At 47.7% G+C, this 115343-nt stretch carries 108 protein-coding genes and 1 pseudogene (2 of these 109 only partly in view); 68 read left to right on the forward strand and 41 right to left on the reverse strand.

All coding sequences use genetic code 11. The features are described 5' to 3' along the window. On the forward strand, positions 1 to 1369 hold the 3' portion of the coding sequence (locus tag CWC33_RS08220; RefSeq protein ID WP_100691546.1) for an LTA synthase family protein. 623 nt of this gene lie to the left of the window's left edge; 1369 of the gene's 1992 nt are visible here — the last part of the coding sequence; its start codon lies beyond the left edge, outside the window; it ends in the stop codon at positions 1367 to 1369. A gap of 157 nt (positions 1370 to 1526) precedes the next feature. Here the strand turns inward: CWC33_RS08220 and CWC33_RS08225 are convergent, their stop codons facing one another. From CWC33_RS08225 to CWC33_RS08240, 4 genes are all read right to left on the reverse strand, one after another. Beyond that, a complete protein-coding gene (locus CWC33_RS08225; RefSeq protein WP_100691547.1) occupies positions 1527 to 2375 on the reverse strand; it encodes an acyl-CoA thioester hydrolase/BAAT C-terminal domain-containing protein in 849 nt (282 codons plus the stop codon). A gap of 29 nt (positions 2376 to 2404) precedes the next feature. After that, positions 2405 to 3118 (reverse strand): LytR/AlgR family response regulator transcription factor, encoded by a 714-nt coding sequence (locus tag CWC33_RS08230; RefSeq protein ID WP_164976534.1) that lies wholly within the window; start codon positions 3116 to 3118, stop codon positions 2405 to 2407. Then, on the reverse strand, positions 3111 to 4118 hold the full coding sequence (locus CWC33_RS08235; RefSeq protein WP_092842133.1) for a sensor histidine kinase: 1008 nt from the start codon (positions 4116 to 4118) through the stop codon (positions 3111 to 3113). The genes CWC33_RS08230 and CWC33_RS08235 overlap by 8 nt, the downstream gene beginning before the upstream one ends. Before the next feature lie 226 nt (positions 4119 to 4344). Next, positions 4345 to 6042, reverse strand: coding sequence for a DUF262 domain-containing protein (locus tag CWC33_RS08240; protein ID WP_100691549.1), 1698 nt, complete (start codon positions 6040 to 6042; stop codon positions 4345 to 4347). Positions 6043 to 6374: 332 nt separating this feature from the next. On the opposite strand from CWC33_RS08240, the gene CWC33_RS08245 reads away from it, so the two are divergent. Further along, positions 6375 to 6695, forward strand: a complete 321-nt coding sequence (locus CWC33_RS08245; RefSeq protein WP_100691550.1) for a helix-turn-helix domain-containing protein — start codon at positions 6375 to 6377, stop codon at positions 6693 to 6695. Beyond that, positions 6692 to 8017 carry a type II toxin-antitoxin system HipA family toxin gene (locus CWC33_RS08250; RefSeq protein ID WP_100691551.1) on the forward strand — a complete coding sequence of 442 codons (1326 nt, stop codon included), beginning with the start codon at positions 6692 to 6694 and terminating at the stop codon, positions 8015 to 8017. The genes CWC33_RS08245 and CWC33_RS08250 overlap by 4 nt, the downstream gene beginning before the upstream one ends. Before the next feature lie 46 nt (positions 8018 to 8063). Here the strand turns inward: CWC33_RS08250 and CWC33_RS08255 are convergent, their stop codons facing one another. The 4 genes from CWC33_RS08255 to CWC33_RS08270 form a co-directional block, all read right to left on the reverse strand. Further along, positions 8064 to 8414: a VOC family protein gene (locus tag CWC33_RS08255; protein ID WP_198511816.1), complete on the reverse strand. Its 351-nt coding sequence runs from the start codon at positions 8412 to 8414 to the stop codon at positions 8064 to 8066. Positions 8415 to 8432: 18 nt separating this feature from the next. Next, entirely contained in the window at positions 8433 to 8720 is a 288-nt protein-coding gene (locus CWC33_RS08260; RefSeq protein WP_100691552.1) for a HigA family addiction module antitoxin, read from the reverse strand. A 9-nt stretch (positions 8721 to 8729) separates the two neighbouring features. After that, positions 8730 to 9008 carry a type II toxin-antitoxin system RelE/ParE family toxin gene (locus tag CWC33_RS08265; protein ID WP_100691553.1) on the reverse strand — a complete coding sequence of 93 codons (279 nt, stop codon included), beginning with the start codon at positions 9006 to 9008 and terminating at the stop codon, positions 8730 to 8732. 81 nt (positions 9009 to 9089) lie between these two features. Further along, positions 9090 to 9965: a DNA ligase gene (locus tag CWC33_RS08270; RefSeq protein ID WP_100691554.1), complete on the reverse strand. Its 876-nt coding sequence runs from the start codon at positions 9963 to 9965 to the stop codon at positions 9090 to 9092. Positions 9966 to 10158: 193 nt separating this feature from the next. On the opposite strand from CWC33_RS08270, the gene CWC33_RS08275 reads away from it, so the two are divergent. From CWC33_RS08275 to CWC33_RS08320, 10 genes and pseudogenes are all read left to right on the forward strand, one after another. Further along, positions 10159 to 10557 carry a thiol-disulfide oxidoreductase DCC family protein gene (locus tag CWC33_RS08275; protein ID WP_100691555.1) on the forward strand — a complete coding sequence of 133 codons (399 nt, stop codon included), beginning with the start codon at positions 10159 to 10161 and terminating at the stop codon, positions 10555 to 10557. A 39-nt stretch (positions 10558 to 10596) separates the two neighbouring features. Continuing rightward, a pseudogene (locus CWC33_RS08280) lies at positions 10597 to 10965 on the forward strand (catalase); the annotation flags it as partial. A 139-nt stretch (positions 10966 to 11104) separates the two neighbouring features. After that, on the forward strand, positions 11105 to 11215 hold the full coding sequence (locus tag CWC33_RS12735; protein WP_232709776.1) for a cytochrome b/b6 domain-containing protein: 111 nt from the start codon (positions 11105 to 11107) through the stop codon (positions 11213 to 11215). A 125-nt stretch (positions 11216 to 11340) separates the two neighbouring features. Further along, entirely contained in the window at positions 11341 to 11538 is a 198-nt protein-coding gene (locus tag CWC33_RS08290; RefSeq protein WP_088767576.1) for a hypothetical protein, read from the forward strand. Between the two features lie 14 nt (positions 11539 to 11552). Then, positions 11553 to 11852 (forward strand): Rho termination factor N-terminal domain-containing protein, encoded by a 300-nt coding sequence (locus CWC33_RS08295; RefSeq protein ID WP_088767577.1) that lies wholly within the window; start codon positions 11553 to 11555, stop codon positions 11850 to 11852. Positions 11853 to 11918: 66 nt separating this feature from the next. Next, a complete protein-coding gene (locus tag CWC33_RS08300; protein WP_100691556.1) occupies positions 11919 to 12626 on the forward strand; it encodes a nuclease-related domain-containing protein in 708 nt (235 codons plus the stop codon). A 78-nt stretch (positions 12627 to 12704) separates the two neighbouring features. Beyond that, positions 12705 to 13508 (forward strand): SDR family oxidoreductase, encoded by an 804-nt coding sequence (locus tag CWC33_RS08305; protein ID WP_100691557.1) that lies wholly within the window; start codon positions 12705 to 12707, stop codon positions 13506 to 13508. A gap of 11 nt (positions 13509 to 13519) precedes the next feature. Then, on the forward strand, positions 13520 to 14863 hold the full coding sequence (locus CWC33_RS08310; protein ID WP_100691558.1) for a diguanylate cyclase: 1344 nt from the start codon (positions 13520 to 13522) through the stop codon (positions 14861 to 14863). Beyond that, a complete protein-coding gene (locus CWC33_RS08315; protein ID WP_100691559.1) occupies positions 14860 to 15315 on the forward strand; it encodes a hypothetical protein in 456 nt (151 codons plus the stop codon). Before CWC33_RS08310 ends, CWC33_RS08315 begins: the two co-directional genes overlap by 4 nt. Positions 15316 to 15480: 165 nt before the next feature. Then, the gene (locus CWC33_RS08320; protein WP_088767582.1) at positions 15481 to 15651 is read left to right on the forward strand and encodes a DUF3545 family protein; all 171 of its coding nucleotides are present in this window, start codon (positions 15481 to 15483) and stop codon (positions 15649 to 15651) included. Positions 15652 to 15692: 41 nt separating this feature from the next. Here CWC33_RS08320 and suhB read toward each other — a convergent pair whose 3' ends face one another. Beyond that, complete coding sequence (suhB, locus tag CWC33_RS08325) at positions 15693 to 16469, reverse strand: inositol-1-monophosphatase (RefSeq protein ID WP_100691560.1); 777 nt, start codon at positions 16467 to 16469, stop codon at positions 15693 to 15695. Between the two features lie 131 nt (positions 16470 to 16600). Between suhB and trmJ the strand changes: the two genes are divergently transcribed. The 3 genes from trmJ to CWC33_RS08340 are packed head-to-tail and all read left to right on the forward strand — an operon-like array spanning position 16601 to position 19038. Continuing rightward, on the forward strand, positions 16601 to 17323 hold the full coding sequence (trmJ, locus tag CWC33_RS08330; protein ID WP_100691561.1) for a tRNA (cytosine(32)/uridine(32)-2'-O)-methyltransferase TrmJ: 723 nt from the start codon (positions 16601 to 16603) through the stop codon (positions 17321 to 17323). Positions 17324 to 17383: 60 nt separating this feature from the next. Then, complete coding sequence (iscR, locus tag CWC33_RS08335) at positions 17384 to 17860, forward strand: Fe-S cluster assembly transcriptional regulator IscR (RefSeq protein WP_088767585.1); 477 nt, start codon at positions 17384 to 17386, stop codon at positions 17858 to 17860. Positions 17861 to 17904: 44 nt separating this feature from the next. After that, positions 17905 to 19038 (forward strand): IscS subfamily cysteine desulfurase, encoded by a 1134-nt coding sequence (locus tag CWC33_RS08340; protein ID WP_164976536.1) that lies wholly within the window; start codon positions 17905 to 17907, stop codon positions 19036 to 19038. Between the two features lie 21 nt (positions 19039 to 19059). On the opposite strand, the gene msrA is transcribed toward CWC33_RS08340, so the two are convergent. Further along, positions 19060 to 19605 carry a peptide-methionine (S)-S-oxide reductase MsrA gene (gene msrA, locus CWC33_RS08345; protein ID WP_100691563.1) on the reverse strand — a complete coding sequence of 182 codons (546 nt, stop codon included), beginning with the start codon at positions 19603 to 19605 and terminating at the stop codon, positions 19060 to 19062. Between the two features lie 174 nt (positions 19606 to 19779). On the opposite strand from msrA, the gene ndk reads away from it, so the two are divergent. From ndk to der, 9 genes are all read left to right on the forward strand, one after another. Continuing rightward, complete coding sequence (gene ndk / locus CWC33_RS08350) at positions 19780 to 20211, forward strand: nucleoside-diphosphate kinase (protein ID WP_053953948.1); 432 nt, start codon at positions 19780 to 19782, stop codon at positions 20209 to 20211. A 12-nt stretch (positions 20212 to 20223) separates the two neighbouring features. Beyond that, positions 20224 to 21360 (forward strand): bifunctional tRNA (adenosine(37)-C2)-methyltransferase TrmG/ribosomal RNA large subunit methyltransferase RlmN, encoded by a 1137-nt coding sequence (locus CWC33_RS08355; protein WP_100691564.1) that lies wholly within the window; start codon positions 20224 to 20226, stop codon positions 21358 to 21360. A 33-nt stretch (positions 21361 to 21393) separates the two neighbouring features. Next, complete coding sequence (locus CWC33_RS08360) at positions 21394 to 21849, forward strand: tetratricopeptide repeat protein (RefSeq protein ID WP_100691565.1); 456 nt, start codon at positions 21394 to 21396, stop codon at positions 21847 to 21849. 20 nt (positions 21850 to 21869) lie between these two features. Continuing rightward, positions 21870 to 22955: a RodZ domain-containing protein gene (locus tag CWC33_RS08365; protein WP_100691566.1), complete on the forward strand. Its 1086-nt coding sequence runs from the start codon at positions 21870 to 21872 to the stop codon at positions 22953 to 22955. Positions 22956 to 23003: 48 nt separating this feature from the next. Then, complete coding sequence (ispG, locus tag CWC33_RS08370; RefSeq protein WP_088767591.1) at positions 23004 to 24122, forward strand: flavodoxin-dependent (E)-4-hydroxy-3-methylbut-2-enyl-diphosphate synthase; 1119 nt, start codon at positions 23004 to 23006, stop codon at positions 24120 to 24122. Positions 24123 to 24193: 71 nt separating this feature from the next. Beyond that, positions 24194 to 25471: a histidine--tRNA ligase gene (gene hisS, locus CWC33_RS08375; protein WP_100691567.1), complete on the forward strand. Its 1278-nt coding sequence runs from the start codon at positions 24194 to 24196 to the stop codon at positions 25469 to 25471. A 4-nt stretch (positions 25472 to 25475) separates the two neighbouring features. Continuing rightward, positions 25476 to 26090, forward strand: coding sequence for a YfgM family protein (locus CWC33_RS08380; protein ID WP_100691568.1), 615 nt, complete (start codon positions 25476 to 25478; stop codon positions 26088 to 26090). Continuing rightward, positions 26090 to 27322: an outer membrane protein assembly factor BamB gene (bamB, locus tag CWC33_RS08385; protein ID WP_100691569.1), complete on the forward strand. Its 1233-nt coding sequence runs from the start codon at positions 26090 to 26092 to the stop codon at positions 27320 to 27322. The genes CWC33_RS08380 and bamB overlap by 1 nt, the downstream gene beginning before the upstream one ends. A gap of 6 nt (positions 27323 to 27328) precedes the next feature. After that, positions 27329 to 28768: a ribosome biogenesis GTPase Der gene (gene der / locus CWC33_RS08390; RefSeq protein WP_100691570.1), complete on the forward strand. Its 1440-nt coding sequence runs from the start codon at positions 27329 to 27331 to the stop codon at positions 28766 to 28768. Positions 28769 to 28821: 53 nt separating this feature from the next. On the opposite strand, the gene hslO is transcribed toward der, so the two are convergent. Together hslO and hslR are read right to left on the reverse strand one after the other, a co-directional pair. Then, positions 28822 to 29646, reverse strand: a complete 825-nt coding sequence (gene hslO / locus CWC33_RS08395) for an Hsp33 family molecular chaperone HslO (protein ID WP_100691571.1) — start codon at positions 29644 to 29646, stop codon at positions 28822 to 28824. A 2-nt stretch (positions 29647 to 29648) separates the two neighbouring features. Then, positions 29649 to 30056, reverse strand: coding sequence for a ribosome-associated heat shock protein Hsp15 (gene hslR / locus CWC33_RS08400; RefSeq protein ID WP_100691572.1), 408 nt, complete (start codon positions 30054 to 30056; stop codon positions 29649 to 29651). 203 nt (positions 30057 to 30259) lie between these two features. Between hslR and gspC the strand changes: the two genes are divergently transcribed. The 13 genes from gspC to CWC33_RS08465 all read left to right on the forward strand — a co-directional run bounded on the left by gspC (position 30260) and on the right by CWC33_RS08465 (position 42248). Beyond that, entirely contained in the window at positions 30260 to 31069 is an 810-nt protein-coding gene (gspC, locus tag CWC33_RS08405) for a type II secretion system protein GspC (RefSeq protein WP_232709777.1), read from the forward strand. A gap of 1 nt (position 31070) precedes the next feature. After that, positions 31071 to 33134 carry a type II secretion system secretin GspD gene (gspD, locus tag CWC33_RS08410; RefSeq protein WP_100691573.1) on the forward strand — a complete coding sequence of 688 codons (2064 nt, stop codon included), beginning with the start codon at positions 31071 to 31073 and terminating at the stop codon, positions 33132 to 33134. Beyond that, entirely contained in the window at positions 33127 to 34611 is a 1485-nt protein-coding gene (gene gspE, locus CWC33_RS08415; RefSeq protein WP_100691574.1) for a type II secretion system ATPase GspE, read from the forward strand. The genes gspD and gspE overlap by 8 nt, the downstream gene beginning before the upstream one ends. A 3-nt stretch (positions 34612 to 34614) precedes the next feature. Then, the gene (gspF, locus tag CWC33_RS08420; RefSeq protein WP_100691575.1) at positions 34615 to 35841 is read left to right on the forward strand and encodes a type II secretion system inner membrane protein GspF; all 1227 of its coding nucleotides are present in this window, start codon (positions 34615 to 34617) and stop codon (positions 35839 to 35841) included. 2 nt (positions 35842 to 35843) lie between these two features. Then, positions 35844 to 36281 carry a type II secretion system major pseudopilin GspG gene (gspG, locus tag CWC33_RS08425; RefSeq protein ID WP_088767601.1) on the forward strand — a complete coding sequence of 146 codons (438 nt, stop codon included), beginning with the start codon at positions 35844 to 35846 and terminating at the stop codon, positions 36279 to 36281. Continuing rightward, a complete protein-coding gene (gspH, locus tag CWC33_RS08430) occupies positions 36256 to 36843 on the forward strand; it encodes a type II secretion system minor pseudopilin GspH (protein WP_232709778.1) in 588 nt (195 codons plus the stop codon). Before gspG ends, gspH begins: the two co-directional genes overlap by 26 nt. Then, positions 36840 to 37232: a type II secretion system minor pseudopilin GspI gene (gene gspI / locus CWC33_RS08435; protein ID WP_100691577.1), complete on the forward strand. Its 393-nt coding sequence runs from the start codon at positions 36840 to 36842 to the stop codon at positions 37230 to 37232. Before gspH ends, gspI begins: the two co-directional genes overlap by 4 nt. Beyond that, positions 37222 to 37905, forward strand: a complete 684-nt coding sequence (gene gspJ / locus CWC33_RS08440) for a type II secretion system minor pseudopilin GspJ (protein ID WP_100691578.1) — start codon at positions 37222 to 37224, stop codon at positions 37903 to 37905. Before gspI ends, gspJ begins: the two co-directional genes overlap by 11 nt. Continuing rightward, on the forward strand, positions 37895 to 38875 hold the full coding sequence (gspK, locus tag CWC33_RS08445; RefSeq protein WP_100691579.1) for a type II secretion system minor pseudopilin GspK: 981 nt from the start codon (positions 37895 to 37897) through the stop codon (positions 38873 to 38875). Before gspJ ends, gspK begins: the two co-directional genes overlap by 11 nt. A 3-nt stretch (positions 38876 to 38878) precedes the next feature. Continuing rightward, positions 38879 to 40084, forward strand: a complete 1206-nt coding sequence (gspL, locus tag CWC33_RS08450; RefSeq protein ID WP_100691580.1) for a type II secretion system protein GspL — start codon at positions 38879 to 38881, stop codon at positions 40082 to 40084. A gap of 4 nt (positions 40085 to 40088) precedes the next feature. Next, entirely contained in the window at positions 40089 to 40607 is a 519-nt protein-coding gene (gene gspM, locus CWC33_RS08455; protein ID WP_100691581.1) for a type II secretion system protein GspM, read from the forward strand. After that, a complete protein-coding gene (locus CWC33_RS08460; RefSeq protein ID WP_100691582.1) occupies positions 40604 to 41350 on the forward strand; it encodes a type II secretion system protein N in 747 nt (248 codons plus the stop codon). The genes gspM and CWC33_RS08460 overlap by 4 nt, the downstream gene beginning before the upstream one ends. Before the next feature lie 76 nt (positions 41351 to 41426). After that, on the forward strand, positions 41427 to 42248 hold the full coding sequence (locus tag CWC33_RS08465; protein WP_100691583.1) for a mechanosensitive ion channel domain-containing protein: 822 nt from the start codon (positions 41427 to 41429) through the stop codon (positions 42246 to 42248). Between the two features lie 64 nt (positions 42249 to 42312). Here CWC33_RS08465 and CWC33_RS08470 read toward each other — a convergent pair whose 3' ends face one another. Continuing rightward, positions 42313 to 43584, reverse strand: coding sequence for an O-acetylhomoserine aminocarboxypropyltransferase/cysteine synthase family protein (locus CWC33_RS08470; RefSeq protein ID WP_100691584.1), 1272 nt, complete (start codon positions 43582 to 43584; stop codon positions 42313 to 42315). Then, positions 43581 to 44495: an alpha/beta fold hydrolase gene (locus tag CWC33_RS08475; RefSeq protein WP_100691585.1), complete on the reverse strand. Its 915-nt coding sequence runs from the start codon at positions 44493 to 44495 to the stop codon at positions 43581 to 43583. The genes CWC33_RS08470 and CWC33_RS08475 overlap by 4 nt, the downstream gene beginning before the upstream one ends. Before the next feature lie 147 nt (positions 44496 to 44642). Here CWC33_RS08475 and xseA point away from each other — a divergent pair, with 147 nt between their 5' ends. Both xseA and CWC33_RS08485 read left to right on the forward strand, forming a co-directional pair. Continuing rightward, entirely contained in the window at positions 44643 to 45953 is a 1311-nt protein-coding gene (gene xseA, locus CWC33_RS08480; protein WP_100692311.1) for an exodeoxyribonuclease VII large subunit, read from the forward strand. A gap of 89 nt (positions 45954 to 46042) precedes the next feature. Then, entirely contained in the window at positions 46043 to 47350 is a 1308-nt protein-coding gene (locus CWC33_RS08485) for an alkaline phosphatase (RefSeq protein ID WP_100691586.1), read from the forward strand. Between the two features lie 84 nt (positions 47351 to 47434). Here the strand turns inward: CWC33_RS08485 and CWC33_RS08490 are convergent, their stop codons facing one another. Next, positions 47435 to 48604 carry a DcaP family trimeric outer membrane transporter gene (locus tag CWC33_RS08490; protein ID WP_100691587.1) on the reverse strand — a complete coding sequence of 390 codons (1170 nt, stop codon included), beginning with the start codon at positions 48602 to 48604 and terminating at the stop codon, positions 47435 to 47437. A 178-nt stretch (positions 48605 to 48782) separates the two neighbouring features. On the opposite strand from CWC33_RS08490, the gene acs reads away from it, so the two are divergent. Genes acs through CWC33_RS08525 form a run of 7 tightly spaced genes read left to right on the forward strand, consistent with a single transcriptional unit; the run spans position 48783 to position 58310 of the window. Continuing rightward, positions 48783 to 50723 (forward strand): acetate--CoA ligase, encoded by a 1941-nt coding sequence (acs, locus tag CWC33_RS08495; protein ID WP_100692312.1) that lies wholly within the window; start codon positions 48783 to 48785, stop codon positions 50721 to 50723. Positions 50724 to 50744: 21 nt separating this feature from the next. Next, entirely contained in the window at positions 50745 to 51377 is a 633-nt protein-coding gene (locus CWC33_RS08500) for a response regulator transcription factor (RefSeq protein WP_100691588.1), read from the forward strand. Then, positions 51374 to 54829, forward strand: coding sequence for a hybrid sensor histidine kinase/response regulator (locus CWC33_RS08505; RefSeq protein ID WP_100691589.1), 3456 nt, complete (start codon positions 51374 to 51376; stop codon positions 54827 to 54829). Before CWC33_RS08500 ends, CWC33_RS08505 begins: the two co-directional genes overlap by 4 nt. Before the next feature lie 23 nt (positions 54830 to 54852). Beyond that, positions 54853 to 55842: a UDP-N-acetylmuramate dehydrogenase gene (gene murB / locus CWC33_RS08510; protein WP_100691590.1), complete on the forward strand. Its 990-nt coding sequence runs from the start codon at positions 54853 to 54855 to the stop codon at positions 55840 to 55842. Between the two features lie 28 nt (positions 55843 to 55870). Then, positions 55871 to 56854, forward strand: a complete 984-nt coding sequence (gene birA / locus CWC33_RS08515; protein WP_100691591.1) for a bifunctional biotin--[acetyl-CoA-carboxylase] ligase/biotin operon repressor BirA — start codon at positions 55871 to 55873, stop codon at positions 56852 to 56854. 9 nt (positions 56855 to 56863) lie between these two features. Beyond that, on the forward strand, positions 56864 to 57649 hold the full coding sequence (locus CWC33_RS08520; protein ID WP_100691592.1) for a type III pantothenate kinase: 786 nt from the start codon (positions 56864 to 56866) through the stop codon (positions 57647 to 57649). Between the two features lie 28 nt (positions 57650 to 57677). Then, positions 57678 to 58310 (forward strand): tetratricopeptide repeat protein, encoded by a 633-nt coding sequence (locus CWC33_RS08525; RefSeq protein ID WP_100691593.1) that lies wholly within the window; start codon positions 57678 to 57680, stop codon positions 58308 to 58310. A 30-nt stretch (positions 58311 to 58340) separates the two neighbouring features. On the opposite strand, the gene nspC is transcribed toward CWC33_RS08525, so the two are convergent. From nspC to CWC33_RS08570, 9 genes are all read right to left on the reverse strand, one after another. Next, positions 58341 to 59474 carry a carboxynorspermidine decarboxylase gene (gene nspC / locus CWC33_RS08530; protein ID WP_100691594.1) on the reverse strand — a complete coding sequence of 378 codons (1134 nt, stop codon included), beginning with the start codon at positions 59472 to 59474 and terminating at the stop codon, positions 58341 to 58343. An 11-nt stretch (positions 59475 to 59485) separates the two neighbouring features. After that, complete coding sequence (locus CWC33_RS08535) at positions 59486 to 60685, reverse strand: saccharopine dehydrogenase family protein (RefSeq protein ID WP_100691595.1); 1200 nt, start codon at positions 60683 to 60685, stop codon at positions 59486 to 59488. 84 nt (positions 60686 to 60769) lie between these two features. Then, the gene (locus CWC33_RS08540) at positions 60770 to 62938 is read right to left on the reverse strand and encodes a prolyl oligopeptidase family serine peptidase (RefSeq protein WP_100691596.1); all 2169 of its coding nucleotides are present in this window, start codon (positions 62936 to 62938) and stop codon (positions 60770 to 60772) included. Positions 62939 to 63001: 63 nt separating this feature from the next. Continuing rightward, the gene (locus CWC33_RS08545) at positions 63002 to 64825 is read right to left on the reverse strand and encodes a GNAT family N-acetyltransferase (protein WP_100691597.1); all 1824 of its coding nucleotides are present in this window, start codon (positions 64823 to 64825) and stop codon (positions 63002 to 63004) included. 16 nt (positions 64826 to 64841) lie between these two features. Continuing rightward, on the reverse strand, positions 64842 to 66260 hold the full coding sequence (locus CWC33_RS08550) for a sodium-dependent transporter (RefSeq protein ID WP_100691598.1): 1419 nt from the start codon (positions 66258 to 66260) through the stop codon (positions 64842 to 64844). Positions 66261 to 66557: 297 nt separating this feature from the next. Then, on the reverse strand, positions 66558 to 67643 hold the full coding sequence (zapE, locus tag CWC33_RS08555; RefSeq protein WP_232709780.1) for a cell division protein ZapE: 1086 nt from the start codon (positions 67641 to 67643) through the stop codon (positions 66558 to 66560). A 71-nt stretch (positions 67644 to 67714) separates the two neighbouring features. Beyond that, on the reverse strand, positions 67715 to 68569 hold the full coding sequence (gene trxA / locus CWC33_RS08560; protein WP_100691599.1) for a thioredoxin: 855 nt from the start codon (positions 68567 to 68569) through the stop codon (positions 67715 to 67717). Positions 68570 to 68644: 75 nt separating this feature from the next. Continuing rightward, on the reverse strand, positions 68645 to 70018 hold the full coding sequence (locus tag CWC33_RS08565; protein WP_100691600.1) for an aldehyde dehydrogenase family protein: 1374 nt from the start codon (positions 70016 to 70018) through the stop codon (positions 68645 to 68647). After that, positions 70015 to 71457: an NAD-dependent succinate-semialdehyde dehydrogenase gene (locus CWC33_RS08570; RefSeq protein WP_100692313.1), complete on the reverse strand. Its 1443-nt coding sequence runs from the start codon at positions 71455 to 71457 to the stop codon at positions 70015 to 70017. Before CWC33_RS08570 ends, CWC33_RS08565 begins: the two co-directional genes overlap by 4 nt. A 349-nt stretch (positions 71458 to 71806) precedes the next feature. Here CWC33_RS08570 and CWC33_RS08575 point away from each other — a divergent pair, with 349 nt between their 5' ends. After that, complete coding sequence (locus CWC33_RS08575; RefSeq protein WP_100691601.1) at positions 71807 to 73570, forward strand: DEAD/DEAH box helicase; 1764 nt, start codon at positions 71807 to 71809, stop codon at positions 73568 to 73570. Here the strand turns inward: CWC33_RS08575 and CWC33_RS08580 are convergent. Together CWC33_RS08580 and CWC33_RS08585 are read right to left on the reverse strand one after the other, a co-directional pair. Beyond that, positions 73567 to 74103: a lipocalin family protein gene (locus CWC33_RS08580; RefSeq protein WP_100691602.1), complete on the reverse strand. Its 537-nt coding sequence runs from the start codon at positions 74101 to 74103 to the stop codon at positions 73567 to 73569. The two genes, CWC33_RS08575 and CWC33_RS08580, sit on opposite strands and share 4 nt — an antisense overlap. 12 nt (positions 74104 to 74115) lie before the next feature. After that, positions 74116 to 75672, reverse strand: coding sequence for a cryptochrome/photolyase family protein (locus tag CWC33_RS08585; protein ID WP_100691603.1), 1557 nt, complete (start codon positions 75670 to 75672; stop codon positions 74116 to 74118). Positions 75673 to 75793: 121 nt separating this feature from the next. Between CWC33_RS08585 and CWC33_RS08590 the strand changes: the two genes are divergently transcribed. Both CWC33_RS08590 and CWC33_RS08595 read left to right on the forward strand, forming a co-directional pair. Continuing rightward, complete coding sequence (locus CWC33_RS08590) at positions 75794 to 76570, forward strand: hypothetical protein (RefSeq protein WP_058576092.1); 777 nt, start codon at positions 75794 to 75796, stop codon at positions 76568 to 76570. 5 nt (positions 76571 to 76575) lie between these two features. Continuing rightward, entirely contained in the window at positions 76576 to 78561 is a 1986-nt protein-coding gene (locus CWC33_RS08595) for a 3-deoxy-D-manno-octulosonic acid kinase (RefSeq protein ID WP_100691604.1), read from the forward strand. 74 nt (positions 78562 to 78635) lie between these two features. On the opposite strand, the gene CWC33_RS08600 is transcribed toward CWC33_RS08595, so the two are convergent. The 4 genes from CWC33_RS08600 to mutY form a co-directional block, all read right to left on the reverse strand. Beyond that, positions 78636 to 79889, reverse strand: a complete 1254-nt coding sequence (locus CWC33_RS08600; RefSeq protein ID WP_100691605.1) for a glutamate-5-semialdehyde dehydrogenase — start codon at positions 79887 to 79889, stop codon at positions 78636 to 78638. Continuing rightward, positions 79886 to 81001, reverse strand: coding sequence for a glutamate 5-kinase (gene proB / locus CWC33_RS08605; RefSeq protein WP_088767633.1), 1116 nt, complete (start codon positions 80999 to 81001; stop codon positions 79886 to 79888). Before proB ends, CWC33_RS08600 begins: the two co-directional genes overlap by 4 nt. Before the next feature lie 176 nt (positions 81002 to 81177). After that, complete coding sequence (locus CWC33_RS08610; protein ID WP_100691606.1) at positions 81178 to 81450, reverse strand: oxidative damage protection protein; 273 nt, start codon at positions 81448 to 81450, stop codon at positions 81178 to 81180. 11 nt (positions 81451 to 81461) lie between these two features. Beyond that, positions 81462 to 82502 carry an A/G-specific adenine glycosylase gene (mutY, locus tag CWC33_RS08615; protein ID WP_100691607.1) on the reverse strand — a complete coding sequence of 347 codons (1041 nt, stop codon included), beginning with the start codon at positions 82500 to 82502 and terminating at the stop codon, positions 81462 to 81464. A gap of 114 nt (positions 82503 to 82616) precedes the next feature. Here mutY and CWC33_RS08620 point away from each other — a divergent pair, with 114 nt between their 5' ends. Together CWC33_RS08620 and trmB are read left to right on the forward strand one after the other, a co-directional pair. Beyond that, the gene (locus CWC33_RS08620; RefSeq protein WP_100691608.1) at positions 82617 to 83705 is read left to right on the forward strand and encodes an OmpA family protein; all 1089 of its coding nucleotides are present in this window, start codon (positions 82617 to 82619) and stop codon (positions 83703 to 83705) included. Between the two features lie 111 nt (positions 83706 to 83816). Then, the gene (gene trmB, locus CWC33_RS08625) at positions 83817 to 84536 is read left to right on the forward strand and encodes a tRNA (guanosine(46)-N7)-methyltransferase TrmB (protein ID WP_100691609.1); all 720 of its coding nucleotides are present in this window, start codon (positions 83817 to 83819) and stop codon (positions 84534 to 84536) included. A gap of 21 nt (positions 84537 to 84557) precedes the next feature. Here the strand turns inward: trmB and hemW are convergent, their stop codons facing one another. After that, positions 84558 to 85712: a radical SAM family heme chaperone HemW gene (gene hemW / locus CWC33_RS08630; protein ID WP_100691610.1), complete on the reverse strand. Its 1155-nt coding sequence runs from the start codon at positions 85710 to 85712 to the stop codon at positions 84558 to 84560. After that, positions 85712 to 86320, reverse strand: coding sequence for an RdgB/HAM1 family non-canonical purine NTP pyrophosphatase (rdgB, locus tag CWC33_RS08635; protein WP_100691611.1), 609 nt, complete (start codon positions 86318 to 86320; stop codon positions 85712 to 85714). The genes hemW and rdgB overlap by 1 nt, the downstream gene beginning before the upstream one ends. Positions 86321 to 86446: 126 nt before the next feature. Here rdgB and CWC33_RS08640 point away from each other — a divergent pair, with 126 nt between their 5' ends. Continuing rightward, complete coding sequence (locus CWC33_RS08640; RefSeq protein ID WP_100691612.1) at positions 86447 to 88177, forward strand: potassium/proton antiporter; 1731 nt, start codon at positions 86447 to 86449, stop codon at positions 88175 to 88177. Between the two features lie 9 nt (positions 88178 to 88186). Here CWC33_RS08640 and CWC33_RS08645 read toward each other — a convergent pair whose 3' ends face one another. Genes CWC33_RS08645 through CWC33_RS08660 form a run of 4 tightly spaced genes read right to left on the reverse strand, consistent with a single transcriptional unit; the run spans position 88187 to position 90719 of the window. Further along, positions 88187 to 88612 (reverse strand): DUF4426 domain-containing protein, encoded by a 426-nt coding sequence (locus tag CWC33_RS08645; protein ID WP_100691613.1) that lies wholly within the window; start codon positions 88610 to 88612, stop codon positions 88187 to 88189. A 36-nt stretch (positions 88613 to 88648) separates the two neighbouring features. Next, complete coding sequence (locus CWC33_RS08650; protein ID WP_100691614.1) at positions 88649 to 89176, reverse strand: YggT family protein; 528 nt, start codon at positions 89174 to 89176, stop codon at positions 88649 to 88651. An 8-nt stretch (positions 89177 to 89184) separates the two neighbouring features. Further along, on the reverse strand, positions 89185 to 90009 hold the full coding sequence (proC, locus tag CWC33_RS08655) for a pyrroline-5-carboxylate reductase (protein ID WP_100691615.1): 825 nt from the start codon (positions 90007 to 90009) through the stop codon (positions 89185 to 89187). After that, positions 90009 to 90719, reverse strand: a complete 711-nt coding sequence (locus CWC33_RS08660) for a YggS family pyridoxal phosphate-dependent enzyme (RefSeq protein WP_100691616.1) — start codon at positions 90717 to 90719, stop codon at positions 90009 to 90011. Before CWC33_RS08660 ends, proC begins: the two co-directional genes overlap by 1 nt. A gap of 34 nt (positions 90720 to 90753) precedes the next feature. On the opposite strand from CWC33_RS08660, the gene CWC33_RS08665 reads away from it, so the two are divergent. The 3 genes from CWC33_RS08665 (at position 90754) to tsaD (ending at position 94011) form a co-directional block, all read left to right on the forward strand. Continuing rightward, the gene (locus CWC33_RS08665; RefSeq protein WP_100691617.1) at positions 90754 to 91788 is read left to right on the forward strand and encodes a type IV pilus twitching motility protein PilT; all 1035 of its coding nucleotides are present in this window, start codon (positions 90754 to 90756) and stop codon (positions 91786 to 91788) included. A 32-nt stretch (positions 91789 to 91820) separates the two neighbouring features. Then, on the forward strand, positions 91821 to 92861 hold the full coding sequence (locus tag CWC33_RS08670) for a phosphodiesterase (protein WP_100692314.1): 1041 nt from the start codon (positions 91821 to 91823) through the stop codon (positions 92859 to 92861). A gap of 100 nt (positions 92862 to 92961) precedes the next feature. Continuing rightward, positions 92962 to 94011 (forward strand): tRNA (adenosine(37)-N6)-threonylcarbamoyltransferase complex transferase subunit TsaD, encoded by a 1050-nt coding sequence (tsaD, locus tag CWC33_RS08675; protein ID WP_100691618.1) that lies wholly within the window; start codon positions 92962 to 92964, stop codon positions 94009 to 94011. On the opposite strand, the gene plsY is transcribed toward tsaD, so the two are convergent. Continuing rightward, positions 93995 to 94585, reverse strand: coding sequence for a glycerol-3-phosphate 1-O-acyltransferase PlsY (gene plsY / locus CWC33_RS08680; protein ID WP_088767647.1), 591 nt, complete (start codon positions 94583 to 94585; stop codon positions 93995 to 93997). The genes tsaD and plsY overlap by 17 nt on opposite strands. 98 nt (positions 94586 to 94683) lie before the next feature. Here plsY and folB point away from each other — a divergent pair, with 98 nt between their 5' ends. Next, entirely contained in the window at positions 94684 to 95067 is a 384-nt protein-coding gene (gene folB / locus CWC33_RS08685) for a dihydroneopterin aldolase (RefSeq protein WP_058576106.1), read from the forward strand. 9 nt (positions 95068 to 95076) lie between these two features. Further along, positions 95077 to 95586: a 2-amino-4-hydroxy-6-hydroxymethyldihydropteridine diphosphokinase gene (gene folK / locus CWC33_RS08690; protein ID WP_100691619.1), complete on the forward strand. Its 510-nt coding sequence runs from the start codon at positions 95077 to 95079 to the stop codon at positions 95584 to 95586. Here folK and CWC33_RS08695 read toward each other — a convergent pair. Further along, positions 95570 to 96706 (reverse strand): multifunctional CCA tRNA nucleotidyl transferase/2'3'-cyclic phosphodiesterase/2'nucleotidase/phosphatase, encoded by a 1137-nt coding sequence (locus CWC33_RS08695; protein ID WP_100691620.1) that lies wholly within the window; start codon positions 96704 to 96706, stop codon positions 95570 to 95572. The genes folK and CWC33_RS08695 overlap by 17 nt on opposite strands. 117 nt (positions 96707 to 96823) lie before the next feature. On the opposite strand from CWC33_RS08695, the gene CWC33_RS08700 reads away from it, so the two are divergent. The 4 genes from CWC33_RS08700 to CWC33_RS08715 all read left to right on the forward strand — a co-directional run bounded on the left by CWC33_RS08700 (position 96824) and on the right by CWC33_RS08715 (position 101223). Beyond that, positions 96824 to 98230, forward strand: coding sequence for an ExeA family protein (locus CWC33_RS08700; protein ID WP_100691621.1), 1407 nt, complete (start codon positions 96824 to 96826; stop codon positions 98228 to 98230). Between the two features lie 2 nt (positions 98231 to 98232). After that, positions 98233 to 98925 (forward strand): general secretion pathway protein GspB, encoded by a 693-nt coding sequence (locus CWC33_RS08705; RefSeq protein ID WP_100691622.1) that lies wholly within the window; start codon positions 98233 to 98235, stop codon positions 98923 to 98925. A gap of 110 nt (positions 98926 to 99035) precedes the next feature. Next, positions 99036 to 100820 carry an acyl-CoA dehydrogenase C-terminal domain-containing protein gene (locus CWC33_RS08710; protein ID WP_100691623.1) on the forward strand — a complete coding sequence of 595 codons (1785 nt, stop codon included), beginning with the start codon at positions 99036 to 99038 and terminating at the stop codon, positions 100818 to 100820. Continuing rightward, positions 100801 to 101223, forward strand: a complete 423-nt coding sequence (locus CWC33_RS08715) for a hypothetical protein (RefSeq protein ID WP_100691624.1) — start codon at positions 100801 to 100803, stop codon at positions 101221 to 101223. The genes CWC33_RS08710 and CWC33_RS08715 overlap by 20 nt, the downstream gene beginning before the upstream one ends. 67 nt (positions 101224 to 101290) lie before the next feature. On the opposite strand, the gene putA is transcribed toward CWC33_RS08715, so the two are convergent. Next, positions 101291 to 104458, reverse strand: coding sequence for a bifunctional proline dehydrogenase/L-glutamate gamma-semialdehyde dehydrogenase PutA (gene putA / locus CWC33_RS08720; RefSeq protein ID WP_088767652.1), 3168 nt, complete (start codon positions 104456 to 104458; stop codon positions 101291 to 101293). 226 nt (positions 104459 to 104684) lie between these two features. Between putA and CWC33_RS08725 the strand changes: the two genes are divergently transcribed. After that, on the forward strand, positions 104685 to 106184 hold the full coding sequence (locus tag CWC33_RS08725) for a CYTH domain-containing protein (RefSeq protein WP_100692315.1): 1500 nt from the start codon (positions 104685 to 104687) through the stop codon (positions 106182 to 106184). Further along, a complete protein-coding gene (glnE, locus tag CWC33_RS08730) occupies positions 106184 to 109048 on the forward strand; it encodes a bifunctional [glutamate--ammonia ligase]-adenylyl-L-tyrosine phosphorylase/[glutamate--ammonia-ligase] adenylyltransferase (protein ID WP_100691625.1) in 2865 nt (954 codons plus the stop codon). Before CWC33_RS08725 ends, glnE begins: the two co-directional genes overlap by 1 nt. On the opposite strand, the gene lpxL is transcribed toward glnE, so the two are convergent. Continuing rightward, a complete protein-coding gene (gene lpxL, locus CWC33_RS08735; protein WP_100691626.1) occupies positions 109032 to 109958 on the reverse strand; it encodes an LpxL/LpxP family Kdo(2)-lipid IV(A) lauroyl/palmitoleoyl acyltransferase in 927 nt (308 codons plus the stop codon). The two genes, glnE and lpxL, sit on opposite strands and share 17 nt — an antisense overlap. 100 nt (positions 109959 to 110058) lie before the next feature. After that, positions 110059 to 111432, reverse strand: a complete 1374-nt coding sequence (gene tolC, locus CWC33_RS08740) for an outer membrane channel protein TolC (protein WP_058576159.1) — start codon at positions 111430 to 111432, stop codon at positions 110059 to 110061. 221 nt (positions 111433 to 111653) lie between these two features. On the opposite strand from tolC, the gene CWC33_RS08745 reads away from it, so the two are divergent. From CWC33_RS08745 to parC, 4 genes are all read left to right on the forward strand, one after another. Beyond that, positions 111654 to 112271 (forward strand): NUDIX domain-containing protein, encoded by a 618-nt coding sequence (locus tag CWC33_RS08745; protein WP_100691627.1) that lies wholly within the window; start codon positions 111654 to 111656, stop codon positions 112269 to 112271. An 8-nt stretch (positions 112272 to 112279) separates the two neighbouring features. Further along, complete coding sequence (locus CWC33_RS08750; protein ID WP_100691628.1) at positions 112280 to 112747, forward strand: DUF1249 domain-containing protein; 468 nt, start codon at positions 112280 to 112282, stop codon at positions 112745 to 112747. 65 nt (positions 112748 to 112812) lie between these two features. After that, positions 112813 to 114705: a DNA topoisomerase IV subunit B gene (parE, locus tag CWC33_RS08755; RefSeq protein ID WP_088767658.1), complete on the forward strand. Its 1893-nt coding sequence runs from the start codon at positions 112813 to 112815 to the stop codon at positions 114703 to 114705. 24 nt (positions 114706 to 114729) lie between these two features. Further along, a protein-coding gene (gene parC / locus CWC33_RS08760; protein ID WP_100691629.1) for a DNA topoisomerase IV subunit A crosses the window boundary here: on the forward strand, positions 114730 to 115343 show its start. It continues 1624 nt past the right edge of the window; 614 of the gene's 2238 nt are visible here — the first part of the coding sequence; its start codon is at positions 114730 to 114732; its stop codon lies off the right edge, out of view.

Below are 115343 nucleotides of genomic sequence, written 5' to 3' on the forward strand. Positions count from 1 at the left end.
GAACCCAGCATTTTTTGCGGTGACATCGGATGCTTTGGTGAATAGTTTAGTTATCAGTTCGGCCTATTCGCTTGAATACGCAATTTACAGCATGAGGCACGAGGAAAATGCCTCTCGTATATACGGTGATGCCAGTTTAGAGAAAATTCTTAACATAGTTAAAAGCCAGCCACACTTAGCAGGCAAGGCATTTCCATCTGACGAATACCCCACAGTGCACTTTAATAAAGCTTCCCGGAGCTTCGACAAACCCAAAAATATTGTCGTTATCTTGGAGGAAAGTTTAGGTGCGACTTTTGTTGAAGATCTCGGTGGGATTAATGTCACACCAAACCTAAAGCGACTTAGTAAGGAAGGGTGGTGGTTTCAGCAGCTTTACGCAACTGGCACTCGGTCAGTTCGTGGTATTGAGGCGGTTATTTCAAGCTTCTTACCCACACCGGGAAGAAGTACCGTGAAACTTTCACTGTCTCAGCAAAATTTTTATACCGCTGCTGACCTGTTGTCGCGTGAGGGATACTTCACTGAGTTTATTTATGGTGGTGAAACCCACTTTGACAACATGGGAAGTTTTTTCGCAAGTAATGGTTTTCAGTCTATTCTTGGTCAGAGTGACATTGATAACCCCAAGTTTGTCGGTAGCTGGGGAGCGAGCGATGAGGACCTGTTTAATACCGCTCATAAAAGGTTTGAGATGCTAACTAAAAAGGGAGCTCCCTTCTTTAGCTTGGTGTTTACCTCATCAAACCACGAACCATTTGAGTTTCCAGACGATGAAGTCGAGCTCTATTCTGCGCCCAAGAACTCGGTAGAAAACGCTGTCAAATATGCTGACTTTGCGCTGGGTAAGTTTATCAACAAAGCAAAGGCGAGTGATTACTGGGAAAATACGATTTTTTTGATTGTCGCTGATCACGATACGCGCGTCTATGGAAACGAGTTAGTTCCGATCCAAAAGTTTCGTATTCCAGGACTCATTCTGGGTGGCTCTATTCAACCCAAAGAGATTGATGAAATTACCAGTCAGATTGACTTAATGCCTACGGTTATCTCGCTTGCAGGCGTTTCAGCTTGGACCCCGGCGATAGGCCAGGACATTTCGAATGATAACGTGCCACCGGCTAATCGTGCCATGATGCAATTTGGTAATAACTACGCGTGGATGACACCCAAAGGAGTAGCGATTTTAACTCCTGGAGAGGATAAAACCGGTCACTATGACTTCGATGAGAGCGCCTTTGTGGCTGACCAAAACATCAGTCAGCAGTTGCGTAATGAGGCACTAGCTCATGCATTATTGCCTTCTTGGCTATATCAACACCGAGCATATTTTGTCCCAGAAAGTTTAACTAAGCTTTCTAACGAATAGATCCTAGCTAGAAATTAGTAATTGAGCGAATGCGCGGCTACTACTGGGGCTGTAGTTGGTCCGCTTCTCGCTCAGAGCGGACACTCCTAATATTATCTGGCAATTTATTCTTAGTCAGTGCAGTTAAAGTAAAGCCAGCAAACACGCTGGCTTATACTTAGTTACATTCTGAACCCATGACATGTTTTAGATGAGTCAAGACAGTATCCATTGTTTCTTTGTTATAACTGTAATGGTCTCCATCCAAATCGATATGCAGCACGGGGTTCTCATAGCTATTATCTGACAACCTTTGTTCAATTTTATTAGCCATTTCGAATGAAGGCCAAATTTGGTCTTGCCTTGCTGAGACCAGCGTAACCGAGCCTTTGATCTTCTCGACAGGAATTGCAGCATCGTTGAACTCTTTTGGGGAAGCTTCAGATAAAGCGTCAGTAAAGGCATTTCGGTACTCACCGGTAAAAATTCCGGATAGCATGTCAAAAGATAATAAAGGGGCCTCAATGTAAGGTAGTGGCTGTCCGTCGATGCTCCAGCTTGAATAGCTCATTGGTGTTTTCACTGCATTCCAGACAACATGACTCGGGTATGCAGCAACAATGTGATTAACCGTATTAAAATGGCTGCCAAGCAACAAAGATAATTCCGCACCTTTTGAGAAACCGAGAAGTGCAACACACTGACCTTTAATGCTCGAGTCTTCAGTTATTGCCTTAATACGCGCGTCAATTTCGTTTAAAGACAGCTCAATAGGGCTATCGGGCGTTCCCAACGTATCAAAGTAACCCATTGATGCAACAGAGAATCCATAATCGTGATATCTATCCATCAACGGCTTCATATTTGGATTGGCAAAGTAATTACCACCGTCACTTCCTCCTACCAAAATGACTAACGGGTGTGCTTCTCCGTCGCTAATGTAATTGGTGTATAAATCAGGTGCTGGTGCGTTTTCGCAGGACGCAAGAGCCCCCACCAGTAAAAATGGTGTTATTAATTTTTTCATTGTTTTTCCTTATTTTTTAGGGTTAAGCACTACATCGTTAAGTGCCTTTTTAGTTGGCGTGCGCCATTTCGGCTGGTTAATACTTCCAGCTCGGAGTGAATAAATCTTAAGAGCAAGCGCCCATTAAGCCAGCGCTCGGCTTCGCTCAATCGAAGCCGATTAATGATTGCGCCACGATGGACACGGAGAAAGTGTGCTGGCAGTTGTTGCTCCAGCTCAGTTAATGTCTTGTCTAAAGGGTAAGTCTGCGAACCGCAATGGGCCACTTGCGTCCCGTTGTCGATAATAATGGCATCGATATCCTCAATTCCTACGTTTCTCATACGTTGCCCCACCTGACTAATCAATGTTTGTGGCAGCGTTTGGGCTCGTTTTAGTCGCAGCCGCTCAGCGACTCGTTCAAGTGCGAGCTGAAGTCGTTGTAGGCTAATCGGTTTGAGAACGTAATCAGCGGCGGCACCGTTGAAGGCTTCAACGGCATAACGGCTGTGTGCCGTTGTGAAGATAACTTCGCTATTGCAGTGTTGCCGGTTTAATTGCGACAGCACATCGATTCCATTCAGTCCTGGCATATTAATGTCGAGTAAAATGACATCGGGTTGTGACTCTGAAAGATGCTGAAAAAGCTCCTCTCCGGACCTTAGCTCGGCTTCAATACGCCACTCGGGTAATGCACTTATAAGCTGATTCAGCTTCAGTCTACTTGCGTATTCATCGTCAACGATAAAAAGAGTATTAATCATGATTGGACTCCAAGCTGATGTTGACAACCGCTCCCTTAGACTCTGGGTCATTCGACAGCTGGATATTGGCATGGCGCATAAGGCCAATCCGTCGGATTGTCGTGCTCAAACCGAGTCCCGAATGCTTTAAGTTTTCAGGTTGAGTAGCCAGGACTATGTCAGGAAAACCGGGACCATTGTCGCGGATAATAACCTGCAAAGCACTGCCACGAGCTCTACACGCTAACGTTAATTCAATTGGAAGCCGCGTGGCATGTTTAATTGAGTTTTCCAGTATTGGTTGCAACAAAAATGGGGGAATCTGCACATCTAGAGTTGCTTCATCAATGTCTATATCGATTTTCAAATCATCACCGAGCCTAGCACGCTCTATATTCAGCCACTTTTGTAGGATCATTAATTCATGTTTGAGGCTGATGGTATCGACATTATTCGTATCTAGGATATGTCGCAACACGGATGCTAAATCGTGAGTCAGCAGCTCTGCCTTTTTTGGATTCGACGTAATGAAAGCCGTTAACGTATTAAGGCTGTTAAACAAGAAATGAGGATGCAAGGAGTGCTTGAGTTGATTCAACTCAGCATGCTGGCGCAGCAAACGTTCGGTTTGTAATGCTTTGTAGGCTCTGTAGGCACGATAAAGAATATACGTTCCAATAGCCCAGGGAATTGACATGAAAAAGACGTCAAGCCAACCAAATTCAACACCTGGATAAATGCCTGCTAGAGCAAAGCCCCAGATTCGATAGCCGATATAAAAGCAGCCAAACCATAGAAGCAGCTCATAGAAAATATTGTTGATGCCGAGCCTTTTGATAGCGAATACAGCCGAAGAAATAGGTACCCAAAATAGGAAGATAATCGCAACAGCTCCAGCTAACAGAGCGTCATTGGTTCCAACCTGTCCTCGCTGCCACCAGTCGAGAAAGGTAATCGTGGCACTGATAAAACTTAACCCGAGTAATGCAATAAACAGTTCTTTTTTAGTGATTTCTGGCATCGGTATGTCCGCTGCTTTTGGTTATGCAGACATTATTAAAGCCCTGAAGCTGAGTGTCACTGTGTTTCTGACTGAATGGTTAAATTAACGTGTTGAACTGTCGCTAGGGTTCGTCCGCTTTGAGCGATTAGTGGACTTTTCAGTAGCCTTTTATAAGGCAAATTTGTACGTGAAAATTACAAAGCAAAAAGGATCTTCCGATCCTTTCTGTTCAGCCAGTGCTACTTTAGTTCAAATAGTCACTTTTCCATACTTCAGCTGCCAAAGTAGCCATATATTGCTGACGACTTTCAATTTGACTACCGTCCCAGGAAGATGCTGAAATACCAGATAGAATTTGATAGGAAGACTCTCGATATATATCGATCTTATTTTGGAAGTTTTCATTCCCGACTCTTCTGTTTTCAGCTGGCGTCAATAGGCCGTAATTTCCTAGTCGATATATATACTCATCTTGTTGCTCAAGAGGGACAGCTTCACCCCATTGCTCTGAAGGATTTTCAGGCAATATATGTTCTATAGTTCCAGGATCGTTTTCCCAGTCAACTAGCGATTGCCGTAAATGACTTTCTAATTTGAAGAGAATGTATCGTGCTATCTTTTTTCGGTTCTTCGTTACTATTTTAGCTTTTTCAAAAGACTGCAAAAAATCAGTATCATTGACATAAACTTCTCTAACATCATTGAATACGGCTCTTGGCGTAGTAAGTCTTCCATCATGCACGCCAACAGCAGCTCTGCATAAGGCAGTTTCTAGATTGTTCGGGTTTAATTTCCCTATAACGCTATATCGAAATAATATAGCTTCTAGTAATTTTAATACTCTACAAAAATCACTTGAGTTAAACTTCCTCTCGCAAGAAAGAAGAAGTGGATTAATTTGTTTCGAGCCAAATATTTTTATTGCCTTTAGATGTCGGACTGCATCTGTTCTACCATCCCAATAATCATTGCTTGGGTCTTTAATTGCCATGTAAACTTCGGATTCAGACTCAATTTCATCTAGGAAATTTTGAGCATCAGTTGCACTACGAACTAGGTTCTTTATTCTTTTGAATAGTTGATGAGATCTTACAAACCTGCCGGTAGAATTAATGTAGTAACGAAGGAAATCTGGGAGCTCCTCGCTTTTTACATTAAAACATATCCTATCCCATTGACGCTGAATGATTTCCTGATCGGTTTGGGAAATTAATAGTGAAAATAAATAGTTTTTTAGTAGATCTGAGGAGCTTAGTTCTACCCCTCTAGCATTGAGAGTTTCAAAAACTGTATATGCTGATAGCTCATCTTCAACCTCGATCTGAATAAATATAAGTTTTCTAGCAACCTGATTGGTTAGGAAGTCTACGACATTTTCGCCTGTTAAATCAGATGAAAAGTGGTTAACAACTTTATCCTTAAAGTAGTCTTTACACTTAAGTATTAGTTGCGATGAGCTATTATAGCCACGAATTCTTCTCGGTGACTCTAATTGAATAAGAAACCTTTCGTAAATATCATTATTATTGTTGTTAAGTCTGAGCTTGCTTGAATAACGTAAGCTGGAAGCGTCCTCGTCTCCAATGAAACGCCCTCGAATTATTTGGGCTCGTCGACTGTTATTATCTGGTTCGTTGTCATTTTCAATCAGGTTTTCAAGTATTGAAAGTATTGAAACAACAAAGATACTTAGAGTTGTAATACGTTGTTGACCATCAATAATTTTAAACCTGTGTTCATGGTGCTCTTGCAAAACGAGAGAGCCCATATAGTGCTTTGTATCTGTTTCTCCCGAAATTTCTAAAATATCATTCCAGAGGTCTTCCCACTGCTCTTCCCCCCAAGAATAGTCTCGTTGATACAATGGTACTTCGAACCTCTTCTCGCCACTGAGTAATTCCGACAAACTTAATGTATTTGTGGCAAGCAGACTTCCCGACATTACTTATTCCCTATGATTTTTTATGCTTAATAATAAGGGATAACATAAATATAACAAGAGCGCCATACAACTTATCCGTAGTGATCAACAGTGTGACTTTGTGATTTTAATTCCCAACGTCCGCTTCTGGCACGAAGCGGACTATCAATTCATACTCAGATCAAGTGTTATTAACAACCCTATTTGAAATTTTTATAGCCCTTATAAAGTATTTTATTTTAAATTAAACACTTTATAGTCCATGTAAGGGCTTTTATATAAATATAATTGCGTGCCTTAAACAGTCTGCTACACTCTATTTATCAGTTTAAAGCCTATTTAAGGTTCGTTATATGAATTCAGAACGCGTTTCAACCATCATTGGTCAGCGAGTCAGGCAGTATCGGCTGAACCAGGATTTAACTCAGGAGGACGTAGCGACCTTAGCGAATGTCTCCCTTAATGCGGTTAAATCCGCCGAGGGTGGTAAAAGCACCTTACCCACCTATGTCGCAATTCTTCAGGCGTTAGGGCATATCGACAATTTATTGGCTGCATTCCCGGACGAGGGCGTTTCTCCTGTGCAACTACTCAAAAGTAGCACCAAACAGAAGAAACGAGCGAGCGGTAAAACGCGTGTGAAACCTGCTGACAATGAGGAGCTGGACTGGTGATTAATACCATTGAAGTTCGCTACAAAGGTGAGCCTGTCGGTGCCTTAAATTATAACAAAGGCGACACGGCGGCGCGGTTCGAGTACTTATCTGAATTTGTCGAAAAAAACATTCCGCTAGCGCCTTTAACCATGCCCGCCGAGAAGGGACGAATTTACTCCTTCCCTGGATTAAATTGGGATACCTTTAGAGGCCTGCCTGGCATGCTCGCGGACTCTTTGCCCGATGACTTTGGTAATGCGGTACTGAACCAGTGGGTTGCGCAACAGCCCGATCGCACAGAGCCTCTGAGTCCGCTTGAAAGGCTTCAGTATACCGGCGAGCGGGGCATGGGGGCGCTTGAATATCACCCTGCGCGTAAGAATCAAACCAACGCCAAAAACAAAGACATTGAGCTTGAGAGCTTAATGAAATTAGCGCAGGACGTGCTCGATGCTCGGACTGGTTTTCGCCAACGCACGCACTTTGACGACGCGGCAGACAAAGAAATGATGCAGGCCTTATTAGCGGTTGGCACCAGCGCCGGTGGCGCAAGACCAAAAGCGGTACTGGCGTTTAATAAAGACTTCAGTCAGGTTCGTTCAGGGCAGGGGCTTATGCCCGAAGGGTTTGAGCATTACCTGCTGAAGTTTGACGGCGTAAAAGAGCGCGACCCGTCTCAGCAAACCTTTGGCGACCCGTTAGGTTACGGCGCCATGGAGTATGTGTATTACTTAATGGCGACCCAAGCCGGCATTCATATGATGCCATGCCACCTGCTGGATGAAGGCGACCGACGCCATTTTGTGACCAAGCGCTTCGACAGAGTCGGCAACGAGAAAAAACATATTCAAACGCTGACCGCTATTAAGCACGTGAATTATCACGACATTGGCGCGTTTTCCTATGAAGAGATGTTTCAGGTTGCCCGCCAGCTGAGGCTGCCGCGGGCGGATGCTATGGATTTGTTCCGCCGCATGGTGTTCAACCACGTAGCCACCAACCACGACGACCACTCAAAGAACTTTGGTTTTATGCTGGAAGGCACACAGTGGCGATTGAGCCCGGCTTACGATGTGGCCTTTAGCTTTAAGCCCGGAAACCCCTGGGTAGAGCAGCACTGGATGTCGTTAAATGGCAAGCGCAGCGGCCATACTCGCGCCGACTTTTACGCGCTGGCAGACGTTCAGCTACCAAAGGTAGAGCGCAAAGAAATTGATGCGATTATTGATGATGTGATAAGCGCGGTGTCTAAGTGGCGGGAGTTAGCTAAAGCGCACGACGTACCGAAAACGCTGGCAGATTTCATTAGCAGCCATCTGAAGCTGAAAGACTTTGCCTGAGACGCGTTTATCGGGATAACAATGCGGATTATGTGTCGCAGTTTAATTATTCCGACCACACTGCGTATTCGTTGCCGCTAGGGCAAGTAAATTGAAAGCGTCGACCACCGGGAAAATCGAATATAGGCTTAATGATTTTACCGCCTGCGTCTTCAACGCTTTTTAAACTTTGTTCAAGGTCTTTGCTGTATAAAACCACCAACGCGCTGCCAGTCGATGTTTGAGCAACCAAATCAGATTGGTAAAAGCCGCCATCGAGCCCCGCATTTTGAATAGCAGAGTATTCTGGGCCATAGTCTACAAACTCCCAGCCAAAGGCCTGTTGAAAAAAGCGCTTGGTAGCTTCAAGACTCCGCGCCGGTAGTTCAATGTAATTAATTTTGGTTGAATTCATCATATGCCTCGCTTAGGGTTTTTATGCGGCAACGAGCTTCTTAACCTTGAGTTCTTTACGATGTTGCTCGGCATGCCAGAGTTCATACTGGGACTGCTGGTTTAGCCAGCTTTCCGCTGAAGTATTAAATGCGATTGATAGTCTGATAGCCATTTCAGGGCTAATACCAGCCTTGCCGTTCAGAACAGCACTTAACGTTTTCCGGCTTACGCCCAAAGCGTCCGCTGCAGCGGTTACAGATAAGCCAAGAGGCTCGAGACAAAGCTCTCGTACAACTTCGCCAGGGTGGGGGGGGTTGTGCATTAGCATACGAATACCTCAGTGATAATCTTCATAATTTACTATCTCTGCATCTCCATCCTCAAATCGGAAGGTCACGCGCCAGTTTCCACTGACCGTCACTGACCAAATTCCAGAGCGGTTACCGGAGAGCTCATGAAGTCGAAGACCTGGCAAATCCATATCTTTTGTGCCAGATGCCGCATTCAACCTACCGAGAATAAGCCGAAGCCTCTTTGCGTGGCTGGCCTGAATCCCTGCGGCGCTACCGAACCTGAAAAACTTAGCCAAACCTTTGTGCTTGAAGTTTCGGATCACGATTAAACTGTACCCTATAACGTATCGGGTGTCAATTTTTCTAGTTTCGGTATATTACGTATGGACATCCTGCTTGGAAAGTTATTCATCTTCGAGCTCCTCTCTAACTCGTAAAAAGCTGGCGAAGCGCGGTACGTCATTATTAGTGTAGCCATGGTACTTGTAGGTAATGATACCCCCGACAGGTGGCGGGTTAGCGCGTTCTGCATCTGTAAACCCAGTACCAATAGAAAATTCAATGCCTTGTTCATTTCGAACGCGTAGAGCCCCTAACATATTGGTGTATTTTCCTTTGCCTGGCAAATGGGCGATAACCTTGGCTTCTTCATCGAAATAAGGTTTCAACTTTAATAAAGCGTCGCTCCTGCCAGACTGATGAGGTGCCGTTGCCAAGTGTAGCATCAGGCCTTCTGCGCCCTTTTCAACCATAGCTTGCAGGTGTTTGCTTAACTCATCGTTGGAGGTAAACCTCTGTTGTTTAACCGCTTTGATATGCTTTTTGTTTATTCGCTCAATTAAGTTCGAATAGTTTTTGTATCGTTCTTCGAAAGGCAGCTGAGTGTCAGGCATATCAAACACCATATACTTCACTTGGCGCCAACGTTTTTCTTCTGGTATTTGCGTTCTGACAATAGAACTCAAGTCCTCAAAGTTCTGACGTTTTGTCCATAGTTCCCCATCAAGCCAGGCATCAGGTAATGGCGCAGTAAACCACTCAGGAGCTGATATTGGGCTCCCTTGCCGGGTTAACAGTTGATCGCCGGTCCAAATAGCTCGGATACCGTCATACTTTTCGCTGACTAAGTAGTCGCTAATAGGAATGTTCGTGTTTTCTTCATACACTTTTGCGAGTTGGGTTTGCGTTGCTGTCTGCAACGCGGCTGCGGGGAAGCTACAAAAGGCAGCGATAAAAAGTGCCGCTAAGTAAATGAAACGAACTTTAGAGAGTGTTGGCATCCTTGCCTCTTATTTTTGATTGAGTTGCAGCGCGTTTGCGCCAAGTGTCATACAGAGACTAGCATCGGTTGCTAAAGTTGGCAGCGTGGCGATGTCGTATTATGAGCTAAGCAAACTGATTTTCGCATTACGTTATAAGTCAAATGTGCGAAAACGGCGTATAAGAAAATGAAGTTTGCAAAAGGTGGTTCTAATGTCACAACAAAGTTCGAAACTTATTATTTTCTTTGATGGCGGATGTCCGCTATGCGTTAAGGAAATGCGGCATTTAAGGAAGCTTGATGAGAAACGACAAATAACGTTCGAGAATATTAATGAGCCGGACTTTAATCAACGATACCCTCAAGTTGACGTTGCTAAGGCTAACCAGTATTTACATGGGCAGACCCGTTCCGGTGACATGATCTACGGTCTGGATGTCACCTATGCCGCCTGGTCGCTAGTGGGTAAAGGCTGGATGATTGCCCCTCTGCGCTGGCCGGTTATTCGGTGGTTCGCTGACAAAACGTATTTATTTTTTGCACGTAACCGCAACCGTGTATCCAAGTTATTAACGGGTAAAGAGCGCTGCGCACAGTGTTCAATAGACTGATAAGCGCTAACCGAAAATTATAAGCAGAGTACTTTCAATATGAAAAAGATATCTTTGGCGTTATTGCTAGCACCAGTTTTCACAATGGCAGCCGAAAAGCCCCCTCAAGTCACTGCGCAGCAATTTGTGAACTTGCAGCAGGGCGAAACTGTTCACGAAGGGTTCCGAAGAGCCCACGCTAAGGGCATTTGCGTGACAGGGGAGTTTCGTTCTAATGGGCAGTTAGCTGATTACTCCGTAGCTTCTCTATTTGGGCGAGAGGTAACGCCTTTTGTTGGGCGGTTTTCGGTAGCGGGTAACAACCCAACCGCACCCGACTTAAAAGCACCTGTGCGCCGCTTCGCTTTAAGCTTTGCTATGAGCCCAACCCAGCAGTGGCGCATCGCGATGAATACGCCGCCGGTTATGCGGAGTCTTACCGACGCAGAGCAAAAGAAGTGTTAATGGGTGAGCTGGAGGAGCCGGGCGACCCATTGACGTATTTGGCTGGTTCCGCTTACCGGCTGCGCTGAATGTCGATATTGAGAACTATGCCGTATTTAGAGAATTGCACGGCTGGTTAGCAATATCCCTTATGGCACTGGTTGCTTTGCATGTCGCAGCTGCACTACATCATCACTTTATTCGCAAGGACAAGGTGCTGAGAAGCATGCTCTAGCTACTGTTTTTATTAATGGGGGAGTAAAGATCAGCAGGCGATCTTTTATTTAGGCTTATCTTTACTACACTTAACTATGAAGGTCACAAAATACATCGATACCTTTTGACGGTTAAGGAGTTTGTATGACTGGTCCAATGAAATCGAAAGTGAGTGAACACGATGAAAACCTGACTGAGGAAGAAAAGCGCAAGCTACAGTCACAGCAGGACAAAGAGAACCAGAGCCGCGAAGATCATCGTCGGCCAAACTCAACGCATGACACGCACTCTCAGAAAGACAAGCAAATTGCCCCTGAGCAGCGTGGCAAGGACTCTCGCTAAGGAGATAAGTGCTTATGCCTGACGTTTGGCGTGATAAAGACGAGCGCATGTATCAGCATATCAAGCAGACGCAGCTGGATGACGGCAAGAGTGAAGACGAAGCCGAGGAAATTGCCAGCCGCACCGTGAACAAGCAGCGGCGAGAGGAAGGGGTTACCGATAACACCACCACTCAAGGTACTGGTAACCCTAACACTCGGCTGGAAGAACGTACCAAGGAAGAACTTTATAACAGAGCCCAGCAGCTTGATATTGATAATCGTAGCCAAATGAGTAAAGACGAATTGATTGAGGCGATACGGCAAAAGCAGTAGCTGACGATTGGCGGCTTTGGTGGTTTAATAGGGTCATCAGTAATAAGGACAAGCAGTCAATTTGTCATGGCCGACACACGTTATATAACTCGGAATCGTCTCTCTCAGGAAGTGAATAAAGCCCGCATTTGGGTCGCTGTTATTGGCGCACCTATTGCGGGCTTTTTAATGTATAACTTGCCAAAATTTTGGTGGATTGTTGGGTTAATTTATCTGTTCAGTATTTTAGGTGCAGCATCCACTAAGCGTTCAGGTGCAAAGGGCGAATTAAAAACACTGAAGCTTTTAGAAAAACTCCCCGATAGCTATATTTTGTTTAACCAAATTGATGTACCTAACCCACGAACCAAACGCGGCTTTACTGAGCTGGATTTGATTGTGGTGGGTCCTAACGGTGTATTCGTAATAGAAGTGAAGAACAACAACTCTAAAGTAACGGGGGATGAGCAGGCGGCTAATTGGACAGCTCATAAAATAGGGCGTAAGGGTGGCTGTTATAAAACCAAAGTCCGCAACCCAATAAAGCAGTTAAAAAAACAGGTTCATGTTTTAGCTGAACACCTGAAGAAAAATCGCGCATCCACCTGGATAGAGGGGGCTGTTTTTTTCTCGCACCGTAACGCACGGATTAAATTGTCTTCACAACCCAGTGTACCCGTTTTCCAGCGCAAAGGGCTGGTTGAATATATTCTTAGCTATCAGCCGAAGCGGTCACCGAAGAACACGGAAAAGGTTATTCAACAATTGGTCAGTCTTAAGCGACGTTCTTGCTAGTTGCTATTTCGCTTATGTTAATCCAGTGTTATAAACTTTAATGTTGAGTCAGTAAGCTCGTGTAAGGGGATGAGTGTTATGAACCGTTTAAAGGATAAAGTCATATTAATTACAGGAGCTGCGAGAGGTATCGGTGAAGGTATCGCTCGAGAATTCCATGCCCAGGGCGCGACCGTTATTTTAACGGATACGCTTAAAAGCGATATTGAAGCAATAGCTAAAGAGTTAGGCGAGAACGCGTTCTTCCATCCCCTGGATGTGTCTGAGGAGCAGCAGTGGATAGAACTATTTGGCTGGATTGAAGACAAGCTGGGTCGTCTAAACGGCTTGGTTAATAATGCAGGTGTTACTGGTTTGGAGTCAGCTAACGAAGTACATAACCCAGAAAAAGCATCATTGGAAGCCTGGCGCAAAGTGCATGCGGTTAATTTGGATGGTACGTTTCTGGGGTGTAAACATGCCATTCAATTTATGCGTAAAACCCAAAGTGCAGGAAGTATCATTAATATGTCGTCGCGTTCGGGCCTGGTAGGCATTCCCGGAGCGGCTGCCTATGCCTCTTCGAAAGCTGCAATTCGGAATCACACGAAAACGGTAGCGCTTTATTGTGCTCAGGAAGGGCTGCCGATTCGATGCAACTCCGTCCATCCTGCCGCCATTATGACACCTATTTGGGATCCTATGCTGGGCTCAGGACCACAGCGTGAAGTTAACTTTAAGAAAATTGTTGATGCCTGCCCGATGCGACGGTTTGGGGATGTTAAGGAAGTTGCGCTACTTTGTGTCATGTTAGCTTCAGACGAGGCAAACTATATTAACGCGTCTGAACTCACAATAGACGGTGGCGTTTTAGCTGGAAGTTTTTCTGCAACAAGCGATTAATTGGTGAGTATGTGGTTAAGAAGAAAAGCCCGTTAGTGGCGCTGGTTTTATTTGTTATTGGACTTATTCCAGTCGTGTTTTTGTCGAGCTGGGTGACTAGCCTTTCGGCGGACAGGCTGCAGCAAAGCGCCAATGACGAAGCTTTAGAAGAACTGCTGCTCGCCAAGTCCACTTTGGAAGCTTCTTTATTTAGAGATGTCTTTCTATCAGACAGCTTAGCGACCGTATTTAGTATTGACCCTGAAATAGCTTATAAAAATTTTCACGCCATAGCCCGCAGAATGCTGGAAAAGTCCGAGAATGTAAGAAATATAGGGGTTGCTCCAGACGACATTATCGCTAAGAACTTTCCAGCAGAGGGAAATGAGAAGGCGATTGGCCTGGACTTTCGAACGGTTCCTTCGCAGTACGAAACCGTACTAGCTGCGAGACTATCAAAAGACGTTTATCTTGCAGGGCCATTGGAGCTAGTGCAGGGCGGGACGGCAATTATTGCCCGACTACCGATATTTGACGATTACCCACGAAGCGAAAATTACTGGGGCTCAATAAGCGTTGTTATTGACTACGAGAAGCTGATGAAAGCTTCTGGGTTATCGAACATGAGCAATGCGAAAATCGCTCTTCGGGGAGTCAATGGTCTTGGGCAACAGGGTGAGGTATTTGAAGGAGATGTAAGCTCTTTTAATAATGCAGATTACCAAGGAAAAATTGTTGTTCCTAATGGTGAGTGGTGGATTGCGGCGAACTTCGATACGACGCTGACCGATAGGCAGAAGTTAGCATTGACGGCTAGTTACTGGGGCATAATCGCACTCTACGCCATACTTTATGGGGGAGTTTACTTATTATGGCGGTACTATAGAGCAGAGAGGAAGCTGGCTAATCAAGATCCATTGACGGGCCTTTTTAACAGGCGCTTTGTTTTCAGCTACTTGGAAAAGCTCCTTAGTAAGCAACGAGATAGTGCACAGTTTTGTATATTGGCAATTGATTTAAATCGGTTCAAAGAAATTAACGATCTTCTTGGCCATGAAGTCGGTGACGACATGCTGAGGCTTGTTGCTGAGTCGCTTGAAGAATCAACGCGAGCGTCTGATATTGTTGCCCGCTTAGGTGGGGACGAGTTTCTGGTGATACTCAATCGGGTTGATAATAATAACGTTGCTGAGCAAAAGCTAAATCAGATAAAACAGTATGTCGAATCTAAAGCGCTCCAGACCGAAACAGGCTCTATCGCTCCTTCTTTAAGTATCGGCTTTTCTTTAAGCTCTGAAACGAATAATGGAATACCGAGCCTATTAAAAATAGCCGATGAAAGAATGTATAAAAATAAGCAGGATAAAACGTCATGAAATTCGTTGAAGCCGGCAAATTGAAAGATAACCTCGCGAACTATCTTCGTGATTTACCCAAGTGGCTTCAGTTTGTTTTGATTTTCGCTCCGTATGTGACTTTTTTCTATTTCGATCTAAGTCTTTGGGGGCAGCTGTATGGCGCGTTAATGGTTTTGTTTGCGTTTTATATCACTCCCGATGCCTTTTCTCGGTCTCATAATAGAAGTGAGGTGAAAAATATTATGGCATTGCTCGATGCTCAAGGTGATAAGCTTCGGGTCGGCCTTGAGCAGGTACCTTCAACTAAGTTAAAGCGCGTAGCGGTTGGTGAGTACAATAAAAGCTCGGCTATTCTGAGTTTTCCTTTTAACTATCAAATTAGCCACCATTATGTCTTTCCCATCCAACAGCTAGACTCGGTGCGAGAGTTCTTTAAAACCAACTATCCGCAAATAGATCTTATCACCTGATTCTTCACAGCTTTGCCATTATTAGTTAACAAAACTGCAACAAAAAGCTTTTAAAGTATCAAAGTGTGTGGTACTTATGAGTTGTGGTGTTTTTGTTAACAAGTGCGCTAACACCATCGCAAAAACCATAAGAATAAAGTCGTATAAAAAGCAGGAGGTCTTACCATGGATCATTCAGAAGAACTGCAAAAGGTAAATGACAAATCTGGCAAAGGTCGCGCCGCAAAACGTAAATGGCGTGAAATAGAGCAGCTGAAAGAAAAGTATCGGCTGCGGGAAGAACTCTCCGAAATGGATTACTCGCTAGACCTCGACTTAGAAGAAATCGAACTCTAAAAAGAAACGCCGCTTGATTCATTTCAAGCGGCGTTTTTGCTTTAGCGAATTTTTGCGAGCATTTGCTTGAGGGCTTTAGGGGCGCCCGCGGCAATGTTGCCTGACTGTACATAGTTATGGCCGCCCTGGAAGTCACTAACAATACCCCCGGCTTCGCGAACCAATAATTCACCGGCGAGTATGTCCCAGGGCTTTAAGCCCATTTCCCAGAATGCGTCGTGGCGTCCGGCTGCAACGTAGGCTAAGTCCAGTGCCGCTGCACCGGCTCTGCGTACATCCGCACAGTGCTCAAATAACTTATTAAACATTTCCAGGTATTCAGGCAATCGACTTTTCATTTTGAACGGGAAGCCTGTTGATAAAATGGCGCCTTTCAACTCAACTTTTGGAGAAATACGCAAGCGACGACCATTCAATTGCGCGCCCGCACCGCGTGAAGCAGTGAAGAGCTCTTCTCGAATGGGATCATAAACAACAGCTTGCTGCACAGAACCTTTGTGAAGCAATGCAATAGAAATACAGAAATGGGGGATACCGCGCATGTAATTGGTCGTACCGTCCAGCGGATCGATAACCCATTGGAAATCATTTTCTTTTCCAGCCTGAGTACCGCTTTCCTCTGCAATAATACCGTGATCGGGGTAAGACTTCTTAATTGTGTTGATAATAGCCTGTTCAGCGGCTTTATCCATGTCAGTGACCCAGTCGTTTAAGCCTTTAGATTCGGCTTCTACAGGGTTACCCTGATCGAAATTTTTAACTAAAATTTTGCCGGCCGCACGCGCTGCGCGCACCGCAATATTTAACATCGGATGCATACCAATTACCTGTGCTGTAAAAGAACAATTTTCGGTCGCGGATCATACCAGTGTTGGGGTATCATGCCAAACTTTTCGATAACCTCGCAGAATAGGCCGAGACGTTAACGCGCAAAGCAAAGGAAATACTCATGCTCGACAATATACGCATTGTGTTGGTGAACACTTCTCATACCGGAAATATCGGCTCAGTCGCCCGCGCTATGAAAACCATGGGGCTGTCTGACTTAGCCTTGGTTGACCCGGTGCAGGAGCCAGACAGTCATGCATCAGCACTCGCCGCTGGCGCAACAGATATTCTGGCGAACGCGACCATTGTTGATAACTTGCACGATGCAATTTCAGATTGTGGACTGGTGGTCGCGACAAGTGCTCGCAACCGTACTCTGGATTGGCCTTTACTCGGTCCTCGTGAGTCAGCTGCAAAAGTGTTGCAAGAGTCTAGTCAGCATAAGGTTGCGCTGGTTTTTGGTCGTGAGAGTAGTGGATTAACGAACGAAGAGCTTCAGCAAAGTCACTTTCACCTGCATATTCCGACCAACCCGGAATATGGTTCACTGAACTTAGCAATGGCCGTTCAGTCAGTCTGTTACGAAGTGCGCATGCAATGGCTTGAGGCGGAGGAGAAAGTCGAAGCCGAGATTCCTGAGTACCCGCGAGTGGATGATTTAGAGCGTTTTTATGACCATTTAGAAGCCACACTGACAAATACGGGCTTTATTAATCCGAAGCATCCGGGGCAGGTGATGACGAAATTGCGACGTCTTTATAATCGGGCGCGTCCGGAAGAGAGCGAGATCAATATTTTGCGAGGAATGCTCGCGTCTGTGGATAAATCGGTCGACAATACTTGACTAAAATAGTCGGGAATGTAGAATTTCAACTTACGAATAACACTTCCCGAGGAAATTGCTATGCGTCTGACATCAAAAGGCCGATACGCGGTAACCGCAATGCTTGATGTGGCTTTGTTTTCAGCAAAAGGTCCCATCCCATTGGCGGACATCTCAGAGCGTCAGGGCATTTCCTTGTCCTATTTAGAGCAGTTGTTTGCTCGTTTGCGCAAGCATGGATTAGTCGACAGTGTGCGGGGACCTGGTGGTGGTTACCGACTAGGACGTGAGCCCGCTGATATTTCGGTAGGCTCAGTGATTCATGCCGTCGATGAGTCAATTGATGCAACGCGGTGCCAGGGTAAAGCCAACTGCCAAGGTGGCGAGCGCTGTTTGACGCACTCATTGTGGGAAGGTTTGAGCGATCGAATTTCTGACTTTTTGGATGGCATTACGCTAGCCGAGTTGATGAAGAACTCTGATGTGGGTGATGTTATGCAACGCCAGCACTTACGCCATGCATCGGACGAAGACATAAAAGTTAACTGCCAACTGTAACGGCACTTTTCAGGAGGACTTTCGTGCCTAAACAACCCATCTACATGGATTATGCCGCAACCACACCAGTAGCGCCTGAAGCGGCAGAAAAAATGGCAACCTGCTTAACCATGGACGGGGTATTTGGAAACCCAGCGTCACGTTCTCATAAATACGGTTGGCAAGCTGAAGAGTTAGTTGATATTGCAAGGCACCAAGTTGCCGACTTAATTAATGCCGATGCCCGCGAAATTGTTTTCACCTCGGGTGCGACCGAGTCAGACAATCTCGCGTTAAAAGGTGTTGCGCACTACCACGCCGATAAAGGCAAGCACATTATTACTGTCAAAACCGAGCACAAAGCCGTGCTTGACCCCTGTGCTCAGCTTGAAAAGGAAGGCTTTGAAGTCACTTACTTAGACGTCAACAGTGACGGCCTTATTGACTTGGATGAGCTTCGTTCAGCTCTGCGTGAAGACACCATTTTGGCCAGTGTTATGTGGGTCAACAATGAAATTGGTGTTATTCAGGATATAGACACTATTGGCACTATCTGCCGTGAGAATGGCACCTTGTTTCATGTTGACGCAGCACAGGCCGCCGGTAAATTACCGATAGACGTGGCAAATGTACCTATCGATTTAATGTCGATTTCTGCCCACAAAATGTATGGTCCGAAAGGTATTGGTGCTTTATACGTGCGTCGTCAACCGCGTGTTCGCATTGCGGCTCAAATGCACGGCGGCGGTCATGAGCGCGGAATGCGCTCAGGAACACTGGCAACACACCAAATTGTTGGTATGGGTGTGGCGGCAGAGTTAGCTGCAGAAAAACTCAGTACCGACATTGAGCGCTTTGAAACTATGCGTCAGCATTTTCTGTCGCCGTTACTGGCTGAAGAGGGCATTCAGCTTAATGGCAGCGACACTCAGCGTGTGCCTCATATTGTGAATGTGCAATTCGCTAATGTTGAAGGTGAGCTTTTGCTCATGTCGCTTAAAGACTTGGCGGTGTCCTCTGGCTCGGCGTGTACCTCTGCCAGTGTAGAACCTTCCTATGTGCTAAGAGCCATTGGTGTCAACGATGAGTTGGCGCATGCTTCACTGAGGTTTAGTTTTGGTCGAGGCACAATCTCAGCCGATATTGAGCATGCGGTTGAGCATATTTTGAAGACCTATAAAACTCTGGCGCAACGCTAGTAAAAGCGCTGCGCCAAGCACTTAGTCTTTTAATAACCCTGAAAACGTTTTACGGAATTTTGCCAGTTTCGGTGAAATCACCGCCTGACAATAGGGGTTTTCCGGGTTTCTCGCATAGTAGTTCTCGTGGTAGTCCTCAGCCGGGTAAAAGGTCTCCAGCTCAGTCACTTCGGTGACTATTGGGTCAGCAAAGGCGCCGTCGTTTTCTAATTCCTTAATAATGCTTTCAGCTTCCTGCTTTTGCGCATCGTTATGGTAAAAAATAGAGGTACGGTATTGAGTACCAACATCGTTGCCTTGGCGATTCACCTGCGTCGGATCATGCAGCGTAAAAAAGATTTCTAAGATTTGGCGGTAAGAGATTTGCTCAGGATCATAGGTGAGTTGTGCAACTTCAGCATGACCTGTGTCGCCCGTACAAACTTGCTCATAGGTTGGGGTTTCGACGTGACCGCCCGTGTACCCCGACTTGACCGACTCGATGCCTTTGACTTGTAAGAATGCCGACTCCACACACCAAAAGCACCCACCGCCAAGTGTTGCTTGCTCTGTTTTGTTCGTTGCCATGATTTACTCCTCATATGTCTACTTAAGTTTAAATAGACGTCTATATGGCTAATTTGTTTTGCCATGCTAAATCAGAATGAACGAAAAAACAATCATTCTGGATTCGATCTCGAGCGTATTCTCACGTATAATCCGCGCGACTAATTTTTCCTATCTTTATTGGAGTGAATACACATGGCTTTAGAGCGCACTTTATCAATCATCAAGCCTGATGCGGTTGCTAAAAACCTTATCGGCGCTATCTACAACCGTTTTGAGTCTGCTGGTCTGCGCATTGTTGCATCAAAAATGATGCACTTAAGCAAAGAACAAGCAGAAGGCTTCTACGCTGAACACAAAGAGCGTCCTTTCTTTGGTGCATTGGTTGAGTTCATGACCTCAGGCCCTATCGTTGTTCAAGTACTTGAAGGCGAAAATGCGGTACTGAAAAACCGTGAAATCATGGGTGCAACGAACCCAGCAGAAGCACTGGCAGGAACTCTGCGTGCCGACTATGCTGAAACTATCGACGAAAATGCGGTACACGGTTCAGACGCAACTGAAACAGCTGCGCGCGAAATCGCTTACTTCTTCAGCGACGAAGAAATCTGCCCACGTACACGCTAAGAACGGAGCTTTATGACCAACGCAATTGATAAAAAAGTGAATTTACTCGACCTGAATCGCGAAGGAATGAGAGAGTTCTTCCGCGAGATGGGAGAGAAGCCATTTCGTGCCGATCAGGTTATGAAATGGTTGTATCATTTTTGTGTCGATGACTTCGACGAGATGTCGAATCTCAACAAGAAATTGCGTGAAAAGCTCAAGCAAGTTGCGGAAATACGCGCACCGGAAATTCGCGAACAACAACAGTCGTCAGACGGAACCATCAAGTTTGCAATGACGTTGTTTGACGGCCAGGACGTGGAAACGGTCTGGATTCCGGAGCGCGATCGCGCAACTCTATGTGTGTCCTCGCAGGTCGGCTGTGCGCTTGAGTGCACTTTCTGTTCAACAGGCGCGCAAGGCTTTAACCGTAACCTGACGGTTGCAGAAATTATTGGCCAGGTATGGAGAGTGAACCAGCTATTAGGCGCGTACGGTAAAACCGGCATTAAACCGGTGACCAACGTTGTTATGATGGGCATGGGTGAGCCTCTGTTAAACTTGAACAATGTCGTTCCGGCAATGGAGTTAATGCTGGATGACTTTGGTTTTGGTCTGTCAAAACGTCGCGTAACGTTAAGTACTTCGGGCGTGGTTCCTGCGCTTGAGAAACTGCGCGAACGCATAGACGTGATGTTGGCTATTTCGTTGCACGCTCCAAATGACGAATTGCGTAATGAAATAGTACCCATCAATAAGAAATACGATATTGAAGAATTTCTGGCGTCCAGCCGCCGTTATGTTGAACAGTCCAAAGCTCAGCATAAAGTCACGGTTGAATACGTCATGTTAGATCATGTGAATGACTCGACTGATCAAGCACATGAGCTGGCAAAAACACTAAAAGATACCCCGAGTAAAATAAACTTAATTCCATTTAATCCGTTCCCTGGGTCAGACTACGGGCGTTCAAGCAACTCGCGTATTGACCGCTTTGCTAAAGTCCTGATGGAATACGGTTTTACTGTTATGGTTCGTAAAACCCGCGGGGATGATATCGACGCAGCCTGCGGTCAGCTGGTTGGTGATGTTATTGACCGAACCAAGCGTATTCTTAAGCGCCAACAAATGCAGCGTGGTGGTGAAGGGATTGCTGTAAAGACTTCGTAAAACCAATGAATCGCAACCACAAGGAGTGTGATAATGCGAGCCGCTTTGCTATTGATAGCACTGGCGTTAATGGGTTGTACCGCCAGTTCCAATGACCCATTGCCTGTAAGTAAAGACGTACGGTTACAGCTTGGCGTTGCTTACCTTACTCAAGGTAAGTTGGCGTTGGCTAAACCGCATTTGCAAGCAGCGCTGGAAGATAGTCCTCACTCTTTAAATGCTGTAATCGCTATGGCGCAATGGCATTTGGCAGCAAATGAGACAGATTCTGCTTTGTCACTTTACCAACAGGCATTATCATGGCAACCTATGAGCGGTGCATTGTATAACAACTATGCGGTTGCATTGTGTATGGCTGGAAAATGGGACGATGCGCTCAGGTATTTCGATAAAGTTTCACTTGATGCCCAGTATCCCTATCATGCAAAGAGCCAGCAAAACAGAGCTCAGTGTGAGAAGAACAAAGGTCATTACGCAAGTCAGCCTTAACAGGGAACACCCTAACAATCATGACTGCTGAAAACGAACCAAATAAAGAGAACAATCCAGCGGACTCTGACGCGGCGCAAGAATCACAACAACAGCCAGTTCAGGGACCCGGTGATATTCTGCGACAAGCGCGTGAAGCTAAAGGGTTAAGTCAGCGAGAAGTTGCTGATGAGCTGCGTTTGCGAAAACAAATCATAGAATTACTAGAAGCGGACGATTACGAAACGTTTTCGACCCCGACCTTTATTAAAGGTTATTTGCGTGCTTATGCAAAGCTATTAGATGTTGACGAAAAAATGCTTTTTGAAGCCTATAAAGCAAAAGGCTACCAAGAAGTTCAAAGTACGCAAATGCAAAGCTTTTCGCGACGTAAGAAGCACCAGGAAAGTGACAATCGTCTAATGCTCATTACGTACGCGGTTATTATTATCGTGGTGGGTTTGGTGATTTGGTGGTGGCAGGATTCAGGCATGAGTTCTGAAGAACCTGCTCAGTCATCCGCGATTGATAGTCAGGTTGAAGAGACTGGTGATGTTGGTTCTATAGAAATCAGTTCAGAACCGCGACAACCGGATATTGAACCGAATACTGAAGAAGCGGTACTGGAATCAGAGGTGTCATCGTCTGACACTAATATATCGACAAATGAGTTGAGCTCTCAAAATAATACAGAGGCAGCGCCGGAGTCTTCAGAGCCAGAAGTTGAAGCTCAAACTGAGACAAACACAGACGCTGCGGACACTCGGACAGAACAGCCTGCTGAAGAAGATACGAATGTTGACCCGCAAACTGAATCGGCTGTGGTCGACGAGGAAGAGGCGTCGACAGCTCAAGATGAACCAGTGGTAGAAGAAGCCGTTGCGAGCCGCTTAATCTTCGAGTTTAACCAAGAGTGCTGGGTTAAAGTGGACGATGCAGAAGGCGAAACACAAGCTGTCGGTGTGAAGGCCGCGGGGTATACTATGGCGGTTCCGGGCGAACCTCCGTTCTCAATAACTATGTGTAAGCCGGAAGCTGCAACCATTACCTTTGATGGTGAAGACGTTGATATGAGTCAGTTCCGCCGTGAACGAGTTGCACGCTTTACTGTGCCAATGTCTGAGTAAAGACAAGTACATTAAAACCTAAATAGTCGTAGAGGTTAAGTAAGTAATATGATGCACGAAAGTCCAATTAAGCGCCGTCCGTCACGCCGTATATATGTAGGTAATGTGCCTATTGGTGATGGTGCGCCGATTGCCGTGCAATCTATGACCAATACGGAAACAACAGATGTTAATGCGACGGTTGCTCAAATCGATGCGCTAGCCAAGGCGGGTGCTGATATCGTTCGAGTATCTGTTCCCACGATGGACGCTGCGGAAGCTTTTAAAGAGATAAAGCAACGCAGTTCTGTGCCGTTGGTTACCGATATCCACTTTGATTACCGTATTGCACTTAAGGTTGCTGAATACGGCGCTGACTGCTTACGAATTAACCCAGGTAATATCGGTAAGGAAGATCGCATTCGTGCCGTGGTTGATGCGGCTCGTGACAAAAACATCCCTATTCGCATCGGCGTGAATGGTGGCTCTCTGGAAAAGGACATACAAGAAAAGTATGGCGAGCCGACTGCCGAAGCATTGGTCGAATCAGCAATGCGACACGTCGATATTCTTGACCGGCTCGATTTTCACGACTTTAAAGTCAGCGTCAAAGCATCTGACGTTTTCTTAGCGGTCGACTCCTACCGACTGTTGGCCAAGAAAATTGACCAGCCTCTGCATCTGGGCATTACTGAAGCAGGTGGTAAGCGAAGTGGCTCGGTTAAGTCGGCTGTTGGCTTAGGGATGCTACTTGCCGAAGGTATTGGTGACACTCTGCGGGTGTCGTTAGCAGCAGACCCGGTCGAAGAAATTAAAGTCGGATTCGATATTCTCAAATCTCTGCGGATTCGCTCGCGGGGAATCAACTTTATTGCCTGCCCGAGTTGTTCACGTCAGGAATTCGATGTGATTGATACGGTTAACCAGCTCGAGCAACGTCTGGAAGACATTACCACGCCGTTGGATGTTTCTGTTATCGGTTGTGTCGTAAATGGTCCGGGTGAAGCTTTAGTGTCAAAAGTCGGTTTGGCTGGTGCTAAAAATAAAAGTGGCTTGTACATAGATGGACAACGCCAAAAACAACGTCTAGATAACTCAAATTTGGTGGATGAGCTTGAAGCGCAAATTAGAGCGCAGGTGAAGGCGGCAGAAGCTAATAAAATCGACGTAAAAGAAATTAACGGTTAATTTTACCCGCACCCCGAAAATCCTTATAATACCCGCTTATTTTTGTAGCGATTACCAAACGAGAAGGTTCCGTGGCGAATACAATACAAGCAATTCGTGGCATGAACGACTTGTTGCCTGATCAAAGTCCAGCCTGGCAGCAAGTTGAGTCCATTATCCGTAAAGTCGCAGCCAGTTATGGCTACAGTGAAATTCGTATGCCGGTGCTGGAAAGCACTCAGCTATTCAAACGCTCTATCGGTGAAGTGACTGATATCGTTGAAAAAGAAATGTATACGTTTGACGACAGAAACGGAGAGAGCGTCACTCTGCGTCCTGAAGGTACAGCAAGTTGCGTTCGTGCCGGTAACCAGCATGGTTTGCTGTATAACCAAATTCAGCGACTGTGGTACATGGGACCGATGTTTCGTTACGAGCGTCCTCAGAAAGGGCGCTATCGTCAGTTTCATCAGTTTGGTATTGAAACTTTTGGTATTGATAGCGCTGACGCTGACGCGGAAGTGATTTTATTATCTGCGCGTTTATGGCAAGCCTTTGGTATCGCGGATCAAGTTGAGCTACAACTGAACTCTCTTGGCTCCAATGACGCGCGCGCAAATTACCGAGACGCCTTAAAGAGCTATTTGAGCGAATACGCAAGCGAACTGGACGAAGACAGCCAGCGCCGTTTGGAGACAAACCCGCTACGCATACTTGATAGTAAAGACGCGAACACGCAAAAGCTTCTCGAGAACGCACCAAAGTTATCGGACTATTGGGACGACGAGTCTCGTGAGCATTTCCAGCAGCTGACATCTCGATTAGAGAACGCAGGTGTGAAGTACACATTAAATGAACGTTTAGTTCGTGGACTTGATTATTACAACCGGACTGTATTTGAATGGGTCACGACAGCACTGGGAGCGCAGGGCACCGTATGTGCAGGTGGTCGTTATGATGGCTTGGTAGAGCAGCTTGGTGGCAAAGCGACACCGGCCGTTGGGTTTGCTATGGGCATGGAGCGATTGGTGCTCTTGCTTCAAGAGCAAAATAAGCTGACACCACGACGCACGGTCGATGCTTACTTAATGCCTCTGGGTGAAGATGCGGAACTTAATGCGCCACGCATTGCCGAACAGCTGAGAAATGAATTACCGGATTTAAGATTAGTTTCGCACTGTGGTGGCGGTGCGATGAAGAAACAAATGAAAAAAGCGGATAAATCCGGGGCTGAAGTTGCTCTGATTATCGGCGCAGATGAAATCGCTCAACAGCAAGTAACGGTTAAGCCATTACGTACTGACGAGCAGCAAGAAACTTTGAGCTGGCAAGCGCTGATAGAACGTTTGCAGCCACTGACAAGAGGGTAGTCTGGTGGACAATACAGAAGAACAACAAGTCGAACGAATTAAAGAGTTTTGGAAAGAGCACGGTAAGGGTATCGTCGCCGGTGCGGTTATCGGTTTCGGTCTGTTTTATGGCTGGCGCTTTTACGACCAACACACAATGGAACAGCAACAGCTGGCTTCATCAAAGTACGAGCAGTTAACTGCAGCACTGTCGGAAGGCAGTGATAATGCGCTTGTAGAAGCACAAAACTTTGTTTCAGAGAATACCGAAAACACATATGCGCACTTGGTCGCGTTGCAATTAGCCAAAGAAGCGGTCGATGAAAACGATCTGGCAACAGCGGTAACCTCGCTGCAGTTAGTGGTCGATAACACAGAGGACAATAACCTTAGAGCGCTGGCGAGTATTCGCCTTGCTCGTGTACTTGTTGCTCAGGAGCAAACGGATGCAGCGCTTGAATTAGTCCGTGGTACCTACCCGGATGCCTATCAAGGTTTTGCCGCTGAAATTGAAGGTGATATTTTGGCTGATAAAGGCCAAAACGAAGACGCACGGGCAGCGTATCAACGCGCGTTGGAAGCGGATGAGTCTTTGACTCCTGCGCTGCAAATGAAACTCAACAGTCTGGCTAAATCATAATGCAGTCTATTAAATCTCTGGTAAAAAGTGTCGCGCTAGTGTCGGCAGCGTTAATCGCCGTGGGCTGTTCAAGCTCAGACGACGAAGAGCCTAAATTCGCAACCCTTCAACCAATTAACGAAGAGGTGTCGCCGCGAGTACTTTGGAGTGAGTCTGTCGGTGATGGCATCGGCGAGTACTTTTCTCGTTTAAGCCCGGTGGTTGAGTATGGCAATGTCTATGCGGCTGACCGAGCTGGCATAGTGCGAGCTATGGACAAAACCAACGGTAAAAAGGTTTGGCAGACTGATTTACGTAACCTTATTACTTTTGACGAGGCACGTGATGAAGGTTGGTTCGATGGTCTTTTTGCCAGCCCCTTCCCGGCACGAATTTCTGGCGGTTTAGTTGCCCAGTATGACAGTGTGTTTCTTGGCACCGAGAATGGCGATGTTATTGCGCTAGATGCGCAGACCGGTGACTTGATTTGGCACACCGAGGTGGGTAACGAGGTCATGTCGGATCCGGCTGTCGGCGAAGGCCGAGTCGTCGTTCATACGGGTGGTGGCAAGGTGATTAGCCTTGATGCATCGACCGGTGAGCAGCAGTGGGAATATGAGTATCAAACACCTATGCTGTCGGTTCGTGGTGCTTCAGCGCCCGCTATTATCAGCGGCGGTGTCATTGTCGGTGACAGCAACGGCAACGGCATGGTACTGATTTCTGACAGCGGCCAGCAAGCGTGGACGCAGACGATTGGCGAAGCCAGCGGTGGTACTGAGCTTGAGCGCTTAGCCGACGTTGATGCGGCACCGGCGTCACAAGGAACCACTTTGTATATGGTTGCTTATAACGGTGAATTGGTCGCACTTGAATTGATGAGCGGTGAAGTTCGCTGGAAACGTGACTATAAATCCTTCGAAAATATGCTGGTAACCGCAAGTCGAATTTTCTTAACCGATGTAAATAGCCATGTTTATGCGTTAGACCAAAACGGTGGTATTGAACGTTGGAGCAATACTCGCTTGTTTGGCCGTGAACTATCGGCGCCGGCGAGACATCGCGGTCACATACTTGTCGGTGACTTTGAAGGTTATTTGCATTGGCTTGATGATGACACAGGCGAAATTAAAGGACGTTATCATGTTGGCGGCGACGGCGTTTACGTTGCCCCCGCTATTAGTGACAACGTTGCTTACGTGCAAACTCGTGACGGCGACATTATCGCTATTGATATAAACTCAGGAAATTAATAAATAATGCTACCAGTTGTTGCGCTCGTGGGGCGCCCAAACGTTGGGAAATCCACCTTGTTTAATCGGTTAACACGCACTCGCGATGCGTTGGTAGCGGACTTTCCCGGGCTGACCCGAGACCGAAAGTATGGACAAGCAAACTACGACGGTTATCAGTTTATCGTCGTCGATACCGGCGGTATTCACGGTGATGAAGAGGGTATCGATGAAGAGATGGCTAAGCAGTCATTGCTGGCGGTCGATGAAGCCGATGTGGTTTTGTTTCTGGTTGATGCGCGAGATGGTGTCACAGTAGGCGACCAAGCGATAGCGACTCACCTGCGCAAACAGAATAAAAAAGTGTATTTGGTCTGCAATAAAATTGATGGGATTGATGCAACCTCTGCAATGGCGGACTTTTACTCGCTGTCGCTGGGTGAGTTATATGGTATTGCGGCGGCGCACGGACGAGGTGTTGAACAGCTACTGACAACGTGCTTTAAGCCGCTGGCTGATGACTACCCTGATGTTATTGCGTCGACCAAAGAGGATTCTGAAGATCTCGAACATGACGAGATAGATTATGAAGCTCTGCCGCTTAAGTTGGCGATTGTCGGTCGACCTAACGTGGGTAAATCAACACTCACTAACCGCATTCTGGGTGAAGAGCGGGTTGTCGTTTACGATATGCCAGGCACTACCCGAGATTCGGTTTATATTCCGATGCAGCGTGACGAGCGCGAGTACATCTTAATTGATACTGCCGGGGTTCGTCGTCGAGGTCGTATTGGCGAAGCCATTGAGAAGTTTTCAGTGGTGAAGACCTTACAAGCCATTGAAGATGCCAATGTTGTTCTTGTCGTTATTGACGCACGAGAAACCATTACCGATCAGGATTTGAATCTTATCGGTTTCGCGCTGAATGCAGGGCGTTCCATTGTGATTGCCGTGAATAAGTGGGACGGCCTGGAAAGTGACCATAAAGAAGAAATTAAGCGTGAGCTCGATCGTCGCTTAGGTTTTGTTGACTTTGCCCGCTTGCATTTCATTTCTGCTTTGCATGGAACCGGTGTTGGTCATTTATTTGAGTCGGTTGAAGAAGCTTATGCTAGTGCAACACAGCGTATCGGTACGTCTAAATTGACCAAAATAATGGAAATGGCGCAAGATGAGCACCAACCGCCGTTGGTTAGTGGACGCCGGGTTAAACTCAAGTATGCGCATGCAGGCGGCTATAATCCGCCGAGAATCGTTATTCATGGTAACCAGGTGACTGACTTACCAGGCTCGTATAAGCGTTACCTAATGAACTACTTTAGAAAAGCATTAGGCATTATGGGAACGCCGATAAAGATTGAATTTAAAGAACCGAAGAACCCGTTTGCCGGCAAGAAAAACCAGCTGACCTTGTCGCAGCAACGCAAGCGAAAGCGGTTAATGAAGTTTTTGAAAAAGAAGAAGTAATGAAAAAAGCCCGATATCAACAAATATCGGGCTTTTTTGTTGCCAAGCGTCACTCAGTTAAAATCAGACGGCTTAAAAACATATTCGGTTAGGCAATAGTCACAAGTCATGACAATTTCGCCGTCTCTGTCCAATATCTCTTTTAGCTCTTCAGGCTTAACCGACGCTAATGCATCAAGAGTCTTGTCACGAGAACAGCCACACACAAAGCTGACGGGCTGAGCCGGGTACAAGTGCACGGTTTCTTCATGGTACAAACGGTGCAGCAGCTCTTCAGCCGGCACGGTGTAAAGCTCTTGAGCGGTGATGGTGTCAGTCAGGGTTGCTAAGTGTTCAAACCCTGTTAAATCCTGACCTGACGACGGCAATCGCTGCAATAACATGCCCGCTGCGTGCTCGCCGTCAGCATGAAGCCATACCTTGGTGTGTAATTGCTCGGACTGCTCAAAGTAATTTTCCAACATTTCAGCAATAGAGTCGGCGTCGCCACTAACGACGCCCTGATAACGCTCGCCTGTGTCCGGCGTCAATGTGATAATTAATTGACCTTTGCCAATCATTGAACGTAAGTCCGTGCCTTCCAGTTCTGCTCTTAAACGGGCAATACCGCGAAGCTCTTGCTTATGGTTACCGTTAACGGCAACGAAGTTGAGGGGACCGTCGCCTTGCAACTGAACCGCAATATGCCCTTCAAATTTCAATGTTGCGGTCAGTAGAGAAACCGCAGCCATCATGTGGCCTAACACTTCTTGTACGGCCGCCGGGTAGTTATGACCACGGATTAAGGTCTGGTAGCTGCTGGTCAGCTGAACCAGCTCGCCGCGAACATCATGGTCGTTAAAGGTATAACGCGATAGTTGGTCCGTTGGGTACTCCATGGTCACTCCTTTTTAAAACGAATTAGCTGACGTCGCTGTTTTTTGTCAGGACGTCCGTCAGGATGTGGATTATACAATGCATTAAGCTTTCTTGCTTCTGCGTTTTCTTCGCGTTTTGCGATGCTTTTTTCTGTTTCACGATACAAAAGCTGAGCTTCCGGAGCGCCGCGGCGTTGCTCACTTAACTCAAGCACCTCAACCTCTTTGCTATCGAAGCCTTGACGTAATGTAATAATAGCACCCACCTGAACCACTTTAGATGGCTTGCTGCGTTGTCCGTCATAGTGGACTTTACCCGCTTGAACCATCTCTCTGGCCAAAGCGCGGGTTTTATAAAAACGCGCTGCCCAAAGCCATTTATCCAGGCGAACACCCGTGTCAGACGATGTACTCTTTTGCTTCTTTGTCATAAAACCGCAATCATTTCGTTATAAAGTTTGTGTTAAGCGATTGTTGACTCATGTTCGCTGCGCTAGAATGCATGAATCTCTTTTGTCAGTGTAACAAGAATAAGAATAAAGTGACTGCCAGACTTAAACAGTATTTTACGAATTCAGCCCATTGGCGCAGACTCCTGCTCGCGTTAACCGCTTTTCTGTGGTTTTGCGTTGCGGTGCTACTTGCCGAGTTCACCTGGTCGTTGCTGTCACCCAGTGAACCTCAGAACCTGCAGCCGACGGTACCGAAGTTTAACTCGACGTCACAGTCTGGCAATACCATCGACATTAATCGTATTCAGGCACTGAATCTTTTTGGTGAGTCAGAAGTGCAAGGTCCAAGAAATTCGCGCAATGCACCGAAAACCACACTGAATGTGCGCCTTATTGGTGTATCGGCAAGCTCTAACCCCGAGCGCTCGGCGGCCATCATTCAGCAAGGAAGCCAGCAGCGAACTTATATTATCGGTGAAAGTATCGGCAGTTCTCGTGTAACGGTCGAAGAAATTTACGCCGACAGAGTCATTCTGGACAACAACGGACGACTTGAAACTCTAGTGATGGAAGATGTTGGTGAGGATCGTCCCGCATTATCGCTCACGGTGGATGAGGCTGCGACAGAACAAAAAAACACAGACGAGCCCGCCGAGAATAGCGGAACCGAATTTGTTGAAACTCAGCTTAGCACTATAGCGAATGATCCGTCGTCCATTATGGAGTACGTCAGTATCTCACCGGCTATGGAAGGCGGTTCGCTAATAGGTTATCGCTTGAAGTCGGCTAAAAACCCTGAACTTTTTAAGCGGGCAGGGTTTCAAAATGGCGACTTGGCGGTCGCTATCAATGGCTACGATTTAACCGATATGGAACAAGCCATGTTAGCCAGCGAAGAGTTGGCTAATCAAACACAAGTATCAATTGAAATAGAGCGCGATGGTGAACGGATGGAGCTGTCGTTTGAGCTACCGGAACAACAGGAAAATTAATATGTCAGTGGCAAGAAGAGGCTTAAGAAATTGGCTCGGAGCCCTGGGGTTGGCCGTAACGGTTATGAGTACGCCATTAACGGCGGAAGAGTACGCAGCCAGCTTTAAAAATACCGACATCAACGAGTTTATTCAGGTGGTTGGTCGTAACCTTGGCAAAACCATCATTATTGACCCAAATGTGCGCGGAAAAATTGATGTGCGCAGTTACGATGTCATGAACGAAGAGCAGTACTATCAGTTTTTCCTGAATGTATTGGAAGTTTATGGCTTTGCCGCGGTTGAGATGGAGTCTGGCGTACTTAAAGTCATTCGAGACCGCGATGCGAAAACATCGTCCTTACCGGTAATGGATGCCGACAGCCGAGGCTCTGGCGATGCCATGGTCACGCGCGTTGTGCCGGTTGAAAATGTGTCTGTGCGTGAGCTAGCGCCGTTACTGCGTCAACTGAACGATCAAAGTGGTGGTGGCATGGTGGTCAGTTATGATCCGTCTAATGTCATTATGATGACAGGGCGTTCCGAAACGGTGCAGCGCTTGGTTGAAATTATTGAGCGAGTTGACCGTGCTGGTGACCAGGACGTTGACATGATTCACCTTGAGTACGCATCGGCCAGTGAAATAGTACGCATTGCTCAGTCGCTTTATGAAAAAAGTAACAATGACGGTACGCCGCCGTTACTCATTCCTAAAATTGTCGCGGATGAGCGCAGTAACTCAGTAATTGTCAGTGGTGAGCCGCGGGCCAGAGCGCGTGTCGTTAAGCTGATTAAACAGCTCGATCAGGACTTAAAGTCGGAAGGTAATACCCGGGTTTTCTATCTGAAGTACGCAAAGGCGCCGGAAGTGGTTGAGGTTTTAAACGACGTGAGTCGCTCAATACAGGCAGAAAGTGAACAACAAACGTCAAATACCAACACAACTCGCCGACGCAATAATAACGACTCTGTGAGCATTAGTCCGCATGAACCGACGAACTCTGTTGTGATAACGGCTCAGCAAGACATGATGGCGTCGTTAGAAAAGGTCATTCATGACCTGGATATTCGCCGTGCGCAGGTCCAGGTTGAAGCCATTATTGTCGAAATTATGGAAGGCGATAACGTCGACTTTGGCGTGCAGTGGATAAGCGAAGACGGCGGTATGGTTCAGTACAATACCGGCAATCAGGTGCCTATTGGTAGCCTGGCTGCGGGTGCTTATCAGGCGCGAGAAAGACCGGGCACGACGACGACTCGAATTACTGATGGCGGTGTTGAGGTGACAACCACTGAACCCGATGAGCCCGGCGACATCTCCTTATTAGCTAATTTGCTAGGTTCGGTCAACGGTATGATGTTTGGCACCATTCAGAATGACTGGGCTGCCGTCGTGCAAGCCGTAACTCAAGATACCAATTCCAATATTTTGGCAACGCCAAGTATTGTGACGGTTGATAACGAAGAAGCCAGCTTCTTAGTGGGTCAGGAAGTCCCCACCATTACCGGCTCAACCACCGGAGACAACAATGACAACCCATTCCAGACGGTCGATAGAACGGAAGTGGGTATTAAGTTAAAAGTCACACCGCAAATTAACGAAGGCGACGCCGTGCAAATGACCATTGAGCAGGAAGTATCCAGCTTAAGTGGTGCAACCTCTGTGGACGTTATTATCAATAAGCGCGAAATGAAAACCACTGTCATGGCAGATGACGGTGAAACCATTGTATTAGGCGGACTGATTGATGAAGACGTGCAAGAGTCGGTGTCTAAAATACCACTGTTAGGCGATATCCCGGTATTAGGACGACTGTTTAGTTCGACGTCAACGTCCAAGCAAAAACGCAACTTAATGGTGTTTATTCGCCCAACGATAGTTCGCGATGGCAAGCGTATGCGAGAAATCAGCTCGACCAAATATAACTACATGCGAGCACTACAACTGGACGAGCGTTCGCGCGGTATTTCCTTAATGCCAATGGAAGAGTCTCCGGTAATGAATGAGTGGGACAGTGAACTGACGCTGCCGCCGGGCTTTGAGGAGTACATGGATACTAAACAGCCAGAGACAGAGAATGACTGACGCCAGTGCTATTGCGACAACACGATTGCCTTTTGGTTTTGCCAAACGCTTCGGCGTCGTGGTGGAGTCGGGGGAGCCAATGGTTGTGCACTGCCGTGCAGGCGTTTCCGCGCAGGCGCTTAGGGAAGTGCGACGCAAACTGGGTCAACCGTTCACCTTGCAAGAACACCCCGCCAACGACTTTGAAACCCTGTTGACGCAGGCGTATCAGCGCGACTCATCAGAGGCAAAACAGCTGATGGAAGACATTGGCAACGAGTCAGATTTGTTTTCGCTGGCGGACGAACTGCCGCAAACCGAAGATCTTCTGGAAAGTGAAGACGACGCGCCAATTATCAAACTCATTAACGCAATGTTGAGTGAGGCGATAAAAGAAGGCGCATCGGATATTCACATAGAGACGTTCGAAAAATCGTTGCTGATTCGCTTCCGTATTGACGGTGTCTTGCGTGAAGTATTACGGCCGAATCGAAAGCTCTCGTCGCTGCTGGTCTCGCGCATTAAAGTCATGGCGCAACTGGATATTGCAGAGAAACGGGTGCCTCAGGATGGTCGTATCTCTTTGCTGATAGCCGGTCGAGCGGTCGACGTGCGGGTATCGACAATGCCGTCGAACCACGGTGAGCGAGTCGTTCTGCGTTTGCTTGATAAAAATAATGCCCGCCTGAATTTAATGCAGCTGGGAATGACACAGACGAACCGCAATATCTTCCAACAGCTGATTCATAAGCCGCATGGCATTATTCTTGTGACGGGTCCTACCGGCTCGGGTAAAAGTACGACCTTGTATGCCGGACTGAGCGAGATTAACTCGAAAGATCGCAATATTCTGACGGTGGAAGACCCCATTGAATACGCCATTGACGGCATTGGCCAAACGCAGGTAAACCCGAGAGTTGATATGACGTTTGCGCGTGGTTTGCGGGCCATTCTCCGTCAGGATCCTGACGTGGTGATGGTGGGTGAGATTCGAGACGTAGAAACCGCCCAAATAGCGGTACAGGCGTCACTTACTGGGCATTTAGTGTTATCCACGCTGCATACTAACACCGCGGCTGGTGCTATTACTCGCCTGGAAGATATGGGGGTTGAACCATTCCTGTTGTCCTCAAGTCTACTGGCGGTGCTGTCTCAGCGCTTAGTTCGTACCTTGTGTAGTAGTTGTCGCCAACCACACACGCCTGATGCTGAAGAGCGTCAGATATTAGGGCTGAGTGATGACTCGGATGAAATTATTTACCGGGCGGGCAGTTGCGATGAATGTAACCATACCGGTTATAGAGGGCGTACCGGTATTCACGAGCTTCTTCAGGTCGACGACCATGTGCGCGAACTGGTGCATAACGGTCATGGTGAACAGTCGATTGAAAAGTACATACGTCAGTCAACGCCGAGTATTCGGCAAGATGGCTTGCAAAAAGTGCTGGAAGGCAAAACGACATTAGAGGAAGTCTTGCGAGTCACTCGCGAGGAGTAATACGTGGCAGCATTTGAGTATCAGGCAATAGCCAATAATGGGCGTAAGAAAAAGGGCGTGCTTGAGGCCGATACCGAGCGTCAGGTTCGGCAAATGCTACGTGAACAAGGATTGATGCCTGTCGCGATTGCAGCGGCTGCCGAAAAAGAAAAGAAACAAAGTGCGCAGAATCGCTGGGGCTTCACATTTCGAAAAGTCAAAGCGCAGGACCTTGCCCTTATTACTCGCCAGCTTTCGACCTTAGTAGGCTCTGCTTTGCCTATTGAGCAAGCTTTACTGGCCGTTGCTGACCAAACTGAAAAACCACGAATGAAAAAGCTGGTTATGTCAGTACGAAGTAAAGTGGTTGAAGGTTATGGTCTGGCTGAGGCAATGGCGGAATTCCCTGGGGTGTTTGACTCGCTGTATACGGCAATGGTTGCTGCCGGTGAGAAGTCCGGGCATCTGGACCAGGTTCTCGAAGAGCTGGCCGATTACACGGAACAACGTCAACACATGAAAAGTCAGTTGACGCAGGCGCTTGTTTATCCGCTGATGCTGACCCTGGTGGCTATTGGCATCGTCGTTTTCCTGTTGGTATCAATAGTGCCGCAAATTGTCGAAAACTTTGCGACGATGGGACAAGAGCTGCCTCCAACAACGCTGGCGATGATAGCCATCAGTGAGTTTCTGCAAAACTGGGGACTTTGGCTCGTGGTGGGTTTGGTGGTTGTATTACTGCTGTTCGGCCAGTGGCTAAGAAAGGACACGAATCGCTTAAAATATCACTATCGTTTGCTGAAACTTCCCATGTTGGGGAAAGTCATACGAGGAGTCAGTACGGCACGCTTTGCCAGAACGCTAAGCATTTTAACCTCATCGGCGGTGCCATTACTGGATGGCTTACGCATTACCTCATCGGTTATTGGTAACCTAGCCATAAGAGAAGCGGTCGACGAAGCCGCTGACCGAGTCAGAGAAGGTTCGTCATTGAGAGCGGCGCTTCAGGAAACCGGTCTGTTCCCACCCATGATGCTGCACATGATAGCAGCGGGTGAAAAGTCAGGTGAGCTTGAGCAGATGCTAAAGCGCTGTGCCGACAACCAGGACAAAGAATTTGAAAACTTAGTAACCGTCAGCTTAAAGGTGTTTGAGCCTGTGCTGATTGTCACCATGGCGGGCATCGTCTTCTTTATTGTATTGTCGATAATTCAGCCCATATTGCAGTTAAATAATAGTGTAGGACTTTAGTTATGAGACGTAATCAATCCGGTTTTTCACTCGTTGAAGTTATGGTGGTTATTGCCATTATTGGTATTTTGGCAACCATGGTTTTACCTAACGTGCTGGGTAACCAGGAAAAAGCGAACCAGCAAAAAGTCATTGCTGATATTGTGGCGTTGGAAAATGCCCTGGCTCAGTATCACTTGGATAACGGCATGTTCCCGACCACTGAGCAGGGGTTAGAGGCGCTTGTTAATGAACCAAACCTGGATCCACAGCCGCGCAGCTACCGCACGGGTGGGTACATTCGTCGCTTGCCTCAAGACCCTTATGGTAATGACTACTTGCTGTTGAACCCCGGGCAGTACGACGATATTGATATTTTCTCAGCGGGTCCAGATGGTCAACCAGGTACTGAAGACGACTTCGGTAGTTGGATGATTGGCAACAACGATCGTGACCAATAGGCCGCAGCAACAAGGATTCACACTGATTGAACTGATGCTGGTCATGGCCATTCTTGGTCTTATTGCCAGCTCAGTAATGCTGACGTTACCGGGCAGTAATCGTCAGCAAAACTCTGCTCAAGATTCAGCAATTACACTGCAGCAACAACTTCAATACGCTCGTGAGTATGCCATGGTACGACAGCAGCCTCTTGCTATCGCCTTTAATGACAATGGCTACGAGTTCCTGGTATGGCAGGATGAAAGTTGGCAGACGTTTAGTGCGCGAGGACTGAAACCTCAACAGACTGAATGGCCGATAAGTTGGCAGTTGCTTAGCCAGGACATAGCCGAGCTGGCACAAAACGAAGAACTTAATGAAGGTGTCTTTGGTAACGGCGATGAGGCCGAGCAGGACGATGATTCTGAAGCAAAGCAACCTGACGTGCTGATTTTACCGAGTGGTGAAATGACGGCTTTCAGCGTAAAAATTGAAAATGCGAATGATATGAGTGCAGAACGCTGGGTAAAAACCGAGAATAGCTGGCAACTGACGGTGTTAAAAGAGGCGCCTGAGCAATGAGGGTAAAAGGTTTTACACTTATTGAAGTTATGGTTGCACTGTCAATTTTCGGATTGGCTGCTTTGGCTGCGCTACAGGCGGCGAGCAGTCATTTAACCAGCTTAAGCGACTTACAGAGCAAAACCTTTGCTCAGTATGTGGCGTCAAACCGAATCGCAGAATTGTCTCTGGCCCAGGCTTGGCCGGTAAAGGACAATAAAAAAGGCACCGCAAAGCAAGCCGGAACGATATGGCATTGGCAGCAACAGGTGGTCGAAACGGTGACACCTAACGTGGTCGCTGTCACAGTGACGGTGTCAAAATCTGAAAATGGGCGAGAACATTACCGACTAACGCGCTATTTGCGAAAACCTGACTCCGCTGGCAAAGGTGGTGGAAATGGGCGTTAACCCTAAGCAACAATCAGGCTTCACCTTGGTTGAAGTGTTGGTCACCATGGCGATTTTTGCGGTGATAGGTATAGCCAGTTATCAAGTGCTTAGCCAAATGGTGAGTACCGAACAGCAGTCGAGCGAGCGCCGTGAAGCGCTGGAGCAACTGCAATTCAGTCAGTTGCTAATGCAGCAGGACATTCGGCAAATAGTAGCAAAGCCGACTCGGCCTAACGATACCGAGGTGACGCATCAGTATTTAAGCAATGACGTGGGTTATTTTGATTCAGAACGTGGTGTGCTGGCTTTTGTACGCAGTGGTTTTGACAATCCGGGTGACGTCCTGCCGCGAGCAGAGTTGCAGCCGGTTATTTATCGAGTTATGAAGGGTCAGTTACAGCGAGTCAGTTATTCGTTTGTGAATGACAGGAGTAACGAGCCGACAATACAGACGTTATTGGATGGCGTGACTGATTTGTCGTTCCGCTTTTACAGGGACGCAGGCCAAAGTGACGGTAATAGAGGCCTGGATCAAGGTTGGAACGCTGAGTGGCGTAGCGAAGGCGACCTACCCAAAGCCATCGAAGTGACGCTGCAAACTGAGAAGTACGGCGAAATTAAACGCGTATTTCTGGTTGCCGGTGAAGGTTTGACTGAGCGACAAAGTGCGGGAGAGTCGAATGCCGACTAAAGTGTCTCGTAATAACGGTGCTGCGCTTATAACGGTCATGTTGGTGATTGCTCTGGTGTCGGTCATTGCGGTGAACCTCGGTAGCAAACTGCAAATGCAAATAACCCGGATGGGTAATTTGCAGCAGGCGGAACAAAGCTATTGGATGTGGTTAAGTGCCGAAGACGTTCTAAAGGAAGCACTAAAACGCGAGCTCAATGAGAATGACGGTGTGGCTAATAACCAGCAGGGCTGGGCCAGTCGGACGGGGCCTTTTCCCGTGGAAGGTGGGCAGATTTCCGCTCGTGTGAGAGACTTATCCAGTTGTTTTAATGTCAACAGTTTGGTGACAGACGACGAAGACCCAGGCACGCTGGAGCGACGCAAACGTCAGTACAAAGCGTTATTACAAAGCGTAGAGCTTGACGAATACCAGGCAGAAAGTTTAACCGACAGCTTGGTTGACTGGCTTGACGAAGATACTCAACTGTCAGGCTCTAACGGAGCAGAAGACCCCGACTATCAAGGGTTGCCAAAGCCTTATTTAGCGGCAAACAGCTTACTGTTGGATATTAGTGAACTGCGCATGGTTAGAGGATACAGTCAGGAAATTGTCAGGAAGTTGAGACCTTATGTCTGCGCTATTCCGCATGAAACCGCTTTAGCGATTAATGTGAATACACTTAAAGAAGAACAGGCGGTTTTACTGACTGCTCTTACTGAAGGAAAAATGTCGTTTCAGGACGCACAGTCGTTCTTAGCAAACCGGCCGGAAGCGGGCTATGAGTCTAACGACGAGGTGAATGAGCTTGAAGCGATAAGTACAGTTAAAGCCGAGCTTAACGCTGAACTGTCAGAACTTGATGTTGAAAGTGAATACTTTCAGTTAACCGCATACATACAATGGGGCGACGTTGAAATGAAAGCCCGTTCAGTACTGCATGTGAGTAACGGCGAAGTGACGACGTTATATCGTGCAATGGGAGAATAGAGAATGCAGGAAACTCTAATAATACGACTGCCTGCTTTTGGAACATCGGAAAGCATTCCCTGGTTGTTGTGGCATTCACAACAGCAGGAACTTATTGCAAGCGGCGAGCTGGAATCAACCGCTGAGCTGTCACAGTTAGCCGATAAAGCGGCCCGCAGTGAGGTGATAATTGCTATTCCGGGTCAAGACGTTTTCTTAACCCAGGTGACCCTACCAGCGGGTAGTAAAAAGCATTTGGATAAAGTCATCCCTTATGCTTTAGAAGAGGAGCTTGCGGCAGACATAGACACGTTGCATTTTGCCTGGCCTGAGACAAAAGCCTCGACCGTACCTGTAGCTGTTGTAGAGAAAGCCCATATGCAGCAGTGGTTGGGTATTCTGTCAGAATCAGGAATTGAGTCCAACCGTTGGTTGCCTGATACTTTCCTACTGCCGACCCACGATAACGAATGGCACGCTATTGAGCTTGGTCACAGCGTGTTGGTCAGAACGTCGACCTGGCAAGGTTTCGCCGTGGAGCAAGCAGCGTTCTCTGAACTTGCGCCTATTCTAAGCAGTGAGTATGACTCGCCGGAAAAAATTGTTCACTATGGGCCGTTGGATTGGCCTCAGCCTCCTACCGTATTAGAGTCGGCTGACATTGAAGTTCCCATGACAATTGCTGTGGCAGCGCTGCAAAGCAACGCCGAAATTAACCTTCGGCAAGGCGCTTTCCGAGCTAAGAAGCAGCGGCAGTCATCAAGCCTGCCCTGGAAGCCGCTGGCAATAGCTGCCAGCGTATTATTTGTGTTGGCCGTTGCGCTAAACGGCATAAAATACTGGCAACTGGAGCAGCAGCGCGCTTCGTTACAAGCAAAGTCTGAGCAGCTTTACCGTGATGCTTTTCCAAACGAAACCCGTATTGTCAATTTAAGAGCACAGTTGCAGCAAAAAATCGATAGAGCTGGCGGCTCTGGAGGCTCAGACCGTTCCGTTTTAGCTGCTCTCGACAGCTTGCAGCCTGCATTTCAGGCCGAGCCGTCGGTTAAGCTTGAGTTGCTGCGTTTTCAAAATAATGAGTTAAGGCTACAAGCAACGGCGGACAGCTTTTCACAGTTAGAAGCTTTTCAGCGAGCGGCTCAAAATAACGGCGTGGCGATAGAAGCAGGCTCTATGAATAATCGCGGAGATCAGGTGTCGGGTGCATTGACTATTGAGCTTCAGGGGTAACGTTATGGACAAATTGAAAGCTATTTTTGAACCTTACCGACAGCTTGCGTATAACCGTTGGCAGCAATTTAACCGTCGCGAGCAGCGCCTGCTAAGCGCTTTAGCAATTGTTGTGGGTGCGGCGTTTTTGTACTTCGTTATTTGGTTGCCGAGTGCGCAAGCGGTTGCTCAGGCCGAGACTCAGTTGGCTGCGCAGCAGAATCAGTATCAATGGGTACAGCAGGCTATCGCTCGTTATAAAAGCCTGGAGGGTAAAGCGTCAACCAACTCGACAGTGAAGGGGTCGTTAAGCCAACGTATTAATCAGGCAGCGGCACAATATGATATTGAGCTGGCGCGCATTCAGCCTCAGGGGGAAGAGTATTTGGTGACTGTTGATACCGTACCATTTAACCAGTTGCTTCAGTTTATGAATGCACTGGAAAGTGACTTTGGTTTGCAGCTAACTGGCGCTGATATTGCGCGTTTGGAGCAGCCCGGTAACGTCCGTTTAAGAAAACTATTGGTGAAAGACGTCTCATGAAATTAAAGCGCTGGTTGCCTTGGTTAATTTTGGTGTATTTAGTCACTATGCTGGTGCTATTGCCCGCGCGTGTTGTTTATTGGCTGCCATTGCCTAATAACGTCCAGTTGTCACAAGTGTCCGGAAGCTTATGGCAGGGGCAGGCCGGGCAGGTGGTTGTAGACGGTAATGTCATTAATGACCTGCGTTGGGACTGGCAGGTGTCATCCATTTTCCTGGGTGAGCTGGTTGTTGATGTGGATGTACCAAAACAGAATAATCCATTTTCGCTGCAGGGACGTTTATTAGCTAGTTCGACCCGTGTTGGGGCGCAGAATATTAAGGCGAGTGGCAGTTTAGCCGCGCTACTTGAAATGGCCCAAACCAGACTACCACTGCAAACAAAAGGTCGCTGGGAACTTGATGTGAGCGAGTATGTAGTGACCGCGCCGGGCCCTGTTCGTTGGTGCGACAATCTTGTTGGCAATGCCAGCGGGGACAATATACAGGTGCTGGTCAACGGACAGTGGCAGTCGCTGGGTAGCTTTCCCGTAGAGCTGGGTTGCCATGATAATAACTCTGTTGCGTTAATCATGAGAGGCGACAACGACTTGAGTTTGGAAGTGGATGCCAGTATTAACAGCCAGGATATTCAAGCGTCAGGTACGGTTAAGCCAACACCGCGAACGCCGGAAGGTCTGGCAAAGCTTATTCAATATATGGGGCAGCCAGATGCGCAGGGACGTTATTCGTTCCGCCTGTGAAGTTATTTGCGAGGCGTCGCAATAAGCGTTACTTTTAAAGAATACTCATTCAGCTTTTGTTAAATAAGGACGTGTTATGGACAGTATTGTTCAGTGGATAAATGACAATCAGAATATGCTTATCGAGTTTTCGATTAAGTTCATTATCGCGATTGCCATTTTAATTATTGGTAAATTAGTCGCGAATGGCGTGACACGAGTGATGTCGCGAGGCATGAAAAAGCGTGAAGTAGACGGCGCGGTTATCAGTTTTGTGAGCGCAATTGTAAAAGCGGTTATCTTCATTGCGGCTATAATGATGGCACTGTCACACGTCGGTGTTGAAACCACTTCCTTTATTGCGATTCTAGGTGCCGCCGGTTTGGCTATTGGCCTTGCGCTGCAGGGTTCACTATCAAATATTGCGTCGGGCGTATTGCTCATTATGTTTCGTCCGTTCCGTGCTGGCGAGTACGTTGATGCCGGTGGCGTATCCGGTACGGTCGAGCAAATTAATATTTTCCAAACCATTTTAAAAACACCGGATCGTAAAATTGTCTTCGTACCGAATTCGGAGATTATTGGCGGCCCCATTACTAACTATAACCGCGAAGAGTTGCGCCGTATCGATTTGGTTATTGGCGTGAGCTATAGCGCCAACTTGCAGAAAACCAAGCAAGTATTAATGGACGTTATTACCAATGACGAGCGAGTGCTAAAAGATCCAGAGCCAGTGGTTACGGTGACAAATTTGGGTAACTCTTCTGTCGACTTTAACGTGCGCCCGTGGGTCAAAAACGAAGATTACTGGCCAACCCGTTGGGATTTACTGGAGCGCATTAAAGATCGCTTAGACGAGGAAGGCATTGGTATTCCATTCCCACAAATGGATGTGCATTTGAAAAAAGACGACGCATAAGAGCACGCGTTGTTTTATTCGCTTTAAAAAGCCACCGGTCGGTGGCTTTTCTTTTTTCTGGGGGTTAAACCGCTAAAGCTTGTTCTATATCAGCAATAATATCGCTAATGTGTTCAATGCCGACACACAAGCGAATGGCTTCGGGTTTCACACCAACCGCCACTTGCTCTTGTTCTGACAGCTGTCGGTGAGTAGTAGACGCCGGATGACAGGCCAGAGACTTAGCGTCACCGATATTAACTAACCGTTTAAACAAGCCAAGCTTGTCGTAAAACCGAACGCCGGCCTCGTAGCCGCCTTTTATACCAAAGGTCAATAATGAAGCTGGCAGCCCTCCGGAGATGTATTTATTGGCAAGTTCATAATGTGGGTGCTGCGCCAGACCGGCATAGTTAACCCAGTCGACATTCGGATGTTGCAGCAGATAGTCGGCCACTGCTTTTGCGTTCTCGCAGTGTCGCTCAATACGCAAAGCCAGAGTTTCCAGCCCCTGTAACAATAAAAAGGCATTAAATGGCGACAAACAGGCACCGGTGTTGCGCAAAGCGACGGTTCTCACTCGCGCGATAAACGCAGCCGGCCCAAAGGCGTCAGTATAAATCACACCGTGATAAGCAGGCTCGGGGTGACTGAATTGAGGAAACCGTTCTTTGTGAGCCAGCCAGTCAAAGCGCCCGGAGTCAACAATAAGTCCACCGATGGAATTACCATGCCCGCCAATGTATTTCGTCAACGAGTGGATGACAATGTCAGCGCCGTGTTTAATGGGCTTGCATAGAATCGGCGTGGCGACAGTGTTATCAACAACCAGGGGGATACCATGACCATGCGCTACGCCTGCTAATGCTTCTAAGTCGGCAATGTTGCCCGCAGGGTTACCAATACTTTCGCAATACACCGCTTTGGTTCGCTCATCAATGAGTGCGTCAATGTCTTTCGCATTGTCTGATTCGGCAAAGCGGACCTCGATACCCAGCGACGGTAGCATATGACGAAACAGCGTATAGGTACCTCCGTAAAGCTGCGGGGCGGTAACAATGTTGTCGCCCTGGCTGGCCAGAGTAATGAGCGTGTATTCAATAGCCGCCATGCCTGACGCGACCGCCAACCCGGCAACACCACCTTCAAGCGCGGCAACCCGCTTTTCGAGCACATCATTAGTCGGGTTCATAATGCGTGAGTAGATATTGCCTTCAACCGCCAAGTCGAAGAGATCGGCCCCGTGCTGCGCGCTATCGAACTCGTACGATGCCGTTTGATAAATCGGCGTAGCTACTGACTTGGTGGTTGGGTCGGTGTCGTAGCCATGATGAATGGATAAGGTTTCGTCTTTCATGTGGTCTCCAAATGCGTTTCAAATAAAAAATGTTTTAACGACGTGCCGTACTCAGGCACGTTTTTAATAAATCCGTCGTGGCCGTATTCACTTTCAACCGACACACGTGACGTACAGCTAGGTAGCAAGGCTTCAAGTTCAGCCACTAAACTGGGTGGCGCAATGGCGTCGCTGGTGAAACCGACCAGATGCACGGGCGTCTCAATGAGCTCTGGGTTGATGCTGTATTCGTTCAACACGGGTGTGAGATGAGTGAACAGGCTGCGTGAGCTGTTACCGTTTTCTTTAAGCAGTCGTTCACCTTTATAAAGTAGGTACTCGAAAGCGTCATCGCTGCTACTAAAGCGCGATTCAAACTCTTCCGCACTGCGGTAGCTGAGCATGGCCAGTGCTCTGGCTAATACAATACCCAATTGTGAATCGTTGCAGCGTTGTATGAGCGCTTGTTGGAAATAACGCAATAAAGACGAGTGCACCGATGGTTTATGAGCCGCTCCAATAACGCTTAGCCGCTCAAGCGACTCTGGGTTATCCAGTGCGTACTGGAGGCCTAAAACACCTCCGAATGAGCCGCCAATCCAGCCGTGCAGAGACTCGTCCGGCAATACCGCTTGCAATGCGTGATGAATAGCATTGCTGTTTTCTCGTACGGACAGCGGAGTGTCGGGACAATCAGAGCCGCCTAACCCGCCGAAGTAGTCAAAGCTAATAAATTGGTAATCGTCAGTGTCTGCGAAGAGCCGATGCAGCGATTGCCACCAACCATCGCCGGACGGTGTCCAAAGCTTTCCGGTTGCGCTGATACCGCCCTGTACAACAATAGCCGGGGCATCGGGAAAGCCATAACGGTAGCCTTTTAAACGACCATAAGGTGTTTGAGCATGAAATGAACGAGCGATAGGAAGAACCATAGCGGCCTCCGTTAATTCAAAAAAAACAATACAGCGACAATAATAAACAGATATAAAGCCGTCAAGACATTTAGACGTCTAAATGTAAAATTATTATTTTGCATTCTGTGCTAGTATCAGCGCATTGAATGGAGGTCGAATATGTCGATGGTTTACTCGGTCAGTCAGTTAAATGGTGAGATTCGGCAATTACTTGAGCAGGGTTTCCGCCAAATAAGCCTGGTAGGCGAAATTTCAAATTTTGCGGCGCCGGGTTCTGGGCATTGGTATTTCACGCTGAAAGATGAACGTTCACAGGTGCGCTGTGCCATGTTTCGCGGGGCTAATCAGCGGGCGACTATGCGTCCACAAAATGGCTCTCAAGTTTTAGTGAAAGCAAAAGTGACCCTGTACGAGCCTCGCGGTGACTATCAGCTTATTGTCGAACACCTGGAAGACGCCGGACAGGGCTTACTGCAACAGCGTTACGAGCAGTTAAAAGCAAAACTCGGTGCTGAAGGCCTGTTTGCGTCAGACCGCAAACGACCGTTACCTGAACACATTCGCAAAGTTGGGGTGCTGACCTCACCAACCGGGGCGGCAATAAAAGACATATTAGCGGTGATGAAACGGCGAGACCCCAGCGTCGAAGTGATTATCTACCCCACTTCGGTTCAGGGAGAAGCTGCCGTTGGTCAGCTGCAGTCTATGGCTCAAACGGCTTTTGAACGGAATGAAGTCGATGTGCTGCTGGTATCGCGAGGTGGTGGCTCTCTTGAAGACCTTTGGTGTTTTAATGATGAAGGCTTTGCTCGACTGCTTGCGACCGCGCCAATGCCAATTATTAGTGCGGTGGGTCACGAAATTGACTTTACCATAGCTGACTTTGTGGCAGATGTCCGTGCGCCAACACCATCTGCCGCAGCAGAGTTGGTCACTCAAGATCAGCAACAACAGTTGCAGCGGGCGCAAACCCTGATGCAGCGGTTGCAACGGGCTCAGCTCAGGCATGTCCAGCGCCTTAAGCAGCAGTGGCAATTTCTGCAAACCCGATTGCAACAGCAACACCCACAACGATTGTTGCAACAGCAGTCGCAACTGGCAGACGAATTGCAGGCACGAGCGAGCCGGGCACTGACTCAGCAGCTGATGCGTCAGCGTCAGCAGCACACGCACCTCAGCGGGCGTTTAAAAGCCGTACACCCGGAAAAACGGTTGGCACAGCACCAACAGCAGCTGACAACGCTTCAGCAACGTTTGCCACAAGCCATGACGCGTTTACTGAAAGACAAAACGGCTCGGCAGGGGCAGTTGATGCAGGCACTGAATTTGGTGAGTCCACTGAATACGCTGGAACGGGGTTATGCCATTGTTCGTAAAGACAATGGCACGGTGGTGCGCCGGGCCGATGATGTTGCCAGCGGCGAACAAGTGGGTGTGCTCCTGGCCGACAGTTCATTCACGGCGAGGCGCAATTAAATTGCGGTTCGTTGTCATATCACTGACATTAAGTGCTTGATATAATCAGGCCATACAAAGAGCGTTACAGAACCAGACGGAGTTGTTGTATGAAAAAAACATTAACGGCCGCAGCTATCGGGCTTGCAATGAGTGCATCAAGTGCAGTAGCTGAAGAGCAGAAACCCAATATTATTTATGTGATTGGCGACGGTATGGGCTTCGAGTTCATCAGTGCTTACCGCTATGCCATGTCAGACTTAGACACCAAAGAGATTGCAGAAACGCAGTTTGATCACTATCTCACCGGAGCCGCAACGACCTACCCTGAAGACGATACCTGGGTAACCGATTCGGCTGCGGGCGCGACGGCATTAGCGACAGGCGAAAAGTCGTATAACGGTGCTATCGGCGTGGATAACGATAAAACGTCCTTAAAAACGGTCATGGAATACGCTAAAAATAGTGGTTATATGACAGGATCTGTGTCGACTTCACAAATTAACCATGCGACACCGGCGTCATTTTTCTCTCATCATCCCTCGCGCTATGAATACAATCAAATTGCTGACTTAATGGCGCAGCAGTACATAGAAGACGAAGCGTCTTATGATGTCGTGCTCGGCGGCGGTCAGCAGTATTTTATTCGCGACGACAAGAATTGGGTCGAATTGCTCGAGCAACATGGCCTGAAGGTGGTTCAGGACATGCAAATGTTAGATCAAGTGGAGCAGGCGCCGGTCATGGGCTTGTTCGCACCAAAAGGTCTGCCGCATGCAATTGATGAAGGCAAAGGCTCGTTGGCTCAAATGACCAGCAATGCATTGCGTTTATTGTCAGGTGACGACAAGCCGTTTGCGCTGATGATTGAAGGCAGTCAAATTGACTGGTGTGGCCATGCTAACGATATTGCCTGTGCTGTGCATGAGATGGACTCGCTCAATAAAGCGTTATCGGTTGTCGCTGATTTTATGCAAGACAACCCTAATACGTTATTAGTGATGACGGCAGACCACTCAACTGGAGGGTTAACCCTTGGACGCGATGGTGAGTACGCATGGTATTCCGATCGGGTCATGTCCATTGAAAGCTCTATTGCGACAATGCGCAATGAACTGTTGAATATGGACGCCGAGCAGTGGCCTGAGTATGTGGCTGACAAAGTGAATTTTGAACTGACTCAAGACTATATCGACGAGCTGGCGCTGGCTGCTGAGCAAGAAGGTAAAGAGCGAGAAGACGCCATCCACGATGCGCTGGTTTATATTACGGGTGATATTACCGGTACAGGTTGGACAACAAGTGGCCATACGGCTGTTGATGTTCCTGTGTTTGCTAAAGGACCTTATGCGGAAGGTTTTCGTGGGTACATGAATAATACGGATATTGGCAAGCGGCTTATTGAGATTGTGAAGTAAACGCTGTCTGATTAGAGAGTATCCAAACAGAAAAAACGCCGGTAACCCATTGTGGTTACCGGCGTTTTTGGTTGGGAATATCGTTTAAAACTTGTACATCGCCATCAGTTGTAGACGGTTTAAGTCGCCGTCAACATTGGCTTCGGTTTCACGATTGGCTTGTGAAATTTCTGCGCCAAAGGTCAGGTTTGAAGCCGGTGAATACATGAGGTTAAACGCCAGGCGTTGTGTGTACTCAGTCATGTCGCCAGCAAGAGCCAGTAATTCTCCATCGTTGTCAGCCCAGCCTCGTGAATAAACAACATTTGAACGCAGTTTCTCAGTCCAGAAATGGCGGTACGCAAATGAGATACCGGTTGAGTCAATGGCTTCTAATTCGCCGTTAGCATCGATATAGGCGCCGTTCCAGGTGTTAAGACCTAAGTAGCGGCCTAAACCCGAGCCGGTGGTAATGGATGCACGAATGTCATCCATGCCAAAGGTGTATTTAGCACCAAGGCTCACACCGTAACCGAAAGTCGTTTCGTCATCACCTGTTTGTGTCACGTCATAAGTCAGCTGGCGCAACAGTGCAGAGGCCTGCCAGGTCAAGTTGTCAGACTTACCCGTGTATTTAAAGGTGACGTCTGGCATAAAGCCATCGCTGGAAACGATGCGACCGCCACCAGCGGGAGTTACTGTGGTTTCAGGGTTTTCAATTGAGGCGCTAAAGCCACCAGAGGTATAGCGAATTTGTGCCTGACGGTTAAAGACAATACCGTCAGTGATACCGATGAAGTCGACTGACTCTGCCAGAATGTTTAAGTCCTGGAAGTTTGACCAGGTTTGACCGAATGTCCAGTTACCGTATTTAAGAAAAGCGTGACGTAGGCGCGGGTTGTAGGAGTTAGAAATACGTTGGTCGCCGTCAGGCGTCAACATAAAGTCCATCTCTATATGACCAGTAATAGTTTCGCCATTATCAAGTTCTGTTTTATTGGTTATAAAAAAGCGAGACTGGCGGGCGTGAAAGTCAGTAGCCATGTCGTCACCTTCACTACCGACTGGAGTTAAGCTGGGTATATACTGTTGACGTGCGATGCTACCACTGCTTGGCGCAGAGCCATCCGCATAATCCGATACCATCATATCGAGCTTTACAAAACCACCAAAGTCAAACTCTGAACTTTGAGCTTGCGCACCAAAGCTTGCCACACCAAGTACAGCCGCTGCTGCCGCTGTAAACTTAAACTTGTTTGTTGTACTTGAGGCCATCGTGTGTTCTCCCATGTCAGCCAAGTTTTATTGGTTCTTATTTGATATTAACGAAAAAATATTGCCGTTAAGTGTCGTTAATTGGTCAATTTTTATCAATCTAGACTATGGTCTAATAGTGTTTAACTCGCGTAAAACGTACAACAGTTACCATCTTGCGAATAAGGAGGAAGAGGTAATGTCGCAACTGTATCCAGTTCCAGACCATGTAAAATCAAAAGCTAAAATCGACAATGACGGTTATAAAAAGCTGTACCAGCAGTCCATTGATGATCCCGAAGGCTTTTGGAGTGAACACGGAAAGCGCATTACTTGGTTCACACCCTATAACAAAGTCAAAAATACAACGTTTGAGCCGGGTAAAGTCAGCATCAAATGGTACGAGGACGGCACTTTAAACGCTTGTTATAACTGTGTCGACCGCCACCTTGCCGATAAAGCGGATAAAACAGCGATTATCTGGGAAGGCGACGACCCTAGTGTAGACAAACACATCACCTACCGCGAGTTACATAAAGAGGTATCTCGTTTTGCTAATGGCCTGAAAAAATTAGGTATTGGTAAAGGTGACCGTGTCGCTATTTATATGCCGATGGTGCCGGAAGCGGCATACGCTATGTTAGCTTGTGCGCGTATTGGTGCGGTTCATTCCGTTATCTTTGGCGGTTTCTCACCAAATGCTATTGCCGACCGCATTAACGACTGTCAGGCTAAAGCTATAATTACCGCCGACGAAGGTCGTCGTGGCGGCAGCACTATTGGTTTGAAAGCCAATGTGGATAAAGCCTTATCCGATGGTGCTTGCCCTTCATTAGAGCACAGCATTGTATGCCGTGTTACCGAAGGTGACGTTGAATGGACAGAAGGCCGTGACGTTTGGTGGCATGAGTTGATTGGTGATGTCAGCGATGAATGCCAGGCAGAAGTGATGAACGCCGAAGACCCGCTGTTCATTCTTTACACGTCCGGCTCGACCGGAAAGCCGAAAGGGGTTGTGCATACTACCGGTGGTTACATGGTGTATGCGTCAATGACGCATGAGTATGTCTTCGACTATCACGATGACGATGTTTACTGGTGTGCAGCCGATGTCGGCTGGATTACTGGTCACTCTTATATTGTGTATGGCCCGCTGGCTAACGGTGCAACCACATTGATGTTTGAAGGGGTGCCAACGTACCCTGGTGTTGGTCGTATTGGTGAAATAGTTGATAAACACAAGGTCAATATTCTTTATACCGCGCCAACCGCTATTCGCGCATTAATGGCTAAAGGTGATGAGGCGGCGAAAACATCGACCCGTGAAAGTCTGCGTATTTTAGGTAGTGTCGGTGAGCCGATAAACCCGGAAGCCTGGGAGTGGTATCACCGCGCTATTGGTAATGGCAAATGCCCAATCATGGATACCTGGTGGCAGACCGAAAACGGCGGTATTTTGATTACTCCGTTACCGGGCGCAACTGACCTGAAACCGGGCTCTGCCACACGCCCTTTCTTCGGCATTCAACCTGCATTAGTCGATAGTGAAGGGAATGTGCAAGAGGGTGAAGCCGAAGGTGGCTTGGTGATTAATGACTCATGGCCGGGTCAAATGCGGACGCTGTGGGGTGACCACGAGCGTTTTGAGCAAACCTATTTCTCAACCTTCAAAAACCGTTACTTCAGCGGCGATGGTGCTCGTCGTGATGCCGATGGTTACTACTGGATAACCGGTCGTATGGACGATGTTCTGAACGTGTCCGGACACCGTTTAGGAACCGCTGAAATCGAAAGTGCATTGGTCGCGCATAAGTCGGTGGCCGAAGCGGCGGTTGTTGGTTACCCGCATGACTTAAAAGGTCAGGGCATTTATGTCTATATTACGCCAGTTGAAGGTGTGGAAGTGACGGAAGAACTGACCAAAGAGGTTCGTAACTGGGTACGCTCTGAGCTTAGCCCAATTGCAACGCCTGACCTGATTCACTGGACAACGGGCTTGCCGAAAACCCGCTCAGGTAAAATCATGCGTCGTATTCTGCGTAAGATTGCTGCCAACGAGTATGAGAATTTGGGGGACACCTCTACGCTTGCTGATCCAAGTGTGGTAGATTCATTGATAGAAAACAGAATGAATAAATAATGTCACTTAATTTGGAATCTCATGGCGAAATTTTTAATCGCAGATGACCACCCATTGTTTCGCGAGGCGCTGCAAGGCGCTCTCGCGAATCACTTTTCTGAACTTACCCTACGCGAAGCCGAAGATTTAGATTCGACATTAGCCGCGCTAAACAAGGATGATGACGTCGATTTATTGTTACTCGACTTACATATGCCGGGCAGTGGCGATTTATATGGTCTTATTCGGGTGCGCGAAGATTATCCGTTATTACCTGTTGCTATCATTTCCGGCAGTGAGGAGGCTTCCATTGTCGCTAAATGCATTGGTTTTGGGGCGCTTGGTTTTATTCCTAAGTCATTGCCGTCAGCGGAAATAGCCGAAGCAATAGACACCATATTGCAAGGTGAAACCTGGGTGCCTAAAGAGTCGCGTGAACGTTTGGACGTGATTTCTGACGAAGATCAGGAGCTGGCACGTAAAGTCTCTGAACTAACACCGCAGCAATATCGAGTACTTCACTTTTTACATGAAGGCCTTCTGAATAAACAAATCGCTTATCAGTTAAGTATTACTGAAGCGACGGTTAAAGCCCACATCACGGCTATATTCCGTAAACTCGGAGTGTACAGCCGTACTCAAGCTGTACTGGTTGCTGAACGCTTACAGTTATGACTTGGTTGCTGGTATTCGCCTCTCTGGCGTATGTCATTTTTCTGTTTGCCGTAGCGACCTGGGGCGACCGTTTAGGCTCCTGGGCAAATAAAATCAGCCACAAGCCAATGGTTTATTCCATGTCATTGGCTATTTACTGCACCTCCTGGACTTACTACGGAGCGGTTGGTAATGCCGCTACCGAAGGCTGGGCGTTTTTCCCTATTTTATTGGGACCCATATTACTGTTTCTGTTTGGCATTCGGGTGCTCGAAAAGCTGGTGTCTGTCAGTAAGCAACAGAACATCACTTCAATTGCCGACTTTATTTCTTCTCGCTTTGGTAAGCGTCGGCGCTTAGCCGTTGCCGTTACTGCCATAGCGGCTACCGCCATTATTCCTTATATTGCGCTGCAGTTGAAAGCGGTGGGTGTCAGCTTTTCGGTGCTAACGGAAAGCACCGGTGTGATGGATGAGTTTTCTATAAAAGAACTGGGTGCTGCGGCGTTGATGGCGATATTTGCCATGCTTTTTGGAACACGTCATGTGGAAGTGACTGAATATCGTAGTGGTATGATTTTAGCCATTGCGGTTGAGTCGATGATAAAACTGGTGGCGTTAATGGCAGCAGCGGTATTTGCCTGGTCGCTACTTGCAGAAAGCTCTGGTCCGTCGCTGCTGAGTCAATTCACTTCGGTAACAGCGCCACAATGGTCTTTTGCGAAGTTTGGTGAGTTTGAGTTTATTGTTCAAACCTTGATGGCAGCTGGCGCTATTTTGTGTCTGCCCAGACAGTTCCACGTAGCGGTGGTTGATAACGTTGACACTCGGCATTTAAAAACCGCCCGCTGGGGATTTCCTGTTTATTTAAGTTTAACCGCCGCAGCGATTATTCCTATTGCTATTGCCGGAAGTTTTTTCATAGGCAACGGCGGAGACGGTTCAACCTTTTCATTACAGTTGCCGCTGCTTAAAGACCAGCTGTGGTTGTCGCTTATTATCTTTATAGGCGGTATTTCAGCGGCTACCGCGATGGTGATTATCGCGTCGGTGACACTAAGTACCATGATAACCAATGACGTTATCATGCCGATATTACTGCAACGCGATTCTAAGCTGCCGTTGCAGCAGCGCAAGCGGGAATATGATCGGGCGCTGCTGTTAATTCGTCGGGTCGCCATCGCAGTCACGATGGTGCTGTCGTTCTTTTGTTATTACTTCTGGGCGGCGAAGACCAATTTAGTGAGTATCGGTTTGCTGGCGTTCTCACTGGTATTGCAGTTGCTGCCTGCGTTACTGGGGGCATTATACTGGCGTAAAGGTCACGCTCGTGGTGTTTATGCTGGACTTGGCGCGGGGTCTATTGGTTGGGTACTGGCAGTGTTAATTCCGTTGTATTCTTACCCTGAGCTCACCGACGTTGAAATTATAACCCGGGGCACGGTTGTTTCCCTGGCGCTCAACGCCTTTAGTTTCATTGCATTTTCACTGTTAGCACGGCCCAGGCTGGTTGACCGGATTCAGGCAACCGCCTTTGTTAAACCCAAAGCAAAACTCCCCGAACAGCAACATTTGCACAAAGACTACAATGCTACTAACGCCGACATGATGCTGTTGCTGAAGACCTTTTTAGGCGGCCAGCGTGCGCAACAGCTTATGCAGTATTTTCAGCAGCCGGAAGAGAAAGATTTAGTTCCTGAGGAGCTGGCTGATAAGTCGTTTATTGGCTTTGTCGAGCGCGCGATAGCTGGCGTGTTAGGATCTGCCACGGCGCGTTCATTGGTTGATGCGGCACTGCGGGACAAACAGCTTAACTTAGAAGAAGTGGTGCACTTTTTTGACGACACCACGCAAGCCCTGCAAACTCAGCAATCGATACTGTTCAGCTCACTTGAAAATTTAGCGCAGGGCATTAGCGTAGTCGATGCCGAGCTTCGTTTGGTTGCCTGGAATAAACGCTATTTAGACTTGTTTGAGTATCCGGAAGGCATGGTGAAACCGGGGCAGCCTATTGCCACTCTCATTCGCTACAACGCAGAACGGGGCGAATGTGGTCCGGGCGACGTCGATGAGCTTGTTAATAAGCGTTTGCGGTATATGCAAATGGGGTCAGCGCACCGATTCATTCGTCGACGAGCCGACGGTCGTGTCATCGAAATGGTCGGGAACCCATTACCCACCGGGGGCTTTGTCACCAGTTTTACCGATATTACTTCGCACGTAGAGACACAGCAGGCGTTGGAAGACGCTAATATCGATCTTGAGCAGCGGGTGGATGTTCGTACACAGGAAATTCGTGAGATAAACCAAGAGTTAACCGCAGAAATTGATCGCCGTCGCGAGGTAGAAGAAGAGCTTAAAAAGGCGAAAGCGGAAGCCGAGGCAGCTAACGCGTCAAAAACTCGTTTTCTGGCGCTGGCCAGTCACGATATTTTGCAGCCGTTGAATGCCGCACGCTTGTACTTGTCCGCCATACATGAAAAAGAGCTGTCCGATAAAAACCAGCAGTTATTGGGTAAACTGGATACCGCACTTGGCTCTACTGAACACTTGCTTTCTACGCTGCTGTCGATAGCTAAAATGGACCAAGGCGCTTTACAGCCGAAGTTCCGGCACGTGCAATTAAGCTCGGTTCTGAACCCATTAATCGAAGAATACGCCATGCTGGCCGATCAGAAGCATCTGGATTTTAGGGCATTTTATGTTGACCGACCGGTATTCACTGACCCGACGTATTTACGTCGTATTGTGCAGAACTTCTTGTCTAATGCTATTAAATACACTCCTAAGGGAAGTGTCTTGCTCGGGGTCCGTAAAAAAGGCGGTGAACTGGAAATCTCGGTATGGGATACAGGACCTGGCATAGCCGCTCAGCAGCAAGACAAGGTATTTGACGCCTTCTATCGCATTCAAAACCAGAACGTCGAAGGCGTTGGACTTGGGTTGAGCGTCGCTCAGCGAATGGGCGAGCAGTTGGGCTGCGAGGTTAAGGTTACTTCTGTTGAGGGGAAAGGCTCGCGGTTTTCCGTTCGTGTGCCTCTGGGTAATAGCGCCCAAGTGGTGAACAAACCTAAACGTCAGCAGGAGGAAGGTCCGAATGCATCGTTGCGGTTGTTTGTGGTGGATGACGATCATGAAAATCTGAATGCCGTCAGTGCTCTGTTGAATAAATGGGAGTGCGAGGCGGTGACCGTGAATAGCTTCGCCAAAGCGGTAGATTACGCGAAAAGCCACCCTGAAGAAGTGCCACACGGCATACTGGTCGATTATCAATTGGGTGATGGCGATGGTTTGTCACTTGCTGAAGCGCTATGGGAGCAATGGCAACATAAAGTGCCTACTGCCTTGGTAACGGCAATGAGTGACGACGCGGTGAAGCAGTCGGCACGACAATTAGGCCTGCAGTTTTTACCAAAACCCGTAAAACCGGCTGCGTTAAAAGCGTTTTTGAAATATATTAGCATGCGAAAATAACCAGCAATATTACGAGGCCTCGCTTGAGGGATTTATCGAATTTACACACATTTCGCTTACCGGCACAGTGCTTTGATTTTGTTGAGATTACGCACACGGATGATTTGACCACGCTACAACCGCGAGAGCCCTGGTATTTGCTGGGGGAAGGCAGCAACACAGCGTTTATTGAAGACTTTCAGGGAACCATCATTCATAACGCCCTGAAAGGCATTCAGGTTGATGAGTTGCCTGAGTTTTTCCGGGTGACCGTTGCCGGTGGCGAAAACTGGCATGCGTTGGTTAGCGAACTTCGCTCAAAAGACATTAACGGTTTGGAAAACCTGGCGCTGATCCCTGGCTCTGTCGGAGCCGCACCTGTGCAAAATATTGGCGCTTATGGTGTTGAAGTATCGCAGTTCATTGAGCTGGTGACCGCATGGGACGTTGAAAAACGTCACTGGGCTTATTTTACGCCTTCGGACTGTGAGTTTGAATATCGCGACAGTATTTTCAAACAAACGCCGGGCCGCTGGTTTATCACCGAAGTCAGTTTTCTTTTGCCTAAAAAGTGGCAGCCGGTGACGCATTACGCACCGCTAAATGAACTGTCTGCGCCGGTGACTGCACAGGCTGTCTTTGACAAAGTGATTGAAACTCGCCAGCGGAAACTACCGGATCCCGCTGTGACACCCAATGCCGGCAGTTTCTTTAAAAACCCGGTGGTATCGATAGAGCACTTAAAAGCGCTAGAGGCTAAATTGCCCGGATTAGTGTCGTACCCTGTTTCTGACAGCTCAGTGAAGCTGGCGGCGGGGTGGCTTATCGACAAACTGGGTTTGAAATCATTGTCGGTGGGGGATGTTGGGGTCAACCCTCAACAGGCTTTGGTCTTAATTAATAGCGGACAAGCTCAGGGCTCTGATTTGGTGGCGTTAGCACAAGAAATTCAGGACAGAGTCTATGATGTAACGGGTGTCACACTTGAGCCGGAAGTTCGGCTGGTAGGCGCTCACGGACTAATCGATTTATGAACGCTTCAAAGAGCAAGGAACGAGCATAATGAAGCAGTCACAGCGACTTGATCAACTGATTCAGCAATTATCAGATGGCGAATTTCACTCCGGGCAGTCGCTGGGGGAGCAGCTGAGCATTTCCAGAGCGGCGGTGAACCAACATATTCATAAGTTAGAGGAGCTCGGCCTCGAACTGTTTTCGGTTAGCGGTAAAGGTTACAAACTGTCACAACAGCTGGAGTTGCTCGATAAAGAAAAGATAAAGCAGGCCACTGAACATTTTCATGAAGCACCTGATTTTGCGGTTTACTCGGTTGTTGACTCCAGCAATGATGAGCTTAAATTACTGGCGAAAAAGCAGCCTCTGGCCGCCGGCTATTCGGTATTTGCTGAGGCTCAAACGGCAGGTCGGGGGCGGCGGGGTAAACGCTGGATCTCGCCTTTTGGCAGTAATTTATATTTCAGTGTTTATTGGCCGTTGGCAGAGGGCATTCATGGGGCTATGGGTCTGAGCCTGGCGGTAGGTGTTGCCCTGGCCGAATGTTTTGAGTCGTTGGGTATTGAAGGTGTTGGGCTAAAATGGCCGAATGATGTCTATATAAAAGGCAAAAAGGTGTCTGGTATTTTAGTCGACTTAGAAACGCTGGCAGATGGCTCTGCGCATAGCATTATTGGCATAGGTATTAATTTAAAAATGCCTGAACGTGTGGCTGAAAGCATTGATCAGGCATGGACGGATATCAGTAGTGAAGCGCCTGCTTTTATGTCGCGTAACCTGATAGCAGCGCGAGTCCGGGAGTCAGTTCTGGCGTGCCTGTCTGAATATGATTCAGCCGGTCTTAGTGCATTTCAGGCGCGTTGGCGTGCTTACGATCAGTTTCTGGATAAGCCAGTACGCTTAATAATGGGACAACGCGAATGTATAGGAACCTGTCGCGGCATTGATGAAAACGGTGCGTTGTTGGTTCAGGATGAAACGGGCGTGAAACGCTACTTTGGCGGCGAAATTAGTTTACGTTTACAACATTAAGGTCATTAGATGCTACTCATTGATGCGGGTAACACGCGCTGTAAGTTTGCTTGGTGGGATAAGTCCACTGACTCTATTCAAGCCTTAGGTGCGATTGAACATCAACATTGGTTGAATGACTTGAGTCGTTCATTAAAGGACATTTTGCTTGGTGTGATTAACCGTGAGCAAATTAAAAAAACGACAGAAGCCCTAGGTGTCAGTGTGGCGTCCGTACAAGTGGTTGATATGCTTAATCAGTCATTGGCTGAGCTTGGTATTAGTGTACGTTGGCAACGCACTCGGGCGTCGCAGTTGGGCGTAGAGAATGCGTATAAAGACAAGCCGGAGGCCTTAGGCGCTGACCGTTGGTTGGCTCTATTGGGATGTCACAAAGCGGTCAAAGGACATGCTGTTATCATCGATGCGGGGACAGCATTGACGGTGGACTGGCTGACTCGCGAAGGTCAGCATTTAGGTGGTTGGATAGTGCCCGGTCGACAGCTAATGCTCAATGCCCTTGGTCAGGGCACCGCACAGCTGGGGAATGTTCCTGTTGAGCATAGTGCTAAGGCAAAGCTGGAGCCGGGCGTCAGTACCCGTGAGGGAATGTTGGACGGTATTGAAGCAAGTTTAGTAGGTGTTGTGTATGAAGCCGCTAAACTGTCTCCTTCGTTATTCAACGATGAAGCCTTTACCGTAGTTGTGACCGGCGGTGATAGCGAGCAATTGGCCTCTCATTTAAGTGATAGTGTCTGTCGTATTGATGACTTAACGTTTAAGGGTTTGCGACTTTGTGCCGATAACGAACAGTAGTGATTGAATAAGCGAACTGGAGTCAAAAATGGCGTGGCATAAAGCAGCGTTAGTGGCAGCCGCAATAAGTGGTCTTTTATTAACTTTACCAGCGAAGTCTCAAGACATAGAAGCGGTTCAGCTGTATTCTGACGCAGAACTGGTCGAGATGTTTGCCACCAATGAGCACATTACTCAGGTTCGCGATATTGATCGTTGCCAGTTGGCACAAGACATTGAAGCTCAGGCAGAGCTGGAACGTCGACCAACGTATCAATTCTTATACGGTGATATGAAAGCCTGGGGGATTTGCTACGAGCGAGATGCTGAAATTGGCTTGCTGTATATGGAAAAGGCGGCAGAGCAAGGTTTAGTCGAGGCTCTGGAGCAGCTAGGGCGATATTATCATGAGGGGCGGCTGGTACAGCAGGACATTGAACGCGCCATTTTATATTTGCGTGAGGCGGCGTCTCTCGGAAACCTCCGTGCCCAGCAGCGCTTTGCCAGTATCTTACTGAATGGTCATGGCAGTCCGTATGATTACGAAAACGCCTACCATTGGCTGCATAACTCGGTGACCGGCGATACGGCTAAACATCGGGAAATTCAGCAACAATTAGCGCAATTATCAGAGCGCATGCCGCCTTCTGTGGTAGAAGAAGCAAAACGGCCACTGGAATAGTGGCCGCTTACGTTTTTCGTCTCTAATAGACTATGAGAGTCGGCTGCGGAAGTCCTCGTAACTAAACTCTCGTATGCAGTCAAAGCGTCCGTCTTCGCGCAATATACCAATAGCAGGATGCTGTACACCATTAAAAAACGATGTCTTCACCATGGTGTAATGCATCATATCTTCAAATATTAAGCGGTCACCCACAGCCAGTGCTTGATCAAAACTGTACTCACCAATGACATCGCCGGCTAAGCAGCTATTGCCGCCTAAGCGGAAGCTGAAGGCCTTTTCCCCAGGTAGAGCCGCGCCGGTAATTACTGGTCGGTAAGGCATCTCCAGTACGTCAGGCATGTGCGCTGTCGCTGAAATATCAAGCAACGCGATAGAGCCATTGTTCTCGACAATATCCACCACTTCACAAACCAATGGTCCGGTTTGCCAGGCAACCGCAGACCCGGGCTCTAAAATCACCTGAAGGTCGTAAGTTTCGCGCAGCCGCTTAAGTTGGCTTATTAGGTGCTCGACATCATAACCTTTTCGGGTCATTAAGTGACCACCACCTAAATTAAGCCATTTAACCTGCTTAAGTTGTTCACCGAAGCGACTTTCTACCGCTTCCAGTGTACGCTCTAATGCGAAGGAGTCACACTCGCACAAGTTGTGCACGTGTAAGCCCTCAACGCCCGTTAAATCATGTTGGCTTAACTCGCTGGCTCTAATGCCTAGTCGCGAGCCGGGAGCGCTCGGATCGTACAGCTCGGTGTCCGCCTCTTGGTGTTCCGGGTTTATGCGTAAACCAATAGAAACGCCAGCTTCTGCCACTTGATCGCGATAGCGCTGCCACTGGGTCACGCTATTAAACGACAAGTGGTTTACCAGCGGCATTAGCTCATCAATATCGCTTTGTTTATAAGCCGGCGCGTAGGCATGAACTTCACGACCAAATTCATAGGCGGCCAGTTTGGCTTCCCATACCGAGCTTGCCGTGCAGCCTTTTAAGTACTGTTTAATGAGCGGAAACGCTGACCACATAGAGTAGCCTTTCAGCGCAAGAATAATGTCTGCACCACTTTGCTCCTGAACGTATTGCATAAGCTCTAGGTTGCGGTGCAGTAGTTTCTCATCCAGCACGTAACATGGCGACGGAATATCCGGCGATAAATAATGGCTCATCGATGACTCACTTACTTCTCAAATGGCTTGTCGCACTCTTGTACGTGCCATGGTAAACCATATTGGTTCAAACGGTTCATGAATTCATCCGGGTCAAATTGTTCCATGTTCCATACACCGGGCTTCATCCACTCGCCCTGAAGCATGAGGGAAGCTGCTATCATGGCTGGAACACCGGTAGTGTATGACACGGCCTGCGCGCCTACTTCTTTGTTCGTTTCAGCGTGGTCACAGTTGTTGTAGATGAAAATGGTTTTCTCTTGGCCGTCTTTCATACCGGTGACATAAGTACCGATACAAGTTTTGCCGGTGTAACCTTCTGCCAGTGATCCCGGGTTAGGTAATACCGCTTTTAAGAACTCCAGAGGCACAATTTTTTTGCCTTCGAACTCTACCGGGTCAATCGAGGTCATGCCCACGTTTTCCAATACGCGCAGGTGAGTTAGGTATTGGTCGCCAAACGTCATCCAGAAGCGCGCACGCTTAATGGTTGGGAAGTGCTTAACCAGAGACTCCAACTCTTCGTGGAACAGCAGGTAAGACGGACGCACACCAACATTTGGATAGTCTAAGTCTTTACGAACACTGATAGGGTCGGTTTCATGCCACTCACCATTCTCCCAGTATTTGCCGCGCTGAGTAATTTCGCGGATATTAATTTCCGGATTAAAGTTGGTTGCAAAGGCTTGGCCATGATCACCACCGTTGCAGTCAACAATATCTAAGTAATGCACTTCGTCAAAGTAATGTTTAGCCGCGTAAGCGGTAAATACGTTGGTTACACCCGGGTCAAAGCCAGCACCTAAAAGCGCCATTAAGCCTTTTTCTTTAAACTTATCTTGGTACGCCCACTGCCACGAGTACTCGAATTTCGCTTCGTCTTTCGGCTCGTAGTTAGCGGTATCCAAGTAGTGAACGCCAGTTTCTAAACAAGCGTCCATAATTGGTAAATCCTGATAGGGTAGAGCGACATTGATAACCAGCGACGGGTTAATGCCACGAATAAGCTCGGCGACTTCTGCAGCGTCATCAGCATCAACCTGATACACGCCAACAACGCGATCTTTGCCGGCTTTTTCTTGAAGTGCCTGACATTTAGATAAGGTACGGCTGGCTAAGTGTATTTCAGAGAATACTTCCGGCAAGCGCGCACATTTTTGAACAACAACACCGGCGACACCGCCAGCGCCAATAATAAGAACTTTAGACATGAATGCTATCCTTCACAGAAATCGTTAACGGACTTATTTTACGAATAAGATTGTCGCGAAAGATAGCACATTTTTTGAAAATCATCATTGAGAAGCCGAGCTTCTCTTCTCTTTGTTTACATTGAGTTCTTTGTGTAAAAATGCCCACTTCTCAGCTGCTGACTCAATTTTCATCCACGTTGGTGTGCCAGCGCCATGACCGGCTCGAGTCTCGACATTCAACAGCACCGGGTTGTCGCAGCTTTGGTCGGCTTGCAGTGCTGCCGCAAACTTGTAGCTGTGCCAAGGCGCAACCCGGTTATCATTATTAGCAGTGGTGACGAGAGTGGCAGGGTAGCAAGTGCCCGCTTTGGTATTATGAACCGGAGAATATTCGTATAAAGCAGCAAACTCATCGGCATTTTCACTTAATCCGAATTCACTGCCCCAGCCGCGGGCATTGGCGTTGGGTAAGTGGTAACGCAGCATATCCAGTACACCAACCGTAGGAATTGCCGCAGCAAATAATTCTGGGCGTTGAGTCATAGTGGCTCCGACGAGCAAGCCACCATTACTGCGACCATGAATAGCGAGCTTGTCTCTGTTGGTATAGTTGTTTTTAATTAACCATTCGGCCGCGGTGATAAAGTCATCAAACACCGTTTGCTTATTGGCTTTAGTACCTGCTTGATGCCATTGTTCACCAAATTCTCCGCCACCACGCAGGTTAGGTATTGCCAGAACACCACCCATTTCTAACCAGGCAATGCGGTCTGCTTTAAATTCAGGGGTTAAAGAGATATTAAAACCGCCATAGCCATACAATAGTGTTGGGTTGGTGCCATCTAATTCGACACTTTCTGAGTGCACCAGAAACATCGGTATCTCTGTACCGTCTTTGCTCTCATAGATGACTTGATGAGTTTCGTAAGGCTCAAGCTCGGCCGGGAATTCGACCTCCTGCCATAATGTTGTGCGCTGCTGCGCTACTTGGTATCGGTATATTTTTCCAGGTTCAGTAAAGCCTGAAAAATTAAAGAAGGTGTCGTCAGCAGATGGAGAACCGTTAAATCCTGACACCGTGCCTATGCCGGGTAAGGCTAACTCCTGCAATAACTGCCCTTGTTGATTAAAAATACCGACGCGCGAATGGGCGTTTTGTAGGTAGTGCGCGAACAGTTGCCCGTTAACAGCGGACACTGAAGTCAGCGTATGAGTATTTTCAGGAATTATTTCCGACCAGTTGTTATCACCCGTATCGCTCATATCAATGGCGATAACTCGTCCTCTGGGGGCCTGAGCTGTGGTTCGAAAGAGCAGCTTGTTATTGTGGCTCGTTACGTAATCGTACTGCCCGTCCCATTTAGTTAACAGTCCTGTAAAAGGCGCGTCGTCTTCGGATAATGGACGGCTGAACACGGCGTTTGCGTCGTAGCCGGATGAGACATTAATTAATAAATAGCGACCGTCGTGAGTGACTTCCGGGTAAGGATTCCAGCTTGGCTGCTCCGGCAATGCGAAGATGAGCTCATCGTCTTTTTGCGAGCGGCCGATGCGATGAAAGTAGACACTGACCGGCTCTGAGTCATCGTATTTTCCGTTGGCATGTTGTGGATAGCGGCTGTAATAAAAGCCGTTCTCGTTGGGAAGCCAGGCGACGTTAGAGAACTTCACGCCTTCAATACGCTCTGACAAGACGCTTCCCGATTCGATATTTTTGACGCGAATATGATTCCAGTCACTGCCTTTTTCTGAAACCGAGTAGGCGATGTACTTTGCGTTTGGGGAAACCTGTATTCTCGCCAGTGATAAAGTACCGTCTTCGCTGAGTTTATTCGGATTAATTAATATTTCCGGAGCACTGTCTAAGGCGGTCATTGTGTAGAGAATGTCCTGGCTTTGCAGGCCATCGTTTGCAAAATAAAAATACCGGTTTGCGTATTGAAACGGGGTGCCTATTTTTTTGTAATTCCAGAGCTCTGTAAGCCGTTGCTTCAGCTCACTATAAGCAGGCAGTTGCTGCAAAGACGGGGTTGAAAATTTGTTTTGGCGAGTGACCCATTGCTCGACTTCGTTTGAGTTAAGTTTCTCCAGCCAACGATAAGGGTCAGCAACGGTAGTGCCATGATAGTTATCTGTTTGATTAACTGTTTTAGTTTGTGGGAACCCATAAGGCGATTTTTGTTGAGGCTCAGGTTGTGAGCTGCACGCGCCAAGAATAATTGCCCCAGATATAACAGCCAGTAATGCTTTTAGCGATGAGTAACGAGTCATTGCCTTCCCCTTTGTTAAGACTGACTTGATCATAGAAAGTTGTTGAGAAAACAACAAGTCACATTAGACGAGCTGTGCGGTATCTTTACGGAGTTTTACATTGGCCTGTTGTTTTGATGAACAACCTAAGTAACTGGCTAGCTCTTTTAATGACAAAGTGGGCATTGCCAACAGTGTTGTCAGACGGTCAGTAGGGCGCTTATTTTTATAGAATACGGCTAGCGCAAAGTGTGCCGCATCAAATGGTATTCGCTCTTTTAAGTAAGCGCCGACCAGTAGCTGGGCTAAGTGGGGTTGGTTTAAGTCATCCGGAATGCTGGCTTTCGACTCGCTAAGCCATTGGTGTTCAGCGTGTGCCCACTGATGAATATCGCGAATAGAAGCATCGTCGCTGGAGGCTGTTTTGACATAAATGGCGGCAGGGCGCGCGGATACACTGTCGAGACGATGACTGATGCGCCAAGGCACTAAACCATTGGTTTCCCAGAAGCTGGCAACGCCTGGTTCCCAGGCGAAACTAGTACCCAATTTGTCGATAGCGCTGTGTTCGGGGTGTTGCGCAATAAAGTCGAGCAATTGGGAAGCATTGCCCTTATGACGCTCATGTTCGGGCACGGCAATACGGGCAACTCTTAGCCAACGCGCGCTAAGCGCCCAGGGTTGCTGAAGAAAGTAACCAATAGCTTGTGGTAGCAGGTTACCTTTGGGGCGTCGTCTGCCCTCTAAAATATCGGTATGCAGTTCTGTAGCCAGTGGCCCTTCCTGAATAAGCCAGGCGACAGCAATGATTTCCCCGTTTTTACGTGTATAGGCCAGGCGATGTAATGAATCGCTCAATAACAGGTTGAGATCATTTGGACTGCTTTGATAATGCGCATTGAGTAATAACTGAAAACATTGACGCAGAGTGCTTTCATTCATATCAGCGGCGTACTCTAGAAACTGGCCGTCAGCAAGTCCGGGGTCGGGCAAAACGGGTGACTCATCCATAAGAAAACAGTCCGTTAACCACTGCTCTAGCGGGTCGTTTAGTGGCCAGCGCATTGGCGTATTGAGTTGATGACTTTTTATCCGGGGAAACTCTTGTTTTGCCCAATCCTGAAAATGAATTGCAAAGCCCCGGCCACAACCTTCGTAGCCCGACACCGTTGTCGCTAATAACCATGGCGTGAATTTTTCGCAAAGTTGCTCTGTTGCCCACAACGGTATGCCCGCGGCCTCATCAATAATCAGCCACTTTTCTTCTTTACTGGGCTGCTCTAATAACTTGTCCCATGCTTTGAAGGTGATGTTGGGAGCGTGTTTTAGCAAAACCTGTGCGTTCGCTTTTCTGGGAGCCGTTACAACGAAATCGACATTGGGGAACGCATTACTGACCTGACTGAGTACTTTTCCCAACAAGGTGCTTTTTCCTCTGCCGCGCTCAGCGATAATAATGTGAGTGTGTATTGGGTTTTTAGAAAAGGCCTCATCAATCAGTTCTTTTTGTAACGTCTGAAGTTCAACTATGGCGTCATCAAATTCCTTTTGGGAGGTGCTTTTTTGCCGCTTTTGCAATTGATTTTGGGGGAAGTATTTATTGGCGAGATACTGCAGCCGCTCGCGCATGGCTGAAGGCTCATGGGGAAGGTAAATAATGAGTTGTCCGCCACCGATAACAGTGCCGCATAATGCACAAATCGCGTCGGCATTAATGCCGTCGTGGCAATCAAGAAAAACGCTCTCGAACTCATGACCTAAGTAGTCACGATACCGATTGAGTTGCGCGTCGGCGTGTACATCAGTTTGAGAAAGAAGAATGCTTTTAGAAGAGCGAGCCTGGCAGGCTTGCTGCCATTGGCTCGCTGTTTGCAGCAGTTTTAGCTGTCGAAAACCGCCACGACTCATCGATATGACTCCGCCTTTAGAATAGGGAGAATCCAACAAACTTAGTCAGTACTGTGTTGATAAACACAACCGCAAGAATTAACGGAATAAAGGTACTGATTGAAATACGAACATATTTAGCAAGTAACGTATTTCTATAATTTGGATTGCCTTCTGACAGTTCATCTTCAAGCCCTTTACGACGCCAGTGTAGTGTAACAAACAAGCAGATAAGTAAACCGTTTAACGGCAATATGGTGTCGTAAAATACGTCATAAATGACGTCGAATACTGACTTTGGCTGTCCGGCATACGCGGTAAATTCAGTGAACGCAGGTACAAAACCAAACGATGTCGCCGCTATCAATGTGAGTACGGTCACGGCAAAGCCCATAACCAAGAGTGTTTTCTTACGACTGAACTTCGCTTTTTCAATAATCGCTGCGGTTGGTACTTCCAGTATCGATACCAATGACGTTATAGCGGCGATGAACGTTAGCAGGAAGAAAACTGTTGCGGCGATACTGGCGCCAACGTAACCAACAACACCTTCTAAAGCCACAAAGATTTGCGGGAAGAAAGAGAAAATCATACTCACCGAGGAGTCACTTAATGTGTCCGGGTTGGTATTCGGGTTGATGGCGAAGATAGCTGGCAGAGTCATTAAACCAGCGGTAAATGCGACGGCGGTATCGGTCAGGGCGACCAGCTTGCCGGAAGTAACAATGTCATCGCGACGGCTGAAATAAGAGCCGTAGGTAATCAAAATACCCATACCCAATGACAATGAGAAGAACGCTTGAGCAAGCGCACCGTTCACGACAGAACCGTCGATTTTTGAGAAGTCCGGCACTAAGTAAAACTCGACCCCTAATGCGGCGTTGTCTAGCGATAATACAAAAATAACCAGCAATACAAGCATAATGAAAAGCGCTGGCATAAGAAATTTAGCGGCCTTTTCAATGCCTTTCCTGACACCGCCAACAAGAATAACGTTGATAATGACGGTAACTGCGACGAGAAACCCAACAAAGCCGTAGTCGTTGACGAACTGGCCAAAGTACTCAGCGTCAGCCAGCATGGCCAGATTTCCGGTGATTGAATGCCATAAATAACCGAATATCCAGACGGTAATCACCATGTAAAACACGGCAATCATAAAGGGAGTAATGACCGCCAGTAGTCCGGCAATATGCCAGCCCTTGTTGTCAGGAGAAAGTACCTGATAAGAGCCTAGCGGGCTTTTTTGTGCGCGGCGGCCCAGCCCCATTTCTGCCAGCATGACTGGCAGGCAGATAAAGGCAACGAACAAAGCATAAATAATAAGAAAGGCACCGCCACCGTTTTTTGTTGCGGCAACAGGGAAGCCAACTAAGTTTCCGATACCAACGGCAGAGCCTGCCGCGGCAAGTATAAATCCAATTTTAGAGCTGAATTGATCGCGTTGTTCGCTCATTCTGACCTTCTTGTTATCGTTATTATCTTGAGGTGCTTTGTAAGCATCAATTTTTAAATTCCAGCAATCCTAGCAAGGGGTAACGTTAACGGCAAGCAGCGGATGAGTGAATACGTCGTGAATATTGGCAAGTCCGACCTGAGTGCTAAAAAATTTATTAACATCCATTACAAATGCGATATTGGAAAATGTTAAAACTCATGTAACCTTTTTCTAACTCTGTTTTAACACGCTGGTAAATACAGGGAATTCTACTCTCTGGAACAGATTGGCGTCTTTTTACCAGCGTGTTTCCAATTACCAATGCTGCATTTCAAAAAGGCGGGATACACAGCGTCTAAATGGAAAGGCGAGTTGTTGTGCCTGGTACAGTTTTTCAACATCCACTTCCGCGGTTATCAGTAATAGACAGCCCCGATCGTAGCATTCGTCGACGAGCGCGATAAAACGACGAGCTTCATTATCGAGCTTACTGATAAGCTTTGCGTCGTGTTCTCGCTGGTAGGTCTCTTCGACGCCATGCACCAACTCTTTGTCAGGAATGTAGGTAAAGGCCGGAACATTTTGTACGGCAATGGCTTTGTATTTGTCGGCAAGCTCCATGTAGTCACGCTGGCTCCGGGGGCCCGAACACAGGATCATGAAGTCAAAACCGATAACCTCGCTGTTACGCCATAAGCAAGGAATCGTTCGATTCATTATCACGACATTATCGGTTTGCTCTAGCTTGCCAAAGCGACCTTCGGTCAGCGCTTTTAAGTCAGATGGCTGCCCCTGGGTTAGGTAAAGCGGCATATCTGTGCTGTTAATACGGCGATAATCGGTACCAAAACCCAAGTCGATAAGCTCGCATTGACGGTTAAGTAACTCAATGGTCGGTTCAAAGCGATGCCGTGCCAAGCCATCTTTATACAACTCGCCGGGAGGCGCATTTGACGTAGTAATTAACGTCACGCCCGCGGCAAACAAGCTTTCCCATAACCGAGCCAAAATCATGGCATCACCAATATCTTCAACAAAAAACTCATCCAGGCAGATAATAGAGTGCGCCTCGGCCCAGTCACTCGCCACTCGTTGCATCGGATTTTCTTCGCCTTGCAAGTTATTCAGTGCGTCGTGAACCTTCGACATAAAATGGTGGTAGTGCAGTCTGATAAACGATGAATTGGCTGTTGAAAGTGAGCGTAGTTGCTCGGAAAACATGTCCATTAGCATAGTTTTCCCGCGGCCAACGGGACCGTATAAATATAAGCTATTTATGGATGTTGAATCTTTATTGCTAATAGCATCAAGCCGCTGTTGAAGCGCAGCAACGGCGTTTCGTTGAAAACCGTCGTCGTTTAGCTTTCCTGAGTCAATCCAGTGTTGGTAAATTTGCTGCATGGCGTTACTGAGTTGGTGCCAAAAAAAGGGCCGGCTGAGGGAGCCGGCCAAGATCGTTGCTAGTGAACAGCCTAATACATCATGCTGTACAACTTTCTACGGTAGGTTGCTGCGAGCGGATCACCATCGGGCAACGAATTAATAATGTCGAGTGCGTATTTTTTTGCGCCCTCGAAATTGACGTCTTTCGTTAACACGGTAAATACCAGTTGCAGTGCTTCCTCGTCGCGGTGTGCTTCATGAAACTTTAAGGCCAACTGCAACTTTAACGATAAATCATCAGGGTTTTGCTCGACTTGCTCCTGCAAGGCGCGAAGTTCAGGGGAGTCTGCCGCATCTTCGGCTAACTCTAACTTACCCTTAATACGCTGATAATCACTGTCTTGCTCGACCATTGGAATAGCAGCAACTAGCTCTTTTGCCTGATCTAACCGACCGGCGTCTACGGCCGCTTCTGCCAGTAATTTAATGGCTGCCATATCGGTGTTATCAAGATCATAGGCTTGCTTAGCCAGGGTATAAGCTCTGTTCGCATCGCCTTCACCCATGGCTACTTGTGCCTGTTGAATAAGATCGTCTGACGGGCTTGGCAAATGCTTACTCAACATTTCCCGAACTTCGCTTTCGGTTTTAACACCACCAAAACTATCGACTGGTTCACCATTTTTGAAAAGTGCCACGGTCGGGAGACTGCGAATGCCAAATTGCATGGCTAACTCTTGTTGGTCATCGCAATTTATTTTCGCGAGAATAACCTGATCGCTGTATTCGTTTGCCAGTTTTTCCAACACCGGCATGAGCTGTTTGCACGGCTCACACCAGTCAGCCCAAAAATCGATAATAACCAGTTTCTCTTTTGAGCCTTCTAAGAGCACCTGCTGAAAGTTCTGCAGAGTGACATCAATAATGTTGGACTGTTGTGACATTTGCGCCCGTTCTCCTGTGTCTTTTTGTTCGTGTCTTAAAGCAGGATATGTTGACGGTAAACGTCGATTTCAAGGTTAACCGGCAAACCAGGATAAGACTTTGTCTTTTAACTTACTGTACGGTGGGTAACGTAATGCCACATCAAAGCGAAAGCTGCGGGTCATAACGGGTTTTAAATGACTAAAAGTATCAAAGCCCCACTTTCCGTGATAACGCCCCATACCGCTTTGCCCAACGCCGCCAAACGGCAACTTGTCATTGAGCATAAACATCAGGGTGTCGTTGTAGCAAACATTGCCGGCGGACACTCGTTGAGTAAACTGCTTCAGCATTCGTTTATCTTTTGAAAATACATAAAGTGCTAAAGGCTTAGGCTTAGTGTTAATAAACTCAATAGCTTCAGAAGCTGACTTCACGCTCACCACAGGCAGTAGCGGACCAAATATCTCTTCCTGCATGAGGTCGCTTTCGGCAGTTACGCTGTCAATAACGGTAGGGGCGATATAACGCTCGCGTTTATCAAAGTCACCACCAATGACAATATTGGCACCGTCAATCATTCGGGTCAGTCGCTGCCAGTGCTGCTCGTGAATAATACGACCATAGTCATTCGATTGCTGTGGATCATCCCCGTAAAATTGCGCAATTTGCTCGCGCAATGCGTCAATCAATCGGTCTTTTACTGACTCTTCAATCAGCAAGTAGTCTGGCGCTATGCAGGTTTGTCCAGCATTCAGAAACTTCCCCCAAACAATGCGGCGAGCTGTTACCGTAATATCGGCGTCGCTCAACACTACTGCGGGGCTCTTTCCGCCAAGCTCAAGTGTCACAGGTGTCAGATTTTTAGCTGCTGCAGCCATAATGGCTTTGGCTGCTTGCGGACCGCCGGTGTAAAAAATATGGTCAAACGGCAATTCGGTTAGCTCTTGAGAGACTTCAACACCACCAGTAACGACTTTAAAGGCGGCGCTGTCCAGGTAATTAACCAAATGCTTTTCGAAAACGTCGGCGGTTGCCTGGGCATGCTCAGACGGCTTTATTACTGCGCAGTTACCTGCAGCAACGGCCGCAATAACCGGCGCTAATGTCAATTGTACCGGGTAGTTCCAGGCTCCCAATACTAAAACCGTGCCTAAGGGGTCTGGCACTATCACGCTTTTGGCCGGCCAGGCCAGCATTGGATTACTTACTTTACGTGGTTTCATCCAGCCACGTAAAGCGTTAATAGTATGTTTAATATCAGTTTTCAGGAAGTGAATTTCAGTAAGTTGTGATTCGCTGGGACATTTACCTAAGTCTTGTTGCAGCGCTTCCAGCAAGTCCTTTTCGTGATCCTCTAAAAAGTGGGAGAGCTGTTTTAGTTGTTGCTGACGCCAAGACAGCGGACGTGTAAGTCCGCTGTCGAAGGTGTGTTGAAGTTGCTCTAACGTTTTACGATGAGGGTTCATTCAAGTCCGCCGAGGGTTACGGTTTTTAACTCTAAGTATTCATCAATACCGTATTTTGACCCTTCACGTCCAATACCGGACTCTTTAATGCCGCCAAATGGGTTGTAAGCATGCGAAATACCGCCGGTATTAACGCCTACCATGCCGTATTCAAGTGCTTCACTCACTCGGAAAATGCGAGAGGTGTCTTTCGCCGCAAAGTACGACGCCAGCCCAAATGGCGTGTCATTGGCTTTCTTAATGCCTTCTTCTTCCGTTTCGAAGGTATTAATGGCAACGACAGGACCAAAGATTTCTTCTTTGGTGATGTCCATATCGTCAGTAACGCCTGAAACCACTGTTGGTGCGTAGAATAAATCACCCAATTCGGTCATGACTGAACCGCCAGCTTCAATCGTTGCGCCATCTGATTTCGCTGACAGCACCAGACGCTGAACCTTGTCGACAGCATCTTGGTCAATTAGAGGTCCTAAGTCGACGCCTTCTTCAGTCCCCGGACCAACTTTTAATGCTTTTACCTTGCTGACAATAGCCTGAGTGAATTTTTCAGCAACCTTTTCCTGCACCAAGACTCGGTTGGCGGAAACGCAGGTTTGTCCGCCATTACGGAATTTACAGGCAATAAGCTGCTCGGCAGCCTGCTCAATGTCGGCATCGTCAAACACCAGGAACGGAGCATTACCGCCCAGCTCCAGCGATACTTTGGATACGTGCTCTGAGCATTGTTGCATGAGAATCTTACCAACGCCGGTAGAGCCGGTGAACGACAACTTACGAACCTGTGATGAGGTTGCAAGGCGCTTACCTACGGTTTTGGCATCGGTGGTTGGAATAATATTAATAACACCGTCCGGAATGCCCACTTCACTGGCGAGTTGCGCCAAAGCTAAGCTGGAAAGGGGAGTTAACTGCGGTGGCTTAACAACTATGGTGCAGCCAGCGGCTAACGCAGGTGCAATTTTGCGAGTGATCATCGCATTCGGGAAGTTCCACGGGGTAATGGCTGCGCAGACGCCAACCGGTTCTTTGGTCACTAATACGCGTTTGCTGCTGTCGGTTAGCGGTAGAATATCACCGTTAATGCGTTCGGCCTCGCCGGCAAACCAGTCGACAAAGCTGGCGCCGTACTCTACCTCACCAACCGCCTCTGGAACCGGCTTGCCTTGTTCGGCGCTCATTAATTCGCCCAATGCCTGCTTGTTGTCCATCATGGACTGATACCACTTGCGTAATAGCACAGCACGCTCGCGAGCGGTTTTCTTACGCCATTTAGCCAGTGCCGTCTCGGCGACGTTAATGGCGCGTTGCGTAAGCTCGTCATCGGCATCGGCAACTTCGGCCAAAACCTCACCTGTTGCCGGGTTAGTCACACTGAAACGTTTGTCTGTGGGTACCCAGTGACCTTCGATGAAACAATCGCTTTTAGTAAGTGATGACATGGAATGTGCTGACATATAGCCTCCAACTGAATAAGTTTATCTATACTAATGTAGGCAATAAATGCACAAATGGTTCAACTTTTTCAATGATTTCAGACTATATTTTGGTTTTTGTCGAAAAAGTATCCAGTTACATTGCTTTTATCGCACAAATGCGTATAATCCGCAGCTCCTTCAAGGAACACCGCATTACTGATGAGGCAGCGGTCACCCTTGATTCGCGGGGTTGCAGCGCCTGATTCCAGTCCAGACAGTTTAGAGACTGACCACTGATTCCTGTTGCCGGGCCATAACCCCATATTTGTTTTGTTTGCCATAAGGCAAACGGGAATATAGTGAGACACAATTTATGTCAAAGACTCAAACGAGCCTGTCGTTCAGCGACATGGCCCTACCTTCTGCTGTGCTTGAACAACTGAACGCAATGGGTTTTGAAACCCCAACCCCTATTCAGCAGCAGTCAATCCCTGCTCTGTTAGAGGGTAATGATGTGTTAGGTGAAGCACAAACTGGTACCGGTAAAACAGCCGCATTTGGCTTGCCTGCGCTGGCGAAAATTGACCCTTCGTTGAAACAGACTCAAGTCTTAGTAGTAACGCCTACACGTGAGCTAGCCATTCAGGTTGCTGAAGCGTTAGAAGGCTTTTCAAAGAAAATGCGTGGTGTTGGCGTGGCAACCGTTTATGGTGGTGCTGCCTTTGGTCCGCAAGTAAAGGCGCTAAAACAAGGTACCTCAATTGTTGTTGGTACGCCGGGGCGTCTTATCGACTTACTGAATAAAAACGTATTGCAACTGGATGGTTTGAAGGTTGCGGTATTGGATGAAGCCGACGAAATGTTGAACATGGGCTTCATTGAAGACATCGAAACCATTTTAAAAGGTGTGCCTGAAACCGCCCAACGAGCGTTGTTTTCAGCGACTATGCCGAATGCCATTCGTAAATTGGCGAAAACCTTCCTGAATAAACCATTGAATATTCAGATTGAAGCGGTTGCGCGTGAAAAAGCAACGATTAAACAGAAAGCGTGGAAAGTTCAGGGCATGACTAAAATGACCGCTCTGACTCGTTTATTGGAAGTGACTCCGTATCAACGTGCATTGATTTTCGTGCGCACTCGTCAGGACACTATGGATGTTGCTGAGTTATTACAACGTTCAGGATTCAAAGCGTCGCCATTAAGCGGCGATTTAAACCAGGCTCAACGTGAGCAAACGGTTAGCCAGTTGCGCAGCGGCCATATCGAAATTCTGGTTGCGACAGACGTTGTTGCGCGTGGTCTGGATGTGCCTGAAATTACCCACGTGATTAACTATGACTTGCCAAGTGATACTGAGTCTTATGTTCACCGTATCGGCCGCACTGGTCGTGCGGGACGTTCAGGCGAAGCGATTCTGTTCTTCCGTGCAAAAGAACGTCATTTATTGCGCCACTACGAGCGTTTAACCAATGCTCCGGTAGAGTTCTTTGACGTGCCGAATGCAAGTGAGCTGAGCAAGTATCGTCAGCAGCAGCTGTTAGAGAAGCTGCAGGCGTCACTGGCTGAAGAGACCGCAAGTGCCGACAAGCCGAAGCTGGAAAAGTTACTGGCTCAATGGCTGGAGCAATCTGAATTGACTGCCGAGGAAATTGCATTAGCGCTGCTGACTCAGCAGAACGAGCAACGTCCGCTGTTCCTGAAAGAAGACCGTCCAGTGCGTGAGCGTACTGAGCGCTCGGCTCGAAATGACCGTGGCGACAAACGCAAGCCTCGAGCTGAGCGTGGCGGACGCGCGGCGGATATCGACTTTGATACCTATAAAATACAGGTGGGTAAAGAACACGGCGCCCGCCCTGGTGATATTGTTGGCGCGATTGCAAACGAAGCGTCTATGGACAGCAAGTACATCGGTCAAATTCAGTTGTTCGATAACCACTCGCTGGTTCAGTTGCCAAAAGGTATGCCGAAAGACGTCATGCACGTACTGAAAAAAGCGCGTGTTCGTCAGCAGCCAATGGGTCTTGAGCTAAGTGATGAACAAGTTAAACGAGCGCCACGTCCACCGCGTGATCGTGACGCCCGTGGTCCTAAACGCCGTCAGGCAGGAAAGGGCGCAGCACGTCGTTTTAACTAATTAGACGTATTAACACCGGCCGGATGATCGACAATGATCATCTGGTCGATGTCATATCCCCATTCATTGGCTTTTGCGAGTGCGTAATCTAAGTCCGGCTGAGATACATTCGGTGTCCGCGACAAAAACCAGAAATACTCATGCGAATCGCTGGTGACAATTGCCTGTTGGTAGTTATCATCTAACCAGCTAACGTAATAACCACCGTAAAACGGCCAGAAAAACGTCACTTGATAGGCTGCCTTCATGTTTTCAACAGGTTCAGCTTTCCCGATAGCCGTTTGCCATTCCTGATTTTCAACATGGAAACCTCGGTTAGTGACCTCTAATGTACCGTCACCGTTTAAACGGTATTCTGCGGTAACGCCTTGCAGTCCCTCTTCAAAGCTGTGTGGCATTCGGGCAATTTCGTACCACTTTCCTAAATAGCGGTCGGCGTCGAAGTCATCAACAACATCAGCCACCGGTGTGGGCTGAGACTTACAGGCAGTCAGTAATAAGGTCATTAAAAATGCAGGTAACCACTTGTTCATTGTGCGTCCTTGTTATAACTCGTTAATTGTGTTCAGGTAATGCTCAGCTTGTTTAATGAGCGCATTTTGCTCGTCATCCGATTTTTTATTCCATACTTGATACATCATGCCCATTCTATGGTTATTTTCAAAATGTTCTTTATGACAGTTAATAAAGTGCCAGTATAGACTATTAAACGGGCAGGCTTTGTCACCGGTTTTTTTGTTCGGATCGTAATGGCATTGACTACAATAGTGCCCCATTTTCTTCATATAGTTTGCGCTTGAGATATAAGGCTTAGTAGCAATCAGACCATTGTCTGCGTATTGGCTCATGCCCCGAGTGTTGGGTAGCTCAACCCATTCAATAGCGTCAATATAGATGCCTAAGTACCATTCATCGAGAGCGTCTGGGGAAACACCGGCGAGTAGCGCGAAGTTACCCGTCACCATCAGTCTTTGTATGTGGTGAGCGTATGCGTAGTCGAGAGACTGCCGGATAGAGTGATGCATACAGGCCATTTTTGTTTCAGCATTCCAGTAATAGTTTGGAAGCGCACGAGTATGATTTAACGCATTGTTGTTTTTGTATTCGGGCATGAACTTCCAGTAAATGGCTCTGACAAACTCCCTCCAGCCTATAATTTGACGGACAAAGCCTTCAATTTGCGCGAGGCTTATCGTGTCTTTATTGTTAGACCAAGACTCAACGGCTGAGTTAACAACCTCTAATGGATGCAGCATTTTGGTATTCAACGCGAAAGACAAGCGAGAGTGGAAAAGACTCCAATGCGCCTCGGGCGTTATACTGGCAGTTGTCATTGTATCCTGGTAACGGCCGAAGTTCGGTAAACCAAACTCACAGAAGTGCGATAATAATTGCTGTGCCTGCTTTCGGCTTACCGGCCAGATAAACTGCTTGGGGTCAGCATTTCCCATTGTTTTGATATTCTGCTCTGAGAGCATGTTGTCGATATCCGAAACGTCATTAGCAAATACAAGAGGTTCGGGAACTTTTTGCTTTTTTGGCAGCTTTTTTTGGTTTTCTTTATCGAAGTTCCAGCGCCCGCCGACTGGTTTATTACCCTCCATTAAAATATCGTGTTCGCTACGCACCTTGCGGTAGAAGGTTTCCATCAGGTAACTTTCGGTGTCTGGAAAGTAGTTTTCTAAAGCGTTTCGACCAGTAAGGAAGTGCTCACTATCAATCCACTTAATGTCGATATTGTTGGCGCCTGCCCAGCTCTTTAATTGATGGTCGAGACGGTATTCGTCTGGTTGCTGGCACTCAATACGTTCAGCGCCAGTTTCTTCAAGTAGCCAAAGCAGGTTTTTCGTCAGGCTTTGTTGATTTCGGGCATCGTCCAGCCTGAGATAAAAGATACGATGGCCCGCGGATTCCAATGCGTCAGAAAAATTACGCATGGCTTTAAAAAAAGCCAATATCTTTTGCCGGTGATGCAACACGTAATCGGCTTCCTGCCCCAGCTCCATTATTACGTAAAGAGTTTCTGAGTTTTTTGTATTAAACCAACGGTGGCGAGCATTTAATTGGTCACCTAATATCAGTCTTATTGTCTTCGCCTTCATTGCTCGTCCATAACCAGAGTTAACTAAAGCTTAATACGCTGCTTGAGTTAATTCAGATTGGCGTACCGAAATTCGCTAAAATATGGCATTATGCGCGTTAGTTTAAGAGTCAGGAGTTTTTATGAGCCAGGTTGAAAGTGCAGAGAGTCAGTCTCAGCAAAAGCCAGTTAATGTTATTTGCATAAAGTGGGGTAAAAAATACGGCCCCGATTATGTGAATACACTGCATTCAATGGTGAGTCGCCATTTGAGCCGACCGTTTCGTTTTGTGTGCTTTACGGATGACTTCGATGGCATTAATGATGATATTGAAGTTAAAGCAATTCCGAAAATTGGCTTTGAAGACTTCGACAAACAAGTGCCTTGGACAAAAGCGCATGGCTGGTTGAAGTTAACCTGCTTTGCAAACCCTCTTTATGACTTAGAGGGCCCGACACTGTTTTTGGACTTAGACATTATTATTGTCGGCAGCCTGGACGAATTTTTCGAGCCGGAGGGCGACTTCATGGTCATTAAGGAATGGGATAAGTCGGATGCAACGGGCAACACATCGGTATTCCGTTTTAATATTGGTGCACACGACGACGCACTTGAGCACCTGAAGAAAGACCCTGACGCGGCCACGGCGGATGTACGTAATGAACAAGAGTATATTACGCACTTTGTTGATCGCCAGAATAAACTAAAATACTGGCCAGAAAAATGGTGCCGAAGCTTTAAGAGACATTGCTTGCGTCCATTCCCGTTAAGTTTCTTCCAGGAGCCACGTATTCCTGAAGAAGCAAAAGTCATTATTTTCCACGGTAAACCACACCCTGACGATGCGTTGGAAGGTCGCAGTGGCAAATGGTACCGCAAGGTGTTACCCACCAAGTGGATTGCTGAATACTGGCGCTAACTCGCATGATGCTTTGGTTTTACGGATTAATATTACGGCTGGTGACTCCAGCCGTTTTTGTCTGGTTATGGTTGCGCGGCCGAAAAGACCACCGTTATCGCTCACACTGGTCAGAGCGACTGGCGCTGGACACAGTCAGTGTTGACTTGCAGGGTTGTACGATCATTCACAGCGTGTCGGTTGGGGAAACGCTGGCAGCGAAACGGTTAATTGAGCAATTTGTCGCGCAATTCCCTGACGAAAAAGTCGTAATAACCTGCATGACGCCGACCGCACGCGCACTTATTCAGACGCATTTTGGTAACCAAGTGACGTATCGTTACTGGCCATTGGATACTCCGGGGTCTGCAAAGCGCTTTGTTTCAAAGCTGAAGCCTAAAACCGTCTGGATAATGGAGACTGAGCTTTGGCCGCAAATGCTCAACTCTCTGGCTCAAGCGAGTGTATCGGTTTGTTTATTGAATGCGCGGCTTTCAAAACGCTCTGCGGCTGGATATCGTCGTTTTCACCGATTACTGAAGTCGGTTTGGCAGCAGTTAGCCCTCGTTTCGGTGCAAAATAAAGAAACCGCTCGACGCATGAGAATGTTGGGCGTGCCGACAGGTCGCTTATTTGTGGATGGTAACCTCAAGTACGACATCGAACTCAGTCAGAGCGATATAGCCAAAGCGGCTCAATGGATACCGAGTTGTGAAGGCCGCTCAATTTGGTTGGGCAGCAGCACTCACCCGGGTGAGCATGAACAACTGCTAGCTGCTCATAAACGTATTCTTGAGCATGAGCCCGACGCTTGTCTTATTATTGCGCCAAGACATCCCGAACAGTTTGAGGTCGTTGCCAAATTAGTTCAGGATAACGCCCTCCGCTTGGCGCGGCGGAGTCAGAACGACACAATTCCCAATGATTGTCATGTTTTTTTGGCGGACAGTATGGGCGAAATGATGCTTTGGGGGCAGTTGGCATCTATAAGCTTTATTGGTGGCAGTTTAATTGAACGAGGCGGACACAACCCCCTTGAAGTTATTGCTGCTGGCTCCAATGTTATGTCTGGTAAACACGTTTTTAACTTCCCGCAAGTTTATGGGGAGCTGGCAAAAGCTGGCGCTGTTAATTGGGTTGGAAACGTAGACGATATCGTCAATACGATAAACAAGCTGCAGCAGCCAGCTGTCATGAAACAACAACATGACGCTGCTAAAAGTGTCTTAAAGACGCATCAGGGTGCAACGCAACGCGTGTTAGCGAGAGCACTGGAATATACTCTGACAGGAAGCGGTATGATAAAGACAGAGCAGAGTCCCCGTGGGCTTATTCGCTACGATAGCAATATTATTGAAACCATTGAAGACAAGCATTTCACGGCGCAGTATTGGCAACAACAAAAAGCCATTGCGGGTAACTCAACTGGCCGGGCAACGGTCTGGTTCATTCAGCAGGGCGACTTAGGCTTGTTGCTGCGCCATTACTACCGAGGTGGTTTGGTTGGGAAAATCAATAAAGATCGCTTTTTAAGAGAGCCGGCTGACAAAAGCAGAGCGATTCACGAATTTGATTTGTTATTGAAGCTGCGTGAGAAAGGGCTTCCGGTTCCGAGACCGGTTGCGGCACGCATGGAAAAAACCGGTGTATTTAGTTACAAAGCAGATATTCTTGTCGAAGTCATTCCCGGAGCAGTGGATGTCTTTCGCCTACTGCGCGAAAAACAGTTGTCAGCAGAGCTTTGGCAAACGCTTGGTGCCGTCATAAAGGAGCTGCACGACGCTGGCGTCTATCATTCAGACCTGAACTGCCATAACTTGATGTTAGATGACAACGACAAAGCGTGGATAGTGGATTTTGATAAATGTGACTTTCGTGAAGAGGGTGACTGGAAGGAAGCGAATATCCAACGCCTGTTGCGCTCATTGAGAAAAGAGAAAGAAAAGAACGACACGTTTTATTGGAAAGAGTCTCGCGATTGGCCTGAATTATTGACCGGCTATCGCCGTTAGCGGCGGCTCACTTCTTTGCACAAAAAAGCCCGGAAACTCGTCAGAGCTTCCGGGCTTTCTTCTTTTATCAACGGTTATTCGCGAATTTGGCCGTTACCGGTAACCACGAATTTTTCTGTTGTCAGCGCTTGTAAGCCCATTGGACCGTAAGCGTGAAGCTTACTGGTCGAAATACCAATTTCTGCGCCTAAACCAAGCTGACCGCCGTCAGAGAAACGAGATGACGCGTTTGCCATTGTGACCGCCGAATCTACTTCGCGGATGAAACGCTTCGCTGTGTCATCGTTCTCGGTAACAATGACTTCAGTGTGGCCACTACCAAACTGCTGAATGTGTTCCAACGCTGCGTCGAAATTATCGACGGTGCGAACGGCAATTTCCAGTGCCAGGTATTCTTCGCCGAACTGGTCATCGCCAATTTCATCAGCACCATCAAAATAACCGACTGAGCGTTTGTCCGCGTGAATAGTGACGTCTTTTTCGCCTAGTGCTTTAGCGGCCATAGGCAGGAATTTATCGGCAACGTCTTGGTGCACCAGCAGACCCTCAAGCGCGTTGCATACACCAGTGCGCTGAGTCTTGCCATTAAGCAAAATAGCCAGTGCCTTATCCAGGTCAGCGTCCTTATCAACGTACAAGTGGCATACGCCTTTGTAGTGCTGAATGACTGGAATTTTACTGGTGTCACTTACGTAGTGAATTAAGCCTTCACCACCGCGAGGAATCACCAGGTCAATGTAGTCTTTTTGCTGCAGCAGTTCGGTCATTAATTCGCGATCTGGCGTAGGCACTACGGTAATCACGTCTTTTGGTAAACCACTTTGTTCTAACGCTTCGTGAAGAGCTTCGGCTATTGCCTTGCTGCTTTCGATGGCTTCGCGACCACAACGCAGTATAACAGCGTTACCAGATTTAAAGCACAGCGCACCAGCATCAGCGGTTACGTTAGGGCGTGCTTCATAAATCATGGCAATGACGCCCAGTGGAATACGCATCTTTTCAATTTTCAAACCGTTAGGGCGTTCTTCCAGTAGGTAACTGTCGCCCACGGGATCTTTTAAGTTGATGATCTCTTCAATCGCAGAAGCCATGCCTTCGACACGCTCTGGAGTCAGTTCCAGACGATCCATCATGGCGTCGCTCAGGCCTTTCTCTTTACCGGCTACCAAGTCTTTCTTATTTACTTCAATAATTTTGTCTTGGTGTGCACGGATTGCATCCGCCATTTTTTGCAGAACTTTGTTTTTGTCTGCTTCTGATAGCGTTGCTACGGCACGTGCCGCCTTAGCAGCACGTTGTGAAATTTCTTTAGCTAATTGCTGGCTCATGAATCCTCCAAAATCATTAAATCGTCGCGGTGAATTACTTCTGTGATTGGGCTATAGCCAAATTGCTCAGCAATGTCTTCCGTCTGCTGTCCTTTAATATGCATAAGCTCGTGAGAGCTATACTGGCAGATGCCCTTCGCTATAGCGTCTGTGTCATTGGCACTGCGCACCAACACAGCGTCTCCGCGATCAAAGTCACCTTGTACATCAACGATGCCTGAACTGAGTAACGATGCACCGTTTTCAATCAGCGCTTTTTCTGCGCCTTCGTCTACTAATATTTCGCCCTGTGCAACCAGGGTGTGTCTTAACCAATGCTTTTTATTGCTAATTGGATCAGATTGGCGACGGAAAAGTGTTCCCGGAATTTCGCCCTGTAGTAAAGATTCGAAGGTTTCGCCTTTACCACCATTAACAATGTATGTGTCGATACCATGCGATGTGGCTTTCTCTGCGGCTTCAATTTTCGTGCGCATACCACCGGTACCCACATCGCTCACTGAGCCGCCCGCTAATGAATAGATGCTTTCATCTATTTGCTCAACCACTGGTATTTTCTTCGCGTCAGGGTTGAGATTCGGATCAGCGTCGTACAACCCATCAATGTCTGAGCAAATAAAGAGCGCATCAGCATCGACAAGTGTAGCGACCATGGCTGATAGATTATCGTTATCACCAACCTTCATCTCGTCAGTGGCGAGTGCGTCGTTTTCGTTTACCACTGGCAAAATGTTGTGTTCTAACAATCTATTGAGTGTGTTTTTGATGCTGACGTAACGAGCTCTGTCGCGTAAGTCACTATGCGTCATGAGTAGCTGAGCGCAGGGGAAATCAAAAAAGCGCGACCAGTACCCCATCATTTCATTTTGGCCAACCGCCGACATTGCTTTACGAACAGCGACAGGTACTTTTTTATGTTCGAAATGAATATGTTTGCGGCCGGCAGCAACACTACCAGAAGAAACTAAAACTACTTCTTGTCCGCGTTCATGACACTCGTTAATGAAACGAGCTATGGGTAGTAAAAATTTGGTGCTAACCCCAGTTTCATCTGGCGCGATGAGCGCACTCCCCACTTTCAGTACGGCTCTTCGCCAGGATGGCGCTTTCATAAAGACTCCCTTTTGTTGAATTCGTTAGTAGTCTAACAGATTGCCCGAATGAGCTCCAGTAACGCCCATAAGTTATAACTATTGTCAATATATTAGAGAATCATAGAAACTGACAAGAAAAATAAAAAAGCCCCTTTGAAATAGGGGCTTAAAGGTAAGCTTAGTAAGCATTAAAGTTAGCTTTCAGGCGGTGTATAGCCTTCAATATGGACGTCCTTATGCTCGAACAAAAAGTCAGTCATTTGTTGCTCTAAAAACTCTCTGTCGTTTGGGTCCATCATATTCAAGCGTTTTTCATTAATCAGCATGGTTTGCTTTTTTTGCCACTCGGCCCAGGCTTCCTTTGAAATATGGTTGAAAATGCGCTCACCCAGCTCGCCGGGGTATAACTGAAAGTCCAGGCCCTCGGCGTCTTTTTGTAAATATTCGCAAAATACAGTACGGCTCATAATTCGCTCGCTTATTTGTTCAGTTCTTTAAGTAGTTTAACGGTTGGAGCGGCAAAGCCCAACTGCTGTTCCGAATCCAGACTAAACCACATCGACTGGCCAGACTCACTAACCCAACTTACTTTCTCAGAGAGATTAATGATGACTGGAAGACAGTCTAAATGAAAGTGGCTGAATGTGTGTCTAAATTCAGTCAGTGGCTTGCTCGATTCAGCAGTAACCCCCAGTTTGTCGAGAATACTTTCTACGTCGCTACTTGTTTGCGCCTGAGGGAAGCCCCAGAGTCCACCCCAAATACCTTGTTGCGGATTTTTTTGTAGCAAGACTTCGTTGCCGCATTTAATCATTAACAGCTGAGTCGTCTTTACCGGTTTTGCTTTTTTCGGCTTTTTGCCCGGGTAAAGCTCAATAGTATTGTTGGCAAATGCTTCGCAAGTTGCTGAGATAGGACAGCGGTGACACTCAGGTCTTGTTCGAGTACAGACAGTAGCCCCAATATCCATCATAGTTTGGTTATAGTTGTCGCACTCTTCCTCCGGGGTTAATTCATCACTGAATTCCCATAGACGCTTTTGCACCGATGCTTTTCCCGGCCAGCCGTCAATGGCAAAGTGTCTGGTCAGAACACGTTTAACGTTACCGTCGAGAATGGGGGCGTATAGTCCGTGCCCCAAAGACAAAATAGCACCCGCTGTGGAGCGGCCTATTCCGGGTAATTCTTCGAGAGCTTCAACAGTAGTTGGAAACTGGCCGTTCAAGTCCTGACTGATAATTTGTGCGGCTTTATGCAAGTTTCGGGCTCTGGCGTAGTAGCCAAGCCCGGTCCAGAGGCTTAATACGTGATCTTGTTCGGCCTTTGCCAACGTATGAATGTCCGGAAAGTCATTCATAAACCGTTGAAAGTAAGGGATGACGGTCGTGACTTGAGTTTGCTGTAGCATAATTTCCGACACCCAAACTTTATAAGGCGTCTTACTTTGCTGCCATGGCAAATGCTTACGACCAAATTGGTGATACCACTTAAGGACTTTGCTACTAAATGACTGAGTCAACTGTAAATCTCTGCAAATGGAAATGACTTATAAAAAAATGTACTACGCTTTACATCATAAACAGTCTCTCATATTTAGAGCTGATTTGTTATTGCATCGAAAAGGAGATTTGCAATGAAAGCAGTAAACTTAATTACCCTATCTTTAATTGCTGCGGGTTTAACCGCACCAGTTTTTGCACAACAAACACAAGCCGAAAAAGATGACTTCTATTTAGGTGCTCGTTTAGGTGTCTTCTCTGCCGATGAAGATCGAGTTGCAGTCGACAATAACCAAATGTTTTTCGTTGATGACGGCTTTAAAACCTTTACGTCAGGCATTGAAGCCGGCTACATGATGACAGAAGCTTGGGAAGCACGTATTTATTACGATTACATGGAAGCTGATCTCGTTGGCGGCGGCGATGCTTATGGCGATAGCTATGGTGTCGATGCTCTTTATCACTTTAATAACAACATCTACGCCGGTTTGGGCCTGAATAACACTGAAATCGGTGAGATAACGGATGTTGCCGCGCGTGCGACAGTGGGTCATCGCAGCTTTATTAACGATAACCTAGCATGGCGTATTGAAGGTGGCGTCCAGCGAGGCTGGGAAGAAGATTATACTGAAATGTTTGCTAACATTGGCCTACAGTGGTTCTTTGGTGGTCGTGACGCGAGCCCTGAGCCGCGCCCAAGACCAGAGCCGCAAAAAGCGGCTCCAGCGCCGGAACCAGAACCGAAGCCAGTTGATTCAGATGGTGACGGTGTCATTGATGCAAATGACAAGTGTGCGAATACGCCAAAAGACTACTCGGTTGATGAAGATGGTTGCATCTTGTACGAGAATGAAACCATTACCGAAGAGCTGCTGGTTGAGTTCGACCTGAACTCGTCAAAAATTCGTGATAATGCCTATGGCGATATTGAAGAAATGGCAGAGTTCATGAAAGAGCATCCGCAGCTAGATATCACTATTCATGGCCACACTGACAGTACTGGTGAAGCAGACTACAACCAGTGGTTGTCTGAAAAGCGTGCACAGTCGGTAGCTACTGCGTTAGTAAATCGTTACGGTATTGAGAAAAGCCGAGTGAAGTCGAAAGGTCATGGCGAGTCTCAACCAAAAGTACGTGAAAACAGTGCAGCTGATCGCCAGACCAACCGTCGTATCGAAGCTGTCTTAAAAGTAGTCAACCGCGTACCGAAAGAGCGTAAATAGTACGTTGTATTGATAGGTTGAAACAGCGATAATATCGCATGAGATATAAACAGGCCTGATTATTCAGGCCTGTTTTTTTGGTGTTAGCTGTTATCAATGGTTTAGGTACTGATGAGTCATTTTAAAAGTGCGGAAGAAGCTGCTGCGGCAGGGAAGTATGTAAGGACTGTGCGTAGCTTTGTTAAGCGCGAAGGGCGTTTAACTAAAGGTCAGGCGGGAGCCATAGAGCGACAGTGGCCTAAAATGGGTCTGTCATTGGCCGACGAAATGCTGAGTTTTAAAGACGTTTTTAACCGCGAAGCCCCTGTTACTCTGGAAATAGGTTTTGGCATGGGTCACTCGTTAGTCGAAATGGCTGAGACCGATCCTGATCGCAACTTTATTGGCATCGAAGTTCACGAACCCGGCGTTGGCGCGTGTTTAATGGCCGCTGAAGAAGCTGGGTTGAGTAATTTGCGTGTCTTTCATGAAGACGCCGTAGAGGTTCTCAAGCAGTGTGTGCCCGACAAAAGCCTTAACTGTGTGCAGGTGTTTTTCCCAGATCCATGGCACAAGAAACGCCATCACAAGCGTCGAATCATACAACCAGAGTTTGTTGAACTGCTTGTTCAGAAGCTAGAGTCTGGCGGCATTATTCATTTAGCAACAGATTGGGGAAACTACGCAGAACACATGCTTGAAGTGCTGAATGGTAGCAGTGCACTGACTAACTTATCCGCATCGGGTGACTACATACCAAGACCTGATAGCCGGCCAAAAACTAAATTTGAACGTCGCGGTGAAGGCAAAGGTCATGGCGTTTGGGATTTGCAGTTTAAGGTCACTGAATAACAAGAGACAAAGCTTCTCGAATTAGTCGAGAAGCGTATCTAAAACTGAGTTTAAAAAGCGGTGTCCTTTTGGTGTTAGTTCCCAGGCCGCCTCGTTTTCGGTTAGAAGTTTTAACTCAATAGTTTTACCCAGCTGCTTTGACGCATGTGATGAAGGTAAGCCTGTAGTGTCCTCAAAGCGTTGCTTCGAAACCGGCTCCATCAAACGAAATTGGTTCATAAAGAACTCAAAGGTTAAGTCATCTTTAGCCACTTCATTAAGTTTGTACCGTAGTGGTTTGGTTAAATCGAGGTAACCCTTGGGGTGCTTAATTTTTTCGCAGCGAATGATGCGCTGTTCCTGTTCCAGCGTGATCTTACTATGCGCGCCGCAGCCAATCCCCAAGTAGTCACCGAACTGCCAGTAATTGCGGTTATGGCGACTCTGGTGGCCAGGTTTAGAGTAAGCGCTAACTTCGTACTGCCTATAACCCGCCGCCTCCAGAAGCTCATGCCCTTTTTGATAAATATCCCAGAGAGTTTCTTCATCGGGGAGCTCGGGAGGAGAGCTTGCAAACAGGGTGTTTGGCTCAATGGTGAGTTGATACCAGGATATGTGCGGCGGATTGAGCGCAATGACTTGCTTTAAATCATCCATGGCGGCATCTAAAGACTGATTAGGCAGTCCATGCATTAAGTCTAAATTAAAGCTTTTTAGCGGCAGTTGTGACGCGTGTGCAGCGGCCTCGCGGGCCTGCTCCGGGTCATGTATGCGGCCTAACCGGGACAACTGCTCTGATTGTAAGCTTTGCACACCAATAGACAAACGAGTGATGCCGGCTTTGACAAAGTCAGCAAACTTTTCTGTTTCAAAGGTGCCAGGGTTTGCTTCCATGGTAACTTCGCAGTCATCCGTCAAGGCAAGCAATTGACGAATGCCATCCATGAGTGACTGCATGGCTGCCGCACTGAACACACTGGGTGTGCCGCCACCAATAAATATCGACGTAATGCGTCTGCCCTGTACCCAGTTTAAATCAGCTCGTAAGTCGTCCAATAAACGTGCAACGTACTCTCGTTCGGGAATTTCGCCTGAGAGCTTGTGCGAATTAAAGTCGCAATAGGGACACTTCTGTATACACCACGGTATATGAACGTAGAGTGACAGAGGCGGTAACTGGAGTTTAGATGTGGACATTAACTGAATTGACTCAATAGCTGTTTTAGCGCCTGACCACGATGGCTGAGCTTCTGTTTTACTGACGGCTCTAACTCTGCCGCTGAACACTTGTGTTGTTCAACCCAAAAGACCGGGTCGTACCCGAAACCGTTGCTACCCTGTGGGGAGGTTAAAATTGAACCGTGCCACATGCCATGGCAAATGAGCGGCGTCGGGTCTTGAGCGCTTTTCATATAAACCAAAACGCAATGGAATTGCGCCTGGCGCTCTTCAGCGGCTACGTCCGACAGTGCTTGTAATAATTTTTCGATGTTGTCACTGTCCGATGCGTCTGCACCGGCGTATCGTGCAGAGTAAACGCCCGGGGCTCCGTTCAAGGCATCAACTGCCAGACCTGAGTCATCGGCAATAGCAGGCAGTCCAGTTTTTTCACACGCGTGACGGGCTTTAATAATAGCGTTTTCGACAAAAGTAGTGCCAGTTTCCTTGGCTTCGTCAAACGACCAGTTAGACTGTGGCAATACCTGCCAGCCTGAGGTATTCGCATTGTTTGCCAGCATGGCCTGCAGCTCCTTGACCTTACCGGGGTTTCCCGTTGCTAATACAATTTCCTTTGTGGTTGCCATAGTTACTACCTCTTGCGTGTTCGGTCGCACAGGATATCGGTTTTTACCGTATTTTGAAATCTTCACAAAGAAAATGCGCAAAGCTGTTATGATAAAATGAGAAAAACGACAAAAAGGAGCGGTTAGTTGGACTCTGCGAATACCCTAATTCTGCTGTGCGGTTTATTGTTGGTTGTTAGTATTTTGGCCGCGGTTTTATCGAATCGTTTAGGTGCTCCGGTACTTCTGACCTTCTTATTGGTTGGAATGCTAGCCGGTGAGCAGGGTATTTTAGGTGTCGAATTCAATAATCCCGACATTGCCTTTTTTATTGGCTCGGCGGCATTGGTTATTATTCTTTTTGATGGTGGTATGCGAACTCACCCAGAACGTTTCCGGGTGGCGCTCTGGCCAGCAATTAGCCTGGCAACGATAGGTGTGGCGTTAACCTGTACTATTGTGGCTACGTCTGCGGTGTATTTATTTAATTTGCCCTGGCCAGCAGCTTTACTGATGGGCGCAATTTTAAGCTCTACTGACGCCGCAGCAGTCTTTGGTATTTTTCAGTCTCGCGGTTTGCAAATAAAAGAGCGGGTGGCATCGACGCTTGAAATAGAATCAGGCAGCAACGACCCCATGGCAGTCATTCTCACTTTAACGATGACGGCAGCGGTTGCCAGTGGCACGATGACTGAATGGCATTGGATGGCACTGGATATTGTTTGGCAGCTTATTGGCGGGTTAGCTATTGGTTGGCTCGGAGGGCGGATGTTTATTGTCGCTGCGCGAAAACTGCCATTAAGCTTTAGCTTTTTTCCGTTACTGGCCATTGCCTGTGCTATTTCAGTCTACGCAATAACCGCCAAAATTCAGGCGAGCGGATTTTTAGCGGTCTATTTAATGGGATTTGTCATTGGTAATGGGCGCTTACCCCAGCTCGTTCACATTCTGCAAGTTCAGGATGGCTTGGCCTGGTTAAGTCAAATGGCCATGTTCCTTATTCTGGGTCTACTGGTTGTACCGTCTTACCTGGTGGCGAACGCACCTATCGCGATAGGTATTGCGGTGGCACTTATTTTCGTCGCCAGACCGCTGGCGGTGGTTATCAGCTTATTGCCGTTTAGTTTTCCCTGGCGAGAGCAAGTGTTTATAAGTTGGGTCGGCCTAAGAGGCGCAGTACCTATTATTCTGGCGTTGTTTCCTTGGTTGAGTGGCGTGCCTAACCAAGAACTTTATTTTGATATTGCCTTTGTGGTGGTGATGATTTCACTCCTTATTCAAGGATGGAGTATTGCGCCGGTAGCTCGCTGGCTTGGGCTTGAAGTGCCATTAAAAGCGCAGCCTCAACAACGTATGCCGTTGTCATCGGTGCCAAGCTCTGAAGCTTTAGAGGTTTGGTTATATCGTATCGATAAAACGTCACCTGCTTGTGACCACACCTGGAAAGAGCTCAAGCTGACGGCACCAGCCACTTTTGTCGGATTAATTCGAGAGGGTGAATGGCTCCAACCTGAAACTCAACCAACAGTCGCAGAGGGCGACGGCTTACTGGTGGCAGCAACGGTGAAAGACATTGATGAAGTCAGCCGGATACTTGCATCAGGTGGTAAAGGCTTGAAAGTGAATGAAAAAGACTTCTTTGGTGACTTCACGCTACGGGGAGACCTGACACTGGCTGATGTGGGTAGCTTTTACCCCTTAGGCAACCTGGATGAGGGCTTGCTAAGTACGACTATCGCAGATTACTTTTCTCAGAAGTTTCACCGTCGGGTGGTTATTGGTGACAAAGTGAAGTTGGGAGATGTGGTGTTAACCGTCAGAAGTGTGAGTGAAACCGGCGATATTCAATCCATAGGTGTAAAGCCGGTTAGCAACTAAACCGGCAAGTCAGTCGTTTAACCAAAATTCCTGATTAAACTTTAAAGTTTGCTCATCACCAATATTAATGGTGAAACGCAAGGTTTCTGCGTTGGTATAGTCAAATTGCGCGATATAGTATACGGCTTCAGACTCTGTAATTTTTTGGAAATCCAGTGTTTGAACTTGACCAAGAGGGTTCACGACTTGGCCGGTAACGCCCGGTGCCTGTGGTGCTTGTGTGTTTTTGTCCAACACAGCTATGTTCAAAACACCTTTAGAAGCACTGCGGGTAATATTGTATGTAGTGGCCACTTTAGGCGCTAAAAATGTGGAAGTAAAAGCACTGTAATGAACCTCCCAGTCACCCAGCGTTTGTTTCTGCTCGGCGTTTGCTGAGCCAGAAAAACACGCCAATAATGCGACGCTGATTGCAAATAGGGTACTTTTCAACATAACTTTTACTCCCACTTTATACGTTAGCTACTAAGCCTAGACGCCAATTAGAATGCGTAGGAACTGCAACGCGATAATGGCGACAAGCACCGATAAGTCGAGACCACCCAGTGGCGGTATGACTCTGCGTATAGGCGCTAAAACTGGCTCAGTGATTTGATGCAACATGGCTTCTACCGGGTTGTAGCCCTGCGAGAACCAGCTCAAAATGGCGCGAATAATCAGCACCCAGAACAACATCGACAGGAAGCTACTGATGGTTGCCAGTACGCCTTGAATGACAATAACCAAAGCGCCTGCAGCGAGACCGTTCAGCCACACCAAGGCGGCGACTTTGAGGATTCCTAGCGCCAAAGCGAGCAGGAGGCTTGCCGTGTCGAGTGAACCGACACTGGGCATAAAGCTTCTAAGCGGACCAACAATAGGTTGTGTCGCCTTATAAACGAACTGACTGACCGGATTATAAAAATCCGCTTTGGTCAGCTGCATCCAAAGTCGCAACAGAACAATGATCAGGTAAAGATCAATGAGCGTGGCGACTAAAAACGTAAGCGCGTTATTCATACTAGCTCCTAGAAGAGTTTCGCCATTTCCTGATTACGGTTAACGGCGGCTTTGACCGCTTTATCTGAAATACCGTGCAAGTCCGACTCTTGGTACGCTTCTACACCTTTCGCTGTAGAACCACCTTTGCTGGTGACTTGTTTACGTAAGTCTTCCAGCGACAAGTCGCTTTCTTTCGCCATTTGCGCGGCACCTAAACAGGTTTGTTGTACCATCTCGCGAGCTTTCTCGGCATCAAAGCCAAGTGCCGTGGCTGCTTTTGCCAAGCTGTCCATAAATTCGAAGAAATACGCTGGACCACTACCGGCAACCGCTCCCAGAATGTCTAGCTGGTCTTCGTCGGCAACCCACAGGGTTTCACCAACACCGTTGAATGCTTCAGTGACAAAGTCTTTGTCTGCCTGATCGACTGAGTCGTCGGTCACTAAACCTGACATGCCCTGACCAACCAGTGATGGTGTATTTGGCATGACGCGAATAATGCGAATGCTCTCACCCAGATACTCGCGATACTTCGGAATACGGATACCTGCCGCAATAGTAATAATAAGTTTATCACTCAAATTGCTGACGTTTTCACGTAAGTGTGTGCACACTTCAGACATCAGCTGAGGTTTCACGGCAAGCACGATAGCGTCCGCTTTTTCGACCACTTCCAGGTTGTCATTGCTGGTATTAACGCCCAGCTCCGATTTCATTTTCTCAAGCTTTTCGTCACTTGGGTTACTGACCCAGACTTTGTCTGCAGGGTAACCGCTTTTGCACATACCACCGACAATACTTTGTGTCATATTACCGGCACCAATAAATGCAATGTTGCGAATGTCTTTCATTATGACTCCCGTTGTCCAAAAATTGCTGTTCCAATACGTACCATATTAGCACCCTCTAGCACGGCTTGTCGCATATCGCCGCTCATTCCCATCGAGAGTGTGTCAATTTGCTCGCCGTACACCGCTTTCAGTTGCTGGTATAGCTGGCGCATTTTCGAAAAGCTATCTCTACGCTCCTGCTCCGAGGTTCCGGCTTTTAAAATGGTCATTAGCCCTCTGAGCTTCAAGTTTTCGCAGTTACTGACAAAGCGTGCCAGGTTCTCAACATCATCTGCCGATAACCCCGATTTGTTATCATCGTCATCAATATTTACTTGCAGTAATACGTTTAACGGCGGTTTGTCTGAGGGGCGCTGCTCGTTCAGGCGTCGGGCTATTTTTTCTCGCTCAATGCTTTGTACCCAGTCAAAATGTTCAGCAACGTCTTTCGTTTTATTGGACTGCAACGGACCAATGAAGTGCCACTGTAACTGGTTAAAGCCTTCGGCTTTTAGCTGCTGAATTTTTTCGACGCCTTCTTGAACGTAGTTTTCACCAAAGTGTACTTGGTCTGCTTCTGCCGCTGCTTTAACAGCATCAATGGAATGCTTCTTGCTGACAGCCAGCAACTCAACAGGTTGTTTGTCACTAGACTCCTCGCCTAATATCTTTAATTGCTGACGGAGGTTAACAAGGTTATTTTGTATTTTTTCTGATACCTTAATAGTCATAGCAATCGTCATCTCATTGATTCAGGGACAGGATATGAATGTTAGCGAATTACTCGCCTTTAGTGTGAAACAAAACGCTTCCGACTTACATTTGTCGTCAGGAAGTCCGCCTATGATAAGAGTGGATGGGGACATTCGTCCTTTAAATCAACCCATGCATTCGGCTGAGGAGTTGAAAAGCGATTTATTTGCGATAATGACCGAGTCGCAGCAGGATGAGTTTAATTCGCGCTTTGAATGTGACTTTTCTTTTGAAATAGATGGCGTTGCACGTTTCCGTGCCAATGTTTTTACGCAGCGAAAAGGCATTGCTGCCGCGTTTCGAATGATTCCAAATGAAGTCACAACGCTGGATGAGTTGGAAGCTCCGGCAAGCTTTAAGGACATTATTGATGCGCCCCGTGGTTTGGTGTTGGTAACTGGACCAACCGGCTCAGGTAAATCAACAACCTTAGCGGCGATGGTGAATCATATTAACCAGACTCGTTCACAGCATATTTTAACCATTGAAGACCCTATTGAGTTTGTGCATGACAACCAGAAAAGTCTGGTGAGTCAACGTGAGGTGCATCGCGATACTCGTAGTTTTAGTGCGGCGTTACGCTCCGCTTTGCGGGAAGACCCGGATGTGATTCTGGTGGGCGAAATGCGCGATCTCGAAACCATTCGCTTGGCGATGACCGCTGCTGAAACCGGACACCTAGTGTTAGGCACGCTGCATACGACATCAGCGCCGAAAACCATTGACCGTATTATTGATGTGTTTCCGGGGGATGACAAACCGATGATTCGCTCAATGTTATCGGAGTCTTTGAGAGCTGTTATTTCACAAACCTTGTTGAAACGCATTGGCGGTGGCCGTGTGGCAGCGCATGAAATTATGGTATCGACGCCAGCTATTAAAAACCTGATTCGTGAAGACAAAGTGGCGCAAATGTACTCAGCTATTCAAACCGGTGCTGAGAAGGGAATGCAAACTCTGGATCAAGCCCTCAAGAAATTGGTGTCACGTGGCGATATAGACGCAGAGGAGGCGCGTCGCTGCGCTGCAAATAAAGAGGACTTCTGATGCGTTGTTGCCGACTGTTGAACACTCAATCGATGATTACTCAGCTAATACTGGGCGTTTCACTGTTGTTCTTTGCCGCAGCAAGCCAGGCTCAGCAGAGCACTCGTGTGGCTTTTGGTTGTTGTATGGACCACAGCAGTCGGCAAGAAGTTTGGGATGCGGTAAATCATGCGCAGCCAGAGGTTTTCGTGTTTCTCGGTAATACATTAGATGTTGAAGCGGATGACATGGATGACTTGCTTGACGCTTATGACGTCTTTAACCGCTTCCGTGGGCCTCGAGTGCTGCGGCGCGGTTCAGCAGTGATGTCGGTTTGGAATAAAACCGACTACAGCATTGATGGTCATGGAGGTAAGAACAATCCTCAACGTTACGCAGTACGCAACCACTTTTTGACCTTTTGGCGGGAGCCGGCAACCTCTGAGCGACTGTTTCAGGAACATGGTATTGCGAAAAGCGTTATTTTTGGCAATGAGCCGCAACGGGTACAGGTCATTGTGCTCGATGGTCGCTGGAACCGTGACGAGTTAGAGCAAGTCGATTGGATGGAGCGACAAACGCGCCGCTTTAATGCTGACCTGGGACCTTATCAACCGAACCGAGCGGGCGACTTGCTTGGCAGTAAGCAATGGCAATGGTTGAAAGAGCAGCTGCAAAAGCCTGCTGAAGTGAGAATTTTATTCAGTGCGACGCCAGTACTTGCACCGGCCAACGGTTACGATAGCTGGTCAATGTTTCCTAAAGCGCAGGACAGATTGAAGTCTGTTCTGCAAGAGTTGCAGCCGTCGGGACTCATCCTCGGTGTTGGTGATCGCTTGTTTGGCGAGTTTTCAAAGGCTGATGATTATTTGCCGTACCCGCTTTGGCAGGTCACTGCCGGCAGTATTAACTTAGGGAGCGACACTCCTTATTCGTCCGTATACAGAGACGGACAAGCTTATGAAGATAGTCGTTATGGTCAAATAGAGGTGATTTGGAAAGAGCAGCCGGAACTGGTTTTAACGCTCCGTGACGTTGATGGCCGGCCGCTCGATAGTCGTCGCTTACCTCTTAGTGAACTGCAGGCAAACTAGGGAATAAAGTGGCATAACTTTTTGACTCTGGCGAGTCACAGCCGCAAAAATCAGGTAAAATAGCGGCAATTGTCGGTAAAAAGCATCATCGGTGAGCAGTATGCGGGTATTAGGTATTGAAACGTCGTGTGACGAGACAGGTATTGCGGTGTATGACACTGAAAAAGGGTTGCTGGCTCATCAGTTGTACTCGCAAGTAAAGCTGCATGCTGATTATGGTGGTGTGGTGCCAGAGCTGGCGTCGCGAGATCACGTACGTAAAACGTTGCCGTTGGTGAAAGCAGCATTGCAGGAAGCGGGTATAACACCGAAAGATTTGGACGGTGTGGCTTATACTAAAGGGCCCGGTCTAGTCGGTGCGTTGTTAGTCGGCTCCTGCATAGGCCGAAGCCTGGCATTTGGATGGGGGCTTCCAGCTGTTGGTGTACACCATATGGAAGGTCATTTGCTGGCGCCTATGTTGGAAGATGATCAACCCGAATTTCCGTTTGTCGCGTTATTAGTGTCAGGCGGACATACTCAATTGGTTCAGGTTAAAGGTATTGGTGATTATGAGTTGCTGGGCGAGTCTGTCGATGACGCTGCTGGTGAAGCCTTTGATAAAACCGCCAAACTGATGGGTCTTGATTACCCTGGTGGCCCCAGACTTGCGGCACTGGCTGAAAAAGGCGTCAGTGATCGTTTCACATTCCCAAGACCGATGACAGACCGCCCCGGTTTGAACTTCTCATTCAGCGGCTTAAAAACCTTCGCAGCAAATACGTTAGCGGCTAATGACAACAGCGAACAAACTCTGGCGGATATTGCCCGGGCATTCGAGGATGCAGTCGTTGATACCTTACTCATTAAATGCCGTCGTGCGTTAAAGCAAACGGGTTATAAGCGACTGGTTATAGCTGGTGGAGTGAGTGCTAACAAACACTTGCGAGCCGAACTCGAAAAGTTAATGAGAAAAGTAAACGGCCGGGTCTTTTATCCTCGCACTGAATTCTGTACCGATAATGGCGCCATGATTGCGCTTGCCGGCGCTTTGCGTTTGCGGGCGGGCGAACGGGAAGCACTGAGCGTTAAGACACATCCGCGCTGGCCAATGACCGACTTAGAACCGATGCAGGTGACCAAACCGGCAGCGGCTACTGACGGCGTTTAAAACCTTTTTCCTGACCAGAAGTCAGGCGCACGATATTTGATTGATGTCGCCACAAAATTAGCAGAGAAATCATAATAACCGGCACAGTGTACTGCGGTTTTATCCAATACGCATAAAAAGGCGCCAGACAAACAGTCACTAGTGCAGCAAGCGAAGAGACTTTGCTTATTTTGAAGACCACAAGCCACGTCGCAATAAGCAGTAGCGCCATTTCCCAGGCAACCGGAAACATCGCTCCCAATGCTGTTGCGACAGCTTTGCCACCGCGAAAGTGAAAATACAGCGGAAAAATATGACCCAGGCAAGCTGCCACCGCTATCAGTCCTAAGAAAAAGGGCTCTATACCTAAAAAGTACGAGCCCCAAACCGGCACCATGCCTTTTAATACATCAAACCAGAGTGTTAGCAAAGCAGGAATTTTGCCACCGACCCGATAGACATTAGTCGCCCCGGGGTTTCCGGAGCCTTCTTTACGAGGATCAGGCAAACCCCATAGTTTACAGATAAGCACAGCGCTACTGATAGAGCCTAAGAGGTAGGCAGTCAGAATCATCAGTATGGTTAACGCTGTCATAGGGTACGAATCCCTCTTTTGTTAGGGTAGACTGCGGTTTAAAATTAAGATTTATAGAATAAGCGGTTTTTGCCGCAATTGCTATGGGGTGAGTGAAAATGGAACAAGCGGATATCGATGTGGTTAGCATTGAAGGCCTCAGCGTCGACACAATTATAGGCGTGTACGACTGGGAGAAAGAGAAGAAGCAAACACTCACTTTAGATATTCAAATGAGCTGGGATAACCAAACAGCCGCGAAGTCCGATGACTTGAACGACGCTCTGGATTACGCCTTAGTCAGTGAAAAAGTGACTCAATGGGTTGCCGAAAAACCGCGTCAGTTAATAGAAACTGTAGCCGAGGGGGTTGCCAGCTTAATTCTTAATGAATTTGGTGTACAGAATGTTGAAGTAAAAGTGTCGAAGCCTGGTGCCGTTCCGAACGCTGCGAATGTTGCAGTGACGGTTCGTCGCAGTGTTTTCGACAGTCCGTTCGGATAAGGGGTTAGTGTGGCAGTTGTCTTTTTGGGACTCGGCTCTAATATCGATAAAGAGCAGCATATTTTGTCCGGTTTAAGGGCATTAGCCGATAGCTTTACTTATCAACGGCGCTCTCGTGTTTTTTTGAGCGAGGCGGTAGGTTTTAAGGGTAGTGACTTTTACAACCTTGTCGTGGAAGTCACGACCCAGCTGCCGGTAGAAAAGGTATTAGAGCACTGCAAGCGCATTGAGCAAGAAAACGGACGCAAGCCCGACAGCGCTAAGTACAGCCCCCGCTCGCTAGACATCGACGTGTTGCTTTACGACGATATGGTGCGCAAAAAAGCACCACAGCTGCCACGCCACGAAATAACTGAAAATGCGTTTGTGCTTTGGCCTTTGGCGGAAATAGCCGAAAACAGACAACACCCGATTTTGAAGAAAACTTACGGCGAAATGTGGCGCCAATATTGCCAACAGCCTGAACAGCAAAACTTAACTCCGCTGGAAAACACCGACTGGCTTAAAGAGTTTGTTTAAGCTCGTGCTTAAGTGTTTCCAGTCGCTTTTCTTTTATCGCAAGCCCAAGTTGTTCGCCGGTGAAGCCTTCATTTATCAGTGCCTGAGGGCTCACTTCCGAAGCCTTTATCGCGGCTTGCGCCAGTTGCTTGTTTTGCTCAACAATACATTCTGAAAATTCAGTCGCTTCATGCTCTAACTGACGCAGCAATAGTAGCTGTTGCAGTTTTTCCGGGCGGCGCCAGTAGTCAATAGACTGCAATGTTTCAGCAAATTGCTCGGCGCTCGGCAGCTTTGTTGAAATAATAAAGTCACTATTTCGCTCAGCAAGCACAGCGGCATCACGATACTCATTGGGTATTGCCAATACTTTGCAAAAGCCGGGGATATCCTCGACGGGCGACTCGCCAATAAACAAACTCGCAAAAATAAGCGGTTTGGAAAGCTCGGTGTGAGATTCGCTGAATTGAGCCGCCTTGTGTAAGCGGTTGAGATTGCTGCTCTTCGCTTTGAACTGCTTAAGAACCTGATTTAAACCACCAATATCAGCCAGGGTACTCAGAAATACGTCCGGGTTACCTGTGCTTAATGACTTTTCCCACTCCAGCCAGACGCGCTCTGGTGTCAATGCCTCGAGCTCGCCAGAGTGAGCTATCTTGGCCAGTAGCTCATGGGTTTCATCGGCAATGGTGAAGCCTAACTGCTTAAAACGCGCGGCAAAGCGGGCAACGCGAAGTACTCTTAACGGATCTTCCTCGAACGCTGGTGACACGTGGCGTAGCGTTTTCTGTTCAATATCATGCTGACCGCCATAGGGATCGATCAGCTGGCCTTGCTCGTCTTCGGCTATGGCATTGATAGTAAGGTCGCGGCGCACCAAATCGTCTTCTAAAGTGACATTCGGTGAAGCGAATACATCAAAGCCTTTGTAGCCTTTGCCATTTTTACGCTCAGTGCGGGCGAGGGCATATTCTTCTCTGGTTTGTGGGTGCAAAAATACCGGGAAGTCTTTTCCCACTTGCTGGAAGCCCTGGTCGAGCATTTGTTGTGGCGTTGCGCCAACAACCACCCAATCGCGCTCTTTAACGGCTAACCCCAGTAATTTATCGCGAACGGCACCGCCGACTAAATAGGTCTGCACTCATGACTCCCGGTTAAACTGAATTCTTAGTGAAAGTGATCATCGCTAATCACTGGTGGATGTGCAAGCAAGTCGTTACACTGTTGGTTAAATAATAATAAATTGCGCACAACGCTTATGTATCAAAACTATTTTGGTTTGCAGGCAGAGCCCTTCTCCATAGCGCCAGACCCTAATTACCTTTACCTGAGTGAACGGCATCAGGAGGCGTTAGCTCATCTGACTCAAGGCTTGCAAGGCAGTGGCGGTTTTATCTTATTAACCGGCGAAGTCGGCACGGGCAAAACAACAGTGTCACGGGCGCTTATTGAGCAGTTACCTGAGTCGACCGAAACGGCCTTTATTCTGAACCCCATGCTGAATGAGGACGAGCTGCTGGCCAGCTTGTGTGACGAGTTCGGTATTCGTTACCAAAAGCGCTCGGCAACAAGAAAAGTGCTGACGGATAAGCTCAGCCAGTTTTTGCTAAAAGCCAATGAAGACGGACAGCAATGTGTGGTGCTTATTGACGAGGCGCAGCACTTAAGACCGCAGGTGTTAGAGCAGTTGCGGCTGCTGACCAACCTGGAAACACACAATAAAAAGCTATTACGCGTTATTCTTATTGGGCAGCCTGAGCTTCAGGATTTGTTGCGTCGTCAGGAGTTAAGGCAATTAGCTCAGCGAATTACGGCGCGCTATCACTTATTGCCTCTTACTGAACAAGATACACAGCGTTATATTGCCTATCGATTGCAAGTCGCAGGCGCAAACCGACCATTGTTTACGGCGGCTGCGGCAAAAAGAGCACATCAGCTGACACAAGGTATTCCGAGGCTTTTAAACCTGTATTGCGACAGGGCTCTGCTGGCTGCCTATACCGATTCGTCACCAGAGGTAAAGCCTGCTCATTTGAACCAGGCGGCTATTGAACTGGACGGTCCATCGAAAAGGGGAAAGCCGAACAAGACAAAGGCACTTTCTGTCGCAGGGAGTTTGTTACTTTTTGCGGTGGCGGCAGTTGCGACGTTTTGGTACAGCTCACCTTCACCAAAACCTGTGAAAATTACGAATGATTATGCGTCGGCGCAACAGCTCGCCAGTGTTTGGGGACTGCCCGAACCACCAGAATCAGAGCCTTTTTGCCAGTGGGTTGAACAGTATGACTTAGCCTGTGCCCGAATGAACCAAACTTTGCAACAGCTGAAAAGTATTAATTATCCGGCCTTGTTGTATCGCAAGGACTCTTCTCCATTATTAATGACAACCGAGACGCCGACAACGACTGACGGCTGGACGGGAGAATTTTTACTGCTCTACCAACAAGCTCCGGCCGAAACCGCGGAAGATAAGCAAGAGTGGATTAGAGAGCAGTTAAAACGTCATTTACCGGAACAGCTGCACGATGCAGACTCGTCCAGCCAGTTTCGAGAGCTCCAACTTAGCAACGGATTAAAAGTTACCGGGACGCTTGATGCTGCAACGTTGGCGTGGTTAGCATCGAGAGCTTCCAACTTCGGTCCAAGATTAAAGGGGGGCGAATAATCATGTCGTCATTACTAAAAGCACTAAAACAGCAACAGTCTCCCCTTTTGAAAAACAAAAGCGTATTAGACAGCTCTCTTATTGCGCAAGACAGCGAACGGACCAGTCGCTTGTGGCTGATTTGGCCGTTGGCACTTGTTTTGGGCGGTGCAACGGGGTATGCAGCCGCATTATGGTCTGGGGTGCCGGGCGCAGATGCTAAAGTGACTACCTCCGACTTCTCGTGGGGAGAGGCGGTTTCTCCTCCGAAAGTGAGCTGGGAAGCAACACCAACAGAGCCGGAACCGTCGCAAACAAGTACGAGTAATAAAGTCGAACCTCAGGCCCAGGCACAGCAGCCAGTGGAGAACCAGCGAGAAGCCTTGGATTTGTCCAGTGTCTCACCTGAACTTCTGAACCGCTTTCAGGAAGCGGTCGAACAAACGGGGAGTGAGACCGAGCAACGTATCAGCGTAGTGCCGTCATTGTCTGACTTATCTCCGACATTTCAGCAGCGAGTACCGGAATTTAGCTACGACAGCCACATGTATCGAAGCAGCTCGAGCCAGCGCTGGATTGAGCTGAATGGTCAGCGACTGTACGAAGGTGACAGCTATCAAAGTTTGAACGTGATTCGTATTGAGCCGCATCAGGTGGTGTTGGCATTAGATTCAAACGCCTTTTCTCACCCGGCTTTAGAAGACTGGAAACGATAGAAATTATTGACATCCCGCAATGGGATTCATACTCTTGTGCGATACAGTTTAAACAGGTGTTTAAATTAGTGGTTTAAATTTCCTGTTTGTGGGAACAAGAGGTAAATAATATGGCAGATTACAGAGCACCGCGTGATGATATGGATTTTGTCCTGCATGACGTATTTAACGTAGCCGCTGACTGGGAGCAAGCTCCTGAGCTGGCTGAAATGATGGATGTAGAAACGGCCGGTGCGATTCTTGATGAAGGTGCTAAAGTTGCTGAAAACTTAGTCGCTCCGCTGGCGCGCGAAGCTGACGAGGAAGGTGTTAAGTTTGAAGACGGTGTAGTCACAACGCCTAAGGGTTATAAAGAAAACTTTCGCCAGTTGGCCGAAGGTGGCTGGGTTGGTGTTACTGCAAACCCTGAATTTGGTGGTATGGGCTTGCCGAAATCGTTATCTGCTCAATACGAGGAAATGCTGTGCAGTGCGGATATTGCGTTTTCTTTGTATCCGGGGCTGACTTCAGGCGCCATTATGGCGATTGACTCTCACGGCAGTGACGAGCTGAAAAACCATTACTTACCCCGCATGGTGTCAGGTGAGTGGACTGGCACTATGTGTCTGACTGAGCCGCACGCCGGAACGGATCTCGGTATTATTAAAAGCAAAGCCATCCCATCGGAAGATGGCAGCTTTGAGATTAGCGGTACGAAAATCTTTATCACCGGTGGTGAGCATGACCTGGTGGACAATATCGTTCATTTGGTTTTGGCGAAGTTGCCTGACGCGCCTGCTGGCACGAAAGGTATTTCACTGTTTGTGGTGCCTAAATTCTTGTCTGATCGCGAAGGCAATTTAACCGAGCGCAATGCGGTTAGTTGTGGCTCTATTGAGCACAAAATGGGTATTCACGGTTCAGCAACTTGTGTGATGAACTTTGACGGCGCGAAAGGCTGGTTGGTTGGCGAACCGCATCGTGGTTTGCCCGCTATGTTTACGATGATGAACTACGAGCGTCTGGGCGTTGGTATTCAGGGGCTGGGTGCGGCAGAACGTTCTTATCAAAATGCTTTGGAGTACGCAAAAGATCGTATTCAGGGGCGCGGTGCTAAAGCAACTCGCAACGACAATGCGGAAGCGGATTCTATTTTAGTCCATGGTGATGTACGCCGCATGCTGCTGACTATGAAAGCCTTGACCGAAGGCGGGCGCGCGTTTTCAACTTGGGTTGGCCAGCAGTTAGACCGCTCAAAATACTCTCAAGACGAGGCTGTTCGTCAAAAAGCCGATGCCATGGTGGCATTACTGACGCCTGTTGCTAAAGCGTTTTTAACTGATACCGGCCTTGAGTCGACCATTCATGGTCAGCAGGTGTTTGGCGGTCACGGTTATGTACGTGAATGGGGTCAGGAGCAGTTGGTTCGTGATACTCGTATTGCACAAATTTACGAAGGTACGAACGGCATTCAGGCACTCGATTTGTTAGGTCGCAAAGTTGGTGGTTCGCGTGGCGAGTTACTGAAGCCGTTTGTCGAGGAAATAGCTATTTTCTTGCAAGGCATTTCTGCTAACAGTAACTGGAGCGGAGAAGTAAGCACATTGCAACAGTCGCTTCAGGATTTGACCAACATCAGCGAAGAGTTGCTGAAAAAAGCAGCTACTGATGAGAACTTGGTAAACAGTGTAGCGGTAGAATATTTGCACTTGGTGGGATATATTTCCTACGGTTATATGTGGTTACGAATGGCCGTTGCAGCTGAAGAAAAACAAGCGGAAAAGCCGTATTTGGCATCGAAAATTAAGACAGCTCGTTTTTACTTTGCTCGCATTATGCCTCGTACTCACGCATTATTGGGTGCAATTAAAGACGGTAGCGAGAGTTTATATTTACATGACGAAGAACAATTCTGAAACGCTTCAGTTTTATCGTGATAGCCGCCGCCCCCAAGCCTGGGGCGGCTTTTTTTTGGCATTGTGGATGGCCATTTATATTGGTGGCGTGGTGCCGGTATGGGTTATTGCGGTTGGCGCCTTACTGACCATGACCCTAATGGCTGGGATAGTGATTAAGTTCCGGCCCAAACAGCTCGCTGCAAGTTGGGATGGTAAGCAGCTCGAAGAACGGCGTTTAATTTTGCCACCCAGAACGCACACCTTGAGTAAACCGCCAAAGCTGCTTCGCTATGAAGACGACATTGCAGCGTTACAGTTCCGAGATGAGTCAAATCAGTTGCATGAAATCTATGTTGTCTTCGATGACGATTTACAAACAACACTGAAAGATACCGACGTTGAAACGGTTGATAAGCGATAAACATAAAAAAACGCCGCCCACTGTAAAAAGTGGCGGCGTTTTTGCTATGCCAATACAGGCTAGCGTTTTAGTCGTCGAGCGATAACAGCGTAGCGTTACCACCAACCGCTGTAATATTGTCACTGCGCGTCTTTTCAGTGATAAAGCGAGTAAGGTAGTGAGGACCACCGGCTTTCGGCCCTGTACCAGACATACCGCGACCACCGAATGGTTGCACACCAACAATAGCACCAATTTGGTTACGGTTAATGTACACGTTACCCACATCAATTTTGCTGGCAACATCATAGGCGAAAGTTTCGTTACGGCTGTGAATACCGAAGGTTAAACCAAAGCCGGTGTTATTGATGCTCTCAATAACCTCTTCAATGTTGTCGGTTGAGTAGCGAATAACGTGCAGAATTGGACCGAAGTTTTCTTTAACCAACTGACTAATACTGTCAATTTCGATAGCCGTTGGCGCAACAAAAGTACCGCCCATGGTGTAGTCCGGCATTGGCGCACGGGCAATTAAACGACCCGCTTGCTGAATGTCGGTAATGTGTTGTTCAAGGTTTGTCTTGGCAATGCCGTCAATCACTGGACCAACATCGGTTTCATGCAGTAGCGGGTCACCGACTTGCAATTCTTCCATGGCACCACGTAGCAGGTCGATAACACGGTCAGCCACGTCTTCCTGAACGAACAAGACACGAAGTGCAGAACAGCGCTGACCGGCACTTTGGAACGCACTGGCAACAACGTCAGTGACAACCTGCTCAGGCAGCGCCGTTGAGTCGACCATCATGGCGTTTTGGCCACCGGTTTCGGCAACCAACGGCACGATAGGTCCTGTTCGAGCCGCAAGCGCACGGTTAATGGCTTGTGCTGTGTAAGTAGAGCCAGTAAAACAGACACCGCCAATATCTTCTTGTGATGTCAGGTAACTACCCACTTCCGCACCGCTGCCCGGCATGTAATGCAAGACATTACCCGGAATACCCGCTTCTAGTGCAAGTTGCACTGCGCGGTAAGCGATAAGCCCAGTTTGCTCAGCCGGTTTGGCGATAACCGAGTTGCCGGTTACTAATGCGGCGGCAACTTGGCCAACGAAAATAGCCAATGGGAAGTTCCAGGGGCTAATGCAGATGAATGTACCGCGTCCTTCAACGAATAGCTCATTGTCTTCGCCTGTTGGCCCCGGCAACTGAATCGGTGAGCCCATTAGTTCGCGCGCTTGGTTAGCGTAGTAGCGACAGAAGTCGACGGCTTCACGTACCTCATCAATACCATCCTGCAAGCCTTTACCCGCTTCAACAGAGCATAAAGCAATCAGTTCATTGCGGTTGGCTTCCATTAGGTCAGCGAACTTCTCAAGGCACTTAGCCCGCTCTTCAGTTGGCACGTCACGCCACTGTTTGTAAGCTTTGTTGGCGCTGTTAAGTGCCTGCTCTGCAAGCTTCTTGTCGCCCCAGTAAATACTACCGACTTGTTTTGCGGTTTCCTGTGGGCTGGTAATGCTAACATGGTGATCAGTTTCAACGGTCTTGCCATCGACAATAGGACCGCCTTGCCATTGTTTGTCACGATATTGCTGAACTGCTGCAATAAAGTCATCTGCTTGTGAGTGAATATTCATATTCAATCCTAATGAATTTGTGCGATCCCCATAAATTTGAGGAGGAAGTGGAATCTTGCTATTAGCGTACTTTTCATAACCCGACGCGGTTTTCATCGGGTGCTCGACCAGGTCATTAACCGGCGTGTCGGCGTCTAATAGCTTATGAACGAATGACGAGTTGGCACCATTTTCCAATAAACGGCGAACTAAGTACGGTAACAAGTCTCTGTGTGGGCCCACTGGTGCATAGATGCGTACGACCATGCCCGGATTTTGTTCCATAAGCGTGTCGTAAAGACTGTCGCCCATACCGTGCAAGCGCTGATACTCAATACGGCGCTTGTGAGTTTCGTTCATGTGTTGGATGCTCATAATGGTTTGCGCATTGTGCGTCGCAAACTGCGGATAAATCGCGCTGTCTGTGTCATCACTTAATAAATAGCGAGCGCAGGCAAGATAAGAAATATCACTGTGCGATTTGCGCGTAAACACCGGGTATCCGGTTAAACCATTTTCCTGAGTCCACTTAATTTCGTTATCCCAGTAGGCGCCTTTCACTAGGCGTACCGGAATTTCGTCACCACACTCTTTAGCTAATGCGGTAATCCAGCAGAGCGTTGGTAGAGCACGCTTTGAATACGCTTGAACAACCAGACCAAAACGTGGCCAGCCTTTGCAAACACCACTGCGATACACTTTTTCAAACAGCTCCAACGACAGCTCATGACGGTCAGCTTCTTCGGCATCGATAGTGACACCGACGTCCGCCTCTTTGGCCAGTTTGACCAGCTCTGTTAGAGTCGTTGCCAATTCCGTCAACACACGTTCGTGGTTAGACGCTTCATAACGCGGATGCAATGCGGACAACTTAATCGAAATCGTTGGCCTTGGTGCATCCGGGTTATTAAAGTTCTCTTTGGTGATTGTCTTGATCGAGTTGACGTATTGCTGCTTGTAGTAGTTCGCGTCTTTAGACGTGAGTGCCGCCTCACCTAACATGTCGTAGGCGTGGGTATAGCCTTTGTCGCGGTTGTCGCGGCTTTCCTTCAGCGCTTCCTCAATCGTACGCCCTAAGACGAACTGTTTACCCATAATCTGCATGGCGGTATAAGTCGCCTTGCGAATGACCGGTTTGCCCATTTTACGAACCAAGCGTCTGAACGCACCGCGTGGTGTTTCCATTGCTTGACCGGTAGGGTTAGTGACGCTGTTCGTCAGCGCTAAAGCCCAAGTGCCCGTATTGACTAGCCATGAAGCGCTTTGCCCCATGTGTTTCTGCCAGTCACCACCAGACAGTTTATCCTGGATAAGTGCATCGGCAGTGTAGCCATCGGGAATTCTCAGCAAGGCCTCGGCAAGACACATGAGGATAATGCCCTCTTTCGTGTCTAAGCTGTACTCTTGCAGGAAAGCATCGACAACACCGTTGTCGGCTTGTTCTCGAACTTGCTCAACTAATTTAGCTGCGCGTTCGGTTACTGCGCTAACCGTTTCTTCATCGGCAGGAACAAGCGGCAATAACTCGCGCATATATTGATCTTCATCGACAATATAGTTGTCGGTTATCGCTTGTTGCAGAGACTTCAAGTCTTCTGCCTGATGCTGTTTGGATAGCACCTCACTCGCTTTGAACATAGCATCTCCTGTATAGCCAGGCCGAAGCTCGGCGTGCTTCCCCAACGTCGGGAATCGGCGCAAGTATAAGCTTATTTTTGCGCGGGTAAAGACCCTAAAAAAGGTCTGTCGTCACGTTGCTATTTTTTCGGGATACTGTCAAGCCAACAAAATACCTATGTTTGTTGACCCTAAGCCGCCAAGCCAGTACCTTTACTTTAACTTTCACCCGCTTCGGAATGCGTCAATGTCACAAGAACTTGAGTTAAAACTACTGATTGCTCCTGAAAAACGAGACCAAGCACTAAAAGTGTGCCAATCACTGGCGGATGCCCGCTCAGGAAACACGCAAAAAACACAGTTAGAACTCAGAAACAGTTATTTCGACACATCCGATTTGCGTTTGCGTCAGTTTGATATGGGATTACGCATACGCAGCCATAAAGATCAAAAAGAACAAACGATTAAGTTGGCCGGTCGGGTTATGGGCGGCATGCATCAACGGCCGGAGTACAATGTCAATGTTGAGAGCGAAAAGCCCGACTTAACATTATTTGATAGTGAGATTTGGCCCGACGACTTTCCGGTTTATGACATTCAGCGTGACTTAGAAACCATTTTTGTTACCGATTTTACCCGTACCCGCTGGCGACTACCCAGCGGTGATGGCGTTATTGAGATGGTGCTGGATGAAGGACACATTCAGGCCGGGGAGCGTTCAGAAACGCTTTCTGAAATTGAATTAGAACTGCAGGGCGGTTCGATAGATGATGCGTATCATTTAGCGCATCAGTTGGTGACTAAAGTGGAAGCGAAAGTGGGCTCGCTGAGTAAGGCGGCCCGTGGCTATATGCTGGCCGGTAAGAGTCTGCTAGAGCCGTTTACGCAGATGCATTACGTCCCTTTGGAAAATGACTTCACCATCGGTCAGGCATTATACCGAGCGGTTGAGTATGGATTAAGACACTGGCAACACAATGAGTCCTGTTTGCTTTTTAACCCGAGCGTTCGCGCCGTTCAGGGCCTTGCTGATGGTATTCAATTAGTGCGAGTTGCGCTGGAGCAATTGATTGAGCTTGGTGTTGGCGAGCGTCAACTGTTAACTAACTTGGCTAAAATCACCGAGCAGTTACAGTGGCTGAGAAACTTTGAAGGGCTTGATGAGCTAACGGCAGAAGATGGAGCCTACCATAAAGCCTTAAAACGTTATGAAAAGCTGTATGAAAGCTTGCAGAACAGCCAGGAAGACGTGATTCGATTGAATGAAGTGGCAGACGTTGTGGCGTCGACTCGCTATCAGCAAACTGTATTAAAATTGTCTCAGTTTTTAATCGAAAACGAAATGACCGAAGAGCTGTCGCAGCCGGTAACGCCATGGTGCAGTCAGTTGCTCAAAAGTGACTGGCAACTGGTTCAGACCGCATTTTCTGAACATGAGCGGTTGAACGAAGAAGGTTATTTAAAGCTTTTGAAGCCACTACAGAACAGCTTGCTCATGGGGACGTGTTTTGGTGAATTGTTTGACGATGACCTACGGGAAAAATTCCGTTTACCCTGGCAGGATTTAGCGCGCGGCATTCGGGAAATTACCGCGCTGCATATTTTGCACGAACGCATCAAAGAGCGTGACGACGATGATCTTGAGCGTTTGCTGGAGTGGCAGAAAGTGCAACGAGAGTCCTTATTGAAGGCGCTGGAGTATTCAAGAAAGGCGGCGTTAAAGCGTGATCCGTACTGGTTTGCCTAATGCTTATACTGAATGACTACTTAGAAAAACACAGTGAATCGGCGTGGGAGCGATTTATTGAGGTCAACAATGTTTCGATAACGGAACCTCAGCAGCAGCTTTTGCGCTCGCTCTTCGCAGTAAGCCCTTTTATTGCAAGGGTCGCAGAACGTTACCCTACCCAATTACTGACGGACTTTTTTGCTTCAGAAAATGATATAAGCCTGGATAGCTCAGATACCTATGAAAGCAGCCTCAGAAGATTGCTTGAGGAGTGTAAAGACGACCGCCGAGCCAAATACAAACTGCGTGAATACCGGCATTGCATTATGGCGAAATTGGCGGCCGCTGATATTTTGGGTCAGCTCTCGCTTTCTGAGGCACTTGAACACTTCAGCGTGTTTGCCGACGGGGCTATTCAAGAAAGTTTGCAATGGGCTTTTAAACGATTACAAGAGAAACACGGCACACCAATAGGCAATGATGGCGAGGCGATGCCAATGCTGGTTATTGGTATGGGCAAGTTAGGTGGGAAAGAGCTTAACTTCTCGTCTGATATTGATCTTATTTTTGCGTACCCTGAGCAAGGCGAGACTCAAGGACCAGGACGTAACTTAGAGCATAGCGTGTTTTATAAACGACTGGCACAGTTGCTGATTGCGCTGCTTGACGAAACCACTGCCGATGGGCAGGTGTTTCGGGTCGATATGCGCTTGCGCCCTTTTGGTCAGTCGGGTCCGCTGGTTACCAGTATGAATGCGCTGGAGCATTATTATCAGGAGCAGGGACGCGACTGGGAGCGCTATGCAATGGTAAAAGCCCGCCTGATTGGGGCAAGCGATTCGGACGAGAAAGCGTTCTATGATTTGATACGCCCGTTTGTTTATCGTCGCTACATTGATTTTAGTGCCATAGAATCGCTTCGTAAAATGAAGCTGCTGATTACTCAGGAGACACGGCGACGGGGAGTTAAAAATAATATCAAGCTTGGCGCCGGAGGTATTCGGGAAGTCGAGTTTATTGTTCAGGCGCACCAACTGATTCGTGGGGGACAGGAAAAGAGTCTACAAACACGCTCCTTGTATACAGCAGTTAAAGGCTTGATTGAATTAGAGCTGATTGACAAGGAGCGGGCTGACATGCTGATGCGAAACTATGAGTTTCTGCGCACCATAGAGCATCGGTTACAGCAAATCGATGATGCACAGACTCAGCAACTGCCAGACGATGAGCTTGGGCAGGAGCGTTTACGCTGTATGCTGGGCGAAGATGACTGGGCATCAGTTCAACAGCGTGTTGACGATTGCATGGCGAGCATTCACGAGGAGTTTCAACAAGTCGTTGGTGAGCAGTCAGAAGAAGACGAAGAAGAGCAGTCGTTGCAAGTGCTGTGGCAGGATATGCTGGACGATGATGCGGCGATTGAGATCCTGGAAGCGGAAGGGGTTGATGAGCCGGAGAGTTTATGGCGCTTGATTCATAATTTTAGGCAGGAAAGTCGTCGCCGAAGTTCAGGCCCCAGAGGGCGTGCGGCGATGGCAAGGCTAATGCCGATGATGCTTCGTCACGCTGTGCAGCACCAACATCCTGAGCGCCTGCTTGAGCGGCTGCTGTCTATTATTAAGGCCATAATGAGTCGCACTGCCTACATAGAGCTGCTGGCAGAGAACCCTGGGGCACGGGCGCAGCTTTGTAAGTTATGTATGGCCAGCCCCTGGATTTCCAACCAGCTGGCACAACACCCTTTGTTACTCGATGAGCTCATCGATCCGCAGCAACTTTATACGTTGCCGGAGTCGAAAAACTATGATGCGTTGCTTCGTGAGTACTTAGTTCGTATTCCTGAGCAGGATCTGGAAACGCAAATGGATGCGCTAAGACAGGCAAAACAGGCTTTGCAGTTAAAAATTGCAGCGGCTGATATTAGTAACGTGCTTGAACTCATGAATGTTAGTGATCACTTAAGCGCGCTGGCAGAAGCGATTATTAACGAGGTGATAGGGCTGGCTTGGCATCAATTGACTCAGAAGCATGGTAAACCTGAAGGAACCAGCGTTGATAATACTGGCTTTGGAGTTATGGCCTACGGCAAGCTTGGTGGCGAAGAGCTGGGGTATGGCTCTGATCTCGATTTGGTGTTTGTTACAGATTCTAACTACGAAGGCTTAACTGACGGCAATAAACCGATTGAGGTTCAGCAGTTTTATTTGCGCTTGGCGCAGCGGGTGTTGCACTTGTTTACGACCCGAACCGTCGCTGGGGTGTTATACGATGTTGACTTACGCCTGCGTCCGTCGGGTCAATCTGGACTGTTGGTCACGCGAGTAAACTCTTATGCTAAGTATCTACATGACGATGCATGGACCTGGGAGCTGCAGGCGTTAGTACGGGCACGTCCTGTGTACGGCAGCAGGGGAATAAGAGATACTTTAGCGGATGTACGTCGAGCTGCCTTGATGCAGCCGCGCGAAGACGCGCAGCTGAAAAAAGAGATTGTCTCCATGCGGCAAAAAATGAAACATCATTTGTCGGTAAGCCGAACGGACGCTTTTGACTTAAAACAAGATGATGGTGGCATTGCCGATATTGAATTTATTACCCAATATCTGGTTCTCAAATACGCTCATACGCACCCAAGTTTATGCCGCTACAGTGATAACATTCGGCTGTTAATAGAAGCTCAGCAAGAGCACCTGCTGGATGACGTTGATGCTCAGAACCTAGTGAATGCATTTCAGATATTTCGCTGTGAGAGCCACGCACTGGCGCTTCAGGGCGAACAGCTGTTAGAAAAACACAATTTAGACGCCGAACGCCAAGCGGTTATTCATTGCTGGAACAAACTGCTTGGCGATACGGATACTGGGTCTACTGATAATAGCTAGGCATATCAGGCTCTGGCCGTGTTTTGAAGCGGCGGTGTACCCAGAGATATTGCTCGGGCGCTTTTTTCACGGCGTCTTCGACCAAGGTGTTGACGTATCTGGCGTCGACTTTATCGTCCCCGGTTGGGAAAGCTTCAAGTGCCGGTTCGTAATATAAGTCGTAGCCGGTACCGTCTTTGCGACGAACACAGCGAGAGACCAGCACTTTGCAATTTGGCGCTTTGGCAAACAACATAGTGCCGGTGGTTGTGGAAGCGTCCGGCACTTCAAAGAACTTAACGAACTCAGTACGACGGCGGCCGTAATCCTGGTCAGGTAAGTAACCGGCAATATCACCTTTAGACAGAGCTTTTAGCATGCCCTTAACGTCTTTACGCCGAATCATGTACTTGTTTGAGCGGGCTCGTCCACGGGTTTGCAGAAACTCCATTACCGCATTGTTGTGCGGCCGGTATAAGCCAACTGCCGGCTCAACGAAGCCGTGCAAGCGCGCATGCACTTCCAGACTTAGGAAGTGAAACAACAGTAATAATACGCCGCTGCCGTCTTCCTGCGCTTTACGTAAGTTTTCCTCACCGTGAATATGTAGTTTGCGACGAATACGCCAGTCCGGCCACCACCACGCCATGCCGACTTCAAAGTAGGCAATGCCGGTGTTTTTCATGTTCTCGGTGACCAGTTCCTCAATGCTGTCGTCGCTGTATTCGGGAAAGCACAGCTTTAAGTTGGTGCGCGCTATATTCACACGGCGGGGCATGACCTTTTTAAACAACAAGCCAAGCCCACGCCCCATGGCCAGCTGCATACGATAGGGAAGCCAAGACACGGTATAAAGAATGAGAACGCCGAGCCAGGTAAGCCAAAACTTAGGGTGTAAAAAATAGAATTTAAATGTCGGTTGTTCGATCACAACAGGAACCGTTGTTGCTTATTAGATTGTTGCGGATAGTAACATAGAATTAAGGGAGGCAGGCACCACTAACGGGACGTGGTGCCTGTGGTCAGCGGAGTTAGTCCGCTGCAGTTCCTTCAACGTCCTCTGACAGACTGCTGTTAATTGCCAATAGGTCGTTTTCCTGAAGCTGTCCTGCCGCTTGCTCTAAACGTAGCATTTGGCGAATATAGCCATAGCGAGCTTCTGATAAGTTACGCTTAGCGTTATACAGGTTTTGAGTGCTATTCAGTACGTCAACGATAGTACGGGTACCGACTTCAAAACCTGCCTCTGTTGCTTTTAAGGCACTTTCTGCTGAAACTACAGACTGCTGGAATGCGCTAATACTGGCAATTGACGCAGATACTTCGTAGTAAGCGTTACGCACTTCACGCTCAATTTGACGACGGGTCTGAACCATTTGCTGGCTACTTGCTACGTAGTTGTCACGCGCCTGAGACACTTCAGCTGAGGTGCGGAAGCCTGAGAAAATAGGTACGCTGACGTTTAGACCAATTGAACGGCTATCAAGACGGCCCGTATCTGGGGATGGCTCACCTTGTATTGTTCTATCGATATCATTGGCTGAATAGTTCGCTGATAATGACACGGTCGGGTAGTGACCCGCTTGCTGAAGCTTAATTTGCTGTTCAGCAATCTCAACCTGCACCATGCTCTCTAATAAGCTTAGATTACTATTTTCCGCTTTCTTTACCCATTTCATGACATCTTCCGGTGCAGGGTCACTGGGCGAAAAGGTTTCGGTGTCTAATGCGGCCAGCGTCTGTGGGTATTGCCCAGTGATTTCACGAATGCTTTCGTAAGCAATTTCTACGGCATTACGAGCCTGAATTTCACGGGCGACGGCGCTGTCATATTGTGCTTGTGCTTCGTGCACGTCAGTAATGGCGGTTAAACCAACAGAGAAACGTTGTTTGGTTTGCTCAAGCTGACGTTTAATGGCTTTTTTCTCGGCTTCAGCAAATGACAGGTCGTCTTTTGCCTGAAGTGCCTGGAAGTAAGCGTTTACAACACGCAGCATTAATTCCTGCTGAGCATTACTGTATGAAATCTCGGCTTGATAGGCTTGCTTTTCAGCAATGTCAGCGTTTTTCCAGACGCTCCAGTCAAAGATACTTTGGTTTAAAGTAACGCCTGCTTGCCAACCACTACTATCTATTGCAAATTTCTGGATTTGATTGTTAACAAACTGTGGCGAGTCACTCGTAGACTCACTATAACCAGCTTCACCGTTAACCTGTGGTAAGAACCCTGACTTGGCAATATCGACGCCTTTTTGGGTTGCATTACGTTCAGCCGCAGCTCTTAACAACGTAGGGTCGTTATCAACCGCTAAACGATAAATTTGAGCTAAATCTTCCGCATTTGACGTAAAAGAGACTGTAGTTAATGCAATTCCTACAGCCGCTGACAAGAGGTGCTTTTTCATGGTAGTCAGTGTCCCGTTGCTTGACATGCAATAGTCTTAAAATGATTGCGCGTTAGTTTACATACAGTATTGAATGATTACCAGTGTAATTGATTCACGCTGATAATTTAAGCAAAACATGGTTTCAGAATCTGCTCAAGTGTAACAGAATGTTTGCTGTATAGTAGATCAGAAAGCAGGCTTTACTCTCATATCAGAAAAAGTTGAAGCGAGAAGGTGAAATGGCGTCAAGATTGACTCGAAAAGATGTTGAACTCGATAAAAAACAGCCGCTTTATGAAGGCTTTTTGTCGGTTTATAAATACAAACTCAAACACCGTTTGTTTCAAGGCGGCTGGAGTCAGCCAATTGAGCGTGAATTGATGGAGCGTGGCCACGCTGTCGTGGTGATACCTTATGATCCTGTTCGCGACGAGTTAGTCGTGCTGGAACAGTTTCGGGTAGGTGCATTAGATGACCCTAACGGACCTTGGCTATTTGAATTTGTCGCAGGCATGTTTGACGCTGATGAAAGTGCTGAAGAGGTCGCAACACGAGAATTAAAAGAAGAAGCAGGACTGGAAGCCAAACAGTTGATTTACGCAACCAGCTACTACTCGAGCCCGGGCGGAACCGATGAGAAACTGACCATTTATATTGCGGAAGTCGACACGAGTTTAGCGGCTGATTTTGGTGGCCTCCCTGAAGAAGACGAAGACATTAAAGTGCATGTGTTACCGAGTAAAGATGCTATTGGTATGTTGGAGCGTGAGGAAATTAATAATGCCGCCAGTGTAATTGGGTTACAATGGTTGCTATTGCATCGAGATAGTGTGTTTAGAAATAAGCTGAGCTTGTAAGGGGTGATATGCAGCAGCGTTACGTTGTCGACGTGGCAGAGTTACACCGGTTGAATGAGCTGAACTATGCCGCTTTGTTACCTTTTGTGCCGGATGAAGATGACTCGACTAAAGCAGAGGTCATTATTCAAGCGGGCGAAGGCTTGGTGTTTGTGGTAAAACGTGTCGACGATTCGCGTTACACAACGGATATTTCGATCGAGCAACTAAAGCCTAGCTGGGCGGATTATTTGCGCGCCAAAATGACGGTGCGCCTATACCATGACGTGCGTATGGCGGAAGTCTTAAAAACGCAGGGTATTACAAAGCTAGAAGTGCATTATCGTCAGCCGAATAAAGACATGCGACACCGCGATGAAAAGTACCAGGCGAATCAATTTTTGTCGGACTGGTTGCAACTGTGCCGTAAGCAAGGTCGAATCCAACCAGAGCTGAGCGAGTCAGTGCAGAAATTTATGCCTTACTACTTCAAATAGACGACGGTTAGCGGTAAATTGTCAGTCAACTTTGCGGAGCGAGCTACAACAAAAAACAGGGACTCATGACAGACTACAAATCCGATTCTATTGAGGTGCTGAATGGCCTAGAGCCGGTTCAGCGCCGCCCCGGTATGTACACCGATACCACACGGCCCAATCATTTAGGTCAGGAAGTTATTGATAACAGTGTGGATGAGGCGCTTGCCGGTCACGCTAAAAGCTTAGTGGTTATTCTACACACTGACCAATCCTTAGAAGTCATGGATGACGGTCGTGGTATGCCTGTGGATATTCACCCTGAAGAAGGGGTTCCGGGTGTCGAGCTTATTATGAGCAAATTGCATGCGGGCGGTAAGTTCTCGAATAAAAACTACCAGTTTTCCGGCGGTCTGCATGGTGTTGGTATCTCTGTTGTTAACGCGCTGTCGAAGCGTGTTGAGCTCACCATTAAACGAGATGGTCAGGTGTATGAAATGGCCTTCGAAAATGGCGACAAAGTCTCTGAACTAGAAGTCACCGGCACCGTTGGAAAGCGCAATACCGGAACCAAAGTCCATTTTTGGCCAGACGCTCAGTATTTTGATTCCTCAAAGTTCTCTGTTACCAAGTTGAAGCACCTGCTTCGGGCGAAGGCGGTGCTATGTCCCGGGTTAAGTATTACCTTCAAAAACAAGGTAGATGACACCGAAGAAACCTGGTTTTACGAGGACGGCCTGACCGATTACCTGATTGAAGCGGTAAAAGAGGTTCCTACTTTGCCGGAAGACCCGTTTAATGGATCTTTTAGCTCGCAAACCGAAGGGGTTGAATGGGCGGTAACCTGGTTGCCGGAAGGCGGTGAGGGCCTATCTGAGAGTTATGTAAACCTGATTCCAACGCCGTTAGGTGGTACCCATGTAAATGGCTTACGGCAAGGTCTCTTAGAAGCTATGCGTGAGTTCTGTGAGTTCCGTAACTTGCTGCCAAGAGGGGTTAAGCTAACACCTGATGATGTGTGGGAACGTTGTTCTTATATTTTATCCACAAAAATGCAGGATCCGCAGTTTGCCGGACAAACCAAAGAGCGTTTGTCGTCGAGACAATCTGCCAGTTTTGTTTCCGGAGTCGTCAAAGACGCATTCAGCTTATGGTTGAATGAGCACACCGAGCAAGCTGAATTATTGGCTGACGTTTGTATCAGTAACGCTCAGCGTCGCTTGCGAGCAAGCAAAAAGGTTGTTCGTAAGAAAGTTACTCAGGGGCCTGCGTTACCGGGTAAGTTAACCGACTGCTCTAGTCAGGATCCATCCAATAGCGAATTATTTTTGGTTGAGGGTGACTCGGCCGGTGGTTCAGCGAAACAGGCTCGCGATCGAGAGTTTCAGGCCGTCATGCCACTGCGCGGAAAAATTCTAAATACCTGGGAGGTGGACCCGGAGCAAATTCTGGGGTCACAGGAAATCCATGATATATCTGTTGCTGTCGGCGTCGATCCAAACAGTGTTGATTTGGACAAGTTGCGTTACGGTAAAGTTTGTATTCTTGCGGATGCCGACTCTGATGGGCTTCACATTGCGACTTTGCTGTGTGCACTGTTTGTGAAACATTTCCGGCCACTGGTTGAAAATGGCCATATTTTTGTTGCCATGCCGCCACTTTATCGAATTGATGTCGGTAAAGAGGTGTTTTACGCCCTTGATGAAGATGAAAAGCAGGGCATTTTGGATCGTATTGAAGCCGAGAAGAAAAAAGGCAAAATCAATGTTCAACGTTTCAAAGGCTTGGGCGAGATGAACCCATTGACGCTTCGTGAAACGACTATGGATCCGAATACACGTCGATTGGTGCAGCTGACAATAGATGACGCTGAAATGATGGAAGAACTGATGGACATGTTGCTGGCGAAGAAACGTGCGAGTGATCGCCGTACTTGGCTGGAAAGCAAAGGTAACATGGCCGATTTGGCTGAACTGTAGGCTGCTAAGCAAGGAGAAGTGAGAATGTCGACGGAGATTACCGAAACACGCCCCCTCAGCCGCTTTACTGAAGAGGCCTACTTAAATTATTCCATGTACGTCATTATGGACCGGGCATTGCCGCATATTGGTGATGGTTTAAAACCGGTTCAGCGACGTATTATTTATGCGATGTCAGAGCTGGGCTTATCGGCTTTAGCGAAATATAAAAAATCCGCTCGTACAGTGGGTGATGTGCTGGGTAAGTTTCATCCTCACGGTGACAGCGCATGTTACGAAGCTATGGTGCTCATGGCGCAGCCATTTTCGTACCGACATCCGCTGGTGGATGGCCAGGGTAACTGGGGTTCTCCGGATGACCCTAAATCGTTTGCGGCGATGCGTTATACCGAAGCGCGACTGTCTAAGTTTAGTGAAGTCTTGCTGAGTGAGTTAGGGCAGGGCACCGCTGACTGGATACCGAACTTTGATGGCACCATGAAGGAGCCGAAAGTTCTACCGGCGCGACTCCCCCATATTTTACTGAATGGCGTGACAGGCATTGCGGTCGGTATGGCGACGGATATCCCGCCACATAATGCTCGCGAAGTGGCCAACGCTTGTGCCATGTTGTTGGAAAAGCCAAGTAGCACACTTGA

Source organism: Idiomarina sp. X4 (assembly GCF_002808045.1).
In the GTDB taxonomy this organism is placed as follows: Bacteria; Pseudomonadota; Gammaproteobacteria; order Enterobacterales; family Alteromonadaceae; genus Idiomarina.

Excerpts from the sequence above, each read along its gene's own strand:
- gspM (WP_100691581.1), top strand. The coding sequence starts at position 40,089 with ATGGACAAATTGAAAGCTATTTTTGAACCTTACCGACAGCTTGCGTAT.
- CWC33_RS08550 (WP_100691598.1), bottom strand. The coding sequence starts at position 66,260 with ATGAGCGAACAACGCGATCAATTCAGCTCTAAAATTGGATTTATACTT.
- gspG (WP_088767601.1), top strand. The coding sequence starts at position 35,844 with ATGAGACGTAATCAATCCGGTTTTTCACTCGTTGAAGTTATGGTGGTT.
- CWC33_RS08525 (WP_100691593.1), top strand. The coding sequence starts at position 57,678 with ATGGCGTGGCATAAAGCAGCGTTAGTGGCAGCCGCAATAAGTGGTCTT.
- CWC33_RS08300 (WP_100691556.1), top strand. The coding sequence starts at position 11,919 with ATGGCCGACACACGTTATATAACTCGGAATCGTCTCTCTCAGGAAGTG.
- CWC33_RS08620 (WP_100691608.1), top strand. The coding sequence starts at position 82,617 with ATGAAAGCAGTAAACTTAATTACCCTATCTTTAATTGCTGCGGGTTTA.
- birA (WP_100691591.1), top strand. The coding sequence starts at position 55,871 with ATGAAGCAGTCACAGCGACTTGATCAACTGATTCAGCAATTATCAGAT.
- CWC33_RS08590 (WP_058576092.1), top strand. The coding sequence starts at position 75,794 with ATGAGCCAGGTTGAAAGTGCAGAGAGTCAGTCTCAGCAAAAGCCAGTT.
- glnE (WP_100691625.1), top strand. The coding sequence starts at position 106,184 with ATGCTTATACTGAATGACTACTTAGAAAAACACAGTGAATCGGCGTGG.
- proC (WP_100691615.1), bottom strand. The coding sequence starts at position 90,009 with ATGAAAGACATTCGCAACATTGCATTTATTGGTGCCGGTAATATGACA.
- tsaD (WP_100691618.1), top strand. The coding sequence starts at position 92,962 with ATGCGGGTATTAGGTATTGAAACGTCGTGTGACGAGACAGGTATTGCG.
- CWC33_RS08575 (WP_100691601.1), top strand. The coding sequence starts at position 71,807 with ATGTCAAAGACTCAAACGAGCCTGTCGTTCAGCGACATGGCCCTACCT.
- CWC33_RS08710 (WP_100691623.1), top strand. The coding sequence starts at position 99,036 with ATGGCAGATTACAGAGCACCGCGTGATGATATGGATTTTGTCCTGCAT.
- CWC33_RS08565 (WP_100691600.1), bottom strand. The coding sequence starts at position 70,018 with ATGAACCCTCATCGTAAAACGTTAGAGCAACTTCAACACACCTTCGAC.
- CWC33_RS08320 (WP_088767582.1), top strand. The coding sequence starts at position 15,481 with ATGGATCATTCAGAAGAACTGCAAAAGGTAAATGACAAATCTGGCAAA.
- CWC33_RS08700 (WP_100691621.1), top strand. The coding sequence starts at position 96,824 with ATGTATCAAAACTATTTTGGTTTGCAGGCAGAGCCCTTCTCCATAGCG.
- rdgB (WP_100691611.1), bottom strand. The coding sequence starts at position 86,320 with ATGGCAACCACAAAGGAAATTGTATTAGCAACGGGAAACCCCGGTAAG.
- gspJ (WP_100691578.1), top strand. The coding sequence starts at position 37,222 with ATGGGCGTTAACCCTAAGCAACAATCAGGCTTCACCTTGGTTGAAGTG.
- gspL (WP_100691580.1), top strand. The coding sequence starts at position 38,879 with ATGCAGGAAACTCTAATAATACGACTGCCTGCTTTTGGAACATCGGAA.
- CWC33_RS08270 (WP_100691554.1), bottom strand. The coding sequence starts at position 9,965 with ATGCCAACACTCTCTAAAGTTCGTTTCATTTACTTAGCGGCACTTTTT.
- CWC33_RS08570 (WP_100692313.1), bottom strand. The coding sequence starts at position 71,457 with ATGTCATCACTTACTAAAAGCGATTGTTTCATCGAAGGTCACTGGGTA.
- CWC33_RS08540 (WP_100691596.1), bottom strand. The coding sequence starts at position 62,938 with ATGACTCGTTACTCATCGCTAAAAGCATTACTGGCTGTTATATCTGGG.
- gspE (WP_100691574.1), top strand. The coding sequence starts at position 33,127 with ATGACTGACGCCAGTGCTATTGCGACAACACGATTGCCTTTTGGTTTT.
- CWC33_RS08485 (WP_100691586.1), top strand. The coding sequence starts at position 46,043 with ATGAAAAAAACATTAACGGCCGCAGCTATCGGGCTTGCAATGAGTGCA.
- ndk (WP_053953948.1), top strand. The coding sequence starts at position 19,780 with ATGGCTTTAGAGCGCACTTTATCAATCATCAAGCCTGATGCGGTTGCT.
- CWC33_RS08645 (WP_100691613.1), bottom strand. The coding sequence starts at position 88,612 with ATGTTGAAAAGTACCCTATTTGCAATCAGCGTCGCATTATTGGCGTGT.
- CWC33_RS08725 (WP_100692315.1), top strand. The coding sequence starts at position 104,685 with ATGTCACAAGAACTTGAGTTAAAACTACTGATTGCTCCTGAAAAACGA.
- parE (WP_088767658.1), top strand. The coding sequence starts at position 112,813 with ATGACAGACTACAAATCCGATTCTATTGAGGTGCTGAATGGCCTAGAG.
- trmB (WP_100691609.1), top strand. The coding sequence starts at position 83,817 with ATGAGTCATTTTAAAAGTGCGGAAGAAGCTGCTGCGGCAGGGAAGTAT.
- CWC33_RS08670 (WP_100692314.1), top strand. The coding sequence starts at position 91,821 with ATGATTACTCAGCTAATACTGGGCGTTTCACTGTTGTTCTTTGCCGCA.
- CWC33_RS08535 (WP_100691595.1), bottom strand. The coding sequence starts at position 60,685 with ATGTCTAAAGTTCTTATTATTGGCGCTGGCGGTGTCGCCGGTGTTGTT.
- CWC33_RS08490 (WP_100691587.1), bottom strand. The coding sequence starts at position 48,604 with ATGGCCTCAAGTACAACAAACAAGTTTAAGTTTACAGCGGCAGCAGCG.
- gspK (WP_100691579.1), top strand. The coding sequence starts at position 37,895 with ATGCCGACTAAAGTGTCTCGTAATAACGGTGCTGCGCTTATAACGGTC.
- CWC33_RS08500 (WP_100691588.1), top strand. The coding sequence starts at position 50,745 with ATGGCGAAATTTTTAATCGCAGATGACCACCCATTGTTTCGCGAGGCG.
- CWC33_RS08750 (WP_100691628.1), top strand. The coding sequence starts at position 112,280 with ATGCAGCAGCGTTACGTTGTCGACGTGGCAGAGTTACACCGGTTGAAT.
- plsY (WP_088767647.1), bottom strand. The coding sequence starts at position 94,585 with ATGACAGCGTTAACCATACTGATGATTCTGACTGCCTACCTCTTAGGC.
- CWC33_RS08225 (WP_100691547.1), bottom strand. The coding sequence starts at position 2,375 with ATGAAAAAATTAATAACACCATTTTTACTGGTGGGGGCTCTTGCGTCC.
- CWC33_RS08305 (WP_100691557.1), top strand. The coding sequence starts at position 12,705 with ATGAACCGTTTAAAGGATAAAGTCATATTAATTACAGGAGCTGCGAGA.
- CWC33_RS08355 (WP_100691564.1), top strand. The coding sequence starts at position 20,224 with ATGACCAACGCAATTGATAAAAAAGTGAATTTACTCGACCTGAATCGC.
- iscR (WP_088767585.1), top strand. The coding sequence starts at position 17,384 with ATGCGTCTGACATCAAAAGGCCGATACGCGGTAACCGCAATGCTTGAT.
- proB (WP_088767633.1), bottom strand. The coding sequence starts at position 81,001 with ATGAAAGCGCCATCCTGGCGAAGAGCCGTACTGAAAGTGGGGAGTGCG.
- ispG (WP_088767591.1), top strand. The coding sequence starts at position 23,004 with ATGATGCACGAAAGTCCAATTAAGCGCCGTCCGTCACGCCGTATATAT.
- CWC33_RS08240 (WP_100691549.1), bottom strand. The coding sequence starts at position 6,042 with ATGTCGGGAAGTCTGCTTGCCACAAATACATTAAGTTTGTCGGAATTA.
- acs (WP_100692312.1), top strand. The coding sequence starts at position 48,783 with ATGTCGCAACTGTATCCAGTTCCAGACCATGTAAAATCAAAAGCTAAA.
- CWC33_RS08230 (WP_164976534.1), bottom strand. The coding sequence starts at position 3,118 with ATGATTAATACTCTTTTTATCGTTGACGATGAATACGCAAGTAGACTG.
- CWC33_RS08360 (WP_100691565.1), top strand. The coding sequence starts at position 21,394 with ATGCGAGCCGCTTTGCTATTGATAGCACTGGCGTTAATGGGTTGTACC.
- trxA (WP_100691599.1), bottom strand. The coding sequence starts at position 68,569 with ATGTCACAACAGTCCAACATTATTGATGTCACTCTGCAGAACTTTCAG.
- hslO (WP_100691571.1), bottom strand. The coding sequence starts at position 29,646 with ATGGAGTACCCAACGGACCAACTATCGCGTTATACCTTTAACGACCAT.
- CWC33_RS08585 (WP_100691603.1), bottom strand. The coding sequence starts at position 75,672 with ATGAAGGCGAAGACAATAAGACTGATATTAGGTGACCAATTAAATGCT.
- CWC33_RS08650 (WP_100691614.1), bottom strand. The coding sequence starts at position 89,176 with ATGAATAACGCGCTTACGTTTTTAGTCGCCACGCTCATTGATCTTTAC.
- gspI (WP_100691577.1), top strand. The coding sequence starts at position 36,840 with ATGAGGGTAAAAGGTTTTACACTTATTGAAGTTATGGTTGCACTGTCA.
- putA (WP_088767652.1), bottom strand. The coding sequence starts at position 104,458 with ATGTTCAAAGCGAGTGAGGTGCTATCCAAACAGCATCAGGCAGAAGAC.
- trmJ (WP_100691561.1), top strand. The coding sequence starts at position 16,601 with ATGCTCGACAATATACGCATTGTGTTGGTGAACACTTCTCATACCGGA.
- CWC33_RS08505 (WP_100691589.1), top strand. The coding sequence starts at position 51,374 with ATGACTTGGTTGCTGGTATTCGCCTCTCTGGCGTATGTCATTTTTCTG.
- CWC33_RS08705 (WP_100691622.1), top strand. The coding sequence starts at position 98,233 with ATGTCGTCATTACTAAAAGCACTAAAACAGCAACAGTCTCCCCTTTTG.
- CWC33_RS08365 (WP_100691566.1), top strand. The coding sequence starts at position 21,870 with ATGACTGCTGAAAACGAACCAAATAAAGAGAACAATCCAGCGGACTCT.
- CWC33_RS08610 (WP_100691606.1), bottom strand. The coding sequence starts at position 81,450 with ATGAGCCGTACTGTATTTTGCGAATATTTACAAAAAGACGCCGAGGGC.
- CWC33_RS08460 (WP_100691582.1), top strand. The coding sequence starts at position 40,604 with ATGAAATTAAAGCGCTGGTTGCCTTGGTTAATTTTGGTGTATTTAGTC.
- CWC33_RS08470 (WP_100691584.1), bottom strand. The coding sequence starts at position 43,584 with ATGAAAGACGAAACCTTATCCATTCATCATGGCTACGACACCGACCCA.
- CWC33_RS08290 (WP_088767576.1), top strand. The coding sequence starts at position 11,341 with ATGACTGGTCCAATGAAATCGAAAGTGAGTGAACACGATGAAAACCTG.
- gspD (WP_100691573.1), top strand. The coding sequence starts at position 31,071 with ATGTCAGTGGCAAGAAGAGGCTTAAGAAATTGGCTCGGAGCCCTGGGG.
- folB (WP_058576106.1), top strand. The coding sequence starts at position 94,684 with ATGGAACAAGCGGATATCGATGTGGTTAGCATTGAAGGCCTCAGCGTC.
- CWC33_RS08475 (WP_100691585.1), bottom strand. The coding sequence starts at position 44,495 with ATGGTTCTTCCTATCGCTCGTTCATTTCATGCTCAAACACCTTATGGT.
- hemW (WP_100691610.1), bottom strand. The coding sequence starts at position 85,712 with ATGTCCACATCTAAACTCCAGTTACCGCCTCTGTCACTCTACGTTCAT.
- CWC33_RS08340 (WP_164976536.1), top strand. The coding sequence starts at position 17,905 with ATGGATTATGCCGCAACCACACCAGTAGCGCCTGAAGCGGCAGAAAAA.
- CWC33_RS08275 (WP_100691555.1), top strand. The coding sequence starts at position 10,159 with ATGTCACAACAAAGTTCGAAACTTATTATTTTCTTTGATGGCGGATGT.
- CWC33_RS08545 (WP_100691597.1), bottom strand. The coding sequence starts at position 64,825 with ATGAGTCGTGGCGGTTTTCGACAGCTAAAACTGCTGCAAACAGCGAGC.
- CWC33_RS08295 (WP_088767577.1), top strand. The coding sequence starts at position 11,553 with ATGCCTGACGTTTGGCGTGATAAAGACGAGCGCATGTATCAGCATATC.
- CWC33_RS08600 (WP_100691605.1), bottom strand. The coding sequence starts at position 79,889 with ATGAGCCAGCAATTAGCTAAAGAAATTTCACAACGTGCTGCTAAGGCG.
- bamB (WP_100691569.1), top strand. The coding sequence starts at position 26,090 with ATGCAGTCTATTAAATCTCTGGTAAAAAGTGTCGCGCTAGTGTCGGCA.
- zapE (WP_232709780.1), bottom strand. The coding sequence starts at position 67,643 with ATGCAGCAAATTTACCAACACTGGATTGACTCAGGAAAGCTAAACGAC.
- CWC33_RS08520 (WP_100691592.1), top strand. The coding sequence starts at position 56,864 with ATGCTACTCATTGATGCGGGTAACACGCGCTGTAAGTTTGCTTGGTGG.
- CWC33_RS08665 (WP_100691617.1), top strand. The coding sequence starts at position 90,754 with ATGAATGTTAGCGAATTACTCGCCTTTAGTGTGAAACAAAACGCTTCC.
- der (WP_100691570.1), top strand. The coding sequence starts at position 27,329 with ATGCTACCAGTTGTTGCGCTCGTGGGGCGCCCAAACGTTGGGAAATCC.
- CWC33_RS08465 (WP_100691583.1), top strand. The coding sequence starts at position 41,427 with ATGGACAGTATTGTTCAGTGGATAAATGACAATCAGAATATGCTTATC.
- CWC33_RS08660 (WP_100691616.1), bottom strand. The coding sequence starts at position 90,719 with ATGACTATTAAGGTATCAGAAAAAATACAAAATAACCTTGTTAACCTC.
- tolC (WP_058576159.1), bottom strand. The coding sequence starts at position 111,432 with ATGAAAAAGCACCTCTTGTCAGCGGCTGTAGGAATTGCATTAACTACA.
- msrA (WP_100691563.1), bottom strand. The coding sequence starts at position 19,605 with ATGGCAACGAACAAAACAGAGCAAGCAACACTTGGCGGTGGGTGCTTT.
- CWC33_RS08580 (WP_100691602.1), bottom strand. The coding sequence starts at position 74,103 with ATGAACAAGTGGTTACCTGCATTTTTAATGACCTTATTACTGACTGCC.
- xseA (WP_100692311.1), top strand. The coding sequence starts at position 44,643 with ATGGTTTACTCGGTCAGTCAGTTAAATGGTGAGATTCGGCAATTACTT.
- CWC33_RS08245 (WP_100691550.1), top strand. The coding sequence starts at position 6,375 with ATGAATTCAGAACGCGTTTCAACCATCATTGGTCAGCGAGTCAGGCAG.
- CWC33_RS08235 (WP_092842133.1), bottom strand. The coding sequence starts at position 4,118 with ATGCCAGAAATCACTAAAAAAGAACTGTTTATTGCATTACTCGGGTTA.
- CWC33_RS08745 (WP_100691627.1), top strand. The coding sequence starts at position 111,654 with ATGGCGTCAAGATTGACTCGAAAAGATGTTGAACTCGATAAAAAACAG.
- suhB (WP_100691560.1), bottom strand. The coding sequence starts at position 16,469 with ATGCATCCGATGTTAAATATTGCGGTGCGCGCAGCGCGTGCGGCCGGC.
- CWC33_RS08595 (WP_100691604.1), top strand. The coding sequence starts at position 76,576 with ATGATGCTTTGGTTTTACGGATTAATATTACGGCTGGTGACTCCAGCC.
- CWC33_RS08315 (WP_100691559.1), top strand. The coding sequence starts at position 14,860 with ATGAAATTCGTTGAAGCCGGCAAATTGAAAGATAACCTCGCGAACTAT.
- CWC33_RS08260 (WP_100691552.1), bottom strand. The coding sequence starts at position 8,720 with ATGCTAATGCACAACCCCCCCCACCCTGGCGAAGTTGTACGAGAGCTT.
- nspC (WP_100691594.1), bottom strand. The coding sequence starts at position 59,474 with ATGAGCCATTATTTATCGCCGGATATTCCGTCGCCATGTTACGTGCTG.
- CWC33_RS08255 (WP_198511816.1), bottom strand. The coding sequence starts at position 8,414 with ATGATGAATTCAACCAAAATTAATTACATTGAACTACCGGCGCGGAGT.
- hslR (WP_100691572.1), bottom strand. The coding sequence starts at position 30,056 with ATGACAAAGAAGCAAAAGAGTACATCGTCTGACACGGGTGTTCGCCTG.
- CWC33_RS08715 (WP_100691624.1), top strand. The coding sequence starts at position 100,801 with ATGACGAAGAACAATTCTGAAACGCTTCAGTTTTATCGTGATAGCCGC.